Source organism: Streptomyces sp. NPDC047028, assembly GCF_040644095.1.
Classification (GTDB): Bacteria; Actinomycetota; Actinomycetes; order Streptomycetales; family Streptomycetaceae; genus Streptomyces.
In genome coordinates this window covers 1-113952 of record NZ_JBEYVS010000016.1, presented here as the reverse complement: position 1 = coordinate 113952, position 113952 = coordinate 1, and the positions used below count along the sequence as shown (strand labels likewise).

99 protein-coding genes and 1 pseudogene (1 of these 100 only partly in view) are annotated in these 113952 nt (G+C 73.4%); 55 read left to right on the top strand and 45 right to left on the bottom strand.

Going from position 1 to position 113952, the window contains the following annotated elements; all coding sequences use genetic code 11:
- Together ABZ854_RS16725 and ABZ854_RS16720 are read right to left on the bottom strand one after the other, a co-directional pair.
- Positions 1-95: the 5' end (the start) of a radical SAM protein gene (locus ABZ854_RS16725; protein ID WP_361210681.1), read on the bottom strand. The gene continues 1246 nt to the left of window position 1, outside the view; 95 of the gene's 1341 nt are visible here — the first part of the coding sequence; it begins with the start codon at positions 93-95; its stop codon lies off the left edge, out of view.
- A gap of 84 nt (positions 96-179) precedes the next feature.
- Complete coding sequence (locus tag ABZ854_RS16720) at positions 180-1187, bottom strand: hydroxyacid dehydrogenase (protein ID WP_361210678.1); 1008 nt, start codon at positions 1185-1187, stop codon at positions 180-182.
- 240 nt (positions 1188-1427) lie between these two features.
- Between ABZ854_RS16720 and ABZ854_RS16715 the strand changes: the two genes are divergently transcribed.
- Positions 1428-2696, top strand: coding sequence for an ROK family protein (locus ABZ854_RS16715; protein WP_361210675.1), 1269 nt, complete (start codon positions 1428-1430; stop codon positions 2694-2696).
- A gap of 16 nt (positions 2697-2712) precedes the next feature.
- Positions 2713-5580 (top strand): glycoside hydrolase family 2 TIM barrel-domain containing protein, encoded by a 2868-nt coding sequence (locus tag ABZ854_RS16710; RefSeq protein WP_361210672.1) that lies wholly within the window; start codon positions 2713-2715, stop codon positions 5578-5580.
- A 16-nt stretch (positions 5581-5596) separates the two neighbouring features.
- On the opposite strand, the gene ABZ854_RS16705 is transcribed toward ABZ854_RS16710, so the two are convergent.
- Entirely contained in the window at positions 5597-6889 is a 1293-nt protein-coding gene (locus ABZ854_RS16705) for an MFS transporter (protein WP_361210669.1), read from the bottom strand.
- 101 nt (positions 6890-6990) lie between these two features.
- Here ABZ854_RS16705 and ABZ854_RS16700 point away from each other — a divergent pair, with 101 nt between their 5' ends.
- Positions 6991-7563, top strand: a complete 573-nt coding sequence (locus tag ABZ854_RS16700; protein ID WP_361210666.1) for a WHG domain-containing protein — start codon at positions 6991-6993, stop codon at positions 7561-7563.
- A 9-nt stretch (positions 7564-7572) separates the two neighbouring features.
- Complete coding sequence (gene mmuM / locus ABZ854_RS16695; protein WP_361210663.1) at positions 7573-8499, top strand: homocysteine S-methyltransferase; 927 nt, start codon at positions 7573-7575, stop codon at positions 8497-8499.
- A 27-nt stretch (positions 8500-8526) separates the two neighbouring features.
- Here mmuM and ABZ854_RS16690 read toward each other — a convergent pair whose 3' ends face one another.
- From ABZ854_RS16690 to ABZ854_RS16680, 3 genes are all read right to left on the bottom strand, one after another.
- Entirely contained in the window at positions 8527-10095 is a 1569-nt protein-coding gene (locus tag ABZ854_RS16690) for a carboxylesterase family protein (RefSeq protein ID WP_361210791.1), read from the bottom strand.
- Positions 10096-10292: 197 nt separating this feature from the next.
- Complete coding sequence (locus ABZ854_RS16685; protein ID WP_361210660.1) at positions 10293-10556, bottom strand: hypothetical protein; 264 nt, start codon at positions 10554-10556, stop codon at positions 10293-10295.
- Positions 10553-11416: an isocitrate lyase/PEP mutase family protein gene (locus tag ABZ854_RS16680; protein WP_361210657.1), complete on the bottom strand. Its 864-nt coding sequence runs from the start codon at positions 11414-11416 to the stop codon at positions 10553-10555. Before ABZ854_RS16680 ends, ABZ854_RS16685 begins: the two co-directional genes overlap by 4 nt.
- Positions 11417-11660: 244 nt before the next feature.
- On the opposite strand from ABZ854_RS16680, the gene ABZ854_RS16675 reads away from it, so the two are divergent.
- On the top strand, positions 11661-12680 hold the full coding sequence (locus ABZ854_RS16675; RefSeq protein WP_361210654.1) for a DUF5954 family protein: 1020 nt from the start codon (positions 11661-11663) through the stop codon (positions 12678-12680).
- Positions 12681-12701: 21 nt separating this feature from the next.
- Here ABZ854_RS16675 and ABZ854_RS16670 read toward each other — a convergent pair whose 3' ends face one another.
- Together ABZ854_RS16670 and ABZ854_RS16665 are read right to left on the bottom strand one after the other, a co-directional pair.
- Positions 12702-13313, bottom strand: coding sequence for a membrane lipoprotein (locus tag ABZ854_RS16670; RefSeq protein WP_361210651.1), 612 nt, complete (start codon positions 13311-13313; stop codon positions 12702-12704).
- 44 nt (positions 13314-13357) lie between these two features.
- Positions 13358-14512, bottom strand: a complete 1155-nt coding sequence (locus ABZ854_RS16665; protein ID WP_361210648.1) for a putative sulfate exporter family transporter — start codon at positions 14510-14512, stop codon at positions 13358-13360.
- Between the two features lie 115 nt (positions 14513-14627).
- On the opposite strand from ABZ854_RS16665, the gene ABZ854_RS16660 reads away from it, so the two are divergent.
- Positions 14628-15578 (top strand): LysR substrate-binding domain-containing protein, encoded by a 951-nt coding sequence (locus tag ABZ854_RS16660; RefSeq protein ID WP_361210645.1) that lies wholly within the window; start codon positions 14628-14630, stop codon positions 15576-15578.
- A gap of 330 nt (positions 15579-15908) precedes the next feature.
- On the opposite strand, the gene ABZ854_RS16655 is transcribed toward ABZ854_RS16660, so the two are convergent.
- Positions 15909-17084, bottom strand: a complete 1176-nt coding sequence (locus ABZ854_RS16655; RefSeq protein ID WP_361210642.1) for a YihY/virulence factor BrkB family protein — start codon at positions 17082-17084, stop codon at positions 15909-15911.
- A gap of 131 nt (positions 17085-17215) precedes the next feature.
- Between ABZ854_RS16655 and ABZ854_RS16650 the strand changes: the two genes are divergently transcribed.
- The 15 genes from ABZ854_RS16650 to ABZ854_RS16580 all read left to right on the top strand — a co-directional run bounded on the left by ABZ854_RS16650 (position 17216) and on the right by ABZ854_RS16580 (position 32159).
- Entirely contained in the window at positions 17216-18841 is a 1626-nt protein-coding gene (locus tag ABZ854_RS16650) for an acyl-CoA dehydrogenase family protein (protein WP_361210639.1), read from the top strand.
- A gap of 397 nt (positions 18842-19238) precedes the next feature.
- Complete coding sequence (locus ABZ854_RS16645; RefSeq protein WP_361210636.1) at positions 19239-20522, top strand: GAF domain-containing protein; 1284 nt, start codon at positions 19239-19241, stop codon at positions 20520-20522.
- A gap of 138 nt (positions 20523-20660) precedes the next feature.
- Entirely contained in the window at positions 20661-21995 is a 1335-nt protein-coding gene (locus ABZ854_RS16640) for a hypothetical protein (RefSeq protein ID WP_361210633.1), read from the top strand.
- An 87-nt stretch (positions 21996-22082) separates the two neighbouring features.
- Positions 22083-22646: a GNAT family N-acetyltransferase gene (locus tag ABZ854_RS16635; protein WP_361210630.1), complete on the top strand. Its 564-nt coding sequence runs from the start codon at positions 22083-22085 to the stop codon at positions 22644-22646.
- A gap of 128 nt (positions 22647-22774) precedes the next feature.
- Positions 22775-22858, top strand: a complete 84-nt coding sequence (locus ABZ854_RS16630; protein ID WP_310739661.1) for a putative leader peptide — start codon at positions 22775-22777, stop codon at positions 22856-22858.
- Between the two features lie 124 nt (positions 22859-22982).
- On the top strand, positions 22983-24680 hold the full coding sequence (locus ABZ854_RS16625) for a nitrite/sulfite reductase (protein WP_361210627.1): 1698 nt from the start codon (positions 22983-22985) through the stop codon (positions 24678-24680).
- Positions 24677-24859 carry a hypothetical protein gene (locus tag ABZ854_RS16620; RefSeq protein ID WP_361210624.1) on the top strand — a complete coding sequence of 61 codons (183 nt, stop codon included), beginning with the start codon at positions 24677-24679 and terminating at the stop codon, positions 24857-24859. Before ABZ854_RS16625 ends, ABZ854_RS16620 begins: the two co-directional genes overlap by 4 nt.
- Positions 24856-25566: a phosphoadenylyl-sulfate reductase gene (locus ABZ854_RS16615; protein ID WP_361210621.1), complete on the top strand. Its 711-nt coding sequence runs from the start codon at positions 24856-24858 to the stop codon at positions 25564-25566. Before ABZ854_RS16620 ends, ABZ854_RS16615 begins: the two co-directional genes overlap by 4 nt.
- The gene (cysC, locus tag ABZ854_RS16610; protein ID WP_361210618.1) at positions 25563-26144 is read left to right on the top strand and encodes an adenylyl-sulfate kinase; all 582 of its coding nucleotides are present in this window, start codon (positions 25563-25565) and stop codon (positions 26142-26144) included. The genes ABZ854_RS16615 and cysC overlap by 4 nt, the downstream gene beginning before the upstream one ends.
- Complete coding sequence (gene cysD, locus ABZ854_RS16605; protein ID WP_361210615.1) at positions 26141-27076, top strand: sulfate adenylyltransferase subunit CysD; 936 nt, start codon at positions 26141-26143, stop codon at positions 27074-27076. The genes cysC and cysD overlap by 4 nt, the downstream gene beginning before the upstream one ends.
- A gap of 2 nt (positions 27077-27078) precedes the next feature.
- The gene (locus ABZ854_RS16600) at positions 27079-28413 is read left to right on the top strand and encodes a GTP-binding protein (protein WP_129305897.1); all 1335 of its coding nucleotides are present in this window, start codon (positions 27079-27081) and stop codon (positions 28411-28413) included.
- A gap of 218 nt (positions 28414-28631) precedes the next feature.
- Positions 28632-29735: an aliphatic sulfonate ABC transporter substrate-binding protein gene (locus tag ABZ854_RS16595; protein WP_361210612.1), complete on the top strand. Its 1104-nt coding sequence runs from the start codon at positions 28632-28634 to the stop codon at positions 29733-29735.
- A 34-nt stretch (positions 29736-29769) separates the two neighbouring features.
- Entirely contained in the window at positions 29770-30549 is a 780-nt protein-coding gene (locus tag ABZ854_RS16590) for an ABC transporter ATP-binding protein (RefSeq protein WP_361210609.1), read from the top strand.
- Positions 30536-31420: an ABC transporter permease gene (locus ABZ854_RS16585; protein WP_361210606.1), complete on the top strand. Its 885-nt coding sequence runs from the start codon at positions 30536-30538 to the stop codon at positions 31418-31420. Before ABZ854_RS16590 ends, ABZ854_RS16585 begins: the two co-directional genes overlap by 14 nt.
- A gap of 1 nt (position 31421) precedes the next feature.
- On the top strand, positions 31422-32159 hold the full coding sequence (locus ABZ854_RS16580; RefSeq protein ID WP_361210603.1) for a sirohydrochlorin chelatase: 738 nt from the start codon (positions 31422-31424) through the stop codon (positions 32157-32159).
- Positions 32160-32179: 20 nt separating this feature from the next.
- Here ABZ854_RS16580 and ABZ854_RS16575 read toward each other — a convergent pair whose 3' ends face one another.
- The 4 genes from ABZ854_RS16575 to ABZ854_RS16560 form a co-directional block, all read right to left on the bottom strand.
- A complete protein-coding gene (locus tag ABZ854_RS16575) occupies positions 32180-32467 on the bottom strand; it encodes a hypothetical protein (protein ID WP_361210600.1) in 288 nt (95 codons plus the stop codon).
- 432 nt (positions 32468-32899) lie between these two features.
- Positions 32900-33547, bottom strand: coding sequence for a DsbA family protein (locus ABZ854_RS16570; RefSeq protein ID WP_361210597.1), 648 nt, complete (start codon positions 33545-33547; stop codon positions 32900-32902).
- Positions 33548-33619: 72 nt separating this feature from the next.
- Positions 33620-34522 (bottom strand): sigma-70 family RNA polymerase sigma factor, encoded by a 903-nt coding sequence (locus tag ABZ854_RS16565; protein WP_361210788.1) that lies wholly within the window; start codon positions 34520-34522, stop codon positions 33620-33622.
- 140 nt (positions 34523-34662) lie between these two features.
- Positions 34663-35223, bottom strand: a complete 561-nt coding sequence (locus tag ABZ854_RS16560; protein WP_361210594.1) for a DUF1697 domain-containing protein — start codon at positions 35221-35223, stop codon at positions 34663-34665.
- A gap of 374 nt (positions 35224-35597) precedes the next feature.
- Here ABZ854_RS16560 and ABZ854_RS16555 point away from each other — a divergent pair, with 374 nt between their 5' ends.
- Complete coding sequence (locus ABZ854_RS16555; protein WP_361210591.1) at positions 35598-37847, top strand: MMPL family transporter; 2250 nt, start codon at positions 35598-35600, stop codon at positions 37845-37847.
- Between the two features lie 62 nt (positions 37848-37909).
- Here the strand turns inward: ABZ854_RS16555 and ABZ854_RS16550 are convergent, their stop codons facing one another.
- From ABZ854_RS16550 to ABZ854_RS16540, 3 genes are read right to left on the bottom strand one after another with little or no spacing between them, the layout of a single operon-like run.
- Positions 37910-39190 carry a sugar ABC transporter substrate-binding protein gene (locus ABZ854_RS16550; protein WP_361210588.1) on the bottom strand — a complete coding sequence of 427 codons (1281 nt, stop codon included), beginning with the start codon at positions 39188-39190 and terminating at the stop codon, positions 37910-37912.
- On the bottom strand, positions 39190-40035 hold the full coding sequence (locus ABZ854_RS16545) for a carbohydrate ABC transporter permease (protein ID WP_361210585.1): 846 nt from the start codon (positions 40033-40035) through the stop codon (positions 39190-39192). The genes ABZ854_RS16550 and ABZ854_RS16545 overlap by 1 nt, the downstream gene beginning before the upstream one ends.
- On the bottom strand, positions 40032-40943 hold the full coding sequence (locus tag ABZ854_RS16540; protein ID WP_361210582.1) for a sugar ABC transporter permease: 912 nt from the start codon (positions 40941-40943) through the stop codon (positions 40032-40034). Before ABZ854_RS16540 ends, ABZ854_RS16545 begins: the two co-directional genes overlap by 4 nt.
- A gap of 208 nt (positions 40944-41151) precedes the next feature.
- On the opposite strand from ABZ854_RS16540, the gene ABZ854_RS16535 reads away from it, so the two are divergent.
- The gene (locus ABZ854_RS16535) at positions 41152-42015 is read left to right on the top strand and encodes an aminoglycoside phosphotransferase family protein (protein WP_361210579.1); all 864 of its coding nucleotides are present in this window, start codon (positions 41152-41154) and stop codon (positions 42013-42015) included.
- Positions 42016-42041: 26 nt separating this feature from the next.
- Here ABZ854_RS16535 and ABZ854_RS16530 read toward each other — a convergent pair whose 3' ends face one another.
- The 4 genes from ABZ854_RS16530 to ABZ854_RS16515 form a co-directional block, all read right to left on the bottom strand.
- Positions 42042-42767 (bottom strand): 3'-5' exonuclease, encoded by a 726-nt coding sequence (locus tag ABZ854_RS16530; RefSeq protein WP_361210576.1) that lies wholly within the window; start codon positions 42765-42767, stop codon positions 42042-42044.
- A 101-nt stretch (positions 42768-42868) separates the two neighbouring features.
- Positions 42869-44107 (bottom strand): SAV2148 family HEPN domain-containing protein, encoded by a 1239-nt coding sequence (locus ABZ854_RS16525; protein ID WP_361210573.1) that lies wholly within the window; start codon positions 44105-44107, stop codon positions 42869-42871.
- A 115-nt stretch (positions 44108-44222) separates the two neighbouring features.
- Entirely contained in the window at positions 44223-45545 is a 1323-nt protein-coding gene (locus ABZ854_RS16520; protein WP_361210570.1) for a copper amine oxidase, read from the bottom strand.
- Between the two features lie 70 nt (positions 45546-45615).
- Positions 45616-46428, bottom strand: coding sequence for a Tat pathway signal sequence domain protein (locus tag ABZ854_RS16515; protein ID WP_361210567.1), 813 nt, complete (start codon positions 46426-46428; stop codon positions 45616-45618).
- Positions 46429-46634: 206 nt separating this feature from the next.
- Here ABZ854_RS16515 and glgX point away from each other — a divergent pair, with 206 nt between their 5' ends.
- The 3 genes from glgX to ABZ854_RS16500 all read left to right on the top strand — a co-directional run bounded on the left by glgX (position 46635) and on the right by ABZ854_RS16500 (position 52751).
- Positions 46635-48743, top strand: coding sequence for a glycogen debranching protein GlgX (gene glgX / locus ABZ854_RS16510; protein WP_361210564.1), 2109 nt, complete (start codon positions 46635-46637; stop codon positions 48741-48743).
- Positions 48744-48836: 93 nt separating this feature from the next.
- Entirely contained in the window at positions 48837-51203 is a 2367-nt protein-coding gene (gene treY, locus ABZ854_RS16505) for a malto-oligosyltrehalose synthase (RefSeq protein WP_361210561.1), read from the top strand.
- A gap of 297 nt (positions 51204-51500) precedes the next feature.
- Positions 51501-52751, top strand: a complete 1251-nt coding sequence (locus ABZ854_RS16500) for a M14 family zinc carboxypeptidase (RefSeq protein ID WP_361210558.1) — start codon at positions 51501-51503, stop codon at positions 52749-52751.
- Between the two features lie 158 nt (positions 52752-52909).
- Here ABZ854_RS16500 and ABZ854_RS16495 read toward each other — a convergent pair whose 3' ends face one another.
- From ABZ854_RS16495 to ABZ854_RS16485, 3 genes are all read right to left on the bottom strand, one after another.
- Positions 52910-53323, bottom strand: coding sequence for an SSI family serine proteinase inhibitor (locus ABZ854_RS16495; RefSeq protein ID WP_361210555.1), 414 nt, complete (start codon positions 53321-53323; stop codon positions 52910-52912).
- Positions 53320-54687 carry a M14 family zinc carboxypeptidase gene (locus ABZ854_RS16490; RefSeq protein ID WP_361210552.1) on the bottom strand — a complete coding sequence of 456 codons (1368 nt, stop codon included), beginning with the start codon at positions 54685-54687 and terminating at the stop codon, positions 53320-53322. The genes ABZ854_RS16495 and ABZ854_RS16490 overlap by 4 nt, the downstream gene beginning before the upstream one ends.
- A 117-nt stretch (positions 54688-54804) precedes the next feature.
- Positions 54805-55356, bottom strand: coding sequence for a DUF1707 and FHA domain-containing protein (locus ABZ854_RS16485; protein WP_361210549.1), 552 nt, complete (start codon positions 55354-55356; stop codon positions 54805-54807).
- 176 nt (positions 55357-55532) lie between these two features.
- Between ABZ854_RS16485 and treZ the strand changes: the two genes are divergently transcribed.
- Entirely contained in the window at positions 55533-57281 is a 1749-nt protein-coding gene (treZ, locus tag ABZ854_RS16480; protein ID WP_361210546.1) for a malto-oligosyltrehalose trehalohydrolase, read from the top strand.
- Positions 57282-57350: 69 nt separating this feature from the next.
- Here the strand turns inward: treZ and ABZ854_RS16475 are convergent, their stop codons facing one another.
- The 4 genes from ABZ854_RS16475 to ABZ854_RS16460 form a co-directional block, all read right to left on the bottom strand.
- Positions 57351-58274 (bottom strand): phosphotransferase, encoded by a 924-nt coding sequence (locus tag ABZ854_RS16475; RefSeq protein ID WP_361210543.1) that lies wholly within the window; start codon positions 58272-58274, stop codon positions 57351-57353.
- A gap of 62 nt (positions 58275-58336) precedes the next feature.
- Complete coding sequence (locus ABZ854_RS16470; RefSeq protein ID WP_361210540.1) at positions 58337-59464, bottom strand: aminopeptidase P family protein; 1128 nt, start codon at positions 59462-59464, stop codon at positions 58337-58339.
- A 141-nt stretch (positions 59465-59605) separates the two neighbouring features.
- Positions 59606-60181 carry a PDZ domain-containing protein gene (locus ABZ854_RS16465; RefSeq protein ID WP_361210537.1) on the bottom strand — a complete coding sequence of 192 codons (576 nt, stop codon included), beginning with the start codon at positions 60179-60181 and terminating at the stop codon, positions 59606-59608.
- Between the two features lie 258 nt (positions 60182-60439).
- Positions 60440-61306 (bottom strand): LysR family transcriptional regulator, encoded by an 867-nt coding sequence (locus ABZ854_RS16460; RefSeq protein WP_361210785.1) that lies wholly within the window; start codon positions 61304-61306, stop codon positions 60440-60442.
- Between the two features lie 95 nt (positions 61307-61401).
- On the opposite strand from ABZ854_RS16460, the gene ABZ854_RS16455 reads away from it, so the two are divergent.
- Positions 61402-62121 carry a hypothetical protein gene (locus ABZ854_RS16455; RefSeq protein ID WP_361210534.1) on the top strand — a complete coding sequence of 240 codons (720 nt, stop codon included), beginning with the start codon at positions 61402-61404 and terminating at the stop codon, positions 62119-62121.
- 22 nt (positions 62122-62143) lie between these two features.
- On the opposite strand, the gene cyc2 is transcribed toward ABZ854_RS16455, so the two are convergent.
- Positions 62144-64300 (bottom strand): germacradienol/geosmin synthase Cyc2, encoded by a 2157-nt coding sequence (cyc2, locus tag ABZ854_RS16450; RefSeq protein WP_361210531.1) that lies wholly within the window; start codon positions 64298-64300, stop codon positions 62144-62146.
- A 195-nt stretch (positions 64301-64495) separates the two neighbouring features.
- Here cyc2 and ABZ854_RS16445 point away from each other — a divergent pair, with 195 nt between their 5' ends.
- A complete protein-coding gene (locus ABZ854_RS16445) occupies positions 64496-65362 on the top strand; it encodes an alpha/beta hydrolase (protein ID WP_361210528.1) in 867 nt (288 codons plus the stop codon).
- Complete coding sequence (locus ABZ854_RS16440) at positions 65359-66624, top strand: cytochrome P450 (protein ID WP_361210525.1); 1266 nt, start codon at positions 65359-65361, stop codon at positions 66622-66624. Before ABZ854_RS16445 ends, ABZ854_RS16440 begins: the two co-directional genes overlap by 4 nt.
- Before the next feature lie 57 nt (positions 66625-66681).
- On the opposite strand, the gene ABZ854_RS16435 is transcribed toward ABZ854_RS16440, so the two are convergent.
- A complete protein-coding gene (locus ABZ854_RS16435; protein WP_129305926.1) occupies positions 66682-67329 on the bottom strand; it encodes a ScbR family autoregulator-binding transcription factor in 648 nt (215 codons plus the stop codon).
- A 383-nt stretch (positions 67330-67712) separates the two neighbouring features.
- Between ABZ854_RS16435 and ABZ854_RS16430 the strand changes: the two genes are divergently transcribed.
- On the top strand, positions 67713-68585 hold the full coding sequence (locus tag ABZ854_RS16430; RefSeq protein ID WP_361210521.1) for a lytic polysaccharide monooxygenase: 873 nt from the start codon (positions 67713-67715) through the stop codon (positions 68583-68585).
- An 18-nt stretch (positions 68586-68603) separates the two neighbouring features.
- Here ABZ854_RS16430 and ABZ854_RS16425 read toward each other — a convergent pair whose 3' ends face one another.
- Entirely contained in the window at positions 68604-69254 is a 651-nt protein-coding gene (locus ABZ854_RS16425) for a Tat pathway signal sequence domain protein (protein WP_361210518.1), read from the bottom strand.
- 670 nt (positions 69255-69924) lie between these two features.
- Between ABZ854_RS16425 and ABZ854_RS16420 the strand changes: the two genes are divergently transcribed.
- The 4 genes from ABZ854_RS16420 (at position 69925) to ABZ854_RS16405 (ending at position 73479) form a co-directional block, all read left to right on the top strand.
- Positions 69925-70623 (top strand): DUF6230 family protein, encoded by a 699-nt coding sequence (locus ABZ854_RS16420; RefSeq protein WP_361210782.1) that lies wholly within the window; start codon positions 69925-69927, stop codon positions 70621-70623.
- 4 nt (positions 70624-70627) lie between these two features.
- Positions 70628-71047, top strand: coding sequence for a DUF6114 domain-containing protein (locus tag ABZ854_RS16415; RefSeq protein WP_361210515.1), 420 nt, complete (start codon positions 70628-70630; stop codon positions 71045-71047).
- Between the two features lie 177 nt (positions 71048-71224).
- A complete protein-coding gene (locus tag ABZ854_RS16410) occupies positions 71225-72322 on the top strand; it encodes a hypothetical protein (protein WP_361210512.1) in 1098 nt (365 codons plus the stop codon).
- Between the two features lie 128 nt (positions 72323-72450).
- Positions 72451-73479 carry a serine/threonine-protein kinase gene (locus ABZ854_RS16405; RefSeq protein WP_361210510.1) on the top strand — a complete coding sequence of 343 codons (1029 nt, stop codon included), beginning with the start codon at positions 72451-72453 and terminating at the stop codon, positions 73477-73479.
- Here ABZ854_RS16405 and ABZ854_RS16400 read toward each other — a convergent pair.
- On the bottom strand, positions 73476-76271 hold the full coding sequence (locus ABZ854_RS16400; protein ID WP_361210507.1) for a SpoIIE family protein phosphatase: 2796 nt from the start codon (positions 76269-76271) through the stop codon (positions 73476-73478). The two genes, ABZ854_RS16405 and ABZ854_RS16400, sit on opposite strands and share 4 nt — an antisense overlap.
- A gap of 321 nt (positions 76272-76592) precedes the next feature.
- Here ABZ854_RS16400 and ABZ854_RS16395 point away from each other — a divergent pair, with 321 nt between their 5' ends.
- Positions 76593-76823, top strand: a complete 231-nt coding sequence (locus ABZ854_RS16395) for a helix-turn-helix transcriptional regulator (RefSeq protein ID WP_361210504.1) — start codon at positions 76593-76595, stop codon at positions 76821-76823.
- Positions 76824-76947: 124 nt separating this feature from the next.
- Positions 76948-77403, top strand: a complete 456-nt coding sequence (locus ABZ854_RS16390) for a TerB family tellurite resistance protein (RefSeq protein ID WP_361210501.1) — start codon at positions 76948-76950, stop codon at positions 77401-77403.
- Between the two features lie 232 nt (positions 77404-77635).
- Here the strand turns inward: ABZ854_RS16390 and ABZ854_RS16385 are convergent, their stop codons facing one another.
- From ABZ854_RS16385 to ABZ854_RS16365, 5 genes are all read right to left on the bottom strand, one after another.
- Positions 77636-78595, bottom strand: coding sequence for an ABC transporter substrate-binding protein (locus ABZ854_RS16385; protein ID WP_361210498.1), 960 nt, complete (start codon positions 78593-78595; stop codon positions 77636-77638).
- A gap of 74 nt (positions 78596-78669) precedes the next feature.
- Positions 78670-79338: an ABC transporter permease gene (locus tag ABZ854_RS16380; protein ID WP_361210494.1), complete on the bottom strand. Its 669-nt coding sequence runs from the start codon at positions 79336-79338 to the stop codon at positions 78670-78672.
- Positions 79335-79988, bottom strand: coding sequence for an ABC transporter permease subunit (locus ABZ854_RS16375; RefSeq protein ID WP_361210491.1), 654 nt, complete (start codon positions 79986-79988; stop codon positions 79335-79337). Before ABZ854_RS16375 ends, ABZ854_RS16380 begins: the two co-directional genes overlap by 4 nt.
- Positions 79988-81157 carry an ABC transporter ATP-binding protein gene (locus ABZ854_RS16370; protein ID WP_361210488.1) on the bottom strand — a complete coding sequence of 390 codons (1170 nt, stop codon included), beginning with the start codon at positions 81155-81157 and terminating at the stop codon, positions 79988-79990. Before ABZ854_RS16370 ends, ABZ854_RS16375 begins: the two co-directional genes overlap by 1 nt.
- Before the next feature lie 124 nt (positions 81158-81281).
- On the bottom strand, positions 81282-85094 hold the full coding sequence (locus tag ABZ854_RS16365; protein WP_361210485.1) for a right-handed parallel beta-helix repeat-containing protein: 3813 nt from the start codon (positions 85092-85094) through the stop codon (positions 81282-81284).
- A gap of 165 nt (positions 85095-85259) precedes the next feature.
- Between ABZ854_RS16365 and ABZ854_RS16360 the strand changes: the two genes are divergently transcribed.
- From ABZ854_RS16360 to ABZ854_RS16350, 3 genes are all read left to right on the top strand, one after another.
- A complete protein-coding gene (locus ABZ854_RS16360; RefSeq protein ID WP_361210483.1) occupies positions 85260-85565 on the top strand; it encodes a hypothetical protein in 306 nt (101 codons plus the stop codon).
- A gap of 10 nt (positions 85566-85575) precedes the next feature.
- On the top strand, positions 85576-86454 hold the full coding sequence (locus ABZ854_RS16355) for a hypothetical protein (RefSeq protein WP_361210480.1): 879 nt from the start codon (positions 85576-85578) through the stop codon (positions 86452-86454).
- A gap of 228 nt (positions 86455-86682) precedes the next feature.
- Positions 86683-90360, top strand: coding sequence for a CHAT domain-containing protein (locus ABZ854_RS16350; RefSeq protein ID WP_361210477.1), 3678 nt, complete (start codon positions 86683-86685; stop codon positions 90358-90360).
- A gap of 121 nt (positions 90361-90481) precedes the next feature.
- Here the strand turns inward: ABZ854_RS16350 and msrB are convergent, their stop codons facing one another.
- The 4 genes from msrB to ABZ854_RS16330 form a co-directional block, all read right to left on the bottom strand.
- Entirely contained in the window at positions 90482-90889 is a 408-nt protein-coding gene (gene msrB, locus ABZ854_RS16345; RefSeq protein WP_361210474.1) for a peptide-methionine (R)-S-oxide reductase MsrB, read from the bottom strand.
- 13 nt (positions 90890-90902) lie between these two features.
- Positions 90903-92294, bottom strand: coding sequence for a UDP-N-acetylmuramate--L-alanine ligase (gene murC / locus ABZ854_RS16340; RefSeq protein WP_361210471.1), 1392 nt, complete (start codon positions 92292-92294; stop codon positions 90903-90905).
- A gap of 212 nt (positions 92295-92506) precedes the next feature.
- Complete coding sequence (locus ABZ854_RS16335; RefSeq protein WP_361210469.1) at positions 92507-92980, bottom strand: indole-3-glycerol phosphate synthase; 474 nt, start codon at positions 92978-92980, stop codon at positions 92507-92509.
- A 153-nt stretch (positions 92981-93133) separates the two neighbouring features.
- Entirely contained in the window at positions 93134-94000 is an 867-nt protein-coding gene (locus tag ABZ854_RS16330) for a pyrimidine reductase family protein (protein WP_361210466.1), read from the bottom strand.
- 37 nt (positions 94001-94037) lie between these two features.
- Here ABZ854_RS16330 and zapE point away from each other — a divergent pair, with 37 nt between their 5' ends.
- The 5 genes from zapE (at position 94038) to ABZ854_RS16305 (ending at position 98250) form a co-directional block, all read left to right on the top strand.
- Positions 94038-95141, top strand: a complete 1104-nt coding sequence (gene zapE / locus ABZ854_RS16325; RefSeq protein ID WP_361210463.1) for a cell division protein ZapE — start codon at positions 94038-94040, stop codon at positions 95139-95141.
- Positions 95142-95291: 150 nt separating this feature from the next.
- A complete protein-coding gene (locus ABZ854_RS16320) occupies positions 95292-96215 on the top strand; it encodes a slipin family protein (protein WP_361210460.1) in 924 nt (307 codons plus the stop codon).
- A complete protein-coding gene (locus ABZ854_RS16315) occupies positions 96212-97090 on the top strand; it encodes a PPK2 family polyphosphate kinase (protein ID WP_361210457.1) in 879 nt (292 codons plus the stop codon). Before ABZ854_RS16320 ends, ABZ854_RS16315 begins: the two co-directional genes overlap by 4 nt.
- A gap of 98 nt (positions 97091-97188) precedes the next feature.
- On the top strand, positions 97189-98040 hold the full coding sequence (locus ABZ854_RS16310; RefSeq protein ID WP_361210454.1) for a polysaccharide deacetylase family protein: 852 nt from the start codon (positions 97189-97191) through the stop codon (positions 98038-98040).
- Between the two features lie 18 nt (positions 98041-98058).
- A complete protein-coding gene (locus tag ABZ854_RS16305) occupies positions 98059-98250 on the top strand; it encodes a hypothetical protein (protein ID WP_129305950.1) in 192 nt (63 codons plus the stop codon).
- A 15-nt stretch (positions 98251-98265) separates the two neighbouring features.
- Here ABZ854_RS16305 and ABZ854_RS16300 read toward each other — a convergent pair.
- Positions 98266-98838: pseudogene (locus ABZ854_RS16300) on the bottom strand (ABC transporter); the annotation flags it as partial.
- Positions 98839-98885: 47 nt separating this feature from the next.
- On the opposite strand from ABZ854_RS16300, the gene ABZ854_RS16295 reads away from it, so the two are divergent.
- The 5 genes from ABZ854_RS16295 (at position 98886) to ABZ854_RS16275 (ending at position 104837) form a co-directional block, all read left to right on the top strand.
- Positions 98886-99602 (top strand): peptidyl-tRNA hydrolase, encoded by a 717-nt coding sequence (locus ABZ854_RS16295; RefSeq protein ID WP_361210450.1) that lies wholly within the window; start codon positions 98886-98888, stop codon positions 99600-99602.
- A gap of 120 nt (positions 99603-99722) precedes the next feature.
- Positions 99723-101033: a DUF692 domain-containing protein gene (locus ABZ854_RS16290; RefSeq protein WP_361210447.1), complete on the top strand. Its 1311-nt coding sequence runs from the start codon at positions 99723-99725 to the stop codon at positions 101031-101033.
- A 287-nt stretch (positions 101034-101320) separates the two neighbouring features.
- The gene (locus ABZ854_RS16285; protein WP_361210446.1) at positions 101321-102091 is read left to right on the top strand and encodes a DUF4142 domain-containing protein; all 771 of its coding nucleotides are present in this window, start codon (positions 101321-101323) and stop codon (positions 102089-102091) included.
- Between the two features lie 106 nt (positions 102092-102197).
- Positions 102198-103001, top strand: coding sequence for a TIGR04222 domain-containing membrane protein (locus ABZ854_RS16280; protein ID WP_361210443.1), 804 nt, complete (start codon positions 102198-102200; stop codon positions 102999-103001).
- 171 nt (positions 103002-103172) lie between these two features.
- A complete protein-coding gene (locus ABZ854_RS16275; protein ID WP_361210440.1) occupies positions 103173-104837 on the top strand; it encodes an alpha/beta hydrolase in 1665 nt (554 codons plus the stop codon).
- Positions 104838-104843: 6 nt separating this feature from the next.
- Here ABZ854_RS16275 and hemQ read toward each other — a convergent pair whose 3' ends face one another.
- Entirely contained in the window at positions 104844-105575 is a 732-nt protein-coding gene (gene hemQ / locus ABZ854_RS16270; RefSeq protein WP_361210437.1) for a hydrogen peroxide-dependent heme synthase, read from the bottom strand.
- Positions 105576-105580: 5 nt separating this feature from the next.
- Entirely contained in the window at positions 105581-107074 is a 1494-nt protein-coding gene (hemG, locus tag ABZ854_RS16265) for a protoporphyrinogen oxidase (protein WP_361210434.1), read from the bottom strand.
- A gap of 222 nt (positions 107075-107296) precedes the next feature.
- On the opposite strand from hemG, the gene ABZ854_RS16260 reads away from it, so the two are divergent.
- Together ABZ854_RS16260 and ABZ854_RS16255 are read left to right on the top strand one after the other, a co-directional pair.
- Positions 107297-108223 carry a DUF4349 domain-containing protein gene (locus ABZ854_RS16260; protein ID WP_361210431.1) on the top strand — a complete coding sequence of 309 codons (927 nt, stop codon included), beginning with the start codon at positions 107297-107299 and terminating at the stop codon, positions 108221-108223.
- A 59-nt stretch (positions 108224-108282) separates the two neighbouring features.
- On the top strand, positions 108283-109677 hold the full coding sequence (locus ABZ854_RS16255) for an FAD-dependent oxidoreductase (RefSeq protein WP_361210428.1): 1395 nt from the start codon (positions 108283-108285) through the stop codon (positions 109675-109677).
- Positions 109678-109764: 87 nt separating this feature from the next.
- Here ABZ854_RS16255 and ABZ854_RS16250 read toward each other — a convergent pair whose 3' ends face one another.
- The gene (locus ABZ854_RS16250) at positions 109765-110055 is read right to left on the bottom strand and encodes a hypothetical protein (protein WP_361210425.1); all 291 of its coding nucleotides are present in this window, start codon (positions 110053-110055) and stop codon (positions 109765-109767) included.
- 93 nt (positions 110056-110148) lie between these two features.
- Here ABZ854_RS16250 and ABZ854_RS16245 point away from each other — a divergent pair, with 93 nt between their 5' ends.
- Positions 110149-110973 carry a rhomboid family intramembrane serine protease gene (locus ABZ854_RS16245; protein ID WP_361210422.1) on the top strand — a complete coding sequence of 275 codons (825 nt, stop codon included), beginning with the start codon at positions 110149-110151 and terminating at the stop codon, positions 110971-110973.
- A gap of 31 nt (positions 110974-111004) precedes the next feature.
- Here the strand turns inward: ABZ854_RS16245 and hemE are convergent, their stop codons facing one another.
- The gene (hemE, locus tag ABZ854_RS16240; protein WP_361210419.1) at positions 111005-112072 is read right to left on the bottom strand and encodes a uroporphyrinogen decarboxylase; all 1068 of its coding nucleotides are present in this window, start codon (positions 112070-112072) and stop codon (positions 111005-111007) included.
- A gap of 96 nt (positions 112073-112168) precedes the next feature.
- Here hemE and ABZ854_RS16235 point away from each other — a divergent pair, with 96 nt between their 5' ends.
- Complete coding sequence (locus tag ABZ854_RS16235) at positions 112169-112846, top strand: DUF3000 domain-containing protein (RefSeq protein ID WP_361210416.1); 678 nt, start codon at positions 112169-112171, stop codon at positions 112844-112846.
- Between the two features lie 320 nt (positions 112847-113166).
- A complete protein-coding gene (locus tag ABZ854_RS16230; RefSeq protein ID WP_129305965.1) occupies positions 113167-113829 on the top strand; it encodes a response regulator transcription factor in 663 nt (220 codons plus the stop codon).
- Positions 113830-113952 lie beyond the last annotated feature (123 nt).

Here is a 113952-nt window from a genome sequence, read left to right as displayed (position 1 = left end):
CCTCCGCGGAGCAGGTCCTCCTTGAAGACGGCCTCCCGCGGCACATGCGGAAAGCGCTCCATCAGATCCTCGACCAGCGCGGTGCGACTGCCCATCCGTATCTCCTCCCGGCTCAGGCGTTCACCCCTCACCGTATGCCCCTGCCCCCGGCCGGGCCGTGCCGGGTCGGGTCAAGCGCGTCAGGCGGTTCGTTCCAGCGTCGACCGGTCGACGGCATGCAGCAGACCGTCGCCCGTGGACAGTCGGCCGGCCTCCTCCACGACCGTCAGGCCGAGACGGGCCAGTTCGTTGCCCTGGGAGCCGGCGAGGTGCGGGGTGAGGACGACGTTGGGCAGGTCGAACAGGGGCGAGTCGGCGGGCAGCGGCTCGGGGTCGGTGACGTCCAGGACGGCGCTGATGCGGCCGGTGCGCAGTTCGCCGATCAGGGCCCCGTGGTCGACGAGGGCGCCGCGCGCGGTGTTGATCAGCACCGATCCGGAGGGCATCAGGGCGAGCCGGGCGGCGTCGATCAGGTGCCGGGTCTCGGGGGTGTGCGGGGCGTGCAGGGTGACGATGTCGGAGGCGCTCAGCAGGTCGTCCAGCGGCAGCAGCGGCACACCGAGGCGGGCCGCCTCGGCGTCGTCGACGTACGGGTCGGCGAGGCTCACGCGCAGGTCGTGGGGGCGCAGCAGTTCGATGAGGCGGCGGCCGATGCGGGAGGCGCCGACGACGCCGACGCGGCGGCCATGGTTGCCGGCGCCCGGGACGATGTCGCCGTGGGGGAAGGTGCGTCGGTCGCGCAGCCGGTCGCGGACGGCGAAGGTGTCCTTGCCGGCGAGGAGGATCATCGCGAGCGTGTACTCGGCCACGGGCAGGGCGTTGGCGGCGGCGGCCGAGGAGACGGCGATGCCGCGCCGCCAGAGGTCGGGGGTGACGAATCCCTTGACCGAGCCGGCCGCGTGCAGCACGGCGCGGAGCTTCGGTGCCGCGTCGAGCGCGGCGGCGCCGAGGACGGGGCAGCCCCAGCCGGTGATCAGGATCTCGGTGCGGGCCAGGGTGTCCCTCACCCGGGGGTCGGTGAAGTCGTGCGCCACCAGCGTGGGATCGATGTCCACGTAGGCGCGGAGCCGTTCGAGGAGGCCGGGCGGGAAGAGGTGCGGCACGTTCCGGGCCGTCATGGCGAAGAGTGCCTGGGGGCGGTCGGGCAAGGGCGTGCCTTCCGGCTCGGGGACACACTGACGGCGAGTGCGCCGACAGCAAGCGCTCTCTACGATAGGGCGCGGCACGGGAGAGGGTCAACGGACGCACCCTTCGCCAGCCGGACGCCCGTCGGCCGGCTTCATATGGCCCATTTCCCAACCCCTTGCAGAAGTGCCGGCCGACTCATAGCCTGACCCCCGCGCCGGTGCCCAGTGGCCCGGCCGGGACGGGAAGGACACGAGGGTTCCGTGAAGCGCACGTCACGTGACATCCGCACCGCGAACCGGTACGAGGTGCTGCGGCAGATCATCGCCGGCTCCCCCACCTCCCGGCAGGAGCTGGCGGCGGCCACGGGGCTGAGCCTGGCCACGGTCGCCACGCTCGTCGGCGAGCTGCTGGACCTGCGAATGATCACGGAGGTCGGGTTCGAGGACTCGGCCGGCGGCCGTCCCCGCGGGCTGGTCGCGGTCCACCCCTCCGGCGGCGCCCTGATCGGCGTCGACATCGCGGAGACGTACGTCCATGCCGAACTGTTCGACCTGGCGCTGAACGTGGTGGCCCGGACGGAGGAGGATCTACGGCCCGACGAGAGCCGTCCGGAGCAGGTGGCCGGCCGTGTCGCCGCCGCCGTCGGCTCGGTGACGGACCGGGCCGGGTCAGACGCGTCCCGGGTGCTCGGCGTCGGCGTGAGCGTGCCGGGCCAGGTGGACCGGGACCGGGGGGTCGTGGAGTACGCGGCCAACTGGGACTGGCACGACGTACCGCTGCTCGATCTGCTCGCCGGACGGATCCCCCACCCGCTGTACCTCGACAATCCGCTGCGGGCCTGTGTGGTGGCCGAGTTGTGGTTCGGGGCGGCGCGGGGCCGCGAGGACGCCGTGGTGGTCAACCTCGGCACCGGCGTCGGCGCCGGCCTGGCGCTGGGCGGCGGGCTGCACCGCGGGGTGAGCAACAGCGCCGGCGAGTGGGGGCACACCACCCTCGTCCTGGACGGCCGGCAGTGCCACTGCGGCAACCGCGGCTGCGTGGAGACGTACGTCGGCGCGCCGGGCATCATGCGGAACCTGCGCGAACGGGATTCCGGCTCCGCGCTGTTGCACCCGGACGACCAGACCGCGACCGTCGACGCGCTGGCGCGGGCGGCCGCCGCGGACGATCCGGTGGCGCTCGGCGTGGTCCGGGAGACGGCCCGCTATCTGGGTGCGGGCATCGCCGACCTGGTCAACCTGCTCAACCCCGAAGTGGTGGTGCTCAGCAGCTGGGTGGCGTCCCGGCTGGGCGAGCCGCTGCTCGGTGAGGTGCGCGAGGCCGTCGCCCGGCACGCGCTGCGGCGGCCGCTGGCCGCCACCGAGATCGTCCTGTCCCCGATCCCCACCGACCCGGTGTCCCTCGGCGCGGCCACGTTCGCGCTGGAGGGTGCGCTGCGGTCCGCCGGCCGGCGGACGGCCACCACCGGACGCACCGCCCCCGCGGCGGGCCGTGCCGCAGAGCCTTCGCAGACCGGTATCACCGGCTGAGCCAGGAGAGCGACCGATGACCTTGAGCACCCGTACGAGCACCGGCTACGTCGAGGACTTCTCCCCGGGCCGCGGAGCGCTGCCGCCCCGTGCCTGGTACGCGTCCTCCGACGCCCCGTCCCTCTCGCTGGGCGGTTCCTGGCGCTTCCGGCTGTCCGGGACGGCGGGCGCCGAGGACGACTCCTTCGCGGCGCAGGGCCATGACGCCGGAAGCTGGGCGGAGATCGCCGTCCCGGGCCACTGGGTGCTCCAGGGGCACGGGGCGCCCGCCTACACCAACCACGTGTATCCGTTCCCGGTGGACCCGCCGCGGGTCCCCACCGAGAACCCGACCGGTGACCACCTGCGGTACTTCGACCTGCCGGCCCACTGGCCCGCGCCGGGCGACGGGGACGCCGTCCTCCGGTTCGACGGTGTGGAGTCCTGTGCCCGCGTCTGGCTGAACGGCACGGAACTCGGCGAGTTCAAGGGCTCCCGGCTGCCGCACGAGTTCGCGGTCGGCCGTCTGCTGAAGACCGTGGACAATGTCCTGGCGGTCCGTGTCCACCAGTGGTCGGCCGGCTCGTACCTGGAGGACCAGGACCAGTGGTGGCTGCCGGGCATCTTCCGGGACGTCACCCTGCTGCACCGCCCGGTGGACAGCGCCCGGGACTTCTTCGTACACGCCTCCTACGACCACGCGCGCGGCACGGGCACCCTGCGGGTCGACTCCGACGCCGCCGGCCGCGTGACCGTCCCGGACCTCGGCATCGACGTCACGACGGGCGAGGACGTGACGGTGCCGGTCGAGCCGTGGTCGGCGGAGATCCCGCGGCTGTACGACGGCGTGCTGGACACCGGGGGCGAACGGGTGCCGCTGCGCATCGGCTTCCGCACGGTCGAACTGTCGGACGGACTGATCAAGGTCAACGGCCGGGCCGTCCTCTTCAAGGGCGTCAACCGGCACGAGTGGCACCCGGAGACGGGCCGGACGCCGGCTCCGGAGACCATGCGCGAGGACGTGCTGCTGATGAAGCGGCACAACGTCAACGCCGTCCGCACCTCCCACTACCCGCCCCACCCCGCCTTCCTCGACCTCTGCGACGAGTACGGGCTCTGGGTGATCGACGAGTGCGACCTGGAGACCCACGGCTTCACCGAACAGGGCTGGCGGGACAACCCCGTCGACGACGACCGCTGGACCCCGGCGCTGCTCGACCGCGCGGCCCGCACGGTCGAACGGGACAAGAACCACCCGTCCGTCGTCATCTGGTCCCTCGGCAACGAGGCCGGCACCGGCCGGGGCCTGACCGCGATGGCCGAATGGATCCACGGCCGCGACCCCTCCCGGCTCGTGCACTACGAGGGCGACATCGACTGCCGCGACACGGACATGTACTCGCGGATGTACGCCGGTCACGCCGAGGTCGAGCGGATCGGCCGGCACCTGGACGGCGGCACCCTCAAACGCCGCCGACTGCCCTTCATTCTCTGCGAGTACGCCCACGCCATGGGCAACGGCCCCGGCGGACTCGCCGACTACCAGCGGCTGTTCGAGCGCTACGACCGGCTCCAGGGCGGCTTCGTCTGGGAGTGGATCGACCACGGCGTCAAGGACGAACGGTACGGCTACGCCTACGGCGGCGACTTCGGGGAGGAGCTGCACGACGGCAACTTCGTCTGCGACGGCCTGCTCTTCCCCGACCGGCGGCCCTCCCCCGGCCTCGCCGAGTACAAGAAGGTGATCGAGCCGGTCGCGATCGAGGGCGACGCCCGCGGCGGCACGATCCGTGTCACCGACAAGTACGACTTCGCCGACCTGTCCGGCCTCGCGTTCACCTGGTCCTACGAGGTGAACGGCGAGTCCGTCGCCTCCGGGGAACTGGAGGTGCCGGCGCTGTCCCCCGGCGCGTGGGCCGACGTCAAGCTGCCCCAGCCGCCGCCCGCGGCCCCGGCCGGCGAGGCCCTCTGGACGGTCCGGGCCGTCCTCGCCGCCGACACGGCGTGGGCGCGGCGGGGGCATGAAGTCGCCTGGGGCCAGTTCCCGGTGTCCGCCCGCACGGTCCCGGCATTCCCGGCCCTCGTCCGCCCGGTGCGGGCCGACGGGCTGATCACCCTCGGCCCCGCCGCGTTCGACGCCCGTACCGGTGCGCTGCGGCGGTGCGGCGACGTGGAGGTGACCGGGTTGCGCCTGGACGTGTGGCGGGCGACCACCGACAACGACGACGGCGCCGACTGGCAGAAGGGCGTCCGCCTCGGCCCGCTGTGGCGCACGCTCGGCCTGCACCGCATGCGGCACCGGCTGGACGCGGTGGAGCGGGACGACGACGGGCTGACGGTACGGACCCGGGTGGCGCCCGCCGCCCGGGAGTTGGCGCTGTCGACGGTATACCGCTGGCAGTCGGACGGAGACCGGCTCCGGCTGACCGTCTCCGTCGAGCCGGAGGGCGACTGGACGGTCCCGCTGCCCCGCCTGGGCATCCGCTTCGGATTGTCCGCAGCCGACCGTGTGCGGTGGTTCGGGGGCGGTCCCGGCGAGGCGTATCCCGACACCAGGACGGCGGCGGTGGTCGGCCGCTGGGAGTCGAGCGTGGACAGCATGCAGACGCCGTACGTCCGCCCGCAGGAGAACGGTGCCCGCATCGGCGTCCGGTGGGCCGAGCTGGGCGGCCTGCGCGTCGAGGGCGATCCGGCGTTCCTCCTCACCGCCCGCCGCTGGACCACCGAGCACCTGGACGCCGCCGCCCACCGCACCGACCTGACCCCCGGCGACACCGTCTGGGTCAACCTGGACCACGCCCAGCACGGCATCGGCTCCCAGTCCTGCGGCCCCGGCCCGCTCCCCCAGTACCACCTGCACGCCGAACCGGCGGAGTTCACCTTCGTCTTCTCCGCGGCCGGCTGACCTGAGCCGCCGCGGGTCACGTCCCGCGGCGGGCCGCCCGGCGGACCGGCGTGAGGAGGGCGGCCGCGGCGATCAGCACGCAGGCGCCGCCCGCGAGCGCGGCGACCGGGGTGGTCCCGTGCTGTTCGGCCGCCCAGGTCAGGACGGCGGCGCCGACGGGGGCGGCGGAGTAGTGCAGGGTCCAGAAGGCGGAGGTCACCCGGCCGAGGAGGTGTTCCGGGGTGACCTCCTGGCGCAGGGACATGGAGCAGGTGCCGGCCATGGCGACGCAGGCGAGGAAGGCCGCGCTGAGGCCGGCCAGGGCGACGACGGGGTGGAGCAGTCCCAGTCCGGCGAAGGCCAGGCCGCACACGGTGACCGAGCCGATCCAGGTGGGGCCGAAGCCCGCCCGCCGGCGCACACGGGCGACGAGCAGGGAGCCGGCGATGCTGCCGACGGCGCCGGCCGCCATCACCGTGCCCACCGTGCCGTCGTCGTGCCCGAGGTCGTGCTTGATGTGGTAGATCACCAGGTCGTTCAGGCCGAGGGTGAAGAAGCTGAAGCCGAACAGCAGCACGGTCAGCGAGCGCAGCACCGGGTGTCGGTACAGGAAGGCGACACCGGTGCGCAGGTCCTGCCGGAGGCCGCCGGCCCCGGCCCCGGCGGCGTGCGCCGCGTCAGCCGGATTTTCGTCGGCGGTGCGGTCGTCGGCGGGGCGCGGCCGCAGTCGTACGAGGGACAGGCAGGCGGCCGACACGGCGAAGCTCGCGGCGTCGACGGCCACGGCGCCGGCGGGTCCGGTCCAGGCGGCGACCAGGCCGGCGCCGAGCGGGCCGAGGACCCCGGCCAGGGCGGCGGTGGCGTTCAGCCGACCGTTGGCCTCGGTGAGCCGGCCGGTGCCGACGAGGCCGCGGACGACGGTGACGTAGCCGACGGCGAACAGCATCCCGACGGCCTCGCAGACGGGCAGGACCGCGTACAGCAGCCAGACGCGGGCGCCGAACGCCCAGACGACGGGGACGAGGCCGTACAGGACCATGCGGACGAGGTCACAGCCGATGAGCAGGCGGCGCCGGTCGACCCGGTCCACGACGGTGCCGGCGAAGACGGCGGCGAGCACGGAGGCGACGCCGCCGACGGCGGTGAGCAGGCCCATGCTCGCCACGGACCCGGTGGCCCGGAGGACCAGCAGGGGCAGGGCGATGAGGGCGAAGGCGTCACCCAGGACGGACAGGGTCTGGGCGGCCCAGAAGATGCCGAAGTCCCGCTGTCTCCCGAGGGGCCGGGGTCCGGTGGACGCACTGCCCTTCCCGACGAACGGTTTCTTCAACAACCTCTCGTACCCCTCCGGTTGGCCGACTCCCGCGCACGCTAACAGGGCGACTCCCTAGAGGGCCTAGGATTTTCCCTGGATGTCCGAGGAGGTGACGCATGGCCCGTGCGGGGCTCACCGTCGAGCGGCTGGTCGGGGCCGCCGCCGAACTGGCCGACGAGGCCGGGTTCGAGGGGGTCAGCGTGTCCGCGCTGGCCCGGCGCTTCGGAGTGAAGGACGCCAGCCTGTACTCGCACGTCCGCAATCTCCAGGAGCTGCGCGTCCGGCTCGCGCTGTACGCGGGCGGCGAACTGATCGAGCGGATCGCCGGCGCCGTGGCCGGACGGGCGGGCAAGGACGCGCTGGCCGCGTTCGCGGGCGCCTACCGCTCCTACGCCCTGGAGCATCCGGGCCGGTACGCGGCCACCCAGATCCGGATCGACCAGGCGCTGATCGCCGACGCCCCCGCCCTGCGCCGTACCGCCGAGATCACCTACGGCATGCTCCGCGCGTACGGCCTGGAGGAACCCGATCTGACCGACGCCGTCCGGCTCCTGCGCTCCACCTTCCACGGTTACTGCGCCCTGGAGTCCGCGGGCGGTTTCGGCGCGGCCCGGGACGTGCAGGCGTCCTGGGACCGGGCGATCGACGCCCTGCACGTGACGCTGGAGCACTGGCCCCGCAGGACGTAGCGTCGTGCCATGAGCGTCACCCCCTTCGCCCGGGCGCTCGGCGCCGGGACGCTCGTCCTCGACGGCGGGACGGCCAGTCAGCTGGAGGCGGCCGGGCACGACCTGAGCGACGAGCTGTGGTCGGCGCGCCTGCTGGCGGACCGGCCGGAGGCGGTCACCGCGGCGCACCTGGCCTACTTCCGGGCGGGCGCCGACGTGGCCATCACGGCCGGCTACCAGGCCACGTTCGAGGGCTTCGCCCGGCGCAGCACCGGCCGGGCGGAGGCGGCGCGGCTGATCGCGCTGAGCGTGGAGCTGGCCCGGAGCGCCGTGGCGGAGGCTCACGCGGGCGGGGTGACGCGGCCGTTGTGGGTGGCGGCGTCGGTCGGGCCGTACGGGGCGATGCTCGCGGACGGCTCGGAGTACCGCGGGCGGTACGGGCTGGACGTGTTTGAGCTGGAGCGGTTTCACCGGCCCCGCCTGGAGGTGCTGGCCGGGGCCGGGCCGGACGTCCTGGCGCTGGAGACCGTGCCGGACGCGGTGGAGGCCGAGGCGCTGCTGCGGGCCGTACGGGGGCTCGGGGTGCCGGCGTGGCTGTCGTACACCGTGGACGGTGTGCGGACGCGGGCCGGCCAGCCGCTGGAGGAGGCGTTCGCACTCGCCGCCCCGGTGGAGGAGATCGTCGCGGTCGGTGTGAACTGCTGTGCGCCCGAGGACGTGGACCGGGCGGTGGAGATCGCGGCCCGGGTCACGGGCAAGCCGGTCGTCGTCTATCCCAACAGCGGGGAGACCTGGGACGCGCGGGCCCGGGCCTGGGACGGCCGCGTCACGTTCGGCGCGGGACGGACGGAGCGGGTCGAGGCGTGGCGGGCGGCCGGGGCGCGGTTGATCGGCGGGTGCTGCCGGGTGGGACCGGCGGGGATCACCGGCATCGCGCGCACCCTGGGCACGGGCTGAGCGTCCCGGACCCCCGGGACGTCGTTCTCACCGGCGGCGGGCGCCCACCGAGCGGCGCAGGCGGCGCATGGCGGCGGCCAGTTCGGCGCCGGGGGCGCGGGGTTCGACGGGCGGGGGCGGCGCGGGGACCCTCGGGGCGGCCGACCAGAGGGCGAGTTCCGCGTCCCGCGGACCGTATGCGGTATGCGGTGGACCGTCGTCGAAGACCCGCACCGGGTGGGTGACGTCCCACGGCTGCCAGCCGGGGTCGCCGACGGTGGCGAACCGTACCCAGGCCCCGTGCATGGCGTCGCACAGCTCCTGTGGGGCGCCGTCGCCGGCGAGTTTCGCCGACTCGGGGATGTCCCCGCTGTCGAAGACGAAGCCCAGTTCGAGGGCGTGGCAGGAGCCGAGGGCGGGCAGGCGGGACGGCCAGGCGAACTCGTAGAGGTAGGAGGTGCCGGGCCGGGCGTCGGCGAGCCGGTGCAGGGGTACGCGCAGCAGGTGGTCGGTGACCATCTGGCCGACGATCTCGGCGGTGCCGGCGTCGGGGTGCAGGGCGCGGTAGCCGCGCGGCACCTCGTGGCCGACGTGGCAGCGAGCCATGGCCCCGGCCAGGGCGACCGCGCCGAGCCGGTCGACGCGTTCCACCAGGCCGCCCGGCACCAGCCACAGCCGGTACTCGTCGCGGGTCCAGCCCATCAGCAGGTCGACGCCCCGGGCGGCCTCCCCGTCGACGATGGCCTTCAGCGGGTCGCCCGGCACCAGGTCGCCGTCGACGACGACGCCGAAGGCGGGGCCGCCCAGGACGGGACTGCTCAGCCGGCCGACCTCGGCCTGGGTGCGCAGCAGCAGACCGGGGTCCACGCCGGCGAAGGCCTCGGCTGTGGCGGGGATCTTCAGCCGGGTGGCGACGCGGCGCACCATCCGCCGCACCTTGTCCCGCGTGGACACCTCCGGCGCGCCGCTCTGCAGCACGGCCCGCCGGACGAGGCCCTGGCTCTGCGGGGCGGCGAGCAGGATGCCGGCGCTGATCGCGCCGGCGGACTGGCCGCACAAGGTGATCCGGTCGGGGTCGCCGCCGAAGGCCGCGATCGCCCGGTGGACCCAGCGCAGGGCGGCGAGCTGGTCGCGCAGGCCGGGGTTGGGCGGGGCGTCGGGGAAGAGGCCGTAGCCTTCGAGGCCGAGCCGGTAGTTGGCGGAGACGCAGACGACCCCGTCGCGGGCGAAGGCCCGGCCGTCATAGACGGGTACGGCGGAGGATCCCCTGGTCAGGGCGCCGCCGTGCAGCCAGAGCAGGACGGGGAGCCGGGCGCCGGGGCCGGGTTCGGGGGTCCACACGTTCAGGTTGAGGCAGTCGTCACCGGGGATGTCGGGGTCGGACAGGTACTGGGCGAAGGCTTCGGAGTACGGCGGCTTCGGCGCGGTCGGCCCGAAGGACCCGGCATCGCGTAATCCGTCCCAGGGCTCGGGCGGCTCGGGCGGCCGGAACCGCAGACGGCCGACGGGCGGGGCGGCGTACGGGATGCCGCGGAACACCGCGACGCCGTCCTCGTACCGGCCGCGTACGGCTCCGTGCGGCGTCCTGACCACGGGGCCGCTCTGCTCTGCCGTCATCGCCCACCAGCCCTTCGCCGTGCTCATGCCCATTCGTCCACAGCGTCGTACCGCCTGAACATATTCCCGCGCACGGGCCGTCGCGCGCCTGTCGAGGGCGGGTACGCGTACGGCCGGGCACCTCCCGCACGGGGTGCTCGGCCGACCCGGTTCAGCTCTTCGTCTGTGCTGTCGTGCTGTTCTCAGGCTTCTCCTGCTCAGTCCTCCCCGTCCTCGCCGGACGCGCCCATCAGGGCCTCCACCACGTCCACGGCGCTGCCGTCGTGGTCGCTCCCGGCGGTGCCGCTGCCGGTCTGGACGTTGGCCGTGCGGTCGACCTCCAGGATGGAGTCGGCGTTGGAGTTGTCGATCACCGTGATCAGGCCGCCGGCCGCCACCGCGGGCGCGGTGGCGGCGGCGAGGGCGGCCGCGGCGAGCACCGCGGCCGCCCCGAGCCGGGGGACGGGCCCGATACGCCTCACACGCCCACGCCCTCGGGGGTGCGCCGGCCGGGGTCGATGTTCCGCTCCAGCAGCGTCGTCGACGCCTTGACACCGATGCCGGCGGCCGGGTCCACCTGGGGCAGGCGGCCGTCGGCGGCCTTGAGACCGGCGAGCGCGCTGTCCATGGCCTCGTGCGCGGCGAACAGGCAGGGGGTGCTGTAGATCGCCACGTCGACCCCGAGGTCGGACAGTTCACCGAGGGACAGGCGCGGGGACTTGCCGCCGGCGATCTGATTGAACAGCAGCGGCTTGTCGCCGACGACCTCGCGGATGCGCTTGATCCACTCCACGCTGCGCACGCCGTCGACGAGGACGACGTCCGCGTCGGTGGCGGCGAGCATCTCGGCCCGGTGCAGGATGTCGTGCTCGTCGGTGGCGTCCGTGCGGGCGACGACCACCAGGTCCCTGCGGGTTTCCAGCACCCGGTGCAGCTTCTCCAGGTACTCCTCCAGCGGCAGCACCTGCTTGCCGTCGGCGTGGCCGCAGCGGCGAGGCCGCTTCTGGTCCTCCAGGATGACGCCGGAGGCGCCGATCCGTTCGAGCCCCTCGACGACGTGGCAGGCGACCTCGGGGTCGACGTAGCCGTCGTCGATGTCGACCAGCAGGTGGTGGTGCGGGAACGCGCCGCGCAGGCGCTGCACGAAGGCCACCATGTCCGGCCAGGCGATGAACCCGATGTCCGGGAGTCCGTAGTACGAGGCCGCGAAGCCGAAGCCCGAGACGAACATCCCGTCGTAGTGCTTGGCCGCGATCGACGCCGAGTACATGTCGTACACGCCGATCAGCGGTGTGGTCCCGGGCCCGGCGATGCTGTCGCGCAGCTGGTTTCCGTGAGTCAAGGTCCGGCTCCTCCTGTGGGTGGGTGACGTGCGGCGGGGGCCGCACGTCTCGACGCCCTTTACCAAGCCAAGAGCATCTCTAGATATTCACGTGACCTTCTCCTCGCGCGAGCTTTACTCACCCCAATGGCGCAGCCGATTCACCGCAGAAACGTCACGCGGGGGAACCGTACGGTCCGGGCCGCGGGACCTTGTTCGGCCGTTCGGGTCACGGCGTCCACCCCGAGCCGGTAACACTGTGCGCATGAGTGATGGCTGGAAGCGACAGTTGGACGCGCTGCACGAGGAGTTGGTGCGCCGGGACGACCCGGCGGCCTGGGTGCGGGAGGTCGACGCGGTCGAGGCGTCCCTGCGGTATCCCCATCTCGCGCTGCGCGGGCCCGTGTTCGGGATCGCGGTGCTCGATCCGGCGCGAGGGCCGCGCTGGAGGCTGCTGAAGCCGGTGACGGACGGCATGCCGCAGATGGCGCGGGACGGCCTGAACTCACACCTGTGGTTCACCGCCAAGGACGAGACGGACGACCCCGGCGTACGACGGGAACTGCTGGACGCGGTCGCCGTGCTGGAGCGGCAGCCGGCCGACGAGATCGAGGCGTGGGGGGTGCGCTACCGAGTGGTGCGGGCGGACGAGTTCACCCGGGTCGGCGAGGACGGACTGGAGCCGCCCCGGCCCACGGACCCGGAGCCGATGGAACGCTCCTGGGACGGGCGGAGCCGCTCGGGTCCCCTGCGGGACGCCGGCTTCGTCCTCGATCCGCGGGTCACGGACGGCCCGGCCGCGGGCGCGCTGAAACTGGGGCTGCGGACCTTCTCCTACATGGGCGAGCGGTTCCCCGCGGACGTCCGCGAGGACTCCGAGCGGGCGGTCGTCAGTCATCCCGAACTCGTGCTGCTGCCGACCGCTTTCAGCGTGGCCGAGCGGGGCGGGGACGGCGACTGGCAGCCGCTCGGCGCACTGATGCCGACCCCGCACGACGCCCGGCACATGCTGTACGACGGCATGAACGAGATATGGGCGATGCTCTACGAGTACGACGCCGCCCGGAAGGCGCGGTACGCGGAGGCGGCCGCGGAGTACCGGGCGCTGGAGCGCGCCGACGAGTTCCGCGTCGACGACCGGGTGTTCCGGATCTGCCGGGTCCAGCGGATGCTGCGCGTCGGCCCGGACGGACCGGAGACACCCCGACCCTCGGACGTCGACGAGTACGGTCCGATGAAGATGCACCCGACCATGCACGAGGACGGCACGATCGTCCACGACTGACCGGATCGGCTCAGTGGGCGCTCAACCGGCGCCCTCGGGCACGCTGTTGTCGGGTGCGCCGCCCCCCGGCGGGAGGTCGCCGCGCTGCACCGGTACGCCGTCCGTGAAGTCCGGCCGGGGATCGGGCAGCAGGGCGGCCAGCTCCGCGGCGGAGGGGCGGTGGACGGCCCGGGCCGCCGCGCGCAGCACCGAACGCGGAACCTTCTCGCCCCGCAGGTGGACGACCCGGCCCTTCTCCGGCATCACGCACTCCTCGTCCGCGGGGCAGTCGGCGGGGGCGGGCGGGACCCGGTCGACGTACAGGGTCAGTACGGTGCCGTCCCCGGCGGTGTACGAGACGGAGAAGCCGTCGTCACCGTTCACGCCGACGGACTGGCGTGCCGGGGTGTAGCCGGACACGTCGGTGACGTACACCAGCTCGGGCGCGACGCCCAACGCCCTTACCCGGGCGTCGACTTCGGCCTGATCGGGGGTGGCGGACGCGCCGGGCCCGGAGGCGGGGGCCGAGGGGGCGGGGGCGGAGGGGGCGCCGGCCGGCGCCCGGCCGGGGGTGCCGTCGGCCTTCTCGGTACCGCAGGCCGTGAGCAGCACGGGCAGGAACAGCAGAGGCAGGACGCGCACGGTACGGATCATGCGCCCCAGGATGCCGTACAGGTGTTCCAGGGCGGAGGTGCCGGTCAGACGTACCGGGTGAGGAACTGGGCCGCCAGGCTGGTGGCGGAGACCACGACCCACAGGCAGCCGCCGAGCAGCAGCGGGGCGGGGCCGGTGCGGCGCAGCCGGGCCGGCTCGGTGGACAGGCCGATGGCCGACAGGGCCACGGTGATCAGGAAGACCGCGAGGGTGCCGAGCGGGCCGTGCGCGGCGGCCGGGACGAGTCCGGCGGTGTTGGCGGCGGCCAGGACGAGGAAGCCGACGAGGAACCAGGGGACCAGGCCGCCGATCCGCACGGGGCGGGCGGGGGCCGTCCCGGCTGCGGCCGGGGCCGTCTCGGGCGCGTTCGCGGTCGGGGCCGTCTGCCCCGCGCTCGCCGTCGCCGCCGCGCTCGCCGCTGCCTCCCGCTGGGCGCGGCGGCGGGTCAGAGCCGCGAGGGCCAGGCAGACCGGGATGATCAGCAGGGTGCGGGCCAGCTTGACCACGACCGCGTAGTTCGCGGCCGGACCGCCGTAGGTGGTGGCGGCGGCGACCACCGACGACATGTCGTTCACGGCCGTGCCCGCGAACAGTCCGAAGGCGTGCTGGCCCATGCCGAGCAGATGCCCGAGGACGGGGAAGGTGAGGACGGCGGCGATGTTGAAGACGAAGATGGTGGACACGGCGTACGCCACCTCGGCCTCCGCCGCGCCGATGACGGGGGTGACGGCCGCGATCGCCGAGGCGCCGCAGATGCCCGTGCCGACGCCGATGAGGGTGCGCAGGTCGCGGACGATGCCCAGGCGGCGCCCGAGCCAGTAGGCGGCCCCCAGACAGGCACCGAGGGTGACGATCATGACGGGCAGGGAGCCGACGCCCACCCGGAGCACCTGGCCGAGCGACAGTTGCGCGCCGAGGACGACCACCGCGGCCTGGAGCAGTTGGCGTCCCGCGAACGCGACGCCCGGCCGCAGCCGCTCCCCGGGGCGCACCGCGAGTGCCACCAGCACGCCGAGCACGATGCCGGTCACCGGGCCGCCGACCACCGGGACCAGCCGCCCGGCCCAGGTGGCGACCGCGGCGATGCCGACGGCGAGGGTGAGGCCGGGGAGGCGGGTCGTGGCCGCGCGGACGGCGCGGCCGGCGGGGCCCGAGGTGAGCCACGGAGTGACGGCCGGGCGGGGGTTGACGTCATGCATGATCACCACTGTGGTGGCCCGCGGGCGGCGGCTGTAGCCCCTGATCGGGCAAGAGGTCATAGCGACACCGCATGACCTAGTCATGACGTGGGGCTGTGAGTCATACCGTGGGCCTGTGACAGAGACTTCCGCCTCCCTCCCGCTCCGCACCCCCGACCTGGAGTCGCTGCGGCTGCTCGTGCTCGTCGCCGACCTGGGGAGCCTCGGCCGGGCGGCCGAGCGGCTGCGGATCTCGCAGCCGTCCGCGAGCCGCCGGCTGTCGACGCTGGAACGCGGGCTCGGGCTGGTGCTGGTCGACCGGACCCGCCGGGGTTCCCGGCTGACGCTCGCGGGGCAGCTCGTCGCCGGGCACGCGCGCCGGGTCCTCGACGAGCTGGACGAGCTGCTCGCGGGCGCGGAGAAGCTGCGCAACCGGCGGGAGGCCGAGCTCCGGGTCGCCGCGAGCCTGACCATCGCGGAGTATCTGCTGCCGGTCTGGATCAGCACGCTGCGGGCCCGGCGGCCCGAGCTGTACATCGGGCTGCAGGTGACCAACAGCGAGCACGTGCCGGGGCTCGTGGAGTCCGGGGAGGCCGACATCGGGTTCATCGAGGGGCCGCGGCTGGCGCGGGTGATGTCCACCCGGCAGGTCGCCGAGGACCGCCTGGTGGTCGTGGCCGACCCCGGTCACCCCTGGGCGCGCCGACGCGAGGCGCTGTCCGCGCGGGAGCTGGCGCGCACCCCGCTGGTGCTGCGCGAGAGCGGTTCCGGCACCCGGCAGACCCTGGACCGGGCCCTGCACCTGGCCGGCTGCGACCGTGCCTGGCCCCTGGTCGAACTGGGCTCCACGGCCGCCGTGCGCGGCGCGGTCATCGCCGGCACCGGACCGTCGGTGCTGAGCGAACTGGCCGTACGCGGCGACATCGCCGAGGGCCGCCTGGTCGCGGTGGACGTCGCCGGCATCGACCTCACCCGCGAACTACGAGCGGTCTGGCCAACGGGCCGCCGCCTGGTGGGCCCGGCGGCGGAACTGGTGACGGTGGCCCGCGAGGCGGCAAGCACCGCCCGGGCACCACGCGGGACGTAAGGAGCCTGCGGCCCCCGACCGGAGGGACCGCGCCGCCGGCCCGGCACCGGGGCAGCGCCGGCCCGGGACCGCCCACGTGCGCCCGGCGCCGGCCCTGGGCCGGGGGACCGAGCCCGCGCCGCCGGGTCTGCCCGGGGCGGGGAGCCCGGAGGAAAGCCGGACCCGGTCACGGACTGCGGAGTGCCGAGCCGTCACCGCCAGGTCCGCCCGGGCCGGGGAACTCGGAAGAAGCCCGGCCCCCGCCCACCACTACGCACCGGCGGGCGCCGAGCCGTCGCCGCCGGGCCCGCCCGGGCGGAAGCCCGGAGAAAGGCCGCCCGCGGTCCCCCGTCACGAGCCAGGAGGCGTCGAGCCGTTGTCGCCCGGTTTGGCCGGCGTGTGGGAGCCGTGGTGGGGGGAGGGGTGGCGGGGGTGGGTGCGGAGGCGGGCCGTGACGTCCTCCGGGGGGAGGAAGCGGGACCAGCGTTCGGGGAATTCGGAGGGCATGTCGGGGTCGTCGGGGTCGGCCTCGCGGGCCGCGGCGGCGCGGGCGACGTACTCGGCGACCTGCGCCTCCCGCAGCCGCTCGTTGGTCGCGCGGGCCGCCGCCGTCGCGGCGGCCGGCCAGACCCGGTCGATGGCGGCGTTCACCGCGGCCCCGACGAGCACGGCGAACGCGGACATGCCGATCCACAGCAGTACGGCGACGGCGGCTGCCAGGGACCCGTAGATCGTGGCGCCCTCGATGGTGGCCGTGAGGTAGATGCGCAGCAGGAAGCTGCCGAGGACCCACATGGCGAGGGCGACCAGCGCGCCGGGCACGTCCTCGATCCAGGGCGAGCGGACCGGGACGGACACGTGGTACAGCGTGGTCAGGAAGACGATGGACAGGACGATGACGACGGGCCAGTACAGCACCTGGACGACCGTCTCCGACCAGGGCACGATCCGCACCACGGCGTCCGGCCCGGCCACCATCAGCGGCAGCGCGATCGACCCGATCAGCAGGGCCACGATGAACAGCAGGAAGGCCATGATGCGCGTCTTGACGATGCCCCGGACGCCGTCGAGGCCGTACATGACGGTGATGCTGTCGATGAAGACGTTCACCGCCCGGGACCCGGACCACAGGGCGAACAGGAAGCCGATGGAGATGACGTCGGGCCGCCCGCCCTTCATCACGTCGTGCAGGATCGGCTCGGCGATCTCCTTGACGCCCTTGTCCGACAGGACCGTGCGGGACGCGTCCAGGAGATTGTTCTCCAGGCTCTTGATGGTGTCCGCGCCGGTCCAGGCGTCGACGTAGCCGAGCAGCCCGATGAGGCTCAGCAGCAGCGGCGGCACGGACAGCAGCGTGAAGAACGCCGCCTCGGCCGCGAGCCCCAGGATGCGGTACTCCACACAGGAGTTGACGGTGTCCTTCAGCAGCAGCCAGGCGGTCCTGCGCTTGGAGACGTTCCGGTAGAGGGCTCGGGCCCGGTGGAGCCGGCCGGCGGGCCGCTCTGGGGATTCACTTGCTGGCTGCACGCCCTAACGGTATCCGCCGTACCGGGCCGCTCTCACCTCCCGGGGGCCGCTCCCCGGGTCCGGCCGCCGCCGTGCCCGGCGCGGTGCGGGGCCGGGCGGTGAGCCCCGCCGTCCCGGGTAGGTTCAGCGGCATGGCAGGCACCTCCACCCACACCGTGACGAACCAGCCGCCCCCACTGTCCGGCTACGACGTGTTCGGCGCCGACCGCGCCCTCGTCGAGGCGGTCGAACGGCACCTCGGACCCGGCCCGGCGGACGCGGCCCACGAGGAACTGTCCGCGCTCGGCCGGACCGCCGGTTCGGCGCAGGTGCAGGAGTGGGCCACGCAGGCGGACGCGCATCCGCCGCGGCTGCGCACACACGACCGCTACGGCCACCGGATCGACGAGGTCGAGTTCCACCCGGCCTGGCACCGACTGCTCGGCAAGGGCGTCTCGGCGGGGCTGACCGGCGCCTGGAGCCGGCCCGGCGGGCATGTGCGCAGGGCGGCCGCGTTCCTGGTGTGGTCCCAGGTCGAGGCGGGCACCTGCGGTCCGCTGTCCATGACGCACGCCGCGGTGCCCGCGCTGCGCGCCGACCCGGACCTGGCCGCCGAGTGGGAGCCGCGGCTCGCGTCGACGGTCTACGACCGTGAGCTCAGGCCGGCCGTCCGAAAGCCCGGCGTCCTGGTCGGGACGGGTGTGACGGAAAAGCAGGGTGGCACCGGCACCGTCACGGCCCGCCCGCTCGCCGAGGACGGCGCCTACGCGCTCACCGGGCAGCGGTGGCTGTGCCCGGCGCCCATGTCGGACGCGTTCCTGGTCCTGGCCGACGCCCCGGGCGGCCCGACCTGCTTCCTGGTGCCGCGCGTGCTCGCCGACGGCAGCCGCAACGTCTTCCTCCTCCAGCGGCTCAGAGACCTGCCGGGCAACCGCTCCAACGCCTTCGCCGAGGCCGGCTTCCACAGCACCTGGGCACGCCGGGTCGGCGAGGAGGGGCATGGGAAGCAGGTCCTCGCCGGGACGGCCGCCGCAGCCCGGCTGGACCGCGCGCTCGGCTCGGCGGGCCTGATGCGGCAGGCCGTGGCGCGGGCGATCCACCACTGCACCCACCAGGAGGCGTCCGGCGGACGGCTCGCCGATCAGCCGCTCGAGCGCAACGTGCTGGCCGACCTCGCGCTGGAGTCGGAGGCCGCGACGGCGCTCGCGCTGCGTCTGGCGGCGGCCCACGACGACGACGGCGAGCAGGAGCGGGCGTTCCTGCGGCTCGCGGTGCCGGCCGCCAAGTACTGGATCACCAAACGGTGTACGCAGGTCGCGGTCGAGGCGGCCGAGTGTCTGGGCGACGACGGCTGCGCCGAGGAGTCGGGACTGCCCCGGCTGGTGCGCGGGGCTCCGCCGAACTCCCTCTGGGACGGCGCCGGGAACGCCCAGGCGCGGGACGTGCTGCGGGTGCTGCGGCAGGACCCGGCCGCACTGGACGCCTGCCTCACCGAGATCGGCCGCGCCCACGGCGCCGACCACCGCCTCGACCGCGCCGTGAGAGCCCTGTTCACCGAACTCGCCGACCTGGACGGCATCGAGCCCCGCGCCCGCCGCCTGGCCGAACGCCTCGCCCTGATCCTCCAGGCATCCCTCCTGACCCGCCACGCCCCGCCCGAGGTGTCCGATGCCTTCTGCGCCTCCCGCCTCACCCCGGACCAGGGCGCCACCTTCGGCACCCTGCCAAGTGGCCTGTTCCAGAAGGAGATCGTCGCCCGAGCAACCCCCACCTGTTGATTCCGGCCCCCGTGTCCGCCCCAAAGGGGCGCGGGGAACTGCGCGACAAGTCACGACGCACCGTCAGCCGCGACACAACAGCACCACGCACCCGGAACCGCGAACCCGGCCGAAGCCAACAGCAGGGGTGGTGCTGCGCCGACACGGCACCACCCCCGCCCCTTGGGCCCCTTGGAGGCCAAGAAACGCCGCCCGTGGGCGGCGTCGTGGTCAAGTCTCGGCCACCCCGCGACGGTCCACCAGGGTTGCAGGGGGTTGCAACTTGTTGGCGTGCGTGCGCGGAGTGTGTGCCTCCGGCATGCTCCAAAAGGCACTATGGGAGGAACAGTCGGACCGGAAACCGCCGCCCGGACGGCTTGACAACTCAGACTCTCGACGTCCTTCCGGGAGGACACCAGTGGCGAAGTCGCCGATGAACGTGGCGCGTCTGGCCGCCGTGGACGCGGCGCGGGCGGCGCGGATGCTCAGCGAGGCGCGGGACGCGACGCTGTCCGGGCACCGTGCGCGGATCGCGCCCCGGCCGGTGATCGAGCAGTCCTGGGGACGGATGCTGCGCGGCGGCGTCGACCCCGAACACGACTTCAGGTCCGGTCTGCTGCCCCTGGAGGAGGTGCGGCGCCGGCGGGAGGAGTCACCGCTGCGGCATGTGCTGCCGGTGCTGCGCGAGGGTCTGCTTTCGGTCGCCGACGTCGCCCAGCACATCATGGTCGTCGCGGACGCGGACGGCCGCGTGCTGTGGCGGGAGGGGTCGGCGCAGGTGCTGCGCAAGGCCGACGGGCTGGGATTCCGACTCGGTGCGGACTGGCGGGAAGACGTCGTCGGCACCAACGGGGTGGGCACGGCGGCGGTGGTGCGCCGGCCGGTGCAGGTGTTCGCCGCCGAGCACTTCGTGCGCTCGCACGCCTCGTGGACCTGCTCGGGCGCCCCGATCACCGACCCCAGGGACGGCCGGCTGCTCGGCGTCGTGGACGTGAGCGGCCCGCTGGAGACCATGCATCCGGCGACCCTGGCGTGGGTGGACTCGGTGGCCAAGCTCGCCGAGGCGCGGCTGCGCGAGTTGCACGTGGGCTCGCTGGAGCGGCTGCGGGCGGTGGCGGCGCCGGTGCTGGCCCGGCTGGGCGGCCGGGCGCTGGTGGTGGACGCCGATGGCTGGACGGCGGCGGTGACGGGGATGCCGTACGTGGCGCGGGTCGCGTTGCCCAAGTCACTGCGCCCCGGCTGCCACTGGCTGCCCGCGCTCGGCTCGTGCACGGTGGAGCCGCTGGCCGGCGGCTGGCTGCTGCGGACGGCCGACGAGGCGCCGGCGGGGGACTCGACCCGGATCGCGCTGGACCTCTCGCGGCCGCACCGCGCGGTGCTGACCGTCTCGGCGCCGGCGGGGTCGTGGTCGCGTGAACTCAGTCCCCGGCACGCCGAATTGCTGTATCTGCTGGCCGCGCGCCCCGGGGGCCGTGGGGCGTCCGCGCTGGCGGAGGACCTTTTCGGAGATGCGTCCCGGACGGTGACCGTCCGGGCGGAGATGTCCCGGGTGCGGCGGTATCTCGGGGCGCTGCTACAGCATCGACCGTATCGTTTCTGCGAGGCGGCGGAGGTCGAGGTGCTGCTGCCCGGCGACGTGCGTGAGCTGCTGCCGCGGTCGACGGCGCCGGCGGTGGCGCGGGTCCGGGCGGGGCGTCCGTAAGAGTGTCTTCCGCATATTTGCGGGGTCTTGGCCACCCGCGGCCTCTTGCTGCCGTAGCATCCGGTACGGGCCTCCCCACCTGTTCCTCGGTCAACGTAACCATCACCAGGCGCAGTTGGTCCCGCCCCGGGAGGAGACATGAAGCATCGCGGCAGACACCGCCGGCGCAGGCGGGGCGCAGCGCTGCGCGCGGCCCTGGCCGGGACCGCGCTGGCGCTCACCGCGGCGGCCACGCTGATCAGCGCCTCGCAGGCCACGGTGCCGGACGACCCCGGCGCGCTGAAGCCGCTGACCTCCCGGGCGGACACGGCCGCGCTGCGGCTCCGGGAGCATCTGGTTCCCGCCCGCACGCTGGACCGGCTGGCCTCCTCGATGGGCCGTCCGGTCGGGGTGGACACCGTCCTGCGCGGCGCGGACCGCAGCCTGCGCGAGGCGGCCGACTGCGGTGCCGGGGACCGGGCGTCGCTGCCCGTCACCCCGGCCGCTACGCAGGCGTACTGCTGGGACCGGGCCGACGCCGCGGCCACGGGCTGGCGTCCCGCGTCCGTGACCACGTCCGCGGACGCCGACGACGACGGCGCCTGGGGATCCCACCGGGTCGTCCTCAGCGGCTGGACGCACAGCACCACCGACGGCCCGGCCGCGGAGCGGGGCCTCGCCCGGGTCGCCGTCGTCGACGCGGACGGCCCCACCCGGCTCGCCTACGACTGGGTGCTCCTCACGGTCCCGGTCGACGGCGGCCGGAACTACCAGGGTCTGGTCTCGCGGATCTCCGGAATGGTCTGGTACCAGGACAAGCTGCTGGTGAGCACGGCCACCGGCAGCGCCGACGCCCTCTACGTCTACGACCTGAACCGCATCCAGCGCACCTCGGTGGACGGGCCGGCGATCGGCCGGGTGCGGGGCGGCTGGTCGGCCGACGGCTACCGGTACGTGATGCCCGCCGTGGGGTCGTACCGCGTCCCCGCGGCCCGCTGCTCCCCCGCCGGGTCCCCCTGTCCGGGCGCGCTGGCCCTGGACCGCGGTTCGGCGCCGGCCGGTCTGGTCGCCGCCGAGTGGACGGCGCCCGGCGGTCCGAAGCGGGCCCGGCTGTGGCGGTACGCGTTCAGCACGGACCGCGCGCGCGGCGGTCTGCTCGCCGCGGACGCGGCCGGGCGCGTGGACGCGGTCGAGGCGTACCGGACGCACGCGGCGGGCATCCGCGGCGTACTCAGCGAGCGGCGGCCCGGTGCCGCCCACCCGGACTGGTACGTCGGCCATCTGCCCGGTTCCTGGCAGGGGCACGGCAGCCTGTGGCGGCTGGGCACTGGCGGGGCGACGGCGGCCCGCTGCGGCTCGGACTCCTCCCACCACTGCTGGGCGCTGTCGGGCGGCTCCCTGTCCTACGCGCCCGGGACGGGCGAGGTGTGGTCGGTGTCCGACCGGATGCTGTTCTCGGTGCCGCTGACCGCGATGGACGCGTCCCTGCACTGAGCACGGGCGGTCGCCGGGCAGGGCTCGGGTGTCCGCGTGCCGGTCCGCGATCGACAGACGGGTGGGACGGATGATTCCCTGGCCCGCATGAGCAGCGTCCCCGTCACCACCTGGTCCCTGGAGCAGACCTCCCCGGCCGACCTCCTGCCGGCCGCCGCGCCGGGGGGCGACGTCCGCGTCGTCCGCGGTGAGGTCCCCTCCCCCGAGTTCAGCCGGTTCCTGTACGCCTCGGTCGGCGGGGACATCCGCTGGACCGACCGCCTCGGCTGGAGCTACCCGCGCTGGCAGGAGTACCTGGAGCGGCCCGGGGTGGAGACGTGGGTGGCGTACGACCGGGGCACCCCGGCCGGGTACGTGGAGCTGGAGGCGCAGGACGAGGGCGTCGTGGAGATCGTCTACTTCGGCCTGATCCCCGCCTTCCGCGGCCGGCGCATCGGCGGCCACCTGCTGTCGTACGGCGCCGCCCGCGCCTGGGACCTGGCCGAGCGGTGGCCCGGCCGGACGCCGACGAAGCGGGTGTGGCTGCACACGTGCAGCAAGGACGGCGAGTTCGCGATGGACAACTACCTGCGGCGCGGCTTCACTCTGTTCGACACGAAGGTGGAAGCGGAGCCGGACGTACCGGCCCCGGGGCCGTGGCCCGGAGCGTGAGACGCCACGGGCGCGGCCGACCCTTCCGGAACGTGACCCACACCACCCTGTCTCATCATTCAGAATAGTTTCGTCCAGATACTGGACGACGGTGGACTGGCCAGAGATCCCCGTGCCACGCTTCCGTCATGCCTGGAACTGGAATTGCCTTGGTGAGTCGGCGGCACGTCGACCTCGGCCGCATGTCCAGCGCCATCTGTCCGGCGAGCTGACCGCACCAGCACCGCCGCTTCCCCCGCATTCACTCCCTGCTGCGCAATGACGCGCACGCCTGCCCGCGTGCGCGTCATTGCGCAGGTCAGATTCGCTTTCCGCCTGTCCCGAAGGACTAACACCATGGCCGCCAGCCCCCAGAACCCCGCTGCCACCGCGCCGCGCCGCAAGGTGAGCCGTCACCGCGGCGAGGGTCAGTGGGGCGTGGGACACCTGACCCCGCTCAACGGCGCCGAGCAGTTCAAGAAGGACGACGACGGTCTCAATGTGCGGACACGCATTGAGACGATCTACTCCAAGCGCGGCTTCGACTCCATCGACCCCAACGACCTGCGGGGACGTTTCCGCTGGTGGGGTCTCTACACCCAGCGTCGCCCCGGCATCGACGGCGGCCGCACCGGTCTGCTGGAGCCCGAGGAGCTGGAGGACTCGTACTTCATGATGCGGGTCCGCGTCACGGGCGGCCGGCTCACCACCGAGCAGCTGCGGGCCATCGGCGAGGTGTCGGAGACGTACGCGCGGGGCACCGCGGACATCACCGACCGGCAGAACATCCAGTTCCACTGGGTCCGTATCGAGGACGTGCCCGCGATATGGGACCGCCTGGAGTCGGTCGGCCTGTCCACCACCGAGGCGTGCGGCGACTGCCCGCGCGGCATGCTCGGCTCCCCGGTCGCCGGGGTCGCCGAGGACGAGATCATCGACGGCACCGCCGCGCTGGACGAGATCGCCCGCCGCTACATCGGCGACCCGCGCTTCTCCAACCTGCCGCGCAAGTACAAGACGGCCGTCTCGGGTTCGCCGCTGCTGGACGTGGCGCACGAGATCAACGACATCTCGTTCGTCGGCGTGGTCCACCCCGAGCACGGCCCCGGCTTCGACCTGTGGGTCGGCGGCGGCCTGTCCACCAACCCCAGGTTCGGGGTGCGGCTGGGCGCCTGGGTGCCCGAGGCGGACGTGCCCGAGGTGTGGGAGGCGGTCACCTCCGTCTTCCGCGACTACGGCTACCGGCGGCTGCGCACCCGGGCCCGGCTGAAGTTCCTGGTCGCCGACTGGGGCGCGGAGAAGTTCCGCCAGGTCGTCGAGGACGAGTACCTCGGCCGCAAGCTGACCGACGGCCCCGCGCCCGAGATGCCGGCCCAGGCCTGGCGCGACCACATCGGTGTGCACCGCCAGAAGGACGGCCGCTTCTACGTCGGGTTCGCCCCGCGGGTGGGCCGTATGGACGGCTCGCTGCTCACCAAGGTCGCCGCGCTCGCCGAGGACCACGGATCGGGACGGGTGTCCACCACCGTCGAGCAGAAGATGATCATCCTGGACGTGCCGGCGGACCGGGTCGACTCGCTCGTCGACGGCCTGGAGGCGCTGGACCTCCGGGTCAGCCCCTCGCCGTTCCGGCGCGGCACCATGGCCTGCACGGGCATCGAGTTCTGCAAGCTCGCCATCGTGGAGACCAAGGAGCGCGGCAGCGAGCTGATCGACGACCTGGAGCGGCGGCTGCCCGACTTCGACGAGCCGCTGACCATCAACATCAACGGCTGCCCGAACGCCTGCGCCCGCATCCAGACCGCGGACATCGGTCTCAAGGGCCAGCTCGTCACCGACGCCGACGGCAACCAGGTCGGCGGCTACCAGGTGCACCTGGGCGGCGCCCTCGGCCTGGAGCCGTCGTTCGGCCGCAAGGTCCGTGGCCTGAAGGTCACCTCGGAGGAGCTGCCGGACTACATCGAGCGGGTCCTCAAGCGCTTCCAGGCGGAGCGCGAGAACGGCGAGCGGTTCGCCGCCTGGGCCGCGCGGGCCTCCGAGGAGGCTTTGTCATGAGCGAGCGGGCGGCGCCCTTCTACTGCCCCTACTGCGGCGAGGAGGACCTGCGTCCGGGCGAGCAGGGGCCCGGCGCCTGGGAATGCGTGGCGTGCAACCGGGGCTTCGCGCTGAAGTTCCAGGGCCTGCTGGCCCGGGGGCTCGCGGCAGCCGACAACGGAGGGGACGACCGGATATGACGACTGCTCAGCAACCGCGCACCAACGACGAGTTGAAGGCACTTGCCGAGCAGGCGGGCCGTGACCTGGAGGACGCCTCCGCGCTGGAGATCCTCCAGTGGGCGGTGGACACCTTCGGCACGGAGTTCTGCGTCACCTCCTCCATGGAGGACGCCGTGGTCGCGCACCTCGCGTCCCGCGTGCTCGGGGGCGTCGACGTCGTCTTCCTCGACACCGGCTACCACTTCCCGGAGACCATCGGCACCCGGGACGCCGTGGAGGCCGTGATGGACGTCAACGTCATCACCCTCACCCCGCGGCAGACGGTGGCCGAGCAGGACGCCGAGTACGGGCCGAAGCTGCACGACCGGGACCCCGACCTGTGCTGCGCGCTGCGCAAGGTCAAGCCGCTCGAGGAGGGCCTGACGGCCTACCGGGCGTGGGCGACCGGGCTGCGCCGCGACGAGTCCCCGACCCGGGCGAACACCCCGGTCGTCGGCTGGGACGAGAAGCGGCGGAAGGTCAAGATCTCCCCGATCGCCCGCTGGACCCAGGACGACGTGGACGCCTACGTCGCCGAACACGGCGTACTGACCAACCCGCTGCTGATGGACGGCTACGCGTCCGTCGGCTGCGCCCCCTGCACCCGCCGGGTCCTGGCGGGCGAGGACGCGCGGGCCGGCCGCTGGGCCGGCCGTGCCAAGACCGAGTGCGGGCTGCACGGATGACGGCCGCACGGACGACGACCCACCCCCACCAGGAGAACCACGTGACCACCGGAGCCACCGTCTGGCTCACGGGTCTGCCGAGCGCCGGCAAGACCACCATCGCGCACGAGCTGGCCGGCCGGCTGCGCGCCGAGGGCCACCGCGTCGAGGTGCTCGACGGCGACGAGATCCGCGAGTTCATCTCCGCGGGCCTCGGCTTCAGCCGCGAGGACCGGCACACCAACGTGCAGCGCATCGGCTTCGTCGCCGAACTGCTCGCCCGCAACGGCGTCCTCGCGCTGGTCCCGGTGATCGCGCCGTACGCGGACAGCCGGGACGCGGTCCGCAAGCGGCACGAGGAGAACGGGACGGCGTACGTGGAGGTCCACGTGGCCACCCCGGTCGAGGTGTGCTCGGTGCGTGACGTGAAGGGGCTCTACGCCAAGCAGGCCGCCGGCGAGCTGTCCGGTCTGACCGGCGTCGACGACCCGTACGAGGAGCCCGAGACGCCGGACCTGCGGATCGAGTCGCAGGACCAGACCGTGCAGGAGTCCGCGGCGTCGGTGTACGCCCTGCTGAGCGAGAGGGGACTGGCATGACGACCGTCGCGAAGGTCGAGGAGGGGACGGGAAGCCCGTACGCCCTCTCGCATCTGGACGCGCTGGAGTCCGAGGCGGTGCACATCTTCCGCGAGGTGGCCGGCGAGTTCGAGAACCCGGTGATCCTTTTCTCCGGCGGCAAGGACTCCATCCTGATGCTGCACCTGGCGCTGAAGGCGTTCGCGCCGGCGCCGGTGCCGTTCACGCTGCTGCACGTGGACACGGGGCACAACTTCCCCGAGGTGCTCCAGTACCGGGACCGCACGGTCGCCGAGCACGGGCTGCGGCTGCACGTGGCCTCGGTGCAGGACTACATCGACCGCGGGGCGCTCAAGGAGCGTCCGGACGGCACCCGCAACCCGCTGCAGATCGTCCCGCTGACGGAGAAGATCCAGAGCGAGAAGTTCGACGCGGTGTTCGGCGGCGGCCGCCGGGACGAGGAGAAGGCCCGCGCCAAGGAGCGGGTGTTCTCCCTGCGCGACGAGTTCTCCCAGTGGGACCCGCGCCGGCAGCGCCCGGAGCTGTGGAACCTCTACAACGGCCGGCACGCCCCCGGTGAGCACGTGCGCGTGTTCCCGCTGTCCAACTGGACCGAGCTGGACGTGTGGCAGTACATCGCCCGCGAGAAGGTGGAGCTGCCGCAGATCTACTTCGCGCACGAGCGCGAGGTGTTCCAGCGGAGCGGCATGTGGCTGACCGCCGGCGAGTGGGGCGGCCCGAAGGACGGCGAGACCGTGGAGAAGCGGCAGGTCCGCTACCGCACGGTCGGTGACATGTCCTGCACCGGTGCCGTCGACTCCGACGCCGACACCATCGAGAAGGTCATCACCGAGATCGCCGCGTCCCGGCTCACCGAGCGCGGCGCCACCCGCGCCGACGACAAGCTCTCCGAGGCCGCGATGGAAGACCGCAAGCGCGAGGGGTACTTCTAGACATGAGCACGACCACGACCGAAGCGCTCCCCGAGACCACGCTGCTGCGGTTCGCCACCGCCGGTTCCGTCGACGACGGCAAGTCCACCCTCGTGGGCCGGCTGCTGCACGACTCCAAGTCGGTCCTCACCGACCAGCTGGAGGCCGTGGAGCGGGCGTCGGCGAGCCGCGGCCAGGAGGCCCCGGATCTCGCGCTGCTCACCGACGGCCTGCGGGCCGAGCGGGAGCAGGGCATCACCATCGACGTCGCCTACCGCTACTTCGCGACCCCGCGCCGCCGGTTCATCCTGGCCGACACGCCGGGACACGTGCAGTACACGCGGAACATGGTCACCGGCGCCTCCACCGCCGAGCTGACGGTGATCCTCGTCGACGCCCGCAACGGCGTCGTCGAGCAGACCCGCCGGCACGCGGCCATCGCCGCGCTGCTGCGGGTGCCGCACGTCGTCCTCGCCGTGAACAAGATGGACCTGGTCGACTACCGGGAGTCCGTGTTCGCCGCGATCGCCGAGGAGTTCACGGCGTACGCGACCGAACTGGGCGTCCCCGAGGTCACCGCGATCCCGATCTCGGCGCTGGAGGGCGACAACGTGGTGGAGCCGTCCGCCACGATGGACTGGTACGGCGGCCCGACCGTCCTGGAGCACCTGGAGACCGTCCCGGTCAGCCACGACCTGGCGCACTGCCACGCCCGGCTGCCCGTGCAGTACGTGATCCGGCCGCGCACCGCCGAGCACCCCGACTACCGGGGCTACGCGGGCCAGATCGCGGCCGGCACCTTCCGGGTCGGCGACGCGGTGACCGTGCTGCCGTCCGGACGGACCACGACGATCTCCGGCATCGACCTGCTGGGCGAGCCGGTCGACGTGGCCTGGACGACGCAGTCGGTGACGGTCCTGCTCGCGGACGACATCGACGTCTCGCGCGGCGACCTGATCGTGCCGACGAAGGACGCCCCGGCCACCACCCAGGACGTGGAGGCGACCGTCTGCCACGTGGCCGACGCCCCGCTGACCGTCGGGCACCGGGTGCTCCTCAAGCACGGCACGCGCACGGTGAAGGCGGTCGTCAAGGACATCCCGTCGCGGCTCACGCTGGACGACCTGTCGCTGCACCCGCACCCGGGTCAGCTCGTCGCCAACGACATCGGCCGGGTGAAGATCCGTACCGCCGAGCCGCTGCCGGTCGACTCCTACGCCGACTCGCGCCGCACCGGCTCCTTCATCCTGATCGACCCCGCCGACGGCACCACGCTCACCGCGGGCATGGTCGGCGAGTCGTTCGCCGCCCCGGACCCGGTCAAGGACGAGTCCGACGACGACGGCTGGGACTTCTGACATGAACTCCCCGGACTTCTACTCGCTGTTCGCCAAAGAGGGCGGACGGGTCGGCAGCGGCGCGGTGGGCGCCGGGCAGGGCGGCACCGGGCGATGTGCGCGGTGACGTACGCGCATCGCTCGCGCGCCCTCACCCCCCACCGCCGTAGACCTGCCGACCTCCCGGCCACGACCTGAGACGGTCCGTGACCGCCGGGCCGACGAGAGGAATCCCTCCCGTGCCTGCCTCGACCGCCCTCCGCCGCACGCTGGCGGCCCTGACCGCGCTCCCCCTGCTCACCCTCGCCGCCTGCGGCTACGGCTCCCAGGCCAAGACCGACGACACCGCGAAGATCGCCGCGGGGGCGAAGAAGACCGACGGGCTCGGCTCCGTCAGGATCGGCTACTTCGGCAACCTGACGCACGCGACCGCGCTCGTCGGCCGGGAACAGGGCCTGTTCCAGAAGGAACTGGGCGCCACCAAGGCCCAGTACGCCGTCTTCAACGCCGGGCCCTCCGAGATCGAGGCGCTCAACTCCGGCTCCATCGACATCGGCTGGCTCGGCCCCTCCCCGGCGATCAACGGCTACACCAAGTCCGCGGGCAAGGACCTGAAGATCATCGGTGGTTCGGCGTCCGGCGGGGTGAAGCTGGTCGTGAACCCGAAGAAGATCTCCTCCCTGAAGGACGTCAGGGGCAAGCGGATCGCCACCCCGCAGCTCGGCAACACCCAGGACGTCGCCTTCCTCAACTGGGCGGCGGAGCAGGGCTGGAAGGTCGACGCGCAGACCGGCAAGGGTGACGTCACCGTCGTCCGCAGCGACAACAAGGTGACCCCGGACGCCTTCAGGTCGGGGTCGGTGGACGGAGCGTGGGTGCCGGAGCCGACCGCGTCCCGGCTGGTCGCCGAGGGCGGCAAGGTGCTGCTGGACGAGGCCTCGCTGTGGCCGGACAAGAAGTTCGTGATCACGAACATCGTCGTACGGCAGGGCTTCCTCAAGGAGCACCCCAAGGCCGTCGAGGCGGTGCTGCGGGCCTCCGTCGAGGCCAACAAGTGGATCAACGCCAACCCGGAGAAGGCGAAGGCGGCGGCCAACAAGCAGCTGGGGGTCGACTCCGGCAAGCCGCTGTCCGCGGACATCCTCGACCCGGCCTGGCAGTCCATCCGGGTCACCGACGACCCGCTGGCCGCGACCCTGCGCACCGAGGCGGACCACGCGGTCAAGTCCGGTCTGCTGGACGAGCCCGACCTCAGCGGGATCTACGACCTGACGCTCCTCAACAAGGTCCTCAAGGCCGACGGCGCGAAGCCGGTGGACGCCGCCGGACTCGGCTCCGACTGACCCAGCCCCTACCAGTTCCCAGGAGGTGACGACCATGGCCACGACTCTCGCCAAGGCCGACGAGGCGGTCGACTGCGCCGCCCGCCTCGAGCACGTCTCGAAGTCGTATCCCGGACCCGGTGGGCAGCAGCTCGTCCTGGACGACATCAGCCTCGATGTCGCTCCGGGTGAGTTCGTCACCCTCCTGGGGGCCTCGGGCTGCGGCAAGTCGACGCTGCTGAACCTGGTGGCGGGCCTGGACCGGCCCACCGCCGGGTCCATCACGACGGACGGCCGGCCGGCGCTGATGTTCCAGGAGCACGCCCTGTTCCCCTGGCTGAGTGCCGGAAAGAACATCGAACTCGCCCTGAAGCTGCGGGGCGTTCCGAAGGCCGAGCGGCGCGGCAAGGCCGAGGAGCTGCTCGAACTCGTGCGGCTGAAGGGCGCGCACGGCAAGCGGGTGCACGAGCTGTCCGGCGGCATGCGCCAGCGGGTGGCGATGGCGCGGGCGCTGGCCCAGGAGAGCAGCCTGCTGCTGATGGACGAGCCGTTCGCGGCGCTCGACGCCATCACCCGGGACGTGCTGCACGACGAACTGACCCGCATCTGGGCGGAGACCGGCGTGTCCGTGCTCTTCGTGACGCACAACGTGCGCGAGGCCGTGCGGCTGGCCGAACGGGTCGTGCTGCTGTCCTCCCGTCCGGGCCGGGTGGCCCGCGAGTGGCGGGTGGACATACCGCAGCCGCGCCGTATCGAGGACGCCCCCGTGGCGGAACTGTCCCTCGAGATCACCGAAGTCCTGCGTGGGGAGATCCGCCGCCATGGCCAGCACTGACACGACGACCGCCCCGGACGCCGGGAGCGTGGAGGCGGGCCTCGACGCGCTGGAGACCACGCAGTCGGGCCGCACCCCCTGGCGGAAGACGTTCGTCGACAAGATCGTGCCGCCCCTCACCGCCATCGTGGTGGTGCTGGTGGTGTGGCAGGGCCTGATCAGCTTCGGCGTGGTCGGCGACCCCACGAAGCTGCCGTCGCCGGGCGCGGTCTGGCACGCGCTGCGCCGGGACTGGCTGCAGGGCACCCTGCTCGGCTACATCTGGACGTCCGTCTCGCGCGGACTCCTCGGCTTCTGCTTCGCGCTGCTGATCGGCACGCCCCTCGGGCTGGTCGTGGCCCGGGTGAAGTTCGTCCGCGCGGCGATCGGGCCGATCCTGTCCGGCCTGCAGTCCCTGCCGTCGGTGGCGTGGGTGCCGCCGGCGGTGATCTGGCTGGGCCTGAACAACTCGATGATGTACGCGGTGATCCTGCTGGGTGCGGTGCCGTCGATCGCCAACGGCCTGGTGTCCGGCGTGGACCAGGTGCCGCCGCTGTTCCAGCGGGCGGGCCGCACCATGGGCGCGACCGGGCTGAAGGGCACCTGGCACATCACGCTGCCCGCGGCGCTGCCCGGCTACGTGGCCGGCATGAAGCAGGGCTGGGCGTTCTCGTGGCGGTCGCTGATGGCGGCGGAGATCATCGCGAGCTTCCCCGACCTGGGCGTGGGCCTCGGCCAGCTGCTGGAGAACGCGCGGACCGCCAGTGACATGGCGATGGTGTTCGAGGCGATCCTGCTGATCCTGTTCGTCGGCATCGCCATCGACCTGCTGATCTTCAGCCCGCTGGAGCGGTGGGTGCTGCGCAGCCGCGGTCTGCTGGTGCGGGGCTGACATGGCCGCCCCCGTCCTCGTCGTCGTCGCCCACGGCAGCCGCGATCCGCGGCACGCCGCGACGGTGCACGCCCTGGTGGAGCGGGTCCGGTCGCTGCGGCCGGGCCTGCGGGTGGAGACCGGGTTCCTGGACTTCAACGTGCCGTCCGTGCCGGCCGTGCTGGAGTCGCTCGCCGCGGACGGCGTGCGGGACGTGGTCGCGCTGCCGTTGCTGCTGACGCGGGCGTTCCATGCCAAGGCGGACATCCCGGCCGTGCTGCGGGCGGCTCCGGCTCGGCTGCGGATCCGGCAGGCCGAGGTGCTCGGCCCGTCCCCGCTGCTGCTGGCGGCGCTGGAACGGCGGCTGTACGAGGCGGGGCTGACGCCCGCCGACAAGTCCTCGACCGGGGTCGTGCTGGCCTCGGCGGGGGCGACGGACCCGGAGGCGGGCGCGGTGATCGCCGACATCGCGCGGGAGTGGTGGCGCACCGGTTGGTGTGCCGTGCGACCCGCGTTCGCCTCCGCATCTCTTCCCCGCACCGAGGACGCGGTGCGGGAACTGCGGGCGCTGGGCTGCGAGCGCGTCGCGGTCGCCCCGTACGTGCTCGCGCCCGGCTTCCTGCCGGACCGGATCGCGCGTGGCGCGGCCGGGGCGGACGTCCTGGCCGACGTGCTCGGCCCGGCACCCGAGGTGGCGCGGCTGCTGCTGCGCCGCTACGACGAGGCGAGCCGGCCGGCGCTGACCGCGCTCGGCGCCTGAGCCCCGGGCGCCCGGGTGGGTCACAGGGCCAGCATCTGGACCAGTTCCCGGGTGTAGGCGAGGCTGCCGGTGCCGGCGGCCGCGCCGATCGTGACGGCCTCCAGGGCGGTGCGGATCTTGCCGCGGTTGGGCGGGTCGCCGTCCTCCGCGGAGAGTTCGGCCTCACCCTGGATGATCTCGCCGTACCGGACGAGCCCCGGGTACTCGGCGCGCAGCGACTTGAGGAGACCTCCGGTGAGGTGGAGCAGCGCGTCCGGGTCCGGGTGGTGGCCGTTGGTGGGGTTCCCGTGGAAGTTGTAGGTGCTCATGTCCTGTTCTCACTCCTGGGCCGGTGGGCCGTCTGGACGGGCGAGGTGCTGGAGCCGCGGGCGGTGCCGATCGTACGGGTCCGGCGGGAGCGCCCGAGGCGGTTTCACCTCTTACGGTCCGCTCGCGCCCGGGAACACGCGGAGAGGGCCGAAAATCGCCACCCGTACGAGTGAACGGACCGCATTGGCCGTGCGGTTGGGGACGACCCGTGCACCAGTGTGGAGCCGCCTCGTCCGCGCGGCACCGGGGCCCGGGGCCGACGCCGCCGGCCCGCCGGGTGGTTGGTCGGGACGCGTGCGCCCGCGGTCCGGCGCTCCCCTGTGACGTCGGACCGCGGGCGGCTCTTCGTTCTGCGTCTGCCGCGGCCCGCGCGTCACACGTGGGGACCGGTCAGCGCGTCGCAGGGGCGGTAATCGGCCATGTACGGCGGGTCAGTCGAAGCGGAGGGCGCCGGTGCGGGTGCGCTTGAGTTCGAAAACGTCCGGATGACGGGCCAACACCCGGAAGCTGTCGAAGAGTTCGGCGGCCTCCACGCCGCGCGGGATGGCCCGCAGGACGGGGCCGAACCACACGGTGCCGTCCACGTGGATCGTGGGTGTGCCCACGTAGTGGCCCGTCTCCGGCTCGGCGCCCGCGTCGTGGCTGCGGCGCACGGCCTCGTCGTACGCCGGGTCGTGGGCGGCGCCGGCCAGGTCCGCGGGGAGTCCCAGCTCGGCCAGGGAGCCGGTGACGACCTCGTCGAAGTCCTTGACGCCCTGTTCGTGGATCCGGGTGCCGAACGCGGTGTACAGCTCGCGCAGGACCGGTGCGCCGTGACGTTCCGCGGCGGCCGCGGCGACCCGCACCGGGCCGATCGAGCGGTCCACCAGGTCCCGGTACCAGTCGGGCAGGTCGTTGCCCGTGTTGTGGAGGTACAGGCTCATGACGTGGAAGCGGAGGTCGAGCGGGCGCTGCCGTTCGACCTCCAGCATCCAGCGGGAGGTGATCCAGGCGAAGGGACAGGCGGGGTCGAAGTAGAAGTCCACCCGGGTCGGCTCTGCGGTGGTGTCGTTGCCGCTGGTGGTGTTCGCGTGCGTCATGGCACCGACGTTAGTCGACCGGTGGACCGGAGTCCCGGCCCAATTCTCTCCCTTACGACTGGGCCAATTCTGTCAGTCTCCGGCGTCGGCGACCTCGATCCCCATCTTCCGCAGCCGCTCCGGCTCCGCGACGATGTCGATGCCGGTGATCCGCGTGCCGTCCGCGGAGAAGGTGAAGGCCAGGGCCAGGCGCACCCTGCCGTGCGGGGCCATGACCAGACCGAAGTCGCCGTCCAGCAGGGCGAGTCCGGTGTGTCCGGCGCGGATCGCGGCGCGCGAGGCGCCACGGGCGACCGACTCGGCGCCCCGGACCGTGACCGGTTCGCCCGCGGGGGCGGCAAACGCGTCGGCGCGCAGCACCACGTCCGGGTCGAGCAGGGCGACCAGGGCGGCGAAGTCACCGCCGCGGGCGGCGGCCAGGTAGGCCTCGACGGCCGCCCGGCGGCGCCTCGTGTCCGCTCCGGGCGCGGGGGTGCGGCCCCGGACGCGGCGGCGGGCGCGGCTGGCCAGTTGCCGGGTGGCGTCCGGGGTCCTCTCGATCACGGACGCGATCTCGTCGAAGGGCACGGCGAACATGTCGTGCAGCACGAAGGCGACCCGCTCGGCCGGTCCGAGGGTGTCGAGGACGACCAGCAGGGCGACGCCGACCTCGTCGGCCAGCAGTGCCTCCCGGGCCGGGTCGCCCGCCCCGGCGGCCGGGGCGGGCGCGGTCGCCGCCGCGGCCTGGGGCTCGTAGGCGTCGACGAACTCCTCGCGCCGGCTGCGGCGGGCGCGCAGGTGGTTGAGGCAGACGCGGGTGACGATGGTGGTCAGCCAGCCGGTGAGGTTCCCGATGCCCTCGGTCCGAGCCTGCTGGGCGCGCAGCCAGGCGTCCTGCAGCGCGTCGTCGGCCTCGGCCGCCGAGCCGAGCAGCCGGTACGCCACGGCCGCGAGGTGTGCCCGGTCCGCCTCGAACCGCTCCGCCAGCCGCGCCATGTCCCCCGTGATGTCGTCCACCGTGTGTGTCACTCCCCTGTGTCCCGGCGCGCGGATGCGCGGCCCCCCATGATCCAGGAAACGCGCACGGGCGGCAGGGAGTTCCGCGGCACGGGCCGGTCGCGGCGGCCGGCGGGCCGTCACGCCGGCGGAGCGGTCAGCTCGATCAGTTTGAGGACGGTGTTCCAGTTGCGGGAGGTGGCGACGACGCCCTTGGCGGGAGGCCGCCGGGAGAGGAGTTCGGCGAGCTTGGAGCGGCCGAGACCGTCAGGGGCGTAGAGGTAGAGGCAGCGGTCGCCGAGGCGGAACTCCTCGGGGAGGTGGGCGGCCTGGTCGATCCCGGCGAAGCGCTCGGGGCCGACCGGGTCGGAGAAGTAGGTGACGTGCAGCTGCTTGGGCTGGAGGTCGGCGGCCGGGAAGGGGCAGTCCTCGGCCACCGCCCGCAGATAGGCGTGGTCGCGCACGATGACGTCGACCGTGAAACCGAACCGTTCCTCGATCGCCGTGGCCAGGCCGGCGGCCAGGGACTCCTCGTCGCCGTGGTCCGACGGGCCCGGGGTGAAGACGGCCTGGCCGCTCTGCAGGTGGGTGCGTACGCCGGTGTGGCCGAGGCCGGTCATCAGCTCGCGCAGGTCGGCCATCGGGAGTTTTCTGCTGCCGCCCACGTTGATTCCGCGCAGCAGCGCCGCATAGGTCGTCATCCGCTCACCATAGAGCGGCCGTCGTGCCCCGTGGGGGTGGGCACGACGGCCGGGTCCCCGGCGTGCGGGACTCCGCGAAACTCTGACGGATGCGGAGGGCGCGGATCAACTCCTACACGCAGCTGTGACTTGTTCAACAAGGTTTCGTAATCACAAAGTGGATCTCTGTCGGCGGAACGGACACCCCTATACGCGGCCCCGAGAACCGGCGATAGATGTAAGGGACCCCCATCATCCTCTGCGGTGAGGTGGCGGCACCCCACTTCGTCGAACAGCAGGACGAGACGTCCGGATCGTGCCCGTAGCGTCGTGGAGGAGCAAGCGAAGACGTGGCGGCAGGGGGCCGTCACCGCACACGAGGGGGCAGGCCCGTCATGGGGAACGAGGACGTGCGGGTGCGGGGACTGGCCGCCCGCGCCGGCGGCTGGAGCGCCCGGCACCGCTGGGCGGCCGTCGGCATATGGGTGCTGTTCGTCGTCCTGGCGATGGGGCTCGGCTCGGCCGCGGGCCGCGTCGACGTGGACGAGAACAACCAACTGAAGGGCGAGACGCACACCGCCGCCCAGATCATCGACGACGCCGGGATCAAGGAGCCGGCCGGGGAGACCGTGCTGATCGAGTCCACGGACGGCGCGGGGAAGGCCACCGACGCCGGCTTCCGGGCCGCGGTCGCCGACGTCGTCAAGGCCGTCGAGGGCACCGGCAAGGTCACCGGCGTGACCTCGCCGTACGACACCCACACCATCTCCCGTGACGGGCGCAGCGCGCTGGTCCAGTTCGACATGCGGGGCGACGCCGACACGGCCGCCGACCGGGTCCAGCCGGTGCTGGACGCGGTAGCCGGGGTGCAGAAGGACCACGCCGGCCTGCGGATCGCGGAGATCGGCGGGGCCAGCATGAACAAGCAGTACCAGGACGCCTTCGGCAACGACTTCCAGCAGGCCGAGTACTCGGCGGTGCCGGTGGCCTTCGGCATCCTGCTGGTCGCGTTCGGCGCGCTGGTGGCCGCGCTGCTCCCGGTGGGCCTCGCGATCACCGCGATCATGGCGACGATGGGCCTGATGGGTCTGGTCAGCCATGTACAGCCGATGAGCGACACCGCCAACTCCGTGATGCTGCTGGTCGGCATGGCCGTCGGCGTCGACTACTGCCTGTTCTACCTGCGCCGGGAGCGTGAGGAGCGGGCCGCCGGACGGGACGCGGGCACGGCGCTGCGCATCGCCGCCGCCACCAGTGGCCGAGCGGTCATCGTCTCCGGTGTCACGGTGTGCGTGGCGATGGCGGGCATGCTGTTCACCGGGCTCGCCGAGTTCGAGGCGATGGGGCTGGCCTCCCTGATGGTGGTCGCGGTCGCCATGGTCGGTTCGGTCACCGTGCTGCCCGCGCTGCTGTCGCTGCTGGGCGAGCGGGTGGAGAAGGGCCGGCTGCCCTTCCTGGGCCGTGGGCGCCGCCGTTCCGGCGGGAGCGGGGAGAGCAGGTTCTGGACGGCCGTGCTGCGCGGCGTGCTGGCCAAACCGCTGGTGTCCGTGCTGGTCGCGGTCGGCGCGCTGCTCGCGGTCGCCGCGCCCGCGCTGGGCATGAAGACCCAGCAGCTGACCCTGGACCAGGAGTTCGGGAACTCGCTGCCGATCGTGCAGACCTACGACCGGCTCAACGCGGCCTTCCCCGGCGGGTCCGAACCCGCGCAGGTCGTCGTCAAGGCCAAGGACGTCAACGCCCCGGAGGTGCGGCAGGCGCTGGCCGACTTCAAGAAGCAGGCGATCTCCTCCGGTGCCTCGCGCGGCCCGGTCACCATCAAGCTGCACGACGCGCAGAACGTCGCCGTCGTGTCGGTGCCGCTGGTCGGCGGGTCCGACATGGACCGGGCGGTGAAGAGCCTGGACACGCTGCGCGACGACGTGCGGCCGGACACGCTCGGCAAGGTCGACGGCGTCCAGGCTCCGATCACCGGCCAGGTCGCGGGCAACCACGACTTCAACGACCAACTGCTCGGCTCGGTCGTCCCGGTCTTCGTGTTCGTGATCGTCTTCGCCTTCCTGCTGATGCTGGTGTCGTTCCGCTCGCTGACCGTCGCGATCACCTCGATCGTGCTGAACCTGCTGTCGGTGGCGGCGGCCTACGGCATCCTCGTCGCCGTGTTCCAGCACGGCTGGGGCGCCTCGCTGGTGGGCGCGGAGGGCGTCGGCGCGATCGTGACCTGGCTGCCGCTGTTCCTCTTCGTGATCCTGTTCGGCCTGTCGATGGACTACCACGTGTTCGTGGTTTCCCGGATCCGTGAGGCACGGGCCCGGGGCCGCTCGACGCGGGACGCCATCCAGCACGGCGTGGTCACCACGGCCGGGGTGGTCACCAGCGCCGCCGTCATCATGGTCGCCGTGTTCGCGATCTTCGGCACGCTGTCGATGCAGTCCATGAAGCAGATGGGCGTGGGACTGGCGGCAGCCGTCCTGATCGACGCGACCGTGATCCGGGGCGTGCTGCTCCCGGCGGTGATGGCGCTGCTCGGCGAGCGCAACTGGTACCTGCCGAAGTGGCTGCACCGCCTCCCGGACCTCACCCACGACGAGGTCCCCGAGCCGCCGGCGGCCCCGGTCCGCGACAAGGGCGAGCGGCTCCCGGTCTGACGCCTCCCCACCTCGCCCGGAGGGCCTGTCGGTGTGCCGCACACCGACAGGCCCCCGGTCGTTCAGCGCTGGTAGCGCGCGAGGACCAGGTTCCCGTCCTTCTGCAGGCGGTCGCGGAGTCCGGCGAGGCCGATCGCTCCGCTGTAGTACTCCTGGAGGGCCGGGGTGGCGACCTTGTCCTTCCATTCCGGGTAGCCGCGCACCGACTGCGCGGGGGCCGGGCGCAGCGACGCCGCCAGGGCGGTCCCGGTCGCCCAGCCGTTCGCGCCGGTGTGCAGGGCGGGGTCGGCCAGGGCCTCCGTGCCGGTGGGGAGCATCCAGTCGCCGAGGGCGAGGCGGACCATGTTCTTCGGACGGAGCAGGAAGTCGAGGAAGGCGGCGGCCTCCTTCTTGTGAGGACAGTCCGCGGCGATGGACAGGGTCTGCGGGCTGACACCCTGGGTGAGGCCGTCGGCGCCGGCGGGGGCGGGCAGCACCTCCCAGCGGAAGCCCTTCGGGGCCTGCTGCACGATCTGCTGGCGGTAGGAGAAGCCGAGCGGGACCATCGCGTACTTGCCGGCGAAGAAGCCGGGCAGGGTGTCCGAGCCGCCGCTGCCCAGGGTGGCGGCGGGGGCGCTGTGGTCGAGGGCCACCTGGTCGTGGACGGTGCGGGGGACGACCGCGTCGGCGGCCGTGAAGCGGACGGTGACCTTGCCGTCGGCGCCCCGGTGGAAGAGGCGGCCACCCGTGGAGAGGGCGAGGTTGAGGGTGGCGGAGACGGGTTCCTTCAGCGGCCAGGCCACGCCGTACCTGCCGTGACCGCTGAGCTTCTTGGTGATTCTGCGGAACTCCGGCCAGCTCCAGGGGTGTTGCGGGGTGGGGATGCGGACGTGCGCGGCGCGGAGCCAGGTCGCGTTGGCGATCAGCACCCGGGGTTCCTGGAGGAACGGCACGCCGTAGATCCGGCCCGCGAAGGTGGCGGTGTCCCAACTGCGCTCCGGTATCCGCGCTTCGAGGCCGGCCGGCAGCAGGTGGGTGAGGTCGGCGAGGTAGCCGCCGTAGGCGAAGTCGGCCAGGTCGTCGGAGGCGTCGTGGATGATGTCGGGGGCCTCGCCGCCCTCGAAGGAGGTGAGGAGCTGGTCGTGGACGCTGTCCCAGCTTCCCTGCACGTACTCGACCCTGATGCCCGGGTGGGTCGCGTTCCACTCCTTCACCAGCTGCTTGTCGGCGGCGACGGACTCCTCCTGCCAGGCGAGGGACAGCAAGCGCAGGGTGACGGTCCCGCCGTGCGCGCGGCCGCCCGGGGAGCAGCCCGCGAGCAGCAGCAGGAGTACGGCCACGGCCGTGGTGATCCTCGTCCGCATCAGCTCTTCACCGCCCCGGTGAGCAGTCCGCTGGTGATTTGCCGCTGGATGAGCGCGAAGACGAGGAGGGACGGCAGCGTGGCGAGGGACGCGGCCGCGGCGAGGGGGCCGAGGTCGGCGACGCCCTCCGCGCCGATGAAGTGGGTGAGGACGACCGGCAGCGTCTGGTGCTCCGGTGTCTTCAGCAGCACGAGGGCGAAGAAGAACTCGTTCCACGCGGTGACGAACGCGAACAGCGCGGTCGCGGCGAGGCCCGGCGCGAGCAGGGGCGCCGTCACCGACACCAGCGTTCTGAGCCGTCCGGCGCCGTCGACGGCCGCCGCCTCCTCCAGCTCCACGGGCACCGCGCGGACGTAGCCGACGAGCATCCACAGGGCGAAGGGCAGCGACCACACGACGTAGACCAGCACGAGTCCGGCCAGGGAGTCGATCAGCCGCAGGTTCTTCAGCACCAGGAACAGCGGGATGATCACCAGGACGAAGGGGAACGCCTGGCTGACCACCACCCATCCGGTGGCGGCGCGGGCGAGCGGGCCGCGGTGGCGTGCCATGACGTACGCCATCGGTGTGGCGAGGAGTACGGCGACGACGGCGGCCCCGAACGCGACGAACAGGGAGTTGAGGGCGGCGTGCAGCAGCGGCTGCTCGTCGAAGGCCTGCCGGAAGTTGCCGAGGGTGGGATGGCGCGGGATCCAGGCCGGGTGCAGACTGCCCAGCTCGCGCGGCGTCTTGAACGCGGTGGACAGCAGCCACAGGAACGGGAAGGCCAGGAAGACGAGGTAGGCGAGCAGGGCCGCGTACTGCCCGGCCCGGGCGGCGGCCCTGGGCGTGCGGTGGTTCCTCATGTGTCGTCGCCTCCCCGCAGCCGGGCCGCCAGGAAGACGGCGAGCAGGATCGCGATCACCGCGACCATCACGCACCCCATCGCCGCCGCGTAGCCGAACTGGCCGTAGCGGAAGGCCTCTTCGTAGGCGAACAGCATGGGCAGCCGGGTCTTTCCGCCGGGTCCGCCGTTCGTGAGCACGTACACGAGGGCGAAGGAGTTGAAGTTCCAGATCAGGTTGAGCGCGGTGATGGCCAGGGCCACGGGTCTGAGCGCGGGCCAGGTGACCGTGCGGAAGCGGCGCCAGGCGCCGGCGCCGTCCACCGCGGCGGCCTCGTGCAGTTCGCGCGGCGTGTTCTGCAAACCGGCGAGGAGGGCGACCGTGGTCTGCGGCAGGCCGGCCCAGACGCCGACGACGATGACGGCGGGCAGCGCGGTGCCCAGGCCGCTCAGCCAGTCCCGCCCGCCGCCGAGGGCCAGATGGCGCAGGGTCTCGTTGAGGACGCCGGCGTCGGGGTTGTAGACGACGCGCCACATGATGCCGACGACGACCTCCGGCATGGCCCAGGGCACGATCGCGAGGGCGCGGGCGGCCCAGCGCAGCCGGAGGTCCTGGTCGAGCAGCAGGGCGAGGCCGAGGGCCAGCAGGAACTGGGGCAGGGTCACGCCGACCGCCCACACCAGGCCGATGCGGAACGACTCCCAGAAGAGCGTGTCGTGCAGCAGGTCCTGGAAGTTGAGGCCGCCGATCCAGCGGGTGGCGGCGGTCCGGCCGGACTGCGCGTCGGTGAACGCCAGCAGCAGCCCGTACAGCAGGGGGCCGACGCTGAGCAGGAGGATCGGGATCAGGGCGGGCAGTACCAGGAACCAGGCGGCGCGGTCGGTGGCGGGGCGGCCGGCCGGCCGTCTCGCCTCGGCCACTGATGTCATGGAATCAGCCCCTTTGCCGACTTGATTGGCATGGTCATGGTCGTGAAGGCGCCGTACCCCGTCAAGGGACCGCGCACACTGCCCCACCTGTGCGAATGGGAGACTGACCGCACGGACCGGCCAGGGAACGGCCCGAACAGGAACGGACCGGTCACGGTCAGGAACGGACCGAACAGGTGATGGACCGGACGGGAGGCGGAGGCGCGGGATGGACGAGGCACGGGCGCGGGACGTACTGGCCGCGGCGAAGGTGCTGCCCGGACGGGCCGACGGCGCACGCCTCCTCGCCCTGGGCGAGAACGCGGTGTTCGCGGCCGGCGACCTGGTGGTCAAGGTGGGCCGCGACGCCGAACTGCTGGACCGCGCCCGGCGCGAGCTGGAGATCGCCGGCTGGCTCGCCGGAGCCGGCGTACCGGCGGTGCGGGCCGCCGGGCCGGAGCCGCTGCTGGTGGCCGGTCACCCGGTGACGGTGTGGCACCGGCTGCCCGACCCCGTACGCCCCGCCGGGCCACGTGACCTCGCCGAACTGCTCCGCGTGGTCCACGCACTCCCCGCACCCCCCTTCACCCTGCCGCCCCGGGACCTGCTGGGCGGCGTGGAACGCTGGCTGCGGCTGGCCGGCCACGCCATCGACGCCGAGGACGCGGCGTACCTGCGCGCACGCCGGGACGGATTCGCGGCCGCGGCCTCGGCGCTGACACCCCGTCTGACGCCGGGCCCGATCCACGGCGACGCCCTGCCCCGCAACGTCCATGTCGGCCCGGACGGCCCCGTCCTCGTCGACCTGGAGACCTTCTCCGCGGACCTGCGCGAACACGACCTGGTCGTGATGGCCCTCTCCCGGGACCGCTACGGCCTGCCCGCCGACGCCTACGACGCCTTCACCGAGGCCTACGGCTGGGACGTGCGCGCCTGGGAGGGCTGCGCCGTCCTGCGGGGTGCCCGCGAGACGGCGAGCTGCGCCTGGGTCGCCCAGCACGCCCCGGCGAACCCCGCCGCCCGCACCGAGTTCCGCCGCCGGGTCGGCTCCCTGCGGTCCGGGGACGAGACGGTGCGCTGGTATCCGTTCTGAGGGCGCGCCCGCTGCGCGACGCCCGGCTACACGGGTCGCGCCTCAGCCGGCTCGCGCAGCGGCCACAGCCCCTCGACCACCGCGTCCGCGTTGCCCTTGCGGCGCAGGAACGCCTCGAAGTCCGCCGCCCACGCCGCGTACCACTCGATCTGGTGGCGGTGCAGCTCCGCCGGCCCCAGCGCGGCGATCTTGGGGTGGCGGACGGCTATCGCCGAGGCTAGGCGGGCCGCGGCGAGGGCGTCGGACACCGCGTTGTGGGCCGCGTCGAGGACCACGCCGTACTCGCCGCAGACCGCTTCCAGATTCCGCTTGCCGCGCCGGTAGCGGTCGACCGAGCGGTCGATGGTGTAGGGGTCGATGACGGGGGCGGGCAGGGCGCCGCCCAGCCGGTCCGAGAGGGACGGCAGGCCGTGCCGGCGCAGCTCGGCCGAGAGCAGGGTGAGGTCGAATACCGCGTTGTAGGCGACGACCGGGACGCCCGTCTTCCAGTAGCCGGTCAGCGCCTCGGCGATGGCGTCCGCGACCTGGTCGGCCGGTCTGCCCTCGGCTGCCGCCCGCTCGCTGCTGATGCCGTGCACCGCGACCGCGTCGGCCGGGATCGGGACGCCCGGGTCCGCCAGCCATTCGCGGCGGCCCAGCGGCTCCCCGGCCCTGACCTCGATGACGGCGCCGGTGACGATGCGGGACTCGTGCGGGTCCGTGCCCGTCGTCTCCAGGTCGAAGCCGATCAGCAGTTCCCGGTGCCAGCCCATGGCTGTCCCCCCTTCTTGGTGGTGCTTCCCCCAGTGCTCCTCACCTTCGCACGAGGCACTGACAACGCGAGGACCGCGTGCCGCCGACCGGGTGGGACAGGTCAGGACACCGGGCGCGAATCCGCCCAGGCCAGCTCGAATTCCTCGCGGTATGTGGGGAAGAGACCGGCTTCGCCCACGTCGTCCGACTTGACCACCCGGCTGCCGCCGCGCAGCACCAGCACGGGCGACTCCATGCCGCGCGCGCCGCGCAGGTAGGACTGGACCACCGCTATGCCGTCCGCGCCGTCGCCGTCCACCAGGTAGGCGCTGAAGCGCGGTGTCTCGTCGTAGACCTGGATCTCGAAGGCGCCCGGGTCGCGCAGCCGGGACCGGACCCGGCGCATGTGCAGGATGTTCATCTCGACCGACCTGCTCAGTTCGCCCCGCTTCATCCCGAGTTCGCGCTCGCGGCGCTTGACCGCGCTGGAGGCCGGGTTGAGGAAGAGCAGCCGCACCCGGCAGCCGGACTCGGCGAGGCGGACCAGCCGGCGGCCCGAGAAGTTCTGCACGAGCAGGTTGAGGCCGATGCCGATGGCGTCCAGCCGACGGGCACCGCCGAAGATGTCCTCGGCCGGGAACTGGCGCATCAGCCGCACCCGGTCGGGGTGGACGGCGACCACGTCCGCGTACCGCTCGCCGACCAGGTCCTCGACGGCGTCGACGGGGAGCCGTCGCGCGGAGGGCACGTCGCCGGCCGTGCCGAGGGTCTCCAGCAGCCGGGCGGAGGCCCGCTCGGCCTGGTGCAGCACCGCCTCGGACAGGGCCCGGTTGCGGGAGACGACGTTGCGGGTCACCTCCAGCTCGTCCAGGGCGAGTTCGACGTCCCGGCGGTCGTCGAAGTACGGCTCGAAGCAGGGCCAGTGCTGCACCATCAGCTCGCGCAGCTGCGGCAGCGTCAGGAAGCTGAGCACGTTGTCGTCGGCGGGGTCGAGCAGATAGCCCTTGCGGCGGCTGACCTCCCGGACGGCGACCGCCCGCTGCACCCACTCCTGGCCGGCGGGGCCGGCCGCGGCGACCACCCAGTCGGCGCCGTGCACGGGCTCGTAGACGGGGCGCAGCACGGCGGCCACAACCGCGCGCAGCCGCTGTTCGACGAGGTTCAGCCAGATGTAGGCCCGGCCGGCCCGCTGCGCGCGGGTGCGCACCTCCAGCCACGCGTCGGCGTCCCAGTCCAGTTCCGGCCCGATGGACCCGGCGTCCATCGGACGGGCCAGGGACACCGCGCCGGGCGGGACGTCTGTGGAGTTCCCCTCGTGACCCTCGTCACCAGGGGGCAGCTCCAGCCCTCCCGAGCCCACCCGTGCACCGCCTTCCGCCCCCCGGGCCTTCCCCGTCTCAACGATCAAGGAAGGGTACTCCGGGAGGGGTCGGCGGTGCAGCCGGATGGACAGGTCGGTTTCCCGGCCCTTTCGCTCAACTACGCGGCTGCCAATGGCCGTTCTGCCACGCCAGGGGGTCGGGAGTGAGCGGATTCATAGCCGTGACGTCGCGGGGTGCGATGGCGAAGCCCTGCCAGTGGATCGGCATGGGCTGCTGGTCCTCGTCCCGGGCGATGTGGTGGAAGCCGACGTTCATCCAGACCACCGGGTGACTCAGGGTCTGCCCGTTGACCCACGTGTCGACGGACTTGCCCGCACCGGCGCGGCAGTTGCCCGGATTGTTGCTGGCGAACTGTTCGCACTTGTTGTACTCGGTGAAGTAGACATCGTGCCTGGTGAAGCCGCGGCCCGGGTACTTGGTGGTGGGTCCGGGGACGATCTCGTACGAGCGCGCGTGGCCGTCCTTGTTCTTGCCGGTCGCGCTGACGACGCGCCACCAGCGGTACGCCTTGTAGTCGCCGGCGAGTTCCCTGGTGACCTTGGTGCGGGTGGTCCTCGCGGTGGGCGCCGCCTGTCCGCGCGCGGGCGGGGTGACGGCCGAGTCGTACTGCTCGATTCTCGTCTTCGAGGAGCCGTCGAGGCCGAAGTCCAGTCGCCAGAACACGTTGTGGCTGTGGCTGGTGGCGTAGGCCTTGGCGCCCTTGCCGATGGGCCAGCCGCGGCCGTCGCCGGCGTCGTAGTCGCCGTAGGAGAGACTCCCGGTGGCACCGACGTTCATGTTGATCGTCCCGTCGTCCTGGAAGCGCCATTCGGTCATGTACTCGTACCAGCCGACCTGGTTGACGGTGTAGACGAGGAGGTCCTTGCCCTGCGCCTGGAAGACCTTGTTCGCGCTGTCGCCCTGCATGCGGTAGGCGTGGCCGCGTGAACGGGTGGTGGTGCACAGGCCCTTGACGTTCGGGTGGCGCGGGTCCCAGGCGTCGGGGACCTTGATGGTCCTGATCGTTCCGCCGGGGCATTCGCCGGGCGCGAGGTTGACCAGGCCCTGGGCGAATCCGAAGCCGGTGAGGTCGTCGTACTCGACGCTGCCGTCGTCGTAGGGGACGTCGATCTGGGCGAGCCGGGCGCTGTTCAGCACCTTGATCGGCTTGCTCTCGCCCTTGGGCTGGTAGGAGACGTCGCCCAGGACGAGCCCGGCCTTGCTGTCGTAGCGCCAGCACATCCGCCAGGTGGTGCCGCTCGACAGTCTCTGCTCGATCTTGTAGGCGGTGCTGCACGGGGCGGCCGCCGCCGCGGGGGCGGCCTGGGGCCGGGCCACGGCGGGACCCGCCTGGACGGTGGCACCGGCGGTCAGGGCGGCCACGCCGAGGCCGACGGCCGCACGCGTGCGTGCCCGGCCCATGGTGGTTGTACGCATGACGAAGTCGCTCCCTCACGAAGGGGGGTGGAAAACGGGACGAGTGCGAAGTGCGGGTGCGGGATGCGGCTCAGTGCCGGCCGAGTGCGACGACCTTGCGGGCGCTGAGGTCGACGATCAGCGACCGGGCGTCGATCCACGGGCCGTTGACGACCTTGGGGAACAGCCGTACGCAGCGGTGCTCGCCGCACTTGTCGAGCGCGGCGGGCTGGGCTCCGGGACTCGCCCGGTAGACCGCGCCGTTGAGCAGGAGCTGGTCGGGGGTGGTGAGTTCATGGCCGGTGGCGTCCCGGTAGTCGGCCTTCAGGCCCGCGCCCAGCGGGTCGGCGATCAGCAGCCGGGCCGCCTCGGCGTTCTCGGCGCGGCTCATCGGGGGCTGCACGCCGTGCTGGGTGCCCGTCCGGACGACCTTGCCGGTCGTCAGGTCGATCGTTTCGGTGACGAGGGCGTCGCTCCTGTAGTCGTAGAAGGTCGCGTCCGCCCGGCGCGGCGCGTCCGGGTCGTCCAGCTCGCCGGCGTCCGGGTCGGCGAGGTCGACGGTGAGCCGCTGCGGGCCGCGATCCCCGGCGACGTTCTCGCCGCCGGCCGGCGTGCGCCCGTTCAGCGCGATCCGCTCGACGCGCCGGATCTCGTCCTCGGTCAGCGGGTCGCGCCCGGTGCCCTTCTCGCCCTCGGCCGGCGCCTGCTCCACGACGCCCGGCCGTACCCCGTCCGCGCCCGGTCCCGTCTGCCGGGCGGCGGGCCCGGAGCCGGCGGTGCCCGCCGTGTCGTCCGCCCCCGCCGTGCCGGGCAGGGTGACGGCCGCCATCACCGCCGTTCCGGTCACCGCCAGCGCCGCGGCGGCCATCACCTTCCCCAGATGACGGCGCACTGTCTCGCGCACTTCTTCCCCCTGCCCCCCGCGGTGTCACGGGAGTCCGTGTTCGCCCCACTGGTTCGGCGCGCCGCGGGTACCCGCCCGCCGCGCGCGCTGGTCGGCCGGTAAGAGGGCAGTAAGTCGGGGGAGGTTCCGTCAGGTTCCGTCACTTTCGAAGGAGACTCGCGGCCAACACCGCCCCGGCGGGCGGCACACCTGGGAGAGTCGTGTCCATGCAGGTCTGGCCTGGAGAGGCGTATCCGCTCGGCGCCACCTATGACGGCGCCGGGACCAACTTCGCGGTCTTCACGGAGGCCGCGCACCGAGTAGAGCTGTCTCTGCTGCACGACGACGGCTCGGAGACGGCGGTGGAACTGCGCGAGAGCGACGCGTTCGTGCGGCACGCGTACCTGCCGGGCGTGATGCCGGGGCAGCGGTACGGGTTCCGGGCGCACGGCCCGTACGACCCCGCGCGCGGGCTGCGCTGCAACTCGGCGAAGCTGCTGCTCGACCCGTACGCCAAGGCGGTCAGCGGGTCCGTGCGGTGGGGCGAGGAGGTGTACGGCTACCACTTCGGCGCCCCCGAGGAGCGCAACGACCTGGACTCGGCGCCGCACACCATGGCCTCGGTGGTGATCAATCCGTACTTCGACTGGGGCGACGACCGGCCGCCGCGCACCGAGTACCACCACACGGTGATCTACGAGGCCCACGTCAAGGGCCTGACCATGCGTCACCCGGGGCTGCCGGAGGAGTTGCGCGGCACCTACGCGGGCCTCGCCCATCCGGTGATCATCGAACACCTGACCAAGCTCGGCGTGACAGCGCTGGAGCTGATGCCCGTACACCAGTTCGTGAACGACCACCGGCTGGTCGACATGAGCCTGAACAACTACTGGGGCTACAACACCATCGGCTTCTTCGCCCCGCACAACGCGTACGCCTCCTGGGGCGACCGCGGCCAGCAGGTCCTGGAGTTCAAGTCGGCGGTCCGGGCGCTGCACGAGGCCGGGATCGAGGTCATCCTCGACGTGGTCTACAACCACACGGCCGAGGGCAACCACCTGGGCCCGACGCTGTCCTTCAAGGGCCTGGACAACCCGTCGTACTACCGCCTCACCCACGATCCGCGCTACTACATGGACACCACGGGCACCGGGAACTCGCTGCTCATGCGGTCCCCGCACGTCCTACAGATGATCATGGACTCGCTGCGGTACTGGGTCACCGAGATGCACGTCGACGGCTTCCGCTTCGACCTCGCGGCCACGCTGGCCCGGCAGTTCCACGAGGTGGACCGGCTGTCGTCGTTCTTCGACCTGGTGCAGCAGGACCCGGTGGTCTCCCAGGTGAAACTGATCGCCGAGCCGTGGGATGTTGGCGAGGGCGGCTACCAGGTGGGGAACTTCCCGCCGCTGTGGACCGAGTGGAACGGCATGTACCGCGACACTGTGCGGGACCTGTGGCGGGGCGAGCCGCGCACGCTCGCCGAGTTCGCCTCCCGGCTGACCGGCTCCTCGGACCTGTACCAGGACGACGGGCGCCGCCCGCTGGCCTCCATCAACTTCGTGACCTGCCACGACGGGTTCACCCTGCACGACCTGGTGTCCTACAACCACAAGCACAACCGCGCCAACGGCGAGGACAACCGGGACGGCGAGGGCCACAACCGGTCCTGGAACTGCGGCGCGGAGGGCGACAGCGACGACCCGGCCGTGCTGCGGCTGCGCGCCCGGCAGACGCGGAACTTCCTCGCCACCCTGATGCTGTCCCAGGGCGTGCCGATGATCAGCCACGGCGACGAGTTCGGCCGCAGCCAGCGGGGCAACAACAACGCCTACTGCCAGGACAACGAGCTGTCCTGGCTCCAGTGGCCCGAGGAGGACACCGAGCTGCTGGAGTTCGTCCGGGCGATGGTGTGGCTGCGCCGGGACCACCCGGTGCTCAGGCGGCGCCGCTTCTTCCACGGCCGGCCGGTGGAGGGCACCCACGACGACCTGTCCGACATCGCCTGGTTCACCCCCGAGGGCGAGGAGATGACCCAGCGGGACTGGGAGTCGGCCCCCGCGTCGGCGCTGGCGGTGTTCCTCAACGGCAACGCGATCTCCGAACCCGGCTCGCGCGGGGAGCGGATCGCCGACGACTCCTTCCTGCTGATGTTCAACGCCTCCCCGCAGGAGCTGGACTTCGTGGTGCCGGCCGACCACGGCCGGCAGTGGCAGGTGGTCGTCGACACCGCCCGGCCCGAGGGCGTACCGCCGGGCGCGGGCCCGAAGGTCGCGGCCGGTGAACGGCTGACGCTGGTGGACCGCAGCCTGACGGTGCTGCAACGGCCGGCGTGACGGCCCAGGGGGCGGGGGCCGGGGGTCGTCCCGGCCCCCGGCTTCACCGGAATGGATGACACGAAAGGCGGCGAGCGGGGTACGTAGGGTTCCATGACCTCTGAGCGACCCGGACCGGGAGTGCCGACCGCCACCTACCGGCTGCAGCTCCAGCCCGCCTTCCCGTTCGCCGCCGCCGCGGCCGCCGTACCGTACCTGGCCTCGCTCGGCGTCTCCCACCTGCACCTCTCCCCCGTCCTGGAGGCGGTACCGGGCTCCACCCACGGCTACGACGTCGTCGACCCCGCGCGCGTGCGGGCGGAACTGGGCGGCGAGGAGGGACTGCGCGCGCTGTCCCGCACGGCGCGGGAGCACGGCCTTGGCCTGGTGCTGGACATCGTGCCGAACCACATGGCCATGGCGCCCCGGCACAACCACGCCCTGTGGGAGGTGCTGCGCGAGGGCCCCGCCTCGCCGTACGCGCGCTGGTTCGACATCGACTGGGACGCACAGGACGGCCGGATGCTGCTGCCGGTGCTCGGCGGTCCGGTCGGCACCCAGCTGGAGCACCTGACCGTCGACGGCGGGGTGCTGCGCTACCACGACCACGCCTTCCCCCTCCGCGAAGGCACCGAGGACCTGCCGCTGCCCCGGCTGCTGGACGCCCAGTGGTACCGGCCCGTGTGGTGGCGACTGGCCCGCACCGAGCTGAACTACCGGCGCTTCTTCAGCATCTCCGAGCTGATCGGGGTGCGCGTGGAGGACCCCGAGGTGTTCGACGCCACGCACGCCACGGTCCTGCGCCTGCTTGACGAGGGCGTGGCCGACGGCCTGCGGATCGACCACCCGGACGGGCTCGCCGACCCCGACGCCTACCTCGCCCGGCTCCACGAGGCCACGGGCGGGCGCTGGACGGTCGTGGAGAAGATCCTCGCCGACGGCGAGCACCTGCCCGCCTCCTGGCCCGTCGCCGGCACCACCGGCTACGACGCCCTCCGACACGTCGACGGCCTGTTCACGGACACCACCGGGGCGTACGAACTCCTCGGCCAGTACCGCAGGTTCGCCGCCCCGCAGACGGACCGGGGCGGCAACTGGGAGGCCACGGTGCGGCGCGCCGCCTACAAGGTGCTCACGCACGAACTGGCCACCGAGACCGACCGGCTCACCCGGGTGGCGGCCCGCCTGTGCGCCGTCTCGCCCGACCTCGCGCTGCGCGACCGGGCACCCTGGGCGCTGCGCACCGCCCTGGAGGAGCTGCTGGTACGGCTGCGGGTGTACCGGCCGTACACCTCACAGGACGCCTCCGCCGTCGTCACCGGGGAAGCGGCCGAGGAGGCCCGGCTGGCGTTCGTCGTGCCCGAGGAGGCGGAGGCCGTCGACGTCGTACGACGGCTGCTCGTCGAGCCGACCGGTGACGCCTCGGCGCCGGACCACACCGACCGGGTGGAGCTGCGGACCCGGTTCGCGCAGACCGCGTCGGCGCTGCGCGCCAAGTCGGTGGAGGACACGGCGTTCTACCGCTACGTGCCGCTGCTGTCGGCGACGGAGGTGGGCGGGGCGCCGGGCAGCCCGGGCGTGTCCCCGGACGACTTCCACGCCTACTGCGCGCGCGTGCAGCGCGACCGGCCGCTCACCGGGACGGTCGTGTCCACGCATGACACCAAGCGCAGCGCCGACGTGCGCGCGGCCCTGTCCGTGCTCACCGAGTGCCCCGCCCGGTGGGCCGAGGTGCTCGCCGAGGTGACGGCGGCCGGGGACGGCGTGCCCGACGGGCAGCTGGCGTGGGCCGCCTGGCAGACGGTGTTCGGACTGGGGCAGGCGGAGGAGGAGCGGGTCCAGGAGGCGCTGCTGAAGCACGCGCGCGAGGCGGGCCTCTACACCAGCTGGACGGAGCAGGAGCCGCCGTACGAGGAGGCGGTCAAGGCCTTCGTCGCGGCGGGACCGTGCGGGGCGCCGGGCGAGCGCGTGGCCGCCCTCCGCAAGGCGCTGGAGCCGCACGTCCGGGCCAACGTCCTGGGCACCGCGCTGGTCCATCTGACGATGCCGGGTGTGCCGGACGTGTACCAGGGCACGGAGGGCGAGTACCGGGCGCTGGTGGACCCCGACAACCGGCGGCCGGTGGAGTTCCCGCCGTCACTGCCCGGGGAGAAGGACGCGCTCACGGCGGCGGCCCTGCGGCTGCGCTCCCGCCGGCCCGGCACCTTCGGCGCCTCGGCGACGTACGCCCCGCTGACCGCGGAGGGCCGGGCTGCCGGGCACTGCCTGGCCTTCGCCCGGTCCGGCGAGGTGGTGACGGCGGTGACCCGGCTGTCGCTCCGGCTCGCGGACGCGGGCGGCTGGGACGAGACGCTGCTGCCCCTGCCGCCCGGCCGGTGGACGGACCTGCTCACCCCGGAACGGCGGTTCACGGGGCACGCGCGCGTGGCCGACCTGTTCGCGCACCTGCCGGTGGCGCTGCTGGAGCGGACGGAGGACTGACGCCACGGGGCCAGGTCCTGTCCGGAGTTGGCCGTCGTCGCCCGGAGGGCGGCCCCGCGGCGTCCGGTGCGGTGCCTCGGTGCGCGGCCGGATCGTCCTCGTACTGGACGTACTTGGATGATTCGGCCGTGCGGCGAGGTGCCGCACCGGGCGTCGCGGGGCAGGCGGCCAACTCCAGACAGGGCCTGACGCTCCCGGGCGCCCCCGGAGGGCTTCCGGAGGCCGCCTCCCGAATGCTTGACAGTTCAGGCGGGCCGTGCGGGACTGGGAGGGCGAAGCAGGGCAGACCAAACGGGGGTGAGTCTCCTGCCGCGACTGCGCTACCCCACCGTTCCCGAACTGGTCGACTCCGCCCGCGCGCTGACCGCCCAGGAGCCCGGGCTGTGCGCCCTGCGACCGGTGGGTTCCTCGCGGGCCGGCCGCCCCCTGCACCTGCTGTCCGTCGGACACGCGCGCCGCGCCGTGCTGGTGGTCGCCGGCGCCCACGCGAACGAGCCGACCGGCGGCTGCACGCTACGGGTGCTGGCCGAACGCGTGCTCGCCGAGCGGGAGTTGCGGGCGGACACGTCGTGGCACTTCCTGCTGTGCGCGGATCCGGACGGGGCGAGCCTGCACGTGACCCCGGCGCCGCGCAGCCTGCTCGACTACCACCTCGGTTTCTACCGGCCGACCGGTTCGGAGCAACCCGAGTGGTCGCCGTCGGTGCTGCCGCCGGACCGGCTGCCGCCGGAGACGCGGGCCCTGACCGGGGTGATCGACGAGTTGCGCCCCTACCTCCAGGTGACGCTGCACGGCACCGACCTGGGCGGCAGCTGGGTGCAGCTGACGAGGGACGTGCCGGGGCTGGCGGAGCCGTTCGCCAAGTCCGCGGCGCAGTTGCACATCCCGGTGGAGACGGGTGCCTCGGACGCCGCCGGGTGGCCCGCCAGTGGGCCCGGGGTGCATGTGATGCCGGGGCCGGAGACCGGCGTGCCGTACCCGAGCATGCCGGACGACGCGCGGCACAGCACCTGGTACCACGCCCACCGGTACGGCGGTCTGACCGCGGTGGTGGAGGTGCCGATGTGGGCCAGCGACCTGGTGGACGACCCGGCTCCGCATCCGGCGCCCGAGGCGGCGATGCGGCGGCTGGCGCGGCGGCTGCTGCGGGACTCGCTGGAGGTGGAGGCGGTGCTCGCCGAGGCGCTGCCCCGGCTGGACGGCGCTGACGGTCCGCTGCTGCGGGCCTCGCGGTGGGCGCTGGAGCTGATACCGGGGCTCGCGGAGGACTGGAGCGGGCGGCCGCCGGCCGGGACGACGATGGCGTACGTCGGCAGCGTCGACGCGTTCGGGCGGCGGCTGCCGTTGCGGGCGGCGGCGATGCTGCTGCGGGTGCTGCGGGAGGTGGACGACCGGGCGGCGCCGCGTCTTGAGCGGCTCGTGGCCACCTGGTGCGAGGCGTACGCGGAGCGGTTCCGGGCGCGGTGGGTGCCGTTGGCGCATCAGGTGGAGCACCAGTCGCGCACGGTGCTGGTGGCGGCCCAGGCGGCCCGCGACCACGCGGCGTGAGCGCGCCGACGTGCGGCGCCGTCATCCAGGGGGCTCCGCCCCCCTGGACCCCCGGCCTTCGCCCACCCACCACCCGACTCGGTGGGTCGAGAGGTGAACGAACGCCCTGCGGCGCGGCCGCCAGGAGAACCGGGGTCAGGGGGCAGCAGGGGCGGGATTTAGTCGGCCGGGGTGAAGACCGGGCCTGTTCGGGCGCTCAGGACGCAGGGGTTTGCGAAGGTCTGCTGGTAGGTGATCGGGCGCCCGTTCCAGCGGCCGCGGGCCTGGGCGGTGACCGGGGCGTAGATCATGGGGCAGATGCCGTGCCGGACCGGGATGCTGCGGATGTCCCCGCCGGCGGCGGCGAGTTCGGCGCAGGCGTCGGCCTGGGCGTGGCCCTGGGGCGGGTCGCACAGCAGCAGGGTGCCGGGCGTTCCGGCGGTGGGGGCGGCGCCGTGGGTGACGGTGAGGTAGAGCCAGTTGCCGGGGCCGGCGTCCCGGGGGGCGGCGTCGGCGGGGCCCGCGGTGAGGAGGCCGGTGGCCGCTGCCAGCAGGGCGCCGGCCGTGACTGTCGCTCGGATGAGATGCGTCATTCCCCGTGCATCGGCACGGCGGCCCGCGTTCCCCAGCCCGGCTCACCCGAACGAGAGCCCACGGGCGCGCGGCCGTGTGCCAGTTCGAACGCGTGCAGCACCACGCGTGCCTGGTACTCGGCCTGGCGGGCGACCGGGATCCAGCGTGCCCCGCAGTCGTCGCGGAACTCCGCGCACCACAGGTCGATGAGGCGGTCCAGGTCGGGCAGCACGCCGGCCGGGTCCTGGCCGGTGCCGCGCACGAGCCGGTGCAGCAGTCCGGCGGTGCGCAGGGCGAGGCGCCGCCCGGCGATGCGCAGGGCGGCCAGGTGGGCGCGGCTGAGCGGCGGCAGCGGGTGGCCCGTGCCGGTGTCGGTGTCGGGGTCCCAGTCGTCCGCGAGGCCGGGGCAGACCAGCAGGTAGTCGTCGACCGGCGCGAGCATCCGGGCGGCGTCGGGCGTGGCGCCGAGATGCGGCCGGATGCGGGCGAGGATGCCGCCGAGGAGCCGGATGTCACGGCGCAGCGACCGGCTGACGGCCCGTAGCTCCGCGTCCCGGTCGGCGGGCGGTGCGCCGTCCTCGACGCCGGCCGCACCCCACATGGGTGCCTCGACGACGGCGGTGACGGTGCCGTGCCGGTGCGGGTGGTACCACGTCGACTCGACGGCGGCCTCGGTGATGGCTGCGGCCAGGCCGCCGCGGCGGGGCGGCGGGATGCGGTAGACGGCGGGCGCCAGGGTGGGCCAGTACAGGGTGTCGTAGGCGCCGAGTTCACGGGGCACGCCCAGTTCGGCCGCGGTGCGGGCGAGGCGCCGGCCGAGGCCGGGCAGGTCGCGGGTCAGCTCGACGAAGCCGCCGCCGACGTCGACGCCGTGCAGCGAGCACTGCAGGACCGGGCGGAGTTCGTCCTGGAGTGCGAGCAGGGCGCGGGTCTCGGGCAGGGCGGCGGCGTCCGGACCGTCGGGCAGCCATTCGGGCTGTTCGAGGAAGCCGGGCCGGAAGAAGTTCCGGAAGTAGTGCCCGAGGGTGTACGGCCCGGCCAGCCAGCCCTCGTTGCGGCGCGCCCCGTCGGGGTCGAGGCACAGCAACAGGTTCCAGGTGGTGTCGGTGTCGTCGGTGAGCGCGGGGTCGGCGAGGACGCGGGCGGCGAGGGTGAGGAGCGTGGCGCCGCCGACGGGTTCGTTGGCGTGCGGGCCGGCGACGACCAGGGTGTGGCGGTCGCCGTGACCGATGGAAAGCAGCCACATCGGTGTGCCGGCGCGGGAGGTGCCGACGCGGCGCAGCCGGGCGTCGCGGGGGTGGCGGGCGGCGAGGACGGAGGCGCGGGCGGCGAGTTCGCCGACGGACGGGTAGCGCGGGAGTGGCGGCAGGACACACCTCCACACAGTGGTGCCGTCGGTTCACCGGTTGCGCATGGTGTACGCACAGTCAGTCACGACTTGGGGGGTACGTCAACACCGTGGCGGACAAGAGGTTTTCGGCCACGCCGGCCGGACGGTACGTCAGCTCGCGGCGAGCCGGAACGCCACCCGGCCGAAGGCCACCTGGTCGCCCTCGCGGACGACGACGGCGCCGGTGACCCGGCGTCCGTTGACGGTGGTGCCGTTGGTGGAGCCGAGGTCCCGCAGGATCCACAGGCCGCTCTGGCGGCGCAGTTCGGCGTGGACGCGGGAGACGGTCTCGTGGTTCAGCCGCAGCCCGCTGGCCGGATCCCGTCCGATGCGCAGCGGGTGTCCGCTGTCCGGGTGCGGCAGCAGCAGCTTGGGCAGACGCTCGGCCTGCCAGGCGCGGCGCAGCCGTACGGTGAAGCCGGAGACGGCCTCGACGGTGCCGAGGACCGCGCGGGAGAAGCCGTTCTCGCGGGGCAGGTCGGCGGTGAGGACGGCGAGTTCGTCGGCGCGGCGGGCGGCGAGGGCGAGTTCCATGCGGTGCAGGAAGGTGTCGTGGGAGAGGCGGCCCATGGCGACGCCGTCCCGCAGGGCCCGCAGCGCCTTGTCCCGTTCCGCGTCGGACAGCCGCGCGGGGTAGGTGGGGAACTCGAAGGACGACGTCACGCTGAGGATTGTCCGGCGCGGTGGCCCCCGGTGTCCAGACGACGCGGAAGCGGTGCCCACGCGCGCGGTGGACCCGACACCTGCGGGGAAAGGCTTGTTTCGACGGCGGATCGATCTCGTTCGGGGCACGATGGGCGGGCGGGACATCACGGTGAGCAGACGAAGGGGAACCGTCCGTGCAGTTCGAGGTGTGGGCACCGCAGGCAGACCGAGTGACGCTCCAGTGCGACGGCGCGGCGCGCGCGCTGGAACGCGATCCGGAACGGGCGGGGTGGTGGACCGGGGAGGCGGAGGCGGGGGACGGCTCGCGGTACGGGTTCGCGCTGGACGACGGCCCGGTGCTGCCCGATCCGCGCTCGCGGCGGCAGCCGGACGGCCCGGACGGGCTGAGCGCGGTCGTGGACCACGGACGGTACGCGTGGCGTGCCGCGTGGGCGGGGCGCGGGCTGCCGGGCGCGGTGCTGTACGAGCTGCACGCGGGGACGTACACCCGGGAGGGCACCCTGGACGCAGCCGCCGCCCGGCTGGAGCATCTCGTCGAACTGGGCGTCACACACGTCGAGTTGATGCCGCTGTGCCCGTTCCCGGGGCGGCACGGCTGGGGGTACGACGGGGTGTCGCCGTGGGCGGTGCACGAGCCGTACGGCGGACCCGAGGCACTGAAACGGTTCGTCGACCGGGCGCACGAGCTGGGGCTGGCCGTCGTCCTGGACGTCGTGCACAACCACTTGGGCCCGTCGGGCAACTACCTGCCGTTGTTCGGCCCGTACTTCACGGACGCGTACCACACGCCGTGGGGTTCGGCGGTGAACCTGGACGGGGCCGGCTCGGACGAGGTGCGCGCCTTCCTGGTGGGCAGCGCGCTGGCGTGGCTGCGGGACTACCGGGTGGACGGGCTGCGCCTCGACGCGGTGCATGCGCTGTACGACACGCGCGCGTGCCACTTCCTGGAGGAGCTGTCCGCGGCCGTGGACGCACTCGCCGCGGAGCAGGGCCGGCCGCTGTTCCTGATCCCCGAGTCCGACCTGAACGACCCGCGTCTGATCACCCCGCGCGCGGAGCACGGCCTCGGACTGCACACGCAGTGGAACGACGACTTCCACCACGCCCTGCACACCGCGCTGACCGGCGAGTCGCAGGGCTACTACGCCGATTTCGCGCACGCCCCACTGGCCGCGCTCGCCAAGACGCTCACCGGCGGGTACTTCCACGACGGCACGTACTCCAGTTTCCGGCGCCGTCACCACGGCCGGCCGCTGGACCGGGCGCGGGTGGCCGGGCACCGGCTGCTCGGCTACAGCCAGACCCACGACCAGGTCGGCAACCGCGCCCAGGGCGACCGGCTCGCCGCGCTCCTCTCCCCCGGCCTGCTGGCCTGCGCGGCCACGCTCGTGCTGGCCTCGCCGTTCACGCCGATGCTGTTCATGGGCGAGGAGTGGGCTGCGGGCACGCCCTGGCAGTACTTCACCGACCATCCGGACCCCGAGCTGGCCGAGGCGGTACGGCGGGGCAGGCGCCGGGAGTTCGCGGCCCACGGCTGGGCCGAGGCGGACGTACCGGATCCGCAGGACCCGAAGACGCGGGAGCGGTCCTGCCTGGACTGGGCGGAGCGGGAGCGTGAGCCCCACGCGCGCGTGCTGGACTGGTACCGGCGGCTGATCGCGCTGCGCCACGAGCAGCCCGACCTCACCGATCCCGACCTCGCCGACACCAAGGTGGCCTACGACGAGGAGGCCCGCTGGCTGGCCTTCCGGCGCGGCGACGTCCGGGTGGCGGTGAACCTGGCCGGGGAGCCGGCGGCGATCCCGCTGGGCACGGGCCGCACGGAGATCCTCGCCGCCTGGGACCCGGCGGCGACGGCCCCGGACGCCGACGGCCTGCTCCACCTTCCCGGGGAGTCCTGCGTGGTGCTGACCCAGCCGTAGCGGGGTCGGGACGGCGGGACCGCTTCGGCACGCCCTGGCGGGACTCGCTGGGGCTAGCCGGCCCGCGTGCTACTCCTCCTTGAGTTCGGTCACCCGTTCCAGCAGGATCGGCTCCCAGACGCGGCGCAGTTGGCTGCGCAGCAGGGTGAGGGAGCCGGTGGTCCGGCCTTCGAGGTGGTCGGCGAGGCGCGTCAGGGTGTCGCAGCGGGCGAGCCACAGGCCGCGCAGGCAGGGGCGGGCGCCGTAGCCGGCGAGGGTGGCGGCGCGGACGGCCGCCGGGGAGCCGACGGCGACGGCGAGGCCGGCGATGTCCTCGGCGGGGTCGCCGAGGGCGGCCTCGGTCCAGTCCAGGATGCCCCGCACCCGTCCGTCGGGGCTGACGATGACGTGGTCGCCGGTGAGCCCGTGGTGGGTCAGCACCGCGGCGGCGGGCTGTGCCGCGAGCTGGGCGGCGCCGGGCGGGGTGAGCTGGAGCAGCCGGGCGGCGTCGAACTCGTCGGCCGCCGCGAGCCGCTGTGCCGCCTGCACCGCCATGCGGCGCAGCGCCTCCAGGGACCGGGGCGCGGAGCGCGGCACGCCGAGCGTCTCGGCCTGCCGTACGGGCACGGCGCGGACCCCGGTGAGCAGGCCCGCGAGGTCGGCCTCGCCGACGGCGGAGACGTCGTGGTCGTCGGCGGTGCCGCCGGGCAGCTTGGCGTCGAGCGTGTAGGCGAGGCCGGGTGCCCAGTCGCCGTGCGCCACGCTGGCCGGGACGGCGACCGGCAGGTGCGGGCGCACCAGGTCGCGCAGTCGCAGTTCGCGACGCCGGCGCAGGGTGGCCTCGCGGTCGGGGGCGAGACGCAGGACGTGGCGGGTGCCGACCCACCAGGTGTGCGTACGGCCCTGGGTGACGGGCCGGACGTCGGGTCCCTGCGCGTCGTCCGCGCTCTCCGGGAGCAGGGAACGGACCAGTCTGCGGACGCTGTCCGCGGTGGGTGTCGGTGGCTGGGTCATGGGTCGCGCGTCGCCGTTCCGGGATGTCGTCGAGGTCGTCGGGGATGTCTCTCCTGGGCCGTTCAGCCCACTATGACCATCTCACGGGTGGTGTTGTTCAGGCGCCGTCCGCCGTCCCCGGTCACCGTGACGATGTCCTCGATGCGCACCCCGAACCGGCCGGGGAGGTAGATGCCGGGCTCCACGGAGAAGCACATGCCGGGTACGAGGGGCTGCTCCTCCCCTTCGATCATGTACGGCGGCTCGTGCGTGGTGACGCCGATGCCGTGCCCGGTGCGGTGGATGAAGTACTCGCCGTATCCGGCGTCGGCGATGACCGCGCGGGCCGCCCGGTCGACGTCCTGGCAGGCCACGCCGGGCCGTACGGCCCGGAAGCCGGCTTCCTGGGCGGCGCGGACGGTGTCGTGCACCCGGCGCTCCTCGTCGGTGGGCTCGCCGACGTGGACGGTGCGGGTGGTGTCGGAGCCGTAGCCGTCCTTGAGACCGCCGAAGTCGAGGACGACCATGTCGCCGTCCTGGATGACGCGGTCGCCGACCTCGTGGTGGGGGTTGGCGCCGTTCGGTCCGGAGCCGACGATGGTGAAGTCGACCTGGGAGTGGCCGAAGCGGCGCAGCAGACCGGCGAGGTCCCGGCCGACGTCGGATTCGCGGCGGCCGGCGAACGGGACGTTCCTGATCTCCTCGAACGCGGCGTCGGCGGCGGCCCCGGCGGCCGCGAGGAGCTCCAGTTCGGCGGCGTCCTTGACGGCGCGCAGCATGGGCAGGGCGTCGGTGAGGGCGGCCCAGGTCGTGCCGGGCATGGTCCGCTGGAGGCCGAGGAGGTGCAGCGCCCAGGTGTTGTCGCTGATGCCGAACCGGCCGTGGCCGTCGAGGAGGGCGGCGGTGACGGCGTAGGGGTCCTTGCCGTCGGTCCAGTCCCGCAGGGTGAGGGCGGGGGCGCCGGCCGCGTGCGCGGCGTCGGGGGCTTCGAGGGTGGGCACGACGAGGACTGGGTCGTGGCCGGGTGTGAGGACCAGCAGGGTGAGGCGTTCGGTGACGGCGGTGGGCGCGTACCCGGTCAGCCAGACCAGGTCGGGGCCCGGTGCCACGAGGAGCCCGGCGAGTCCGGCCTCCGCGGCGGCGTGGGCGGCTCGCTCCATACGGGCCCTGTAGTCGGCGACGGTGAAGGGCGCGGGCGTACTACCGGTCATCCGGACCTCCGGGCGCGGGTGGGTGGACGGGCGAAGGAGTCCCGGGCAGCATCCTGCCCGGCCGGGGAGGGGGACGCGAGCGGGTTCGAGCGGTCGCTGTGCCGGGCTGCGGGCCGGCCGGGTCACCACGCCGCGGCCTGGTCAGGTCAGCACGCCCGGGGTGGCCGTCAACTGCTGGTAGGCCCCGCTGTGGTGACGCACGGTGAGGGTCACCGGGGCGCCTGGGTGGGCGCGTGCGACGGCGTGGGCCAGGTCGGCGGCGCTGTCTACGCGGGTGGTACCGAACTGCAGCAGGACGTCGCCGCGGACCAGGCCCGCCGTGTAGCCGGGGCCGGGCACGTGGACGCCGATCACCAGCGCTCCGGCCTTGCCGGCGTCCACGGCTTCCAGTCCGAGGGTCGCGCCGGTCGCGGCCGGGGCGCCCGGGCCGGTGGGCGCGGTGGCCTGGGCGGAGGGGGTGGCGTGGGCGGTGGGGGGCGGTGTGGCCTGACGGCGCGGGTCGGCGAGTTTGCCCAGGCCGATCACGGTGGCGCCGACGGTGCCGAGGCCGATCCCGCACAGCACGAGGACGGTGCCGACGAGCAGGCCGGACAGCAGGGTCCGCAGCCGCCGTCCGCGGCGGCGCGCGCCGTGCGGGCTCCGGGTGGTCCGGGACGGGTCGCCGTCCGGGCGCTCCTGGCCGGGCATGGGCTTGGGACGCAACGCAGTCTGTTCCATGGTTCGCTCGCCTCCGGCAGATGCTCTACCCGGGGCGCCCGGCACCGACGAGCCACGAACGAGTGAGACTGGCCGAAGGGTGGCGGAGGGTAGTCATGGCCGACCGGCGGCGGTCCTCGGCCCGCCTGTCGGCGCCGGCGGCCCCCGGATCGTGGCGGCACGCCCGCACCGACCAGGCGCGCACTCCCGCCCGACCGGCCGGCGCCCGGCCGGCCCCTGGGCCACGCCGCCGGTGCCGCGCCCCGCGGCGTCCCGTCCTCAGGCCCCGACGGTCAGTGTCCGGATGAGTTCCGCCGCCGCTCCCGCCGGTGTCCCCGCGTGCACGAGTTCGGTGCGGTGGACGACGCGCGGGTGCGTCAGCGCGATCGCGGCCGTGCCGGGTACGCCGGCGCAGGCGCGGCGGGGCAGCAGGGCGAGGCCGTGGCCGGCGGCGGTGAGCGCCGTGAGGGTGCGCAGATCGGTCCCCTCGTAGCGCAGGGCGGGGCGGAAGGCGCCACCGCCGTTGGCGGTGCGCAGCTGGGCGAGCGGGAGTGCGGTGTCGGGCGCGTCGATCCACCGGGCGTCGGCGAGGTCGGCGAGGCGCAGGCCGGTGCGGCGGGCCAGCGGGTGGGTGGCGGGGAGCAGGACGGCCACGGGTTCCTCGGCGACGCCGTGCGTGGTCAGCGGTGCCACGTCCGGCAGCCGGAGGGGGTCGCTGGGGGCGGCGAGTCCGTCGAGGAGGCCGAGGTCGGCGGTTCCGGTGGCGACGGCGGCCGGGATGTCGGCGCGGGCGAGGATCCGCAGGGTCAGCCCGGCGGCGGGGAGCGCGTCGAGGGGGCCGGCCCCGAGGGCGGTCGGTGTGGTGGCGAGGGTGAGTCCGTGGGCGGGTGCGGCGGCCATGCGGAGCACGTCGGCGCGGGCCGCGTCCAGCCGCAGCAGAAGCGGACCCGCGTGTTCCAGCAGCCGTTCCCCCGCCGTGGTGGGCGCGACCGGCCGGCGGGTGAGGAGGGCGGCGCCGAGGTCCTGTTCGAGGGCGGCGATGTGCTGGGACACGGCGGACTGGGTGTAGCCCAGCTCGCGCGCGGCCTCGGAGAAGGAGGCGAGCCGGGCCACGGTGACGTAGGTGCGCAGCAGGTGCGGGTCCATGCCGCACAGCATCCCATCCGGCATCAGGAATGCTTATCGACTGTGCAGGAATCATCGTTGGACGTGAACGAGTGGCCGGACCGAGGATGAGGTCCATGACGAAGACCGCCACACTCGCCCTGGTCGGCGACCGCTCCCCCAACGTCGTCTCGCACACCCGGATCCCGCTCCTGCTGGACGCACTCGCCGCCCGCGACCGGCTGCTGCTGGACGCCTACTGGATTCCCACCAAGGACGCCGAGGCCGAGGGCGCGGTGCGCGGCTTCGACGCCGTGTGGGTGCTGCCGGGCAGCCCCTACCGCAGCGAGGGGGGCGTCCTCGCGGCGATCCGCACCGCCCGCGAGGACGGCATCCCGTTCCTGGGCACGTGCGGCGGCTTCCAGCACACGCTGCTGGAGTACGCCCGGAACGTGTGCGGGCTGACCCGGGTCGCGCACGCCGAGAACGACCCGGACGCCGAGGACTTCCTCATCGAGCCGCTGGCCTGCTCGCTGGTGGGCCACGAGGCCGTGGTGACGGTGGAGCCGGACTCGCTCGCCGGATCCGTGATCGGCTCGGCCCGCACGGTCGAGCGCTACTTCTGCGCCTACGGCCCCTCCCGCCACCTCGACACCCTCCGCGCGCACGGCCTGCGCTTCTCGGGGCACGACGAGGACGGCGGGCCCCGCGTCGCCGAACTCCCCGGGCACCCCTTCTTCCTGGCCACCCTCTTCCAGCCGGAGCTGTACGGCGACGGAACGCGGCCGCACCCGGTGGTGCGCGCGCTGGCCGGGGCGGCCGCCGACCACGCGGCCCGAGTGCGGCAGCCGTCCTGAGACCGGGCGCGCGCGGCGCGCCTCAGCCGGCGAGCCGGACCGGTACGGGGGGCCGGTCCGGCACGAAGGTGTGCGCCCGGCGGCCCAGCCACCCGGCCTTGTAGCGGTCGACCTCGCGATGCCAGTTCAGGATGCCGGCCATCCAGTTCTGCAGGTCGAGGACATAGGCGTCCATCGCCGCGCGGGCCTCCTCGCCCAGCTCGAAGTCGTCGTAGAGGACCGGCAGTTCGTTGGCGAGGACGTGCTCGAACTGTTGCATGCGCTGGTTCAGGAGGTCGGCCACCACCTCGAGGGCGCGGGGATAGTCCACGCCGAAGAAGTTCTGCACGACGAGGATCGCGTTGTGGATCTCCCCCTCGTACTCGATCTCCTTCTGGTACGAGAAGACGTCGTTGAGGAGGCAGGCGTAGTCGATGGCCGCGTTCTCCAGGGAGCGGACCGGCCCGCTGCGGTACACCTCCGGTGGGATCGCCGGTCCGTGGCCCATGCGGCACAGGCTGAGGGTGAGGTCGGAACCGAAGGTCGAGCGGCGCATCTCCAGGTAGTCGACCGGGTCGGGGACGCGGTTGTAGAGCTGGTTGGACAGTTCCCACACCCAGCTCTCGGTCATGCTGTCCACGGACGCCTTGAGGGTGCGCCGCTGGCCGGGAGTCATCTCCGCCGTCGTCTCGGCCCACAGTTCGAGCAGTCCGCGTTCCATGGCGTCGCGGGGGACGAGGGCGGGCTCGCCGTCGACCGGCATGCACCGCGACAGCCGGGCCGTGGTCAGGCGGGCGGCGGCCAGGTCGCGGCGGTGGCCGTAGACCAGGGGGTAGTAGTCGTCGCCGTAGGTGCCCCAGGCGAGCCACCTGGCGCTGAGGTCGAGGGCCTCGGGGGTGCCGTCCGGGTCCAGTCCGGCGGAGCAGAGGGCGAGGTCGTACGCGGCGAGTTTGTCCTCGTCCCAGATGCCCTCGTGGAGGATGCCCGTGCGGTGGGTCCAGGCGAGGAGGTTGCGGCGGGCGGCGTCCAGGTGCGGGCTCAGCCGGAGTTCGTAGGGCATCTGGAACTCGGGGAGCAGGGAGGGGCCCACCTTCTGGTAGGGCACGTGGGAGTGGGCGCGCAGGCGTTCCTGGGCGGCCGCGGCGAGCAGGGCACCGATGTCGGCGGCGTTTCCGGGGCCGCTCGGCGGCTGCCAGGGGGAGGCGGAGACGGCGCCCTCGTTCATGTAGCGGCTGGAGCGCAGGTGCCATTCGTGGCCGCCCGACTGCCAGTCCTGGAGGCCCTTGGTGTAGGCGGCGACGGCGGCCGCCTCGTGCGGCGCGAGGCCCTGTTCCAGGGCGACGGCGGGTACTTCGGTGAGCGCGGTGTGCTCGAACTGGTGCAGCCGGGAGGTGAGGACGTCGTTGACGGTGTCGGCGGCCTCCTGGGTGGTGCAGCCGAAGAAGGTCTCCAGGACGAGCACGCCGTTGCTGTTCTCGCCCTCGTCCTCGACCTCACGCTGGTAGGAGAACAGGTCGTTGCGCAGGTGGACGGCGTCGGAGAAGGTCTCCATGAGGACCCTCAGGGGCCGGGTGGCGGCGACGGAGGCGGGCACCTCGGCCGTCGCGTACTCCACGAGACCCGCCGACCAGGGGGCGCCGCCCACCTTGCGGCGCATCTCGATGTACTCGACGGGGTTGGCGATCCGCCCCTCGTTGATGTTGGCCAGTTCCCACAGGGACTCGTTGAGCAGATGCTCGGTGGCGACGGAGAACCGGCGGCGCCAGTCGACGGACATCGCGGGCACCGTGCGCGCCCACAGGTCGGCGAGCCCGGCCTCCACGGGGTTCTCGGGTTCCGGCACGGGTGTGGCGAGGTCGAGCGGCATGAACAGCGGCAGCCGGTCGAGGTGCGCCTTCCCGGCGGCGCGGTCCTGGGTGCGCTTGAACATGTCCAGGAAGTGGTCGTCGAAGAAGAACACCCACACGTACCAGTCGGTGATCAGCGAGAGCGCGGGCCCGTCGCAGTCGGGGTGCGTGTAGGCGCACAGGAGTCCGTAGTCGTGCGCCTCCAGGTCCGCCTGCTCCCAGATCCCGGAGCCCTCCAGCATGCCCATCTCGCGTGCCCACGCGGTCGAGTGGGCACGCGCCTGGTCGACGTGCGGATTGAGCCGCGCGGGATACGGCATGTAGAAGGGCGGGAGTACGAACGGCTGTGTCATGGCCGGGGACTACCCGCGGCTCAACGGCGCCATCCGGACCGCCGGACATGATCACACCATCGCGTGAACCGTCGCCGAAACGGGAACTCCCGGCGCCAAACATGGACTTGGCGCCCGTGGGGTCGCCCGCGCCCGCGCCCCACGCACGCGCTCCGCCCCCTTGCCGAGCCCCCGCGCGCGGGCCACGGTAGGCGCATGACCTCCTTCGTACTGCCCCACGAGGTGCACGGCGACGGCGCCCACAAGGTGTTCGCCGTGCACGGCTGGTTCGCCGACCGCTCCGCGTACGCGGCCGTCCTGCCCGACCTGGACCGCACCGCCTTCACCTACGCCCTGGTCGATCTGCGCGGCTACGGCGAGGCCCGAGACGCCGCTGGTTCGTTCACGACGACCGAGGCCGCGCGGGATCTGGTGGAACTCGCCGACCGGCTGGGCTGGGAGCAGTTCTCGGTGCTCGGGCACTCCATGGGCGGCTCCGTGGCGCAGCGACTGCTGTCGGTCGCCCCGCACCGGCTGCGCCGTATCGTCGGCGTGTCCCCCGTGCCCGCGTCGGGGCTGCCGCTCTCCGGTGAGCAGGGCGCGCTGTTCACGGACGCGGCGCACAAGGCGGAGAACCGGCGCGCGATCATCGACTTCACCACCGGGGGCCGCCGTCCCGCCGCCTGGCTGGACCGGATGGTCGCCCGCTCGCTGGCGCGCAGCGACGCGAAGGCGTTCCGGACCTGGCTCGACTCGTGGGCGGGCGAGGACTTCCGTGCCGACGTGGAGGGCTGCGAGGTGCCCGCGCTGGCCGTGGCCGGCGAACTCGACCCCGCCCTGTCCCCGGCGGTGCTGCGGCAGACGTGGCTGGCCTGGTACCCGCGGGCCGGCCTCACCGCGCTGCCGTCGGCCGGGCACTACGCGATGGACGAGACACCGCTGGAGCTGATCCGGGTGGTGGAGGACTTCCTGCGGGCGGACGACAGCGGCGACGGCGACACCCATGACGGCAACACCGGTGACCGCGACACCGGAGCGGGCGCCGTGCGGGTCGTCGGCGACGGCGTGGGCGAGTCGGCGTGAGCGTGCGCGAGGCCGCTCCGACCGTGCCCGACGTGTTCGATCCGCGCCGGTACGCGGCCGGGGTGCCCTACGCCGACTACCGGGTGCTGCGCGACCACCATCCCGTGGCCTGGCAGGACGAGCGGGAGGTGCTGGGCTGGCCGGCCGGGCCCGGGTTCTGGGCGGTGACCCGGCACGCGGACGTGGTGCGGGTGCTCAAGGACGCGGCGACGTACTCCTCGTGCCTCGGCGCGACCCAGATCCGAGACCCGGACCCGGAGGACCTGCCGTTCATCCGCCGCATGATGCTCAACCAGGACCCGCCGCGGCACGGCAGGCTGCGGCGGCTCGTGAGCCGCGCGTTCACCCCGGCCCGGGTCGACCGGTTCGCGTCCGTCGCCCGGGAACGGGCCCGCTCGCTGCTCGCGGACGCGGTCGCCCGCGCGGGCGCGGCGGACGGCACGGTCGACCTGGTGGCTGCGGTCACCGACGAGTACGCGCTGCTCAACCTGGCCGATCTGCTGGGCGTTCCGGCGAGCGACCGGCGGCTGCTGCTTCACTGGACGCAGCGGGTCATCGGCTACCAGGACCCGGACGAGGCGGGCACCCCGGTGCTGGACGGCACGGGCAAGCCGGTCAACCCGCGCTCGCCCGCGATGCTGCGGGACATGTTCGACTACGTCCGGCAGCTGGCCGTATACAAACGACGGAATCCCGCCGACGACATCATGACGACACTCGCCCACGACCCGGAACTCGCCGAGGCCGAGCTGGAGATGTTCTTCTTCCTGCTCACCGTCGCCGGCAACGACACCGTGCGCAGCGCGGCCCCCGGCGGACTGCTGGCCCTCGCCGGGCATCCGGAGGCCTACGCGTCGCTCCGCGCCGGGAAGACGGGCCTGCCGTCGGCGGTCGACGAGCTGCTGCGCTGGCACCCGCCCGTACTGACGTTCCGCCGGACCGCCGCACGGGACACCGAGCTGGCGGGGCGGCGGATCCGGGCGGGGGACAAGGTCGTCGTCTTCCACGCCTCGGCCAACCGGGACGAGCGCGCCTTCGCGGAGCCCGGCCGGCTCGACCTGGACCGCTCCCCCAATCCGCACGTGTCCTTCGGTGACGGACCGCACGTGTGCCTGGGCGCGCACTTCGCCCGGCTCCAACTACGCCTGCTCTACGAGGAGACGCTCACGGCGGTGCCGGAGCTGCGGCCGGCCGGGCCTCTCGGGCGGCTCGTGTCGAACTTCATCAACGGCATCAAGTCGCTGCCGATGCAGGTCCTCTGAGGTCGGCCCGCGGACCGTCGCCCGCGCCGGGCGTGCGTGTCGGTGCCGTCGCGCGGGTCAGACAGTTCTGATCTCCCGTTCCAGCTGCGAGGCGAGGGTGAGATAGCGGGGGCGGCGGTGCACCGGGACCAGGCCGCGGATCATCAGGTGCCACATCTCGGCCACCCTGCGCGGCAGCCGCCCGACGGGTTCGAGGGAGCGGCCGGCGACCCGCGTGCCGATGAAGAAGCACACCAGGGAGTGGGCGACGACGCCGACGTCGAGGTCGCTGTGCACGTCGGACTCGCGGACGGCGGCGGTGAACTTGCGGGTGGCGAACTCCAGCCACTCGGTGAAGGGGTGGCGCAGCGGGGGCCGCATCGCGATGTCCGCGGTGGCGAGCCGGAGTCCGGCGCGCGGGACGGGGTCCGCGACGGCGAGCCGGACGATCCCGAACGTGGTCCGGATCAGCGCCTCCAGCGCGGAGCAGCCGCGGCTCTCGACGTCGGTGACCATCTTGCGGGCGGCCTCGGCCTGGAGTTCCAGGATGGCGTGGGCCAGGTCCTCCTTGGCGGCGAAGTGGAAGTACAGTGCGCCCTTGGTGACCTTCGCGTGTTCGACGATGTCGCTCAGACTGGTGGACTCGTAGCCGCGCCGGTCGAACAGGTCGGCGGCGGCCCTGATGATCGTTGCGCGGGTCTGCTCGGCACGTAACTGCCTCGCCATCGAAAAGACCCCTTCTCACGACATGAACATACGGGACATCAGGTGCGTTTCACTCGCCCCGCACAACGATAACTCACGTGTGGATCACGGGAGTCGGGAGTACGACCCTCCGCTCGGACCACGCCGGCCGGTCCGGCCCGCGGCGGCCACCGACCGCACCGGGGCACGGAGTGCGCCGTGCCGGTGATCACCACCCTACGAGCCTCGTGGACCGTCCTCAACGGCGCCTCCGCCGGCCTTGCACGGGAGGGTGCCGACCCTGCCAACCGGGCCGGAACCGCGCCCGGTCCGGCCGGAACCCGCTCCTGGTGAACGCGGACGGCGTGGGCGCCGTACTGGAAGCGGCAGACCCCGTTCCCGTGCCCGCCGAGGAGATGTCCCGGATGACTCGGACGACCGCCCGCCTGAGCGTCACGGTGGCCGCAGCCGCGGCTCCGCTCCTGCTCCTGCCGTGGGCGGCGGGGTCTGCCCAGGCCCACGGCGCCCCCACGGACCCGGTGAGCCGGGTGTACGCCTGCTCCCCCGAGGGCGACGCCGCCGCTCGCCGGTCGGCGGCCTGCCGCGCGGCGGTCGCGGCGAACGGGGCTCCGTTCACCGCCTGGGACAACCTGCGCGTGGCGGGCGTGGACGGCCGCGACCGGCAGGTGCTCCCGGACGGCAGGCTGTGCAGCGGGAACCTGCCGGCCTACCGGGGGCTCGATCTGGCCCGGACGGACTGGCCGGCGACCCGGCTGACCCCGGGCGCCCGGCTGACGATGACGTACGCCTCGACGATCGCCCACTCCGGTACGTTCCGCCTCTACCTCACCCGGCCGGGCTACGACCCGGCGAAGCCGCTGAGGTGGTCCGACCTGCCCGCGCGGCCGTTCGCCACGGTCACGGACCCTCCGCTGACGAACGGGGCGTACCACATCGCCGCCACCCTGCCGAAAGACCGGACGGGGCGTCAGATGCTGTACACGGTATGGCAGAACAGCAGTACGCCGGACACCTACTACTCGTGTTCCGACGTGGTGTTCCCCAAGGCGCGCGAGGCGGGCGAGGGGGCTGCGGCGGCGGCCGGGAAGCCCGTGTCGGGCACCGCGGCCCCGCCTCCCGCGAAGGGGGCCGCGCACTCCCCCGCCGGCAGCACGCCGGTCGCCGCGGCCACCCGCTCCGGATCGGGACCCTCGGCGCCGGCGATCGCGGGCGGCGCCGCCGCGGTGCTGCTGCTCACCGGGGGCGCCGCCCTCGCTCTGCGTCTGCGTCGACGCTGAACGTTGTCGTCGTGTACGTCAGTTGACCGAGACCGGGGCGCCCCCGTCCGTCACCGGGGCGTACTTGGCGGTGAAGTAGCCGCTGGCGAAGCACAGTCCTGAACCGGAGACCTTGCTGAACCGCTGGTTGGTGAAGGAGATGCTGCTGTCGGCGTTGTCGGCCTTCCCGGTCAGGCTGGGCGCCTGGTAGACGCAGGTGATGCTGCCGAGCAGGGTGCGCAGCTTGACCGTGGTCTGGATGGTCGAGCCGGCCGCGGGCAGGACGGTGAGGGTGCCGTCGGAGCCGACCGTCGCCGTGTACGGCAGGTGGTCGACCGTGATGCCGCTGACGCCGAGCACCCCCATGACGTTGCTGGTGCAGCTGCTGCTGTCGAAGGTGTGCCCGGTGACCGATTCGGTGGCCGTGCCCGGCGCGTCCGGGTTGCCGGTGACGGTGGCGGTGAACTGGGACGACGTGCAGGTCACGCCGCTGGTGCCGGTCGCGCTGGAGTAGAGCGTGGCGGAGGTGCCACTGGCCAGCGGCGCGGTGAGGGTGTCGCCGACGGCGACGGCGGTACCGCCGGTGCCGCCGATGGTGAGGACGGCGCCGGCCGCGGAGGCGGGGCCGGCCGCCGTGAGGCCGAGTGCGGCGACGGTGCCCGCGAGGGCCAGGAGGGTGCGCTTGCGCATGGGGGTGTGCCTCTCTTCCGGTGGGGGTGAGGTGATGTGGGGTGTGGGGGGTGGGCTCATGGGGGGGCCGCCGCTGTCACCGGTCCGGGACGCCTTCTCCGTGCATGACGGACCGGTGACGGTCCGCCGGTCCTGTGACGGCGCCCGGCCGGACAGGTGGCGGCGACCGGCCGGCAGGTAGCGGCGGCCGACCGGACCCGGCCGGAGTCCCCGGGGGAAAGGGCTCCGGCCGGGCCGTGCGGGGCAGCGGCCGGCGGACACGGACCGGAGGGATGCGGCCGTGCAGGGGCGGGACCGATGCGAAGCGTTTGCTGGAAGGGCCGGGAGGCGGCCGATGCCGCGGCGGCGGATCCGGCGCCACGGATCCATGGGGAAACTGGGGAGAGTTTTAGACCTGATGAAGCATCAACGTCAATACGATGCAAGGGACTTGATGGTCACGCGCGCCCCCTGTCAGGCCGCCTACGCAGTGTCGACACGGATTTTTCACATCTCCCTTGACCCTCGAATGTAACCGGCGGTAACTTCCTCGGAGGCTACTGCCGCGTAACGAGAAAGCCCTTGCACTCGCCGGGAGTTGTGAGGAGTCGTGCGCGGCATCCGCTGTCCGCGCCAGGACAACGCGCCACTGGAGCCCAACCCGCATTGACCTATGCCCATGGGAGCAGACATGGCCTCGTCCCCGGACGTCTCGTCCGCCGGCACCAACCCCGAGAACCCGGGAAGCGGTTCACCGTCCGACACCTCGGCCGCCGCCGGGTCCACGACCGGTGTCGCGAGACGCGGCCGGGTCCGGCTGCGCCGGGCGGCGGTGATGGCGGTCCCCGCCACCGTGATCGCCGCGGGTCTCGCGGTCCTCACCGCGCAGGGCGCGCTGGGCGTGCAGTTCGCGATCTCCGGCATGCCGTTCACGGTCACCGCGACCCAGCTCGACGGCACCGGTTTCGAGCAGTTCGGCGGCCTCGACAACATGGCGGACGGCAGCCCGAACGCCGGAGACACCGGCGGGCAGGTGCTGATCGTCACCTCCGCCATCAAGAACGCCACCCTCACCAAGCTGTGCCAGAGCGTCGACCTCGGCGGCACCAATCTGCTGATCACTGCCGGCAGCGGCGCGAACAAGGTGACGGCGAGCGATCTCACCACCGACTCCACCGTGCTGTCGGGCGACGCGTCCTTCGACAACATCGAGATCGGCAACGACGCCAGCACGCTCGACAAGGCGAACGCCAAGGGCCCGATCGGCGTCTTCAGCCAGCAGGCCGACACCGTGCACATCGCCCACCTGCGGCAGACCAACTACGCGACGACCGCCGGTGTGTTCAAGCTGCCCGGGCTCAAGCTCCGGTTCAGCGGCTCGGGCTGCTGAACCGATGCCGGACCGTCCACGACAGGGGCTTAGGCCCGCCTTCCGCGGATGGCGGGCCCGCCGGCCGTTCTGGGGCGGGCTGCTGCTCGCTCTGGGCGGGGGCGAGATCCTGCTGACCGAGAAGGCGTCGCTGAAGGTCGTCCTGCACATAGGCATGCAGGGCCTGGCCGGCTATCTGCTGCCGGGGCTGATGCTGCTGCTGGGGCTGCTGATCCTGTTCAACCCGGCCCAGCGGCTCTTCTACTCCATCACCGGCGTCCTGCTCTCCCTGGGTACCTGGCTCACCTCCAACCTGGGCGGCTTCCTCATCGGCCTGCTTCTGGGCGTCACCGGCAGCTGCCTCGCCTTCGGGTGGCTACCGGACCAGGAGCCCCGGGTGAGCCGCCGCAGGCGCCGTAGGGAGGCACGGGCGGCGGGCGCCTGACCCACGCCGCCGGAGCTTGTAACCCACCCCGGCGGGGGCGTCAAGTCCCGAGCTGTCGGAACGTGACCCTGTCGCGGGCCGCGGGCCTACTTGAAGTGCGGGCTTCACCGGAGACACCGGAACGAACGAAGCCCGGACGGCACAGAACAGTGCCGCACACTTCAGGAGGAGCACATCATGATCAAGCAGACCCGCAGCACCGAGGGCACCGTTTCCAAGCGCCGGCTGGGCATCGGAGCGGCCGTGGCGTCGGCCGTCGCCGTCACCGGAGGCGTACTCCTGCCGGCCGTCTCGGCCACCGCCGCCCCGATGCCCCAGGCCCCGCCGCCCAGCCTGGCCCAGGGCCACCACCACAAGGACGACCATCACAAGAAGCACTGCGAGAAGAAGCCCGGCAAGGGCAAGGAGGGCCACAAGTACGTCTGCTGGTCCAACGGCCACAAGTACTACTGGGACGAGCACTACGACTGCTACTACTACGTCGTGGACCACCACAAGTACTACTGGGACAACTACCGCGACTGCTACTTCGTGGTCACGAACCACCACAAGTACTACTGGGACGACCACTACGACTGCTACTACGTGGTCGTCAAGCACGACAAGTACTACTACTGGGACAGCAAGGACAGCTACCACTACTGGGAGCACCACAAGAACGACCACCACTGGAACCCCAAGGACAAGGACCACTGGAAGGACGAGGACCAGGCCAAGAAGGACTCCGACCACTCGGACTCCGACAAGTCCGACAAGAAGGACTCCGACGACCCGGGCGCCTCGAACAAGGGTCCCGACGACGGCTCCAAGGACAAGGGCTCCCAGGACAAGGGTTCGGACGACAGCACCTCCAAGGACAAGGGCTCGAAGGACTCCAAGGACTCCAAGGACAGCGACTCGAAGGACAAGGGGACCGACGACAGCGGCTCCAAGGACAGCGGGTCGAAGGACAAGGGCACCGAGGACAAGGGCACCGACGACAGCGGGTCCAAGGACAAGGGCACCGACACCGGCACCCAGGACAAGGGCACGGACAAGGGCGGCTCCGAGGACAAGGGCACCGACAGCGGCTCGGACACCGGCACCCAGGACAAGGGGACCGACACGGGCACCACGCAGGACGCCCCGAAGACCGACCAGGGCACGGGCCAGGACACGAACCCGGACACCAAGCCGAACCCCAACCCGAACCCGAACCCCAACCCGGACACCAACACGAACCCGGACACGGCCACCAACACCAACCCGGACACCACCACCACGGACGGCGGGTGACCTGTAGCACCACCGCACACACCGCGAGGCGGGGTGAAGGCTCAACGGCCTTCACCCCGCCTCTCCACGCGTCCCCCCACCTCCCCGCAGACCGGGACATCTCGCCCACCGCTGGATAGAATCTCCCCATGCGGGAGAGCGGGTCGTTCGATCTGGTCGGAACGCGGATCGCCGGCTACGAGGTGCAGCGCGAGCTGGGCCGGGGCGGCATGGCTGTCGTCTACTGCGCCCGTGACCTGCGACTGGAACGGACCGTGGCGCTGAAGCTGCTGGCCCCGGAGATGGCCCGCAACGACACCTTCCGCCGGCGCTTCACCCACGAGTCCCGGGTCGCCGCCGCGATCGACCACCCGCACATCGTGCCGATCTTCGAGGCCGGGGAGACGGACGGTGTGCTGTACATCGCGATGCGTTATGTGTCGGGCCTCGACCTGCGCGCCCTGCTCGACCGGGAAGGCGCGCTGCCGGTGGACACCGCGCTCCGGATCGCCGGCCAGGTCGCCTCGGCGCTCGACGCGGCGCACCAGCACGATCTGGTGCACCGGGACGTCAAACCGGGCAACATCCTGGTCGCGGAGGGCACCGACAGCGCCCACCCCGAGCACATCTACCTGACGGATTTCGGGCTGACGAAGAAATCCCTGTCGCTGACGGGGTTCACGACCGTCGGCGAGTTCGTCGGCACGCTGGACTACGTGGCTCCGGAACAGATCTCCGGCCGCCCCGTCGACGGCCGATGCGATCTGTACAGCCTGGCCTGCGTGGTCTTCGAGGTCCTCACCGGCGGGCCACCGTTCGTCCGCGACGAGGACATCGCGCTGCTGTGGGCGCACCAGTACGACAGTCCGCCCGCGGTGAGCGAGGTACGGCCGGGGCTGCCGCCGGCGCTGGACGACGTACTCGCGAGGGCGCTGGCCAAGGTGCCCGAGGACCGGTTCGACTCGTGCCTGGAGTTCGTGGGGGCGCTGCGGTCCGCCGTGGCGGGCGGTGCGGCGGGTGGCGACGTGGGCGGCCGGGCGGGCGCGGGGACGGCCGTATCGCCGCCGGCTCCGGACACGCCGTCCGACGCGCCGGACCCGCCGTCCGAGCCGGTGCCGATGCCGCCCGCCTGGGCCCATCCGGTCTTCGGTCCGGGCTTCGGCGTGCCCGCCGCCTAGCCCTTCGCGGTGAGGAACTGTTCCGCCCAGACGGTCTTACCCCTGGTGGTGTGCCGGGTCCCCCAGCGCTGGGCGAGCTGGCCGACCAGGAGGAGTCCGCGGCCGCCCTCGTCGAACGTCCGCGCGCGGCGCATGTGCGGCGCGGTGTTGCTGGAGTCGAAGACCTCGCAGGTCAGGGTGCGGTCGTCGTGGATGAGGCGGAGCCGGGCGGGCGGGCGGCCGTAGCGGATGGCGTTGGTGACGAGTTCGCTGACGACGAGTTCCGTGACGAAGGCCGCCTCGTCCAGCTGCCACGCGGCGAGCTGGTCGGTGGCCCGCTGCCGGGCCTCGGAGACGACCGCCGTGTCGAAGGGCAGCTCCCAGCTGGCGACGCGGTCGGCGTGCAGGGCGTGGGTGCGGGCGACGAGGAGGGCGATGTCGTCCTCGGGACGCCGGCTCAGCATGGAGGTCAGGACGCGGTCGCAGACGGTGTCCAGGCTCTGGGCGGGGCGGCCCAGCGCGGCGAACATCCGGTCCAGGGCCTCGTCGATGTCGTGGTCGCGGCCTTCGAGCAGGCCGTCCGTGTAGAGGGCGAGGAGGCTGCCCTCGGGCAGTTCCGTCTCGAAGGCCTCGAAGGGCAGTCCGCCCAGGCCCAGCGGGGGCCCGGCCGGGACGTCGAGGAGGCGGACGTCGCCGTCGGGGGTGACGACGGCGGGCGGGGGGTGGCCGGCCCGGGCGAGGGCGCACTGGCGGGAGACGGGGTCGTAGACGGCGTACAGGCAGGTCGTGCCGACCCCGCCGGCGGCCTCGGCGTCGGCGTCGGCCTCCACGGCGGACAGGTGGATGACGAGGTCGTCGAGGTGGCTGAGGAGTTCGTCGGGCGGCAGGTCGACGTCGGCGAGGGTGCGGACCGCCGTGCGTACCCGGCCCATGGTGGCGGAGGCGCGGATGCCGTGGCCGACGACGTCGCCGACGACGAGTGCGACGCGGGTGCCGGACAGCGGGATGACGTCGAACCAGTCCCCGCCGACGCCGGCCTGGCCGACGGCGGGGAGGTAGCGGGTGGCGAGGTCCACCGCTCCCTGTTCGGGCAGCGTCTGCGGCAGCAGACTGCGCTGGAGGGTCATCGTGGTGGTGTGCGAGCGCGGGGCGCGGTCGGTCTCGCGGACGCTCGTCGCCGCCTTGGCCGCGAGTTCGCCGGCCAGCCACAGATCGTCCGCGTCGAAGGGTTCCTGGCGTTCGTGCCGGGCGAAGACGGCGGTGCCCAGCGTGGTGCCGGCCGCCCGGACCGGCACGACCAGCAGGGAGTGGGTGCCGCCGTCCCGGATCCAGGCGGCCTGCGGGTCCTCCCGGGCCCACCGGGCGAGGGCCTCCTCGCCGCCCCCGTACAGCGCGCCCTGCCCCGTCGCCAGGCACCGGGCGGGCGGTGACCAGGCGGCACAGTGCAGGGTCTCGCCGGCCGGGCGCGGCGGGTGGGAGGCGTCGGGCCCCGTCCCCGCGGCGGCCCGCCTGAGCGTGACACCGGCGGTCGACCAGGCACCCGGGGGCTCGCCGTGCCGGGGGGTGTCCAGCAGATCCACCACACACGTGTCCGCGAACTCGGGCACGGCGACCTCGGCCAGCTCCTGCGCGGTCCGTCGAACGTCGGAGGTCGTACCGATCCCGGTCCCTGCGCGGCTCAACACCCGCATCCGCCGCCGTACGAGGGAGGCGGGGAGGAGGGCATCGGGGGGCGGGCCGCCGGGGGCAGGGCTTCCGGGAGCCGGGAACGCGGTGGCCGGGGGGACGTCGGCCGGGGGCCCGGCGACCGGCGAGGGCCCGCCGGCCTGCGAGGCGGGCGCCTGGGCCGCGGTGGGCGGGGAGCCAGTGCCCGTGGAAGGGGCAGCTGGGAAGTCCGGAGCCGAGGGCCGACCGGCCTGGGAGGCCCCGCCGGCCTGTGCAGCGGGCGCCGGGACCTCGGCGGCTGGGGAATCGGTGGCCAGGGCTGCGGGATCCGGGACTCCCGGAGCCGACGTGTCGGTGGGCGGGGACCCGGCCGCCCGGGGCCCCGGGGCCGTGGCGCCGGGACTCGCGGGCTCCTGGCTCTGGGGGGCCGCCGGGTGGGCGAGCACGCATACCGCGAGGACACGGCCGTCGGCGTCCTCCAGCGGGATCAGTTCGGCCGGCAGGCGCCGCGCGTCGCCGGTGTCCAGACACAGGGGTACGTCGGCGCGCGCGCCGTCCTGGAGCACGCGCCGCATCCGTGTCTCCGCGTCGTCGCTGGCCGGGTGGGGCACGAGGTCCGGCAGGCGCAGGCCGTACATCGCCTCGCGGGTGACGGAGAGGGCCCGCTCCAGGCCGGCGCTGGCCCGCACCAGCCGCAGGTCCCGGTCGAAGACGGCCAGTGCGCACGGGGCGCGGTCGAAGGCCCGCTCCCCCAGCTCCCGGCCGCCGTCGACGCGGCGCGGGCCCGTCACGGCGGACACGATCAGCCACTCGCCGCCGGTGCCGTCACGGGCGGGGCGGCGGTGCGCCAGGACGTGGCGCTCGACGAGCCGGTGACCGGCCCGGTGGCGGAGCGCCAGGGTGCCTCCCCAGCGCTCCCGCGCGGCGGCCTCCGGCCACGTCGGCGCAGGGGTGCCGGGGTCGGCGAGGAGCTGGGCGGCCGGCCGGCCGATGATCTCCGCCGGCGGATACCCCAGCAGCAGCCGGGCCCCGTCGCTCCAGCCCGTGACGACGCCCCGTTCGTCGACGGTGGCCGTGGCGGTGAAGGCGCCCGGGGGCACGGCGTGGGTCTGCGCCCGACCGCTGGGAGGGGTGGGGAGTCGCTCCATCGCCGCTCAACCTCCGACGAACCCGCCCTCCGACGAACCTGCACGGGCCGGTCCTCCCCCCAGCATGATCCTGGGGCCCACGGAGCACCAATCCGCCGAGCGGTCGCCCCGGGCTACCAGGTGGGGGGCCTGTGACGCGCCTGTGACGTTCGGCGGACGTGGCGATGACGTCGGGCGGTCACGGTATTGAAAGCGGACAAACTTCAGCTTTCGGACACGCCTCCCCCGGCGACCCGAGCGAAGCCGACCGACCGAGCCGACCCCGTCGTCGAACACCGAAGCCGACGAAGCCGACCCAGCCGATCTGCCAGAGGAACCCCCATGAGCCTCACCGTCACCACGCCGCACAGCGAAGCCGCCGCCCCCGAGCTGGCCCCGCGCGAGCGCGAGACCCTGAAGCACATCGCGGCCGGCTGCACCTACCTCCAGGCGGCCCGGAACATGGGACTGTCCCGGCACACGGTCGACGCCTACCTGCGCCGCATCCGCGCCAAGCTCGACATCAACACCACGGCCGAGCTGACCCGGCTGGCGATCTCCCTGGGCATGTGACGCCCGGCCCGGCCGGTACAGCCGTACGGGCCGGACAACGGGCTCCGCGTCACGGGAACTTGTACGCGGGGCCGGTAGTTCCCCTGATGCCGTCAGCAGTCGTTTGTGGAGACGAGGAGTTCGCATGGCCCTGTGGGACCGCGTCAAGGAGTCGGCATCGCAGATGCAGACCCAGTTGGTCGCGAAGAAGAACGACCTGAAGAGCGGTGCCTTCCGCGACGCCAGCATGGCGATGTGCGCCCTGGTGGCCGCCGCCGACGGCACGATCGACCCGGCGGAGCGCCAGCGGGTGGCCCAGCTCATCGGCACGAACGAGGTGCTGCAGAACTTCCCCGCGGACGACCTCAGGCGCCGCTTCGAGGACAACCTGAACAAGCTGACCACCGACTTCGCCTTCGGCAAGGTCAGCGTCCTTCAGGAGGTCGCCAAGGCGAAGAAGAAGCCCGCCGAGGCACGCGCCGTCGTCCAGATCGGCATCGTCATCGGCGGCGCGGACGGCGACTTCGACAAGACCGAACAGGCCGTCGTCCGCGAGGCCTGCTACACCCTCGACCTCCCACCCCACGAGTTCGACCTCTGAGGTGACGTCCTGAGTGAGCGAGGGGCTACGGCCTCTCGGACCGGAGTTGCCTCGCCCAGCAGCAGCGCGGTCAGGGCGGGCCAGCGCCAGGGGTACGGGGTGCGGGTGCGCGGGGGTGTGGTGGTCATGGGAGCCAGCGTCGGTGGGGGGTGCCGGGGGCTCCAGCCGCGCGGGGCCGGCTGCGGGATTGTTCCGCCGCAGCCGGCGTCCGTGCGGAAAACTCACACCGGGGTCAGTCCAGGCCCGCGGACTTCAGCCAAGCCTTGGCGACGTCCAGGGGGTCCTTCTTCTGGGTCTGGACCTGGGTGTCGAGGTCGAGCAGGGTGGCGGTGTCGAGCTTGGCCGAGACCGCGTCGAGGGCGGCGGCGCCCTTCTGGGGCAGCGCCTTCTTGTTGACGAGGGGCTGGACGTTCTCGAAGCCGAAGAGGTTCTTCGGGTCCCGCAGGACGACGAAGTTCTCCTTGGCGATGGTGGGGTCCGTGGTGAAGAGGTCCGCCACCTGGACGGCGTCTTGCTTCAGCGCCTCCTGGGTGAGCTTGCCGCCCGCGTCCAGCGCCTTGAAGGACTTGAAGTCCAGGCCGTACACGGACTTGAGGCCGACGAGCCCCTGGTGCCGGGTCTGGAACTCGGGAGAGCCGCCGAGCACCAGGTCCCCGGCGACGCCCTTCAGGTCCGCGATGGAGGACTTGGCGGTGAGGTGGTACTTCTTCGCGGTGGCCGCGTTCACCGTGACCGAGTCCTTGTTCTCGGCGGAGGAGGGCTTCAGCAGGCCCAGCTTGGCGTCCAGCTTGGCCTCGATGGCCGTCGTGGTCGCCTCGACCGTCTTCGGGGCCGCCTTGGGGTCGAGGTAGGCCAGCAGGGCCCCGTTGTACTCGGGGAGGACGGAGACCGCGCCGTTCTGGAGGAGGCCGTAGGTGGTCTCGCGGCTGCCGATGTTCGGCTTGTACGTGACCTTGATGCCCTTGGCCTTCAGGGCCTCGCCGTAGATGTCGGCGAGCAGGATGCTCTCGGCGAAGTTGTTGGAACCGACGACGACGCTGTCGCCGCTCGCCTTGCCGCCCGTCAGGGGGTTGTCTGCCTTGTCGTCGGAGGAACCGCAGCCCGCCAGCAGGGCCGTGGCCGCCGCGAGGGCGACCACCGCCGCGCCTCGGTTCCTCCGGATGGTCCTGCTGGTGCGCTTGTTTGAAGTCACGTGTTGATCCAATCCAGCCGGTTCTCCATCAGTCAAGGGAGGACCCCCTTCGCAATGGATTCTTGATACGACGGTCAACTGCCGCGCCGCACACCGGGCGAGACCGCGGCGCGGGCCACCGCCCAGAACACCGCGAGCGTGGCCAGGGCGAGCGCGGCGACCAGCGTGGCGCCGCCGACGACCTTCTCGTAGTCCTTCTGGTAGAGGCCGTCGATGATGTACCGGCCGAGCCCGCCGAAACTGACGTACGCGGCGATGGTGGCCGTGGAGACGATCTGGATCGCCGCCGTGCGCAGGCCGCTCAGCACCAGGGGCAGCGCGACCGGGAGTTCGACCTGGAGAAGCACCCGGGGCTCGGACATGCCCATGCCGCGGGCGGCGTCCACCGGGGAGGGGTCGACGGAGCGGACGGCCTCGTAGGTGGGCACCAGGATCGGCGGCACGGCGAGCGCGACCAGGGGGACCATCACCGGCGTCAGCCCGAACCCGAACCAGGTGACCATCAGCAGCAGCAGGCCGAAGGTGGGCAGGGCGCGGGCGGCGGTGGCGATGAGGGCGAGGGCGTTGCCGCCACGGCCGTAGTGTCCGGTGACGAGTCCGACGGGCAGCCCGATGCCGGCCGCGATCGCGAGGGCCTCCAGGGAGTACAGGATGTGTTCGGTGACGCGGGCGGGGATGCCGTCCTCGCCGTGCCAGTGCGCGCCGTCGCTGAAGAACGCCTGGACGAAGTGGAGTACGTTCACCGGGTCGCCCCCTTCCGCGGCATCCAGGGGGTCAGCAGCAGCCGTACCAGCACGAGCAGGGCGTCGACGGCGATCGCCAGGACCGCCGTGGTCAGCACGGAGTTCACGGCGAGTTCGGGCCGGTGGTACTTCTGCGCGTCGTCGAGCAGGTTGCCGAGCGCGCCCTGGTTGCCGATCAGCATGCCGACGCTGACGAGCGAGATGCTGGAGACGGCCGCCACCCTGAGGCCCGCGACGATCGCGGGAACGGCGATGGGCAACTGCACCTGGAGATAGCGGCGCACGGGTCCGAGGCCCATGGCGGTGGCGGCGGCGAGGGTCTCCTGCGGGACCGAGCGGACGCCGTCCACGATCGCGGGGACCAGCACCACCAGGCTGTACACCGCCAGCGGGATCATCACGGTCGTCTCGGTCAGGCCGGTGTAGTCGATGAGGACGACGAAGAAGGCCAGGGACGGGATGGCGTAGAGCACGGTGGTCACGCCGAACACGGGCGCGTACAGCCAGCGGAACCGCACGCACAGCTGGCCCACGGGCAGGGCCACCAGCAGTCCGGCCAGCACGGGCAGCAGGGCCTCGCGCAGATGCAGACCGATGAGGCCGGGGTAGCCGTGCTGGAGGTCGCTCGGGATGTCGAAGAAGCCGTTCATCACCGTGCCGCCTCGGCCGTATCGGTGTCCGCCTCGGCCGTATCGGTTTCCGGCTCGGCAGCCGCAGGCCCCGCTTCGGCGGTGTGCGCGGCCCGGATCGCCTCGCCGATCGTCTGCTGCGACACGACCCCGAGGGCCCGTCCCTCGGCGTCCACTGCGACGGCCCAGCCGGTCGGGGAGAGCACGGCCCCGTCGAGCGCGGTGCGCAGCGAGTCGGTGCCGGGCACGAAGGGGCGGCCGTACGGCAGGAGCCGGCCGGGGTCCGGGGTGTCCGCGGTGAGGTCGTCCGGTGTGCCCCAGCCGAGCGGCCGGCCGTCGGCGTCGGTCGCCAGGAGGTAGGGGGTGTCCCCGGCCGTGCTCCGGCCACCGCCCGCCCCGGGGCCGGCCAGCGGTTCGGTCCGCAGTTCCAACCCGTCGGACGGGAAGAACGACAGCCGCCGGATGCCCCGGTCCGCGCCGAGGAAGTCCTCGACGAAGGGGTCGGCGGGCGCGCTGAGGAGTTCGGCGGGCGGTGCGAACTGGGCGAGCCGGCCGCCGGTGCGCAGCACGGCGACCATGGTGCCGAGCTTGATGGCCTCGTCGATGTCGTGGGTGACGAAGACGATGGTCTTGCCGAGTTCGCCCTGGAGGCGCAGGAGTTCGTCCTGCAGGCCCTTGCGGACCACCGGGTCGACCGCCGAGAACGGCTCGTCCATCAGCAGCACAGGCGGGTCGGCGGCGAGCGCCCGCGCCACGCCGACGCGCTGCTGCTGGCCGCCCGAGAGCTGGTAGGGGTAGCGCTTGGCGAGCGCGGTGTCGAGTCCGACCCGTTCCATCAGTTCGGCGGCCCGCGCCCGCGCCTTCTGCCGGCTCCAGCCGAGCAGGCGGGGCACGGTGGCGATGTTGTCGACGATGGTGCGGTGCTGGAAGAGGCCGGCGTTCTGGATGACGTAACCCATGGACCGGCGCAGGGTGTTGACCGGCTGCTGCCGGATGTCGGCGCCGTCGAGGAGGATGCTGCCCTCGGTGGGCTCCACCATGCGGTTGATCATGCGCAGCGTCGTCGTCTTGCCGCAGCCGGAGGGACCGACGAGCACGGTGATCGAGCGGTCCGGGATGTCCAGCGAGAGCCGGTCGACCGCCACCGTGCCGTCCGGGTACCGCTTCGTGACTGACTCTATCCGTATCAAAACGCCGAATGCCCTTCGGTTTGGCAGGTTTCTGCCCGCTTCGGCCACGGTGTGCGGTGGCCCGGCCGTTGCGGGAAGAGTCTAGACGGCGTGTGTTTCAGCAGCTCCGCGCGCTTGCCGACTGCTAAGGCAGGTCGTCCGTCCGCAGCACCAGCAGCTCCTGGTGGCCGGGCCGTTCCACGTCCGCGAGCCGTACCGCCATCCGCTCCACCATCCCCTCGAACAGGGTGCGCGCGTCCCGCCCGTTGGCGGGTTCCGAGGCGTGGGCCCGCGCCCGGAACCGGGCCAGGAGCAGTTCGTCGACACCGGCGTCCAGCTCGAATCCGTGCCGGCGCACCAGGTGCCGTACGATCCGCACCAGTTCGTCCGGGGTGTACGGCCGGAAGGACACGGTCCGGGAGAACCGGGACGCCAGCCCCGGGTTGGCGGCGAGGAACTCGTCCATCTCCGCCGGATAGCCGGCCGCGATCACCACGACGTCGTCCCGGTGGTCCTCCATCAGCTTGGTCAGCTCGTCGATGGCCTCCTGCCCGAGGTCGTGGTTCACGCCGAAGCGCCGGGCGAGGCTGTAGGCCTCGTCGATGAAGAGGACCCCGCCGCGGGCGCTGTCGAAGACGGCTCGGGTCTTCAGCGCGGTCGCGCCCAGGTACTGGCCGACCAGGTCGCTGCGGTGCGCCTCGACGAGCCTGCCGTCCGCCAGGAGGCCCAGATCGGCGAGGATGCGGCCGTAGAGGCGGCCCACGGTGGTCTTGCCGGTGCCGGGCGGTCCGGAGAACACCAGGTGGCGGCTGCCGGGCGGCGCGGGCAGCCCGGCGTCGCGGCGCAGGCCGGTCAGCCGGAGCAGGTCCACCTGGGTGCGGACCTGGTGCTTCGCCTCCTCCAGTCCGATCAGCGCGTCGAGTTCGGCCCGCGGGTCCGCGGGGCCGTCGTCCTCCGGGGGCGGCGACTGGTCGGTGGTGACGGCGGCACGGCGCAGGGTGCCCTCGCCGGTGACCGCCGCGCCGTGGCTGCCGGTGATCCGGCTGTCGGTGATACGGCCCCGGGTGGTGGCGTCGGTGTGCAGTCCGTCGCGTTCGCTGTCGGTGAGGGCGCTGTCGCGGACGTCGAACTGGCTGTTGTTCTCGGCGAGGAGGCCGTGCCCGCCGGACCCGGTCACGGTCAGCTCCTCGGCGGTGAGTGAGGCGCTGTCCAGGAGGTGGACGCCGTGCCGTCCAGCCCGTTCCACGGTGCACCGGCGGGCGGTGAGGGAGGCCGTGTCGCGGACGAAGAGGCCGTCGGCGACGGCATCGGCGACCTGGACGTCCCGGGCGGTGAGCCGCGCGGACCCGGTCAGTACGAGTCCGTAGTCGCCCAGGTCCCGCAGCCGCGCGCCGGTGAGGTCGCCGGCCGAGCCGCTGTCGGAGCCGTACACCCCGTACTTGCACCGCTCGGCGCGCAGTTCGGTGACCTCGACGGTGCCGTTCTTGCACAGCCGGACCGCCGACTCGGTCAGGGCCCGGGCGTCCAGACCGGTGACGACGGCATGCCCGTTCTCCACGAGCACTCCGGTGCGGGCCCCGTCGACCCGGCAGCCGTCGGCGCGCAGGCTGCCCCGCTGGTCGACGTGGAGGGCTGTGTTGGACAGGTGGGTGAAGGAGCAGTCCGTCACCCGGCCGACGGCGTCCTCGGTGACATGGACGGCGGTGTTGCGGCAGCTGTCGAAGACGCAGTCCGTGAGGGCCGGGTCGGCGCCGCCGGAGATGAGCGCGCCCGCGTTCGCGCCGGTCACGCGGGCGCGGGTGACGGTTCCGTGGCCCTGCTCGCGGAAGACGAGGGCGGTGCCGGGGAGGTCCTGGAACCGGCAGTCGCGCACCTCGGCGGACGCGTGCGCCGTGACGAGGACGCCCTGGCCGCCGGTGCCGGTGAACACGCAGTCGGTGACCCCGGCGTGGCTGCCGGCGCCGGTGACGTGGACGGCGGCGGCCCGGGCGCCGGCGAAGGAGCATCCGATCGCCTCGGCGCGGCCGCCTTCGGTCACGCGGAGGGCGTCCTCGGCGGCCTCCGCGAACCGGGTGCCGACGAAGGCCGCCCGGCCACCGCTCAACGTGACCGCTCCCACGGCGAGTTCGCCGCCGGTCACGGTGACCTCGGCGTCCTTCCCGGCGGTCAGCACGGCCGCGCCGGGCCGTCCTTCGAGCCGGCAGTCGCGCAGGACGAACCGACCGGCACCGGCGCCGACGGCCGCCTTGCCGCCCGCGACGACGGTCAGGCCGGTCAGCACGGCGCTGCCGGTGGCGGTGACCGTGGTCTCCCCGGACCTCTCGACCACCACCGTGCCCGGGCCGTGGACCGCGCGGATCTCCACATCGCCCTTGAGGACGAGGGGGTCGCGGTACCGGCCGGGCTCGACCAGCACGCACACGGGTCCCTCGCCGCCGTGCGCGCGCAGCGCCGCCGCGATCGTGCGGTGCCCCCGGGTCCCGGAGCGGCCGACCCGCAGCACCCGCACCTCCCCGACGGCGGCCGTACGGGACGCGGGTGGCGGGGCCGACGGGTCCGGGGGCGGTGGTACGGCGCCGAGGGCGGGGGCGGCCCAGTGGCGCACGCCCTCGCTACCGCCGGCCGGGCCGGTGACGCGGGCGCCGTACGCGGCGAGGGTGTAGGCGAGTTGCTCGGGATGCACCGACAGGCCGTGCGGTTCGCCGAGGGGGCCCGCCAGCACGGGCACGACCTCCAGGGGGCCCCCGGGGACCGCCCGGAAGCAGCCCCGCAGCGGTTCCACGACGGGCGGCGGGTACGGCGGCGCCGGCGGCACGCGCTGGACGGTGCCGTCGGCCGCCGCCTGGAAGCCGGAGGCGGGCGCGGCGTCGAGCCGGTGGACGAGCAGGGTCCAACGGGGCCTCAGCTCCCCCGCGGGGCCGGGCGGCGACCCGATCTCCAGGGAGGCCGCCTCGGCCCAGGTCAGCGCGCGTTCGTCGGCGCCGACGCGCAGCCGCAGGCCCTCGGTGTCCAGGTACAGCGCGCAGCGGCGGCCGAGCAGCCGGTCGAGTGCGGTGAGCGCCGGCAGGACGACGGCCGGGGCGGCGAGCGCGCTGCCGACGTACACCCAGTGCAGGCCGGCGCCCGGCCGGACGCCGCTGTGCCACAGGTAGCCCCAGCAGCACAGCAGCCAGACGGCGACGGACAGCCCCCGGGCGCGGCGGGCGGCCCGTGCCGCGAACGGGGACCGCAGCCGGCCCGGGACCCGGTGGCCGGACTCCCCGTCCGGGGGCAGTCCGGTACGGCGCCACCGGGGACCGGCGTGGGTGTCGAGCGCGGTGTCCAGGGCGGCCGGGTCGGCGTCCAGCACGCGCAGGTCGATGGTGAGGCCCCGCCAGTGCGGGTCCCAACGGGGCGTCAGCCGGAACGGGGACAGGGCGGCAGAGAGCGGGGCGCGCCGGGGCCGGCGCCGGCCGTCCTGGGTCGCGGTGCGGATGAGCAATTGATCCGGGAACCGGTGGTCCGTGCGCGACAGGCGCCGGCCGGCCGCCGGTACCACGCAGATCACGTCGATCTCCGCCCAGTGCAGCGTGGTCCGGCGCAGCGGGCCGCGCCACTGGAGGCCGGACGCGTCGACGACGAGCGCGAACGGCAGCAGGGAGGTCAGCAGGAGCCGCACGCCGGCCAGCGTCAGGACGGCGGCGCCGGCGGCGCTCACGGCGAGCACGGGCCACGGCGAGCGCGCCGCGCGGGCGCCGTCGGCGGACAGACAGCAGACCAGGGCGGCGACGCCGGAACCGGACGCGGCCCACAGCCGGTTCCGCACGGTGTGCAGATCGCGGCGGAAGGACGCGCGGGTGGCGCGGGGCGCGCGCAGGCGTTGAGGCGCGTCCGCCGTACGTACGGCGTCTGTCGTTCCTGCGGTGTCCGCCGTCTCTGCGGCGTCCGCCGGGTCCCCGGTGCCGAGCCGGACGTCCACGCGTACCCCCGTCCGCTGTTCCTGGGATCAAGCGTAGAGGATCCGACTACCATGGGTGATGTGTCGTCATCTGAGGCCCGAGATATACAACTTGCCTTGCTCTGCGCCCAGTTGCCCCGACTGCGGCAGATCAGCCGGGGGCCGGTGGGGGCGGCGAGACGCCCGTTGATCGACCGTGCGCTGCGGGCCGCGAGAGCCGGTGAGCCGGTCGAGGAGTATCTGACCGAGCTGGGCCTGCTGAACCGGCCTCCGGTTCCGGAGCCGGACCAGGCCGGGAGGTGGATCCCGGCCGGCGGACTGCCCCGGACGACCCTGCCGACGGCCGTCGCGGACGACGGTCCGCACGCGCTGTCCGGTGAGCACGTCTGCCCGCGCGGGGCGTGCTCCCGGCGGGAGCGGCGGCGGGTGGGCGATCAACTGCCGGTGTGCGAGGTGTTCGACGTGGCGCTGCGCTTCGAAGCCGAGAGCTGAGCGGGCCGGCATGCTGACGGGGCTCGCCACGGACGTCGGCCGGAGGCTGGCCGAGCGCTGGGCGGCGGCCGTGGTGCTGCCGGGCCTCGTGTTCACCGCGCTGGCGGCGGCCGGGGCGACGCTTGGCCAGCGGCACTGGTCGGACCTGGACCTGCTGCGGCACCGGCTGCGGGCGCTGACCGCCGACGGTTCCGGGTCCACGCGTACGGCGGTGCTTCTGCTCGGGGTACTGGCCGCGTCCTTCGCGTCCGGGCTGCTGGCCGAGGCGCTGAAGGAGCCGTACGAGGGTGCTCTGATGGGGAGTTGGCCCGGACCGCTGGGCCGCGTGGCGGGCGCGCTCACCGAGCGGCGGCGCCGGCTGTGGGACGCCCGTGATCGCGCCTGCCGCGAGGCGCGGGAGGCCGGTGAGCTGGGCCCGTTGGAGGCCGCGCGCAACGACGTCGCGCTGGTCCGTCCACAGTGCCCGACCTGGGCCGGGGACCGGCTGCGCGCCCCGGCCGCGCGGATCCGGCTGGAGTACCGGCTGGAACTGGCCGAAGCATGGCCCCGGTTGTGGCTACTGCTGCCCGACTCCACGCGGCAGCCGCTCACCGAGTCACGGCGGCGGCTGGACGAGGCGATGCGGCTGGGTGGGTGGGCGGTGCTGTATCTGCTGCTGGGCGCGGTGTGGTGGCCGGGCGCGGCCGCCGGGGCGGGCGCGGCGCTGGTCGCCTGGCGGCGGGGGCGGGAACGGGCGGAGGAGTACGCGGAGTTGGTGGAGTCTGCGGTGGACGTCCACCTGCCGGAGCTGTACGAGCGCTTCGACGAGGAGAGCCGGCCGGTGCGGGCCGGGCTCGGACCCGCCGTCACCGAACGCTTCCGGAAGGGGGCGGGGGCGCGGCGCGGATGAGGGGAGTCCGGGCCGCCGTGTTGTAGGTGCGGGTGCGTGGTGGCTTGGCGCGCAGTTCCCCGCGCCCCTTGGGGAGTTGCTGTGCGGCGGGATTTCGGGCTGAGCGGGTCGAGGTTGGCCGTGGGCGGGTGCGGGTGCGTCGGGGCTGATCGCGCAGTTCCCCGCGTCCCTTGGGGAGTTGCTGTGCTGTGAGTTGGCGGGCGGGGTCGGTGAAGGCGGGTGGGGTGGATGGGTGAGCGGGAGCGGTTGTTGGGGGTTGTGCGGGGGCTGGTGGACGGGGTGGGGGGTGTGGAGGGGGCCGCGGCGTTGCACAGTGAGGAGGCTCGGGGTGAGATCGAGGCTCTGGTGGGTTACCTGGTGGGGCGGGCGCCGGACGGGTCCTACGGTGTCGATCAGGAGGTGGCGTACACGCTCGGCGTGGCGTGGCTGCTGCGGGCCGACGACCGGCGTGAGGCGCCGACGGCCGAACAGGAGGCCCGGCAGGGGCTGTTGCTGCTCGCGCCCTTCCACTGCCACCTGCCCGGTACGCCGGACGTGCTGCCGCCGCCGCTGCGGGCCGCGCTCGACGGGTGGCTGGGCCCCGGCGGCCGGCGGCCCGACGACCCGGCGGCGATCGTCCAGGAGCACGCGGCGTCCCTGGTCAACATGGCGCTGCTCCTGCTGGAGCTGGGCGCCGGGCGGGGCCGCCCCGAGCCGCTGGAGGCGGCGGCCACGCTGACCCGGCAGGCGTTGCCGTATCTGTCGCCCGAGGGGCACGATCGCGCGCTGGCCCTGTGCAACCTCGGGTACGCGCTGCTCCTGGGCAGCGTGCACGTGCCGGACGGGGAGCCGCGGCTCTCCGAGGCCGTCGACGTGCTGCGCACCGCCCTCGACGGCACTCCCCCGGACCACCCCAACCGCGCGCGCTGCACCCACGGGCTCGGTCTGGCGCTGCTCGCGTGGGCCGTCGAGCGTGAGGACCGTGCGCCGCTGCCCGAGGCGATCGACCTCCTGCGCGCGGCGGCCCGGGACGGGAATCCGGCCGACGACAACGTGGCCCAGATGTACTCCGACCTCGGGCACGCGCTCACCGCGTACGCCGTCACCGCCGACGACGCCGAGGAGGTCGGCCCCGAGGTGCGCGAGGAGGCGGTCACGGCGCTGCGCCGCTCCCTGGACCTCACCGGGGACGGGGACACCGAGGCCCAGCGCGAGCGCCTGGACCGGCTCGCCGGCGCCGCGCTGATCGGCGTGCACGACGTCGACCGGACCCCGGCCGCCGAGCGGGCCCGGGAGGCCGTCGCGACGTTACGGCGGCTGCTCGGCCTCACCCCGGAGGGTGATCCGGCGCGAGCCGACGTCCTGCTGCGGCTGGCGGCGAGTCTGATCACCGCCCAGGAGCCGCAGGAGGCCATCGACCTGCTGGCGGACGCCGGCCCGGTGTTCGCCGGGGACGCCGAGCGGACCGCGCGCGCGGAGACGCTGCTGAGGCGCGCGGCCGTCCTGAAGGGGGAGCTGGCGTCCCGTTCGGACCTCACACCCGGGCAGCGGGAGGACTGGGAGGCGATCGACGCGTTCCTGCGGCCCGTGCTCACCGGTGAGGGGGGCGGCGACCACCCCATCGCGGCGGTGATGGCCCTGCTCGGCATGGGCCCGCAGGAGGGCGGCAGCCGCAGTCACGAGCTGATGGAGTTCGGCAGCCTCGTCCTCGGCTATCCCGAACAGATCTCCCTGGAGGAGGTGTACGGCAAGGGCCTCGAGATGCTGGCACGGCGCATCGGCCGGCTGCCCGAGGAGAAACGCGGGAACGCTCTCGCCAGGCTCCTGCACGGCGGCGACGAGCCGGCCGACCCGGTGCCTCAGGGGCCCGCCGACCTCACCGGCGTCGAGGAACTCATCGGCGTGCACGAGCGGTTGATGGCCGGCCTCGCACCGGACACGCGTGAGTACCGGCTTCTCAAGAGCGGCCGGTCCATGCTGACCGTGCTGAAGGTCATGCACGAGTCGATGGACGAGACGGAGGACCAGCGGGTCCGTCTCGGCAGGATGCGCGCGTCGCTGCCGCTGCTGCGGGAGATGTTCGAGGAACTCCCGAAGAGCATGGAGGAGTTGGGCATCAGCCCGGAACTGTTCGCCGGGCACACCGCGCTGATCTTCGCCCAGGAGTCGCCGTTCGACCAGTTGCAGGCGCTGGAGGAGGGCGTCCGCGCGGCCCGGCGCACGCTGGACCGGCTCCCGCAGGGTTCACCGGAGTACGGCGGTTCCCGCACGGCCCTGGCCATCTCCCTGTTCACCCGGCACCAACTGTGGTCCGAGGAAGCGGACTTCACCGAGGCCGAGGCCATCGCCCGCGAGCTGACCGCGGCCGGGGAGCCCGACCTGCGCACGGTCATGCTGCTGGCGCGCTGGACGTCGGCCGTGCAGCACCGGGTCCAGCGCGGCCGGCTGCTCGGCGGTGGGCCGGCCGGCGCCGGCCGGTCCCCCAGCCTGGTCACCCGGCTGGCCTCCGAGGGTGCCGCGAAGGCGCTCGACGAGGACGATCCGGTGGAGGCCCTGGAAACCCTGGAGGACGGCCGGGCGCACCTGCTGTCCGCCGCGCTGAACGCCCGCCGCGAGCTGGGCGAACTGCACGGCGCCGACGCCGCTCTGCACGCCCGGCTGCGCTCGGCGCTGGACCGGATCCGGGAGCTGCGCCGGGGTGCGGAGCCGGGCCGCTGGCCCACCCCGGAGGAGATGGCGGAGCAGCGCGCGGTCACCGAGGAGGCGGCCCGCTTGATCACCGAGCTCCAGCGGCGGCCGGGGTTCCAGCGGTTCCTGACCCCGCTGCCGCTCGGCCTGGACGACCTGCGGCCGGCCGCCGCGGAGGGGCCGGTGGTCAGCGTCAACGTGCACCCCCGCCGCTGCGACGCGCTGGTCCTGGACGGGAGCGGGCTGCTGCGGACGGTACGGCTGCCCCGGCTGTACGCCTCGGACCTGGTGGCGCAGGCCGAGTCGTTCCGGCTGGCGGTGCAGGTGCTGACGGCGGGGCCGTACGACCCGCTGTTCGAGGAGGCGCGGGAGATCTTCACGGGCACCCTGGGCTGGCTGTGGGACGTGCTGGCCGAACCGGTCCTGGACGCCCTGGAGTTGACCGGCCCGCCGGAGCCGGGGGCGCCCTGGCCGCGGCTGTGGTGGTCGCCGTCCGGGGTGCTCAACGCCTTCCCGCTGCACGCGGCCGGTCATCACGGCGCCGGCACGGGCATGGCCGTACTGGACCGGGTGGCGTCGTCCTACACGCCGACGCTGCGTGCCCTGCTGTTCAGCCGGGCGCGGCGGCGCGCGGAGCCCGGCCGGCGCGGGGTGCTGGCGGTGGCCATGCCGGAGACGCCGGGGCAGGCTCCGCTGGCCCGGACCGTCGCGGAGGCCACCGGGGCGGCCACGGCGGGCGGCGGTGTGCCGCTGATCGGCGCGGCGGCCACGCGCGAGGCGGTGCGTACGGCGGTGCTGGACGCGGCGGTCGTGCACTTCGCCTGCCATGCCGGCGGTGACCCGGAGGACGCGGCGGCCGGCCGGCTGCTGCTCGCCGACGGGGACCTGCGGATCGCCGACATCGCCGACCTGCGCCTGGAGGCGGCCGAGCTGGCCTACCTGTCGGCCTGCGGCACAGCCCGGGGCAGTGCGGCCCCGGCCCTGGCCGACGAGGTCATCCACCTCGCCTCCGCGTTCCAGCTGGCCGGCTACACCCAGTCGGTGGCCACCCTGTGGGAGGTCGGCGACGCGTTCGCCGCGGACGCGGCCGCCGCCTTCCACCACACCCTGGCCCCGTCCCTCCCGGACCCGGCCCCTCTCCCCGCGGCCCTGGCCCTCCACGAAACGGTCCGCTCCCTGCGCGCCGCGGACCCGGACCGCCCGTGGACCTGGTCGGCCCTGGTCCACGCAGGCGCATGAAGCGCCCTTCAAGGGGCGCGGGGAACTGCGTGAAGGGGGGCAAGGGGGCGCAGACCCCCAGGAACGGGCAGGGAAGGGGCGGCGGGGGCGAAAAAAGCCCGGCGAGAAGCCCCAGGGACGCTCAGCCCTCGTCCGCCGCCAGCCGCAGCGAGATGCTGTTGATGCAGTACCGCTGATCCGTCGGCGTCGGATACCCCTCACCATCGAACACATGACCGAGATGCGACCCGCATCGCGCACACCGCACCTCGGTCCGCACCATCCCGTGCGACCGGTCCTCGATCAGCTCGACCGCGTCGGTGTCCTTCGGGTCGTAGAACGACGGCCAGCCGCAGTGCGATGCGAACTTGGTGTCCGAGGTGAACAGTTCGGCACCGCAGGCGCGGCACGAGTAGACGCCCTTGGTCTTGGTGTCCGTGTACTCCCCGACGAAGGCCGGCTCGGTTCCGGCCTCGCGCAGGACGGCGTACTCGGCCGGGGTCAGCTCCGCGCGCCACTGCCCGTCCGGCTTCTCGACGTCGTACGCCATGTGTCTCAGCCCCTCAGCTCTGCGTCAGGCGGTCCAGGATCTTCGGACCGAGGTCGGTCACGTCGCCCGCACCCATGGTGAGAACGAGATCACCGGCCTTCGCCATTCCCGCGATCAGGCCGGGGACGGCCGCCTTGTCGTGGACGGGGGTGACGTCGGCGCCGGCGGTGCGCGCGGCGTCGACGATCAGCTCGCTGGTGACGCCCGGGATCGGGTCCTCGCGGGCCGGGTAGATGTCGAGGACGGCGGAGGCGTCGGCGAGTGCCAGGGACTGCCCCATCTCGGTGCCCAGCTCCTGGGTGCGGGAGAACAGGTGGGGCTGGAAGACGACCAGGATGCGGGCGTCGCCGGCGGCGGCCCGCATGGCCTCCAGGTCGGCGGTCATCTCCGTGGGGTGGTGGGCGTAGGAGTCGACGACCTGGACGCCGGCCGCCTCGCCCTTGAGCTGGAGGCGCCGCTTGACGCCGGTGTAGGCGGCGAGGGCGGGCGCCAGCTCGGCGGCCGGGATGCCGAGGGCCGCACCGGCGGCGAGCGCGGCGACGGCGTTGAGGGCGTAGTGCCGGCCGGGGACGGAGACGCCGAAGGTCAGCTCCTGCCCGTCGAGGACCGCGGTCACCCGGCTCCGCAGCCCCTCCGGGACGATCGCCAGGACCCGTACGTCGGCGTCCTCGGCCTCGCCGTACGTCACCGTCCGCACCGTGCCGGACAGGCGCCGGGTCAGCTCGCGGGCGCCCTCGTGGTCGGCGGAGATCACCAGGGTGCCGCCGGGCACGATCTTCTGGGCGAAAGTCTCGAAGGACTCGTAGATCTCGTCCATCGAGGCGTAGTTGGCGTGGTGGTCCAGCTCGACGTTGAGGACGATGGCGACCTCGGGGTCGTACGTGTGGAAGCTGCGGTCCGATTCGTCGGCCTCGGCGACGAAGATGTCGCCCGCGCCGTGCAGCGCGTTGGAGCCGGGGGCGTCCAGGTCGCCGCCGATGGCGTACGACGGCTCACGGCCCAGTTCGGTGAGGGAGACCGCCAGCATGGAGGTGGTGGTGGTCTTGCCGTGGGTGCCGGCCACGGCGATCGGGCGCAGGCCGGTCATCAGGGCGGCCAGCGCGTCCGCGCGGTGCACCACGGGGATGCCCAGCTCGGCGGCGCGGACCAGTTCGGGGTTGTCCGCGCGGATCGCCGACGACACGACGACACAGCTCGCGTCGTCGGCGAGGTGCCCGGCGGCGTGACCGATGTGGACGGTCACGCCGAGGGTGCGCAGGGCCTCGGCGGTCGCGGAGTCCTTGGCGTCACTGCCCGCGACCTTGGCCCCGCGCTGCGCGAGGATCTTGGCGATGCCCGACATCCCGGCGCCGCCGATGCCGATGAAGTGCGGTCGGTCCATGGCGGCAGGAAGGCCGGATACCATACGTCTCTCCCAGAATCACGACAACGAGCTGAAGCGGGTCCTAGCCTATGCGCTCACCCACAGGCCGCGTGGCAAGGGAATCCCCGCCCACCAGGCATCAACGACGCGGAGACCCACCTAGGGGCGCGGGGAACTGCGCGACAAGCCACAACGCACCCGCGCACAACCACGCACCGCACCCAAACGGCGCCCCCGGCCCAGCCAGCGCAGCGCTACACCTTGCTGTGCGAGAAAAGCTTCAGCACCGGCACCCCGACTCTGTGCCGCGCCCGGGACGCCCAGTCGCGATGGAAGAACTCCTCCACATAGTGCGGGTCGGTCAGAACGATCACCTCGTCCGCGCCGACCTCCGCGACCAGCGCCTTCAGCGCGTCCAGCGGGTGGTCCTCCACGAGCCGTCCGTCGGCGCGGCCGCCGGCGCTCCGCAGGGCCTGGACGGACACCTCCAGGGCCCGTTGCCCGACGCCCTTGGCCTCCTCGCCCTCGGGGGTGTCGCCCTCGCGGACGGCGTCGTCGAGTTCGCCGAGCGCGATGTCGTCGATGGCGCGCAGCAGGCGGTCCGCCTGGTCGCCGCGCGGCTGGAGGAGCACATGGAAGGAGACCGGCTCCTCGCCGTGCAAGGTGCTGACGAACTCCACGTCGGCGGACGTCAGGGCCTTCTCGATCATCAGAACGCTTGTGAACACCAGCCGCCTCTTCTCCTGCGAGGACCGGTCGGGCCCTCTGTACCTCCGGGGGCCGGGCAGGCCCTGGGGAAACCATCCTTCCCCGTGATCGCACGGGTAGTGCCGGTCTCATTTTGCCCAGCGAACCGAACGGAACGATCTATTCCGCTTATTTCAGGGCCGACGGTACCGACCGAACAGAAATCCGTCCTCCTCCAGCAGGGACAGCAGTTCGAAGCGGCGGGGGACGGTGACGGACGGCCCGCCGGCGATGCGCTGCGCGTCCCCGGCGGTGAGCATCGGCGCCGTGGTCAGGCACAGCTCGTCGAGCACCTCGGCGGCGACCAGCTGGCCGAGCAGGCGGGGGCCGCCCTCGGTGAGCAGCCTGGTGTGGCCCCGTTCGGCGAGGGCCCGCACGGCGCGGGCGGGTTCGACGCCCATGCCCTCACCGGCGACGAGGACCACGGCACCGGCCCGCTCGGCGGCGGCCACGCGGTCCGGGGCCGCGGCGGCGCCGGTCAGGATCAGGGTGGGCACGAGCGGCGAGGTGAACAGGGGCAGCGAGAAGTCCAGCTCCAGGCTCGCCGTGACGACGGCGACGGCCGGGGCCGGTCCCTGGCCGGCGGCCTTGCGGGCGGCGGCGAACTCGGCGCGATCGCGGGCCGGGCGGTAGCCCTCCTGCCGTACCGTTTCCGCGCCCACGACGACGACGTCCGCGAGCGCCCGCAGCGTGCCGAAGACCCGCATGTCGGCCGCGCTGGAGATGGGGTGCGAGCGGCCCTCGTGCTGGGCGGCGCCGTCGAGCGTCGACACCATGTTGGCCCGCAGCCAGGCCCGCGGCTCCCCCGGCGCGGTCTCGGGGTAGGCGTAGGCGGCGGCCAGCTCGGCGAGCGTCCACTCCCGCGGCACGAGCGCGTCGCTTCCGACGGGGCCGCCGACACTCGGCGCGCCGCTCCCCGCGGGCCCGCCGGCCCCGGGTCCCGCGCCCTCCTCGGGGGTCTCGGTCGGTGTCTGGTCGGTCACAGGGAACAGGCGTCGCATGTCGTGCAGTCTGACACGGCGCTTACCATGGATAACCGTGTCTTCCTCCCCCGCCGCTCCCGGAGCCGGCCCGCTGACCGAAGCGGGCCCGCTCTCCCTGTGCGCCCGTGAGCCGCACGTGCCCGCCGACCGGCTGGTCGCCGAGATGGTGCCGCCACCGCGTTTCGACTCGGTCCGGTTCGCCACGTACATCCCGGACCCGGACCAGCCGAGCCAGACGGAGGCCGTCCGGGTGCTGGAGGGCTTCGCGGCCGGGCTCGGCGGGGCGCACGCGTCCGGCGCCGGCAGGCGCGGGTTCCTCGGGTTCGGCCGGTCCAGGGCTCCGAAGACCCCGGCCGGACCGCGCGGCGTGTACCTGGACGGCGGCTACGGCGTCGGCAAGACCCACCTCCTCGCCTCCCTCTGGCACGCCACCCCCGCCGAACCCGCCCGCAAGGCGTTCGGCACGTTCGTGGAGCTGACCAACCTGGTCGGCGCCCTCGGCTTCCAGAAGACCGTGCAGACGCTGTCCGGTCACAGCCTGCTGTGCATCGACGAGTTCGAGCTGGACGACCCCGGCGACACCGTGCTCGTCTCCACCCTGCTCGGCAAGCTGGTCGACGCGGGTGTCGCACTGGCCGCCACCTCCAACACGCTCCCGGGCAAGCTGGGCGAGGGCCGCTTCGCCGCCGCCGACTTCCTGCGCGAGATACAGGGCCTGTCCGCGCACTTCCGCCCGCTGCGCATCGACGGCGAGGACTACCGCCACCGCGGGCTGCCCGAGGCGCCGGCGCCGTTCGGCGACGAGGAGGTGACCAAGGCGGCGTACGCGACCGACGGCTCCAGCCTGGACGACTTCCCGCACCTGCTGGACCACCTGGCCAAGGTGCACCCGAGCCGGTACGGCGCCCTCACCGACGGACTCACGGCGGTCTGCCTCACCGATGTGCGGCCGGTGCCGGACCAGTCGACGGCACTGCGGCTCGTGGTCCTCGCGGACCGGCTCTACGACCGCGAGGTCCCGGTGCTGGCCTCGGGACTGCCGTTCGACCGGCTGTTCAGCGAGGAGATGCTGAACGGCGGCTACCGCAAGAAGTACTACCGGGCGATATCCCGCCTCACCGCCCTCGCCCGCGACGCCAAGCCGCTCGTCGCCGCGTAGCCCACCGCACGCCCCTCTCCGCACACCGCTCTCCGCCGCCTTACCGCTGCCTTACGCCGCACGCCCCCGTCACCCGGTCCGTGGCTTCTGCCGCAGGCCGGGCATATCGTTGCAGCAACAGACAAAGCGGGCCTCTTCGAGGAGGTCGTCATGGTCCAGGAGCTGGTGGGAGCCATCGCGGCGGCCGGTTCGATCGGCGTGGTCTACCTGGCGATGGCCGCACGGGTGGTCAAGCAGTACGAACAGGGCGTGCTGTTCCGGCTGGGCCGCGTCACGGGCGGTGTACGGTCGCCGGGCCTCACGCTGGTGGTCCCGTTCGTCGACCGGCTGCACAAGGTGAACATGCAGATCGTGACGATGCCGATCCCCGCCCAGGAGGGCATCACCCGCGACAACGTGACCGTGCGGGTGGACGCGGTCGTCTACTTCCGGGTGATCGATGCGACGAACGCGCTGCTCAAGGTCGAGGACTACAAGTTCGCGGTCTCGCAGATGGCACAGACCTCGCTGCGCTCCATCATCGGCAAGAGCGACCTGGACGACCTGCTGTCCAACCGGGAGCAGCTCAACCAGGGGCTGGAGCTGATGATCGACAGCCCGGCCGTCGGCTGGGGCGTCCAGGTCGACCGGGTCGAGATCAAGGACGTGTCCCTGCCCGACACCATGAAACGGTCCATGGCCCGCCAGGCGGAGGCCGACCGGGAGCGCCGGGCCCGGATCATCAACGCCGACGCCGAACTTCAGGCCTCCAAGAAGCTCGCCGAGGCCGCCCAGCAGATGTCCGACACACCGGCCGCGCTCCAGCTCCGCCTGCTGCAGACCGTGATGGCCGTGTCCGCCGAGCGGAACTCCACCCTGGTCCTGCCCATTCCGGTGGAACTGCTGCGCTTCCTGGAGCGCGGTTCGCAGCCGGCGCCGAACGTGCCCACGACGGGCGGGGACGTGCGGCACTCCGTCCAGGCCGCTGACGACCTGCCGGCCGCGCCGAACGGGCCCACCTCGGCGAACGGGCCCGCCGCTCCGAACGGGCACGGGCCGCAGCCCGCACCGAACGGCGAACCGGGGCGCCCGTGACGGGGAAAGGCGCGAAGAAGGGCGCCACGGACCTGGACGTGCGGAGCGCGCTGCGCCTCCCGGCCGGCGAGCCGGTCGACCTGGCCGCGTACGACGCCCGGGCCACTCCCGGTGCCCCGCCCGGCGGCAAGAGGGCCGCGCGGGCCGCCGCCGCGCACACGGGCGAGCGCCTCGCCGAACTGCAGGAGCGGCTGTGGGCGGCGGGCACCGCGGGCGACCGGCGCCGGGTGCTGCTGGTACTGCAGGGCATGGACACCAGCGGCAAGGGCGGCACGGTCAAGCACGTCATCGGCCGGCTCAACCCCTCCGGCTGCCGCATCAAGGCCTTCACGGCACCCACCGAGGAGGAGCGGCGGCACGACTTCCTGCGGCGGGTGCGCCGCGCGCTCCCCAAGGCCGGTGAGATCGGCATCTTCGACCGCTCGCACTACGAGGACGTCCTCATCGCCCGCGTCCGCGCCCTCGCCCCGCCCGCCGAGATCGAGAGCCGCTACGGCCGTATCGACGACTTCGAGCGCTCCCTCGCCGAGAACGGCGTGACCCTGGTCAAGTGCTTCCTGCACCTGTCGTACGAGGAGCAGCGGCGACGCCTGCTGCGCCGGCTGGACCGTCCCGACAAGCACTGGAAGTTCACGGCCGGCGACATCGACGACCGGGCCCTGTGGCCCGCCTACCAGCAGGCCTACGAGACCGCCCTGGAGCGCTGCGCGGCCCCGCACGCGCCCTGGTACCTGGTGCCGGCCGACCGCAAGTGGTACCGCAACTGGGCGGTCGGCCGCCTGCTGCTGGAACACCTGGAGGACCTCGACCCACGCTATCCGAAGGCGGACTTCGACGTGGCCGCGTGCCGCGAGCGGCTGCTGGCGGAGGACTGATCCCGCAGGCTCCTCCCACCCCGCCGCGCGGGTGAGCGCGACGCCGCGCCGTAGTTCATATCACTCCATAACCAGACATCCAGTCCTACTTTCGTACGGTGATCCCACTCGTACGCCGTATCACCGCCCTCTGCGCCCTCGGCGCGGCCCTCTCCGCCTGCGGAACCAACGGTCCCGCACACACCGTGCGCCCGGCCCCCGGCAGGACGGCCTCCGCCTCCCCGTCCCCCACCCGGCCGCCCGTGCTGGCCCCGGGTCCGGGCGGGCTGACACCCGTCTTCGAACACGGCCCGCGCGACCTGGGCAAGGTCGTGGCGTTCACGTTCGACGCCGACATGACCGCCGACGAGGGTCCCCGCGCCGCCGCCGGTGAGCACTTCGACAACCCGAAGCTGATCAGCACCCTGCGCACGCTGAAGGTCCCGGCGACGATCTTCATGACCGGCCGCTGGGCCGACGAGTACCCGGCCGAGGCCCGCTCCCTGGGCCACGACCCGCGGTTCGAGGTCGCCAACCACTCCTACAGCCACTACGCGTTCACCGCCGACTGCTACGGCCTGCCCACGGTCTCCGGGGACGGGATGAAGGCGGACGTCGAGCGCGCGTACACCTCGCTGCGCAAGGCGGGGGTGCCGAACCCGATGCCGTACTTCCGCTTCCCCGGCGGCTGTTACGACCAGAAGGCGCTGCGCGCGCTCAGCGGGCTCGGGGTCACCGCGATCCAGTGGGACGTGGTGAGCGGCGACGCCTTCGCGACGAACGCCGACGCGGTCGCCCAGCAGGTGATGGACGGGGTGAAGCCGGGTTCGCTCGTCATCATGCACTGCACGCGCAGCGCCGCCCCGACCACCGAGCAGGTCGTCCGCACGGTCGTGCCGAAGCTCCGCAAGGAGGGCTACCGGTTCGTGAAGGTCTCCGAGCTGATCCGCGAGACGAACTCCCGCCACTGAGCCGCCTACTCTGGACGCATGACCGAGAAGGACGACGAGACGTACTGCATGATCGTCGACACCCCGAGGCCCCCGAAGGCGGACGGCCCGCCGTACGCCGAGTGCGTGCTGTGCCGGGAGCCCACGGAGTACCCGGAGTCGTACAAGGGCGTCACGCTGTGCCCGCCGTGCGAGTGGCAAGAGGCCCAGCGCACCGCCTGCTCGGGCTGACCCGTCCCGCCGGCCTCACGGTGACCGGCGGGAGGTGAGCGCGCAGGCTGCGGCGAACGCCGGGGCGGCGGCCAGGGCCGCCACCACGAGGGGCCACCACGACAGCGGGACCCTGCCCGACTCCGAACCGGTGACCAGGCCGCTGACCGCCGCCTGCGCCGGGGAGCCCGCGACCACCGGCGACAGCAGCGCGGCCAGCAGCATCGACGGCACCGCGCGCCCGGTGGACCGCGGCAGCGGCCGGTTGGCGAGCGCGCCGACGGCCGTGCCGAGCAGGGCGCAGGCGAGGGCCGCCGGCAGTCCCGCCGCACCGGCCCGCAGCGGTGCGACATGCACGCGGTGGCCGTTGCTCGCCGGGTCGCAGACCAGCGTCACCAGCAGGGTCGCGACCACGCCGAGCGCCACGGCCGCGAGCAGCGCGGTCAGCAGACAGGCCGTGTAGGCCCGGGCCGGCCCGCGGACCGCCGCGACACAGGCCCGGGCCGCGTCCGGCTCGCCCGTGACACGGATCCGCACCAGCCAGGCGGCCACCGGCAGCAGGGCGGCGGCGGTGTCTCCGAGCGAGTCGAGCACCGGCTGACCGCTCTGCGGTCGGCTTCCTCGCGTGCCGGGCGCCCCCCTTAAGGTTGACCCCTGTGAGTCACGTTCCCGCATCCCCCGGCACCAGCCCGTTCCAGTCCACGCACAACTCCCGTGACGAGGCACCCCAGTTCGTGCTGCCGCTCGTCGTACGGATCGAGCGGGGCGCTCCGCCCGCCCGCACGGACGCGCTGGAGACCGCCGCGCGGGCCGTGCTGGTGCTGCTCGGGGACGAGCGGGCGGACGGGGACGGCGAGTGGGCCGAGGCCGTCCGGAACTGGCAGGACGCGCGGATCCGCAAGGTCGTACGGCGGGCCCGGGGCGCCGAGTGGCGGCGGGCCGAGGCGCTGCCCAGGATCACGGTGAGCGGCGCGTCCGCCGAGGTACGGGTCTTCCCGCCGGTCCCGCTGGACGGCTGGCCCAAGGAGCTGGCCAAGCTCCAGGTGTCCGGGACGGAGCTGGACGACCCCGAGCCGCCGGCCGCGCCGGGCGCCGGTCAGCCCGTGCTGTGGCTGAACCCGGACCTGACGATGTCCGCCGGGAAGGCGATGGCGCAGGCCGGGCACGGCGCCCAACTGGCCTGGTGGGCGCTGCCGGCCGCGGCCCGCGCCGCGTGGCGGGCGGCGGGCCACCCGCTGGCCGTGCGCACGGCCGCCCCGGCCGACTGGGACCGGCTGACCGGCAGCGGCCTGCCCGTGGTCCGGGACGCCGGGTTCACGGAGATCGCCCCGGGCTCCTGCACGGTCGTCGCGGACCACCCGGCGCTGCGGTAGGGGTTCGCGGGGTTCCGAGGGGCGGCCGGGAACCTCAAATGTTGCTCTGAACGCGGCGGCCGCGCGGTTCGGGAGCGGCGTCGCGGGCCATACCCCCCTCATTCGACGAGGGGGCGGGTCATGCTGCGACTGGGCACGGGGATCGGCTGGCGGCCGGAGATCGCGGACGTCGTGGAGCGGATGCCGGGCATCGACTGGGTGGAGGCCGTGGCGGAGAACGTCTGCCCCGGCCATCTTCCCGAGTCGCTGCTGCGGCTGCGCGAGCGCGGGGTGACCGTGGTCCCGCACGGCGTCTCCCTGGGCCTCGGCGGTGCGGACCGGCCGGACGAGGAGCGGCTCGGCGCGCTCGCCGAGCTGGCGGTCGCGCTCGGATCGCCGCTGGTCACCGAGCACATCGCGTTCGTCCGGGCGGGCGGTCCGCTGACCGCCTCGCCCCGGCTGGAGGCGGGTCACCTGCTGCCGGTGCCACGCACGCGGGACGCGCTGGACGTGCTGTGCGAGAACGTGCGCATCGCGCAGGACGCGCTACCCGTGCCGCTGGCCCTGGAGAACATCGCCGCCCTGTTCTCCTGGCCGGGCGAGGAGCTGACCGAGGGGCAGTTCCTGTACGAGCTGGCCGAACGGACCGGGGTGCGGCTGCTCATCGACGTCGCCAACCTGCACACCAACCACGTCAACCGGGGCGAGGACCCGGCGGCGGCGCTGGCCGCGCTGCCGCTGGAGGCCATCGCGTACGTCCATGTCGCCGGCGGGTTCGAACGGGACGGTGTCTGGCACGACAGCCATGCGCACCCCGTGCCGCGACCCGTCCTCGACATCCTGACCGACCTTGCCTCCCGGGTGGCGCCGCCGGGGGTGCTGCTGGAACGCGACGAGAACTTTCCGGAGGCAAAGGAGCTGGAGGGGGAGCTGGGGGCGATCCGGGATGCGGTGAGGGCCGGGCGGGCGGCCCGGGAGAAGGCCGGGGCCCGGTCGAGGGCGCAGGCGGGCGGAGGTTCCGGCGCGGGCGGTGGGCGGCAGCGGCTCGGGGTCGCGCAGGCCGCGGTGCTGTCCTCGCTGGTGGCGGGGACGCCGGTCCCGGAGGGTTTCGACCGGGTACGGATGGGGGTGCAGGCGCGGGCGCTGGCGGCGAAGCGGGCGGACGTGGTGGCGAAGGCGGGGCCCGAGCTGCCGGTGATCCTCGGGGAGGGGTACCGGGAGGCGTTCCTGGAGTACGCGCGGGAGCGGCCGATGTCCGGGGGGTACCGGCGGGACGCGCTGGACTTCGCGGGGTGGCTGCTGATGGCGGGGCGGCCGGCGGACGCGGGGGTGCGGCGTGCGCTGCGGTTGTGGTGGCAGGAGCGGGCGGGGCGGGCGCCGCGGTCCGCCCGTCCGGCGGTGCGGGTCGCCCGCGCGGCGCAACGGGCGCTGCTACGGGCGCGCCCCGAGTAGGCGCCCGGCGCCGGGGCCGGCCGGGACGGGTTTCACTTGCCCGCGCCAGCGTGGTGCCGCTGCGCCCACCCGTGCCGCCCTGGGGGTCCCTGCAGGCCCTTGGGGCACTGGGGGAGGCACGCATGCCCGCAGCTACGTACGTGCCCCGTCAGGGGCGCGGGGAACTGCGCGACCAGCCACCACGCACCCGCAGGTCAAGACGGTCGAGCCAGCCGCAGGCGACGTCGCAGTAATATGCCGGGGCCGCACACTCGTACCGTCGTGTGCGGTGCCGTACAGGAGGCACCATGCGACCCCGACCCCCGGCCAAGGGACGAGGCATATTCAGCGGCACCGGACTCATCATCACCGGGCTCGCGGCGACGTTCGTGGCGCTGGTCGTGCCGCTCTGGTCGTACGCCGACCGCCCCGACCCGGCGGGAGCCACCGTGCTGAGCGCGCGGACGGTGACGACGCCGTACGGCCCGCTCTCGGCGCAGGACCGCGACTTCATCACCAAGGTCCGCCTCGCCGGCCTCTGGGAACTGCCCGCCGGTGAGCTCGCGGAGCAGAAGGGCACCACCGACGCGGTACGGCAGGCCGGTCAGCACCTGGTCGACGGCCACACCGCGCTCGACACCCACGACCGCATCGTCGCCTCCCGCCTCGGCGTGCCCCTGCCGAACGAGCCGAATGCCCAGCAGGAGGAGTGGCTCGCCACCCTGCGCTCGGCCCGGGGCCAGGAATTCGACCGGCAGTTCGCCGGCCTGCTCCGGCTCGCCCACGGCCGGGTCTTCTCCCTGGTCGCCGAGGTCCGGGCCAGCACCCAGAACTCACTGGTCCGGGACCTCGCCGACGACGCCAACAGCACCGTGCTGGACCACATCAAGGCCCTGGAGGCGACGGGCTACGTCGACTTCGGCGCGCTGGCCCGGGACCTGGCGGCCTCCCCCACCCCCGTCGCCTCCCCTCCGGTGGTCGATCCCGGTGCCGCGGTCCCGGTCGCTCCCTCGCCCTCCGCGTCGTACTCCCTGCCGCCCGCGACCGCCAGTCCGCCCCCGTCGGCCGACAGCCCCTGACCAGTGCTGACCTGCACGGCAAACGGAATGTCACGCACCGGCAACACTCGGTCCGGATGGTGAAAAGGGCATGGCGTTTCCCGGGCCCCTGACATAGAAAAACGTCATGTTCTGGGTCCTTCTCCTGCTCTTGGCCTGGGCCGTCGCCGGCATCGCCTGCACCCGGCTGTGCCTGGCCGCCGTAGCGGCGGCGGCCGCCGAACCGCGCGACGGGTGCGCCGACGTGGACACGGGACCGGGGCCCGATCTGACGCTGTACGAGGCGGCCTTCCTGTCGGGCGGCCCCGCGCGCGTCGCCGACGTGACGATGATCTCGATGGCCCGGCAGCGCCGTCTGCTGCTCGCGCACACCGGCTGGGCCACGGTGGTGGACCCGCGGGGGCGCGACGAGATGGAACGGTCCGTCATAGGAGCCATCGGCCCCGAGGGGCAGTCCCGGATCGCGCCGGTGCGCGCGGCCGCCGCCGGTGCCGACGCGGTGCGCCGGCTCGCGGACGGTCTGGTGCGGGCGGGTCTGGCCGTACCGGACGGCGGCGCCGGTACGACGGTGTCGGCGGGCATGCGTCAGGTGCGGGCCGCCGCCGTGGCCGTGCTCGCGCTGGGCGTGGCCGCACTGCTGCTGCCCGCCCGCACGGGGATGCCGGCCGGCCTGGTCGCCCTGTGGTTCGCGCTGCCGCTGACGCTGTGCCTGAGCTGTCTGGCCATCGCCCGGTTCGAGGCGCGGCCGTACTCCCGCTGGGCCTCGCCGGCCGGACAGCGGCTGCTGGGCGCCCTGGCCCGGCGGCCGACCGGGGAGGGCGACGAACGGTCGTTCCTCACCTCCGTCGCCGTGCGCGGGGTCCGGGCGATCGGCGAGCCGAACCTGCGCGCGGCCTTCGCCCACCGCGACCAGCCCTGGCCCCCGCGGTGACGCAGGCCGCATAGCCCTGGTAGGGGCGCCTGCAGGGGGCGTACAGGCGCACTGGCACGCGACACCGTCCAATGGCGCTTGCCTTCACCCACGGCCGTCCGAAACATCCCTTGTGGTGTCGCCGGGCCGTGGCAGCCGTGCCATCGCAGCCGCGCGCCGGAGGGATGTGAGATGAGGGCCCTCGCCCTGTGCTCGGCCGCCGGATCCTTGCTGCTGACCACGCTGTCGGGCGCCCCACCCGTGCCCTCCCGCGCACCCGTCGTCTCCGGTGTGTCCGCCGAGGCACGCGGCACGCTGATCGCCGCCGCGCGGGCGCGGGCGGCGGGCATCGGCTTCGGCCCGTGTTCCGCCGAGCCGGACGCACCGGACGCGCCGGACAGCCTGCGCTGCGGCACGGTGACCGTCCCCCTGGACTACGCGCACCCGGACGGCACGCAGATCAAACTGACCGTCAGCCGGATCAGGGCCACGGGGAAGGACCCGCACCACGGCGAGCGCCGGGTGGCCCGGCAGGGCGCCCTCGTCTACGACCCGGGCGGTCCCGGCGCCTCCGGCGTGTTCTTCCCGCTGGTCGGTGCGATGCCCGCCTGGAAGCGGATCGCCGCCGCCTACGACCTCGTCGGCTACGCCCCGCGCGGGGTGGGCGGTTCCGCCCCGCTGTCCTGCACGGACCCCAAGCACTTCTTCCACGCGCCGAGCCAGGCGCCGGCGCACCCCTCGGCGGCGTACAAGCGGGAGCGCGTCACCCGGGCGAAGGCGTACGCGCGCGGCTGCGCCCAGCGGTCCGGGAGCCGGCTGCGGTACTTCACCTCGCTGAACAACGCCCGCGACCTGGACGTGCTGCGGGCCGCGCTGGGCGACGACCGGCTGACGTTCATGGGGGCGTCGTACGGCACCTACTTCGGCGCGCTGTACGCGACGCTGTTCCCGTCGCACGTACGGCGGATGGTGCTGGACGCGCCGGTGGACCCGGACCCGGCGCGCATCTGGTACCGGGACAACCTCGACCAGTCGGCCGCGTTCGAGCGCCGCTGGGCGGACTTCCGCGCGTGGGTCGCCCGGCACGACGACGTGTACGGGCTCGGGAGGACGGCGGCGAAGGTGCTGCGCGGATACGACACCGCGCGCCGACGGCTGGCGGAGAGGCCCGCGGGCGGGAAGGTCGGACCGGGACAGCTCCAGGACACGTTCCTGACCGCCGGGTACTACGACGACGCCTGGCCGAGCCGGGCCGCCGCGCTGTCGGCGTACCTGAAGGGTGACCCGGAGCCGCTGGTGCGGCTGGCCGCGCCGGCCCCGGGCGCGGCCGCCGAGGCGGAGAACGGAAACGCGGTCTACACGGCCGTGGAGTGCAACGACGCCCCGTGGCCGACGGACTGGGCGGTGTGGGACCGGGACAACACGCGGCTCGCGCGCACGGCGCCCTTCGAGACGTGGGACAACGCGTGGATGAACCTGCCGTGCGCGTACTGGCAGGCGCCCCGGCAGCGGCCGCTCGATGTGCGGACGGCGCCCGGTGAGCTGCCGCCGGTGCTGGTCCTGGCGGCCGAGCGGGACGCGGCGGCACCGTACGCGGGCGCGCTGGAGATGAACCGGCGGCTGTCCGGCTCGGTGCTGGTGACCGAGCGGGACGCCGGCACGCACGGGATCGGCGGCGGCCCGAACCGGTGCGTCGACGCCCATCTGGACGCCTATCTGCTCCAGGGCCGCCTTCCGGCACGGAACGCGTCCTGCGCCCCGCACCCGCAGCCGGCCCCTAAACTCCCGGCCGCCGCCCGTGTCCGGCACCGCCCCACCGGGGCGAAGACCGGCCCGGACCTCCGCGCGCGCCCCTGACCCCGGTCAGGCCAGGCCGGCCACCAGGTCGGCGATGTCCTTGCGGCGGCCCGTGTAGAAGGGGATCTCCTCACGGACGTGCATACGGGCCTCGGAGGCACGCAGGTGGCGCATGAGGTCGACGATGCGGTGCAGTTCGTCGGCCTCGAAGGCGAGGATCCACTCGTAGTCGCCGAGGGAGAACGAGGCGACCGTGTTGGCGCGCACGTCCGGGTAGCCGCGGGCCAGCTTGCCGTGGTCGGCGAGCATGCGGCGGCGGTCCTCGTCGGGCAGCAGGTACCAGTCGTAGGAGCGCACGAAGGGGTAGACGCTCACGTAGTTGCGGGGCGTCTCGTCGGCGAGGAACGCCGGGATGTGCGAGCGGTTGAACTCGGCGGGGCGGTGCAGCGCCATGTTCGACCAGACCGGCTCCAGGGCGCGGCCGAGCCTCGTGCGGCGGAACAGGTTGTACGCCTCCTGCAGCTGGTCGCTGGACTCGGCGTGCCACCAGATCATGAGGTCGGCGCCGGCACGCAGGCCGGACAGGTCGTAGGTCCCGCGGATCGTCACGTCCTTGGCGGTGAGCTGGTCGAACAGCTCCTGGACCTCGTCGGCGTAGCCGGCGCGGTCCTCGGGGAGCACGTCCTTCAGCTTGAAGACGGACCACAGGGTGTAGCGGATGACCTCGTTGAGGTCCTTGGCCAGCTTGCCCTTGTTCGGGATCCTGCCGGTCTCGGTGGTGGGGGCATCGTCACTCATGGTCCCTATTCTCCCGCTCCGCCGTGCAGGCTCTGCACCGGGTTGGCCGTCAGCTCCGCGACCCCGCCGAGGTCGCCCCCGAGCTGGTCCACCGCGGCGTAGCCGCTCGCGATGCAGGCGGGGATGCCGACGCCGTCGTACTGCGCGCCGCACACGGCGAGGCCGGGCAGCTTGGCGACGTGCTCGCGGACGCGGGCCACGCGCGCGTGGTGGCCGACCGGGTACTGCGGGAGTCCGTCGGTCCAGCGGGTGACGCGGCTCCGCAGCGGTACGGCGGTCAGTCCGGTGGCCTCCCGCAGGTCGTGCCGGGAGACCTCGACGAGGTCGGCGTCGTCCCGCTGGAGCACCTTTGTCTCGCCGTGCCGGCCGACCGAGGTGCGCAGCACGACCACCCCGGGGTCGTCGGCGGCGATCCAGCCCCACTTCTGGGAGGCGAACGTGGACGCCTTGATGGTGCGGCCGTCGACGGGCGGCACCAGGAAGCCGCTGCCCTCGGGGAGGGTGAGGTCGGCGCGCCGGTAGGCGAGGGTGATCAGGGCCATGGATGCGTACTCGACGGCGGCGAGTTCGGCCGCGGCGGCCGGGGCCTCGGCGCGCAGCAGGTCGGCGGCGGCGCGCGCGGGGACGGCGACGACCACGGCGTCGGCGTCCAGCACGCGGTCTCCGGCTACGACCCGCCAGGCCGGGCCGGACGCGCCCGGTGCCGTGCCGGATGCGGCGGTCACCGTCCCCACGCGGCGCAGTTCCCGGACGGGGATGCCGGTGAGGATCTCGCCGCCGCGGTCCAGCACCGACCGGGCGACGGCGAGCGGCAGGGTGCCGACGCCGCCCTCGATGCCCATGAACACCGGGCCGGTCTGCTGAGCCGCGGCGGCCTTCGCCTGGATCTCGCGGACGGCCTCGGTGAGGGAGTCGTGGGTGCGGGCGGCCTGGAACAGCTGGGGCACCGCCGAGCGCATCGAGATGCGGTAGGCGTCGCCCGCGTACACCCCGCCGAGCAGGGGTTCGACGAGGCGGTCGACGACCTCGCGGCCGAGCCGCGCCGCCACGTACTCCCCCACCGCCACGTCGTCCCCGACCTCTGTGCGGGGCAGGTCGGCGTCGCGTTCGATGCGGGCCAGGCCCTCGTCGGACAGCACCCCGGCGAGGGCGGAGGCGGCGCCGGGCACGCCCATGACGTGCCCCTTGGGCATGGGCCGCAGGGTGCCCCGGGTCCAGATCGAGGCGCCCGCGGTGGCCGGCGGCTGGAGCCGGTCGGCGAGGCCGGACTCCCGGGCGAGGGTCACGGCCTCGGGGCGGCGGGCCAGCATCGACTCGGCGCCCAGGTCGACCCGGACGCCGGCGATCTCGCCGGGCAGCAGCTTGCCGCCGACCCGGCCTGACGCCTCGACGACGGTCACGCGCTGCCCGCGCGCCAGCAGCCGGTGGGCGGCGGCGAGTCCGGCGATCCCGGCTCCGATGACGACGACATGCCGCGTGCCCCTACCCGTTGCGCTCATGAACCCACTCTCTCAGACCCCACTGACACTCCCCGGCCGGGCCCGGGTGAGGGCCCTGATGCCGCTCGGGTGTCCGCCCCGAGTCCCGACCGTGACCGCATCGGGACCGCCGGGGCCCAACGTTCCGGCGCACCCGGGCGTCGAAGGAATGTCCTGCGACATGCCGCTCGTCATGCCGCTGGTCATGTCAGTCGTCGTGCCGACCCTCGAGGGGTTTCGCCCATGTGCGTACCACGTTCCGCGTCACCGGTCCGGATCCTGGCGGGGCTCCTGCTCGCCGCGTCCCTGGCGCTCGCCGGCTGCAGCGCCGGCGACTCCTCCTCGAACGGCGGCTCCGCGAAGTCCGCGGCCCGCGGCCAGGCCCAGGACGGGGCCGGCGGCGGCCCGGCCGCCGACGCCGGATCCACCCCCAAGGTCCCGAAGACACCCCGGCTCCGGCCCGAGGCCCTCGTCCGCACCGCCTCCCTGACCGTGCGGGTGAAGGACGTTCCCGAGGCCCTCGGCACGGCACGGCACACCGCCGAGGACGCCGGCGGCTACGTCGGTGACGAGAGCACCAGCCTGGACTCCGACGGCCACGAACAGACCCGGCTCGTCCTGCGCGTGCCGGGCGACCACTACGACGAGGTCCTCACCGCGCTGCAGGGCACCGGCAAGCTCGTCCACCGCGTCTCGAAGGCCGAGGATGTCACCGACCAGGTCGTGGACATCGACAGCCGGGTCAAGTCCCAGCGGGCCAGCGTGGCCCGGATCCGCGCCCTGATGGACCGGGCGACCCGGCTGAGCGACGTGGTCAGCCTGGAGGGGGAGTTGAGCAGCCGCGAGGCGGACCTGGAGTCTCTGCTCGCCCGGCAGGCGTCCCTGAAGGACCGTACGACGATGGCCACCATCACCCTGTCGCTGTCCGAGACCCCGGCGAAGAAGGCCGCCGCGCACGACGACGGTCCCGGCTTCGCGGACGCGCTGGCGGGCGGCTGGCACGTGTTCGTCACGCTGCTGGTGTGGATCGCGCTCGCCGTCGGCGCCGTCCTGCCGTTCGCCGCGCTCGCCGCCCTGCTCTACGTGGTGTGGCGGCGGATCGTACGCCGGCTGCTGCCGGCCCGCCCGGCCCCGGACACCTCCCCGAAGGCCGGCGGCGACGGCGTATAGCCCGGTTCGCACAGCCGGGTCCGGCAGCCCGAAAGGCCGTCGCCCCGTAGCGTGTTCACATGAGCATGAGTGGTGGGCGGGGCGGGAAGCGGCGGCTGGTCGTGATCGGCGGCGACGCCGCGGGGATGTCCGCGGCGTCGCAGGCACGCCGGCTGCGGGGCACGGACGAGCTGGAGATCGTGGCCTTCGAACGCGGCCACTTCACCTCCTACTCGGCGTGCGGCATCCCGTACTGGGTGGGCGGCGACGTCTCCGAACGCGGCCGGCTGATCGCCCGCACGCCCGAGGAGCACCGCGCGCGCGGGATCGATGTACGCCTGCGCACCGAGGTCACGGAGATCGACGTGGCCGGACAGCGGGTACGCGCGCGTGACGTCGATTCGGGCGCCGAGTCGTGGACGTCGTACGACCGGCTCGTCATCGCCACCGGCGCCCGGCCGGTCCGCCCCGACCTGCCCGGCGTGGACGCGCCCGGCGTGCACGGCGTGCAGACCCTGGACGACGGGCAGGCCCTGCTGGACTCGCTCGCACACGCGCGTGGCCGCCGGGCCGTGGTCGTGGGGGCCGGTTACATCGGCGTCGAGATGGCGGAGGCCCTGATCCACCGCGGTTTCGAGGTGACGGTGGTCAACCGCGGCGAGGAGCCGATGGCGACCCTGGACCCGGACATGGGCCGCCTCGTCCGCCGGGCCATGGAGGGCCTCGGCATCACCATGGTCAACGGCACCGAGGTCACCAAGCTGCCGACCGGCCCGGACGGCCGGGTCCGAGCCGTCGGCACCGACGACGCGGAGTACCCGGCGGACGTGGTCGTCCTGGGCATCGGCGTACGCCCGGAGACCTCGCTCGCCGAGGCCGCGGGCCTCCCCCTCGGCAGCCACGGGGGCCTCGTCACCGACGAGGCCATGCGGGTCGCCGGCCACGAGGACATCTGGGCCGGCGGCGACTGCGTGGAGGTGCTCAACCTGGTCTCCGGCCAGCGGCAGTACGTCCCGCTCGGCACCCACGCCAACAAGCACGGCCAGGTCATCGGCGCCAACGTGGGCGGCGGCTACGCCACCTTCCCGGGGGTCGTCGGCACGGCGGTCAGCAAGGTCTGCGACCTGGAGATCGCCCGCACCGGCCTCCGCGAGAAGGACGCCCTCCGCGCGGGCCTGCGCTTCGAGACGGTCACCATCGAGTCGACCAGCCGCGCCGGCTACTACCCCGGCGCCACCCCCATGACCGTCAAGATGCTCACCGAACACCGCACCGGCCGCCTGCTCGGCGTCCAGATCGTGGGCCGCGAGGGCGCCGCCAAACGAGTCGACATCGCAGCCGTCGCCCTCACCGCCCGCATGACAGCGGAACAAATGACAGCCCTGGACCTGGGCTACGCCCCACCGTTCTCCCCGGTCTGGGACCCGATTTTGGTGGCAGCCAGAAGGGCCACCTCCAAACACAGCTCAAGGTGACTTATCAAGGGGCGCGGGGCTGTGTCGATATGCCGCTCCGCCGCGTGGGCGCGACAAGCCCCACGGCGCCGCACCCCGCAACGCAACCTAAGCCGTCCCACTGATCCGCGGCAGAGAAGCCACGGACCCGCTGGAAGACACAGCCGCGGCCGGCTGCTCGACAGGCTTCGCGTGCGTGGCCGCCGCCGGCCGACTCGACCGCAGCCGATAACTCACCGCCTCGTCCAGCGTCACGGCCCGCTGCATCTGCGCGGCCAGCCGCCCCGCCTCCTGCCCGAGCCGGGCGACGTCCTCCCAGGGGAGCCGTACGACCAAGGACAACTCGGCCTCGCCGTCGGGCAGTGCCTGCATCATCGGGGAAACCTGCGGAGCACTCATCGCCTGATCCTCACGTCGGTTGAGGAGGGATACGCACGGCCGCCCGGCGGCGTTCACAGATTTCGCGCACCGTTTCGCGGGCATTACTGAGATGTGGTCATCCCCGTCCATGACGTGAACCCGGTACGCCGTACCCCCTGGGTGACGTACGCCCTCATCGTCGCGAACGTCCTGGTGTTCCTGTCGACGCCCGGCATGGGCGATTCCGTGACCGGCAGCGGGAACCTGGCGCAGCTGTGCCATCTGCGGGCGTTCACGGACCACTGGGCGGCGGTCCCCCGGGAGCTGATCCACGGTCAGCTGCCCCGGGTGGTGCCGACGGGTCAGGTGGGGGTCGGCGCGCACGGGCCCGGCTGTGTGGTGGCGCCGCCCGCCTACGACAAGTCGCCGGCGCTGTCGGTGTTCACCGCGATGTTCCTGCACGGCAGCTGGCTGCATCTGCTGGGCAACATGCTCTTCCTGCTGATCTTCGGCAACAACGTCGAGGACCGGATGGGGCACGTCCGGTACTTCGTGTTCTACGTCGTCTGCGGCTACGCGGCCGGCTACGGCTTCGCGCTGCTGAACGACTCCTCCGGCGAGCCGCTGATCGGTGCCTCCGGGGCGATCGCGGGGGTGCTGGGCGCCTATCTGGTGCTGTATCCGAGGGCCAGGGTGTGGGTGCTGGTGCCGTTCCTGGTCTTCCTGCCGCTGCGGCTGCCGGCCTGGCTCGTGCTGGGCTTCTGGTTCGTGCTCCAGGCGCTGTACTCCTCCGGCCTGGCCGTCACCGGCGCGGGCACGGTGGCGTACGCGGCGCACGTGGCCGGCTTCGTGGTGGGCATGCTGCTGGCCTGGCCGCTGAAGCCGGGTACGCCGGCCCCGCCGGAGCCGCGCCGGCTGCTGTTCGGCAGGCAGGCGCGGCCGCGTCAGGTGTGGTGAGCCCCGGCAGGTGGTGAGGGAGCGGGTGCTGTCAGCGGGCGGTGCTCGTGTGGACGTAGTCGACGAGGCGGGTGAGGGCGTCGGGGTCGGTGTGCGGCATGACGCCGTGGCCGAGGTTGAAGACGTGTCCCTCCAGGCCCGCGGCGGCGTCGAGCACCTCCTGGGCCTTGGCCTCGACGATGTCCTTGTCCGTGAACAGGACGGTGGGGTCGAGGTTGCCCTGGAGGGCCTTGCCGGGGCCGACGCGGTGGACGGCCTCGTCCAGCGGGATGCGCCAGTCGACGCCGACGACGTCCGCGCCGGCCTCGCCCATGAGGTTCAGCAGTTCGCCGGTGCCGACGCCGAAGTGGATGCGGGGGACGCCGTAGCCCGCGACGGCGTCGAAGACCTTCGCCGAGGCGGGCATGACCGAGCGCCGGTAGTCGGCGGGGGCCAGCGCGCCGACCCAGGAGTCGAACAGCTGGACGGCGGAGGCGCCGGCCTCGATCTGGACCTTGAGGAAGGCGGCGGTGATGTCGGCGAGGCGGTCCAGCAGGTCGGCCCAGAGTTCGGGGTCGCCGTACATCATCGCCTTGGCGTTCTCGTAAGTGCGGGACGGGCCGCCCTCGACGAGGTAGCTCGCGAGGGTGAACGGCGCGCCGGCGAACCCGATCAGCGGGGTGGCGCCCAGTTCGCTCGTCAGCAGGCCGATCGCCTCGGTGACGTAGGACACGTCGTCGGGGGTGAGGTCGCGCAGCCGGGCCAGGTCGGCGCGGGTGCGGATCGGCTCGGCGACGACCGGGCCGACGCCGGGCTTGATGTCGAGGTCGAGGCCGATGGCCTTGAGCGGGACGACGATGTCGCTGTAGTAGATCGCCGCGTCCACGTGGTGCCGGCGCACCGGCTGCAGCGTGATCTCGGTGACCAGTTCGGGCCGCGTGCAGGACTCCAGCATCGGAACGCCCTCGCGCACCTTGCGGTACTCGGGCAGGGAGCGGCCGGCCTGGCGCATGAACCACACGGGGGTGTGCGGCACGGGTTCCCGCCTGCACGCCTTGAGGAAGGCGCTGTCGTACGTCTGGGTCGGCTGCTGGCCCGCGGGGCTTGCGTATCCACTCACGCCGGAAAGTCTCGCACGGCGCCACCGGGAGAAGTGCGGCCGCCCTCAAGGGTGTCCTACCTGCGCCGGGGCCCTGTTCCCTTTACTCTTCCCCGCATGGCTGCGGCTCAGGGACGACTCTCGGACGGCGCTGACGGTATGGACGGCGCGAAGGACACCGCGGAGGCGGATCGGCACGCGGGCTCGGCGGCGCCGCCGGCGTTCCGTGCCGCCGTGGAGGCGCTGCGGTCGGCGCGGCTGCGGCCACAGGTCGAGGTGGAGCCGACGCCCGCCCCGCGGCGGCTGGCCCCGTTCGCGCACGCGCTGGAGGCCGTCGTGGTGGACGGCGAGCAGGAGCTGGCCGACGGACGGCTGGTGCTGCTGCACGACCCGGCCGGGCACGACGCCTGGCGGGGCACGTTCCGGCTGGTGACGCTGGTGCGGGCGGAGCTGGAGCCGGAGATGGCGGCCGATCCGCTGCTGCCGGAGGTGTGCTGGTCGTGGCTGACCGGCGCGCTGCAGCTGCGCGGGCTGACGTACGGGGAGCCGAGCGGCACGGTCACGCGCGCGAGCTCGCACTACTTCGGGGGGCTGGCGGAGCGTCCGGCGGCCTCGCAGATCGAGATCCGGGCGTCCTGGACGCCGCGGGAGGGCATGGGCGGGGTCCCGGACACCGCCGCGCACCTGGCCTCGTGGTGCGATCTGCTGGCGCAGGTCGCCGGGCTGCCGCCGGCCAATCCGGGTGACGCCTCGGTGGTGACCCTGCCGCAGCGCAGGGATCCGCAGGCCCGCTGACACCCTTGCTGACACCTTTCTGCTGACTCACTTCCGGCCCGGCGGTCAACGTCGGGCCGTTGTCATGCCCGGCGACCGCCTTGTTGACCATCTCTTTGTCGATACGGCCACTTTCCGCCCTCGAATCGACTCGGCGCGAACCGACTCGATCTTCGGATGATCGATCGCGTGTCCGAATTGCACAGATTGTTACTCACTAGATCGTGATCATTCTCTAAAGGCGGACGAGTTTGCTGCCGAAGACGACTGTGACCTTGAAAGCACGGTTCGTCCCGGCTTCATCCCCACAAGCCGGCCCCGTCCCCCACCCAGGAGGCCTGGTGTCCGTTCTCCTCGAGCAACCCGCAAGCCTGGTCGCCTACCGCCCGAACAAGCCGACCGCCATGGTGGTCGTGGCCGACCCGCGCGTGCGTTCCACCGTCACCCGACACCTGTGGGCGCTCGGTGTGCGCGACGTCATCGAGGCCTCGTCCGTCGCGGAGGCTCGTCCCCGCATCGGCAACCCCCGCGACATCTGCGTCGCCGACGTCCACCTGCCCGACGGCTCCGGCCTGACCCTCCTGTCCGAGACCCGCGCCGCCGGCTGGCCCAACGGCCTGGCGCTGTCCGCCGCCGACGACATCGGCGCCGTCCGCAACGCCCTGGCCGGGGGCGTCAAGGGCTACGTCGTCACCGGCACCCGCACCAACATCGGGCTCCCCACCCGACCCGGTGCGGCCCCCATCGGTTCCGCCGCCGCCCGCATGCACCGCCGTCCCCCGGGTGCCCCGAGCCACCCGGGTGGCTACCGCGAGCTGTCCGGACGCGAGGTCGAGGTGCTGCGACTGGTCGCGGAGGGCCAGTCGAACAAGGCGATCGGCGTCTCGATGGGCCTGTCCGCCCTGACCGTCAAGAGCCACCTCGCCCGCATCGCCCGCAAGCTGGGCACGGGCGACCGCGCCGGCATGGTGGCGGTGGCCCTGCGGACCGGGATCATCCACTGAGCCGTCCGGGAGGCATCGGCGGGAGGCATCCGCTGTCACCCGTGTGAACCCGTGGTTTCACCGGACTGACCGGTTTACGACCCTCCGGCGCCCGTCGACGGAACGTTCCGTCGACGGGCGCGG

What these genes read in the sequence shown, in the direction of transcription:
- ABZ854_RS16710 (WP_361210672.1), top strand. Translation starts at nt 2,713, where the DNA reads ATGACCTTGAGCACCCGTACGAGCACCGGCTACGTCGAGGACTTCTCC.
- ABZ854_RS16700 (WP_361210666.1), top strand. Translation starts at nt 6,991, where the DNA reads ATGGCCCGTGCGGGGCTCACCGTCGAGCGGCTGGTCGGGGCCGCCGCC.
- mmuM (WP_361210663.1), top strand. Translation starts at nt 7,573, where the DNA reads ATGAGCGTCACCCCCTTCGCCCGGGCGCTCGGCGCCGGGACGCTCGTC.
- ABZ854_RS16690 (WP_361210791.1), bottom strand. Translation starts at nt 10,095, where the DNA reads ATGACGGCAGAGCAGAGCGGCCCCGTGGTCAGGACGCCGCACGGAGCC.
- ABZ854_RS16675 (WP_361210654.1), top strand. Translation starts at nt 11,661, where the DNA reads ATGAGTGATGGCTGGAAGCGACAGTTGGACGCGCTGCACGAGGAGTTG.
- ABZ854_RS16670 (WP_361210651.1), bottom strand. Translation starts at nt 13,313, where the DNA reads ATGATCCGTACCGTGCGCGTCCTGCCTCTGCTGTTCCTGCCCGTGCTG.
- ABZ854_RS16665 (WP_361210648.1), bottom strand. Translation starts at nt 14,512, where the DNA reads ATGCATGACGTCAACCCCCGCCCGGCCGTCACTCCGTGGCTCACCTCG.
- ABZ854_RS16650 (WP_361210639.1), top strand. Translation starts at nt 17,216, where the DNA reads ATGGCAGGCACCTCCACCCACACCGTGACGAACCAGCCGCCCCCACTG.
- ABZ854_RS16640 (WP_361210633.1), top strand. Translation starts at nt 20,661, where the DNA reads ATGAAGCATCGCGGCAGACACCGCCGGCGCAGGCGGGGCGCAGCGCTG.
- ABZ854_RS16635 (WP_361210630.1), top strand. Translation starts at nt 22,083, where the DNA reads ATGAGCAGCGTCCCCGTCACCACCTGGTCCCTGGAGCAGACCTCCCCG.
- ABZ854_RS16630 (WP_310739661.1), top strand. Translation starts at nt 22,775, where the DNA reads ATGCCTGGAACTGGAATTGCCTTGGTGAGTCGGCGGCACGTCGACCTC.
- ABZ854_RS16625 (WP_361210627.1), top strand. Translation starts at nt 22,983, where the DNA reads ATGGCCGCCAGCCCCCAGAACCCCGCTGCCACCGCGCCGCGCCGCAAG.
- ABZ854_RS16620 (WP_361210624.1), top strand. Translation starts at nt 24,677, where the DNA reads ATGAGCGAGCGGGCGGCGCCCTTCTACTGCCCCTACTGCGGCGAGGAG.
- ABZ854_RS16615 (WP_361210621.1), top strand. Translation starts at nt 24,856, where the DNA reads ATGACGACTGCTCAGCAACCGCGCACCAACGACGAGTTGAAGGCACTT.
- cysC (WP_361210618.1), top strand. Translation starts at nt 25,563, where the DNA reads ATGACGGCCGCACGGACGACGACCCACCCCCACCAGGAGAACCACGTG.
- cysD (WP_361210615.1), top strand. Translation starts at nt 26,141, where the DNA reads ATGACGACCGTCGCGAAGGTCGAGGAGGGGACGGGAAGCCCGTACGCC.
- ABZ854_RS16600 (WP_129305897.1), top strand. Translation starts at nt 27,079, where the DNA reads ATGAGCACGACCACGACCGAAGCGCTCCCCGAGACCACGCTGCTGCGG.
- ABZ854_RS16590 (WP_361210609.1), top strand. Translation starts at nt 29,770, where the DNA reads ATGGCCACGACTCTCGCCAAGGCCGACGAGGCGGTCGACTGCGCCGCC.
- ABZ854_RS16585 (WP_361210606.1), top strand. Translation starts at nt 30,536, where the DNA reads ATGGCCAGCACTGACACGACGACCGCCCCGGACGCCGGGAGCGTGGAG.
- ABZ854_RS16580 (WP_361210603.1), top strand. Translation starts at nt 31,422, where the DNA reads ATGGCCGCCCCCGTCCTCGTCGTCGTCGCCCACGGCAGCCGCGATCCG.
- ABZ854_RS16575 (WP_361210600.1), bottom strand. Translation starts at nt 32,467, where the DNA reads ATGAGCACCTACAACTTCCACGGGAACCCCACCAACGGCCACCACCCG.
- ABZ854_RS16570 (WP_361210597.1), bottom strand. Translation starts at nt 33,547, where the DNA reads ATGACGCACGCGAACACCACCAGCGGCAACGACACCACCGCAGAGCCG.
- ABZ854_RS16565 (WP_361210788.1), bottom strand. Translation starts at nt 34,522, where the DNA reads ATGGCGCGGCTGGCGGAGCGGTTCGAGGCGGACCGGGCACACCTCGCG.
- ABZ854_RS16560 (WP_361210594.1), bottom strand. Translation starts at nt 35,223, where the DNA reads ATGACGACCTATGCGGCGCTGCTGCGCGGAATCAACGTGGGCGGCAGC.
- ABZ854_RS16555 (WP_361210591.1), top strand. Translation starts at nt 35,598, where the DNA reads ATGGGGAACGAGGACGTGCGGGTGCGGGGACTGGCCGCCCGCGCCGGC.
- ABZ854_RS16550 (WP_361210588.1), bottom strand. Translation starts at nt 39,190, where the DNA reads ATGCGGACGAGGATCACCACGGCCGTGGCCGTACTCCTGCTGCTGCTC.
- ABZ854_RS16545 (WP_361210585.1), bottom strand. Translation starts at nt 40,035, where the DNA reads ATGAGGAACCACCGCACGCCCAGGGCCGCCGCCCGGGCCGGGCAGTAC.
- ABZ854_RS16540 (WP_361210582.1), bottom strand. Translation starts at nt 40,943, where the DNA reads ATGACATCAGTGGCCGAGGCGAGACGGCCGGCCGGCCGCCCCGCCACC.
- ABZ854_RS16535 (WP_361210579.1), top strand. Translation starts at nt 41,152, where the DNA reads ATGGACGAGGCACGGGCGCGGGACGTACTGGCCGCGGCGAAGGTGCTG.
- ABZ854_RS16530 (WP_361210576.1), bottom strand. Translation starts at nt 42,767, where the DNA reads ATGGGCTGGCACCGGGAACTGCTGATCGGCTTCGACCTGGAGACGACG.
- ABZ854_RS16520 (WP_361210570.1), bottom strand. Translation starts at nt 45,545, where the DNA reads ATGCGTACAACCACCATGGGCCGGGCACGCACGCGTGCGGCCGTCGGC.
- glgX (WP_361210564.1), top strand. Translation starts at nt 46,635, where the DNA reads ATGCAGGTCTGGCCTGGAGAGGCGTATCCGCTCGGCGCCACCTATGAC.
- treY (WP_361210561.1), top strand. Translation starts at nt 48,837, where the DNA reads ATGACCTCTGAGCGACCCGGACCGGGAGTGCCGACCGCCACCTACCGG.
- ABZ854_RS16495 (WP_361210555.1), bottom strand. Translation starts at nt 53,323, where the DNA reads ATGACGCATCTCATCCGAGCGACAGTCACGGCCGGCGCCCTGCTGGCA.
- ABZ854_RS16475 (WP_361210543.1), bottom strand. Translation starts at nt 58,274, where the DNA reads ATGACCCAGCCACCGACACCCACCGCGGACAGCGTCCGCAGACTGGTC.
- ABZ854_RS16470 (WP_361210540.1), bottom strand. Translation starts at nt 59,464, where the DNA reads ATGACCGGTAGTACGCCCGCGCCCTTCACCGTCGCCGACTACAGGGCC.
- ABZ854_RS16465 (WP_361210537.1), bottom strand. Translation starts at nt 60,181, where the DNA reads ATGGAACAGACTGCGTTGCGTCCCAAGCCCATGCCCGGCCAGGAGCGC.
- ABZ854_RS16460 (WP_361210785.1), bottom strand. Translation starts at nt 61,306, where the DNA reads ATGGACCCGCACCTGCTGCGCACCTACGTCACCGTGGCCCGGCTCGCC.
- ABZ854_RS16455 (WP_361210534.1), top strand. Translation starts at nt 61,402, where the DNA reads ATGACGAAGACCGCCACACTCGCCCTGGTCGGCGACCGCTCCCCCAAC.
- cyc2 (WP_361210531.1), bottom strand. Translation starts at nt 64,300, where the DNA reads ATGACACAGCCGTTCGTACTCCCGCCCTTCTACATGCCGTATCCCGCG.
- ABZ854_RS16445 (WP_361210528.1), top strand. Translation starts at nt 64,496, where the DNA reads ATGACCTCCTTCGTACTGCCCCACGAGGTGCACGGCGACGGCGCCCAC.
- ABZ854_RS16435 (WP_129305926.1), bottom strand. Translation starts at nt 67,329, where the DNA reads ATGGCGAGGCAGTTACGTGCCGAGCAGACCCGCGCAACGATCATCAGG.
- ABZ854_RS16430 (WP_361210521.1), top strand. Translation starts at nt 67,713, where the DNA reads ATGACTCGGACGACCGCCCGCCTGAGCGTCACGGTGGCCGCAGCCGCG.
- ABZ854_RS16425 (WP_361210518.1), bottom strand. Translation starts at nt 69,254, where the DNA reads ATGCGCAAGCGCACCCTCCTGGCCCTCGCGGGCACCGTCGCCGCACTC.
- ABZ854_RS16420 (WP_361210782.1), top strand. Translation starts at nt 69,925, where the DNA reads ATGGCCTCGTCCCCGGACGTCTCGTCCGCCGGCACCAACCCCGAGAAC.
- ABZ854_RS16415 (WP_361210515.1), top strand. Translation starts at nt 70,628, where the DNA reads ATGCCGGACCGTCCACGACAGGGGCTTAGGCCCGCCTTCCGCGGATGG.
- ABZ854_RS16410 (WP_361210512.1), top strand. Translation starts at nt 71,225, where the DNA reads ATGATCAAGCAGACCCGCAGCACCGAGGGCACCGTTTCCAAGCGCCGG.
- ABZ854_RS16405 (WP_361210510.1), top strand. Translation starts at nt 72,451, where the DNA reads ATGCGGGAGAGCGGGTCGTTCGATCTGGTCGGAACGCGGATCGCCGGC.
- ABZ854_RS16400 (WP_361210507.1), bottom strand. Translation starts at nt 76,271, where the DNA reads ATGGAGCGACTCCCCACCCCTCCCAGCGGTCGGGCGCAGACCCACGCC.
- ABZ854_RS16395 (WP_361210504.1), top strand. Translation starts at nt 76,593, where the DNA reads ATGAGCCTCACCGTCACCACGCCGCACAGCGAAGCCGCCGCCCCCGAG.
- ABZ854_RS16390 (WP_361210501.1), top strand. Translation starts at nt 76,948, where the DNA reads ATGGCCCTGTGGGACCGCGTCAAGGAGTCGGCATCGCAGATGCAGACC.
- ABZ854_RS16375 (WP_361210491.1), bottom strand. Translation starts at nt 79,988, where the DNA reads ATGAACGGCTTCTTCGACATCCCGAGCGACCTCCAGCACGGCTACCCC.
- ABZ854_RS16355 (WP_361210480.1), top strand. Translation starts at nt 85,576, where the DNA reads ATGCTGACGGGGCTCGCCACGGACGTCGGCCGGAGGCTGGCCGAGCGC.
- ABZ854_RS16350 (WP_361210477.1), top strand. Translation starts at nt 86,683, where the DNA reads ATGGGTGAGCGGGAGCGGTTGTTGGGGGTTGTGCGGGGGCTGGTGGAC.
- msrB (WP_361210474.1), bottom strand. Translation starts at nt 90,889, where the DNA reads ATGGCGTACGACGTCGAGAAGCCGGACGGGCAGTGGCGCGCGGAGCTG.
- murC (WP_361210471.1), bottom strand. Translation starts at nt 92,294, where the DNA reads ATGGTATCCGGCCTTCCTGCCGCCATGGACCGACCGCACTTCATCGGC.
- ABZ854_RS16330 (WP_361210466.1), bottom strand. Translation starts at nt 94,000, where the DNA reads ATGCGACGCCTGTTCCCTGTGACCGACCAGACACCGACCGAGACCCCC.
- ABZ854_RS16320 (WP_361210460.1), top strand. Translation starts at nt 95,292, where the DNA reads ATGGTCCAGGAGCTGGTGGGAGCCATCGCGGCGGCCGGTTCGATCGGC.
- ABZ854_RS16305 (WP_129305950.1), top strand. Translation starts at nt 98,059, where the DNA reads ATGACCGAGAAGGACGACGAGACGTACTGCATGATCGTCGACACCCCG.
- ABZ854_RS16290 (WP_361210447.1), top strand. Translation starts at nt 99,723, where the DNA reads ATGCTGCGACTGGGCACGGGGATCGGCTGGCGGCCGGAGATCGCGGAC.
- ABZ854_RS16285 (WP_361210446.1), top strand. Translation starts at nt 101,321, where the DNA reads ATGCGACCCCGACCCCCGGCCAAGGGACGAGGCATATTCAGCGGCACC.
- ABZ854_RS16280 (WP_361210443.1), top strand. Translation starts at nt 102,198, where the DNA reads ATGTTCTGGGTCCTTCTCCTGCTCTTGGCCTGGGCCGTCGCCGGCATC.
- ABZ854_RS16275 (WP_361210440.1), top strand. Translation starts at nt 103,173, where the DNA reads ATGAGGGCCCTCGCCCTGTGCTCGGCCGCCGGATCCTTGCTGCTGACC.
- hemQ (WP_361210437.1), bottom strand. Translation starts at nt 105,575, where the DNA reads ATGAGTGACGATGCCCCCACCACCGAGACCGGCAGGATCCCGAACAAG.
- hemG (WP_361210434.1), bottom strand. Translation starts at nt 107,074, where the DNA reads ATGAGCGCAACGGGTAGGGGCACGCGGCATGTCGTCGTCATCGGAGCC.
- ABZ854_RS16260 (WP_361210431.1), top strand. Translation starts at nt 107,297, where the DNA reads ATGTGCGTACCACGTTCCGCGTCACCGGTCCGGATCCTGGCGGGGCTC.
- ABZ854_RS16255 (WP_361210428.1), top strand. Translation starts at nt 108,283, where the DNA reads ATGAGCATGAGTGGTGGGCGGGGCGGGAAGCGGCGGCTGGTCGTGATC.
- ABZ854_RS16250 (WP_361210425.1), bottom strand. Translation starts at nt 110,055, where the DNA reads ATGAGTGCTCCGCAGGTTTCCCCGATGATGCAGGCACTGCCCGACGGC.
- ABZ854_RS16235 (WP_361210416.1), top strand. Translation starts at nt 112,169, where the DNA reads ATGGCTGCGGCTCAGGGACGACTCTCGGACGGCGCTGACGGTATGGAC.